Source organism: Pigmentiphaga sp. MLSB6-MA01 (assembly GCF_058793475.1).
Window position 1 is genome coordinate 219,750 of the sequence record NZ_JBXAFV010000001.1, and the last position, 110,437, is coordinate 330,186.

Annotated in this window: 106 protein-coding genes, 1 tRNA gene and 2 pseudogenes (1 of these 109 running past the window's edge); 51 read left to right on the plus strand and 58 right to left on the minus strand. The window is 66.7% G+C overall.

Features of this window, described 5'->3' with window-relative positions:
- The first annotated feature begins 65 nt into the window (after positions 1 to 65).
- Both AC1Q6E_RS01135 and AC1Q6E_RS01140 read left to right on the plus strand, forming a co-directional pair.
- Positions 66 to 488, plus strand: coding sequence for a VOC family protein (locus AC1Q6E_RS01135; RefSeq protein WP_152794039.1), 423 nt, complete (start codon positions 66 to 68; stop codon positions 486 to 488).
- A 113-nt stretch (positions 489 to 601) separates the two neighbouring features.
- Positions 602 to 1,735, plus strand: coding sequence for a DUF5924 family protein (locus tag AC1Q6E_RS01140; protein ID WP_492572056.1), 1,134 nt, complete (start codon positions 602 to 604; stop codon positions 1,733 to 1,735).
- Here the strand turns inward: AC1Q6E_RS01140 and AC1Q6E_RS01145 are convergent.
- Positions 1,637 to 2,665 (minus strand): porin, encoded by a 1,029-nt coding sequence (locus AC1Q6E_RS01145; RefSeq protein WP_296554632.1) that lies wholly within the window; start codon positions 2,663 to 2,665, stop codon positions 1,637 to 1,639. The two genes, AC1Q6E_RS01140 and AC1Q6E_RS01145, sit on opposite strands and share 99 nt — an antisense overlap.
- A gap of 217 nt (positions 2,666 to 2,882) precedes the next feature.
- Here AC1Q6E_RS01145 and AC1Q6E_RS01150 point away from each other — a divergent pair, with 217 nt between their 5' ends.
- The 3 genes from AC1Q6E_RS01150 to AC1Q6E_RS01160 all read left to right on the plus strand — a co-directional run bounded on the left by AC1Q6E_RS01150 (position 2,883) and on the right by AC1Q6E_RS01160 (position 5,590).
- Positions 2,883 to 3,398, plus strand: coding sequence for a hypothetical protein (locus AC1Q6E_RS01150; RefSeq protein ID WP_152794043.1), 516 nt, complete (start codon positions 2,883 to 2,885; stop codon positions 3,396 to 3,398).
- Positions 3,391 to 4,692, plus strand: coding sequence for a YfaP family protein (locus tag AC1Q6E_RS01155; RefSeq protein ID WP_492572057.1), 1,302 nt, complete (start codon positions 3,391 to 3,393; stop codon positions 4,690 to 4,692). The genes AC1Q6E_RS01150 and AC1Q6E_RS01155 overlap by 8 nt, the downstream gene beginning before the upstream one ends.
- Before the next feature lie 124 nt (positions 4,693 to 4,816).
- The gene (locus AC1Q6E_RS01160; protein ID WP_296554636.1) at positions 4,817 to 5,590 is read left to right on the plus strand and encodes a phosphatase PAP2 family protein; all 774 of its coding nucleotides are present in this window, start codon (positions 4,817 to 4,819) and stop codon (positions 5,588 to 5,590) included.
- On the opposite strand, the gene AC1Q6E_RS01165 is transcribed toward AC1Q6E_RS01160, so the two are convergent.
- The 3 genes from AC1Q6E_RS01165 to AC1Q6E_RS01175 form a co-directional block, all read right to left on the minus strand.
- The gene (locus AC1Q6E_RS01165; protein WP_492572058.1) at positions 5,562 to 6,242 is read right to left on the minus strand and encodes an isochorismatase family protein; all 681 of its coding nucleotides are present in this window, start codon (positions 6,240 to 6,242) and stop codon (positions 5,562 to 5,564) included. The genes AC1Q6E_RS01160 and AC1Q6E_RS01165 overlap by 29 nt on opposite strands.
- Before the next feature lies 1 nt (position 6,243).
- Complete coding sequence (locus AC1Q6E_RS01170) at positions 6,244 to 6,858, minus strand: DUF937 domain-containing protein (RefSeq protein WP_296554638.1); 615 nt, start codon at positions 6,856 to 6,858, stop codon at positions 6,244 to 6,246.
- A 136-nt stretch (positions 6,859 to 6,994) separates the two neighbouring features.
- Positions 6,995 to 7,783: an EcsC family protein gene (locus AC1Q6E_RS01175; protein WP_152794049.1), complete on the minus strand. Its 789-nt coding sequence runs from the start codon at positions 7,781 to 7,783 to the stop codon at positions 6,995 to 6,997.
- Between the two features lie 170 nt (positions 7,784 to 7,953).
- Here AC1Q6E_RS01175 and AC1Q6E_RS01180 point away from each other — a divergent pair, with 170 nt between their 5' ends.
- Both AC1Q6E_RS01180 and AC1Q6E_RS01185 read left to right on the plus strand, forming a co-directional pair.
- Positions 7,954 to 9,552: an MDR family MFS transporter gene (locus AC1Q6E_RS01180; protein ID WP_152794051.1), complete on the plus strand. Its 1,599-nt coding sequence runs from the start codon at positions 7,954 to 7,956 to the stop codon at positions 9,550 to 9,552.
- On the plus strand, positions 9,549 to 9,995 hold the full coding sequence (locus AC1Q6E_RS01185) for a MarR family winged helix-turn-helix transcriptional regulator (RefSeq protein WP_296554639.1): 447 nt from the start codon (positions 9,549 to 9,551) through the stop codon (positions 9,993 to 9,995). Before AC1Q6E_RS01180 ends, AC1Q6E_RS01185 begins: the two co-directional genes overlap by 4 nt.
- Here the strand turns inward: AC1Q6E_RS01185 and AC1Q6E_RS01190 are convergent.
- The 3 genes from AC1Q6E_RS01190 to cynR form a co-directional block, all read right to left on the minus strand.
- Complete coding sequence (locus AC1Q6E_RS01190) at positions 9,992 to 10,444, minus strand: Fur family transcriptional regulator (protein ID WP_152794053.1); 453 nt, start codon at positions 10,442 to 10,444, stop codon at positions 9,992 to 9,994. The two genes, AC1Q6E_RS01185 and AC1Q6E_RS01190, sit on opposite strands and share 4 nt — an antisense overlap.
- Before the next feature lies 1 nt (position 10,445).
- A complete protein-coding gene (locus tag AC1Q6E_RS01195; protein ID WP_492572059.1) occupies positions 10,446 to 11,042 on the minus strand; it encodes a PadR family transcriptional regulator in 597 nt (198 codons plus the stop codon).
- 104 nt (positions 11,043 to 11,146) lie between these two features.
- Positions 11,147 to 12,034: a transcriptional regulator CynR gene (gene cynR / locus AC1Q6E_RS01200; RefSeq protein WP_492572060.1), complete on the minus strand. Its 888-nt coding sequence runs from the start codon at positions 12,032 to 12,034 to the stop codon at positions 11,147 to 11,149.
- Between the two features lie 115 nt (positions 12,035 to 12,149).
- Here cynR and AC1Q6E_RS01205 point away from each other — a divergent pair, with 115 nt between their 5' ends.
- On the plus strand, positions 12,150 to 12,617 hold the full coding sequence (locus AC1Q6E_RS01205) for a nucleoside deaminase (protein WP_152794058.1): 468 nt from the start codon (positions 12,150 to 12,152) through the stop codon (positions 12,615 to 12,617).
- Between the two features lie 22 nt (positions 12,618 to 12,639).
- On the opposite strand, the gene AC1Q6E_RS01210 is transcribed toward AC1Q6E_RS01205, so the two are convergent.
- A complete protein-coding gene (locus AC1Q6E_RS01210; protein WP_296554644.1) occupies positions 12,640 to 13,233 on the minus strand; it encodes a TetR/AcrR family transcriptional regulator in 594 nt (197 codons plus the stop codon).
- 99 nt (positions 13,234 to 13,332) lie between these two features.
- Between AC1Q6E_RS01210 and AC1Q6E_RS01215 the strand changes: the two genes are divergently transcribed.
- The 4 genes and pseudogenes from AC1Q6E_RS01215 (at position 13,333) to AC1Q6E_RS01230 (ending at position 18,894) form a co-directional block, all read left to right on the plus strand.
- Positions 13,333 to 14,073 carry a 3-oxoacyl-ACP reductase family protein gene (locus tag AC1Q6E_RS01215; RefSeq protein ID WP_492572061.1) on the plus strand — a complete coding sequence of 247 codons (741 nt, stop codon included), beginning with the start codon at positions 13,333 to 13,335 and terminating at the stop codon, positions 14,071 to 14,073.
- Positions 14,074 to 14,080: 7 nt separating this feature from the next.
- Positions 14,081 to 15,658 (plus strand): MFS transporter, encoded by a 1,578-nt coding sequence (locus AC1Q6E_RS01220; protein ID WP_296554646.1) that lies wholly within the window; start codon positions 14,081 to 14,083, stop codon positions 15,656 to 15,658.
- A gap of 614 nt (positions 15,659 to 16,272) precedes the next feature.
- The gene (locus AC1Q6E_RS01225) at positions 16,273 to 17,430 is read left to right on the plus strand and encodes an STY4528 family pathogenicity island replication protein (protein ID WP_492572062.1); all 1,158 of its coding nucleotides are present in this window, start codon (positions 16,273 to 16,275) and stop codon (positions 17,428 to 17,430) included.
- A gap of 601 nt (positions 17,431 to 18,031) precedes the next feature.
- Positions 18,032 to 18,894, plus strand: a pseudogene (locus tag AC1Q6E_RS01230) (phage integrase N-terminal domain-containing protein).
- Between the two features lie 146 nt (positions 18,895 to 19,040).
- On the opposite strand, the gene AC1Q6E_RS01235 reads toward AC1Q6E_RS01230, so the two are convergent.
- The 20 genes and pseudogenes from AC1Q6E_RS01235 to AC1Q6E_RS01330 form a co-directional block, all read right to left on the minus strand.
- The gene (locus AC1Q6E_RS01235) at positions 19,041 to 19,550 is read right to left on the minus strand and encodes an ATP-binding protein (RefSeq protein ID WP_492572063.1); all 510 of its coding nucleotides are present in this window, start codon (positions 19,548 to 19,550) and stop codon (positions 19,041 to 19,043) included.
- Between the two features lie 22 nt (positions 19,551 to 19,572).
- On the minus strand, positions 19,573 to 22,722 hold the full coding sequence (locus AC1Q6E_RS01240) for a type I restriction endonuclease subunit R (RefSeq protein WP_492572064.1): 3,150 nt from the start codon (positions 22,720 to 22,722) through the stop codon (positions 19,573 to 19,575).
- A complete protein-coding gene (locus tag AC1Q6E_RS01245) occupies positions 22,719 to 23,993 on the minus strand; it encodes an FRG domain-containing protein (protein WP_492572065.1) in 1,275 nt (424 codons plus the stop codon). Before AC1Q6E_RS01245 ends, AC1Q6E_RS01240 begins: the two co-directional genes overlap by 4 nt.
- Entirely contained in the window at positions 23,990 to 25,354 is a 1,365-nt protein-coding gene (locus AC1Q6E_RS01250; RefSeq protein ID WP_492572066.1) for a restriction endonuclease subunit S, read from the minus strand. Before AC1Q6E_RS01250 ends, AC1Q6E_RS01245 begins: the two co-directional genes overlap by 4 nt.
- The gene (locus AC1Q6E_RS01255; RefSeq protein ID WP_492572189.1) at positions 25,338 to 27,059 is read right to left on the minus strand and encodes a class I SAM-dependent DNA methyltransferase; all 1,722 of its coding nucleotides are present in this window, start codon (positions 27,057 to 27,059) and stop codon (positions 25,338 to 25,340) included. The genes AC1Q6E_RS01250 and AC1Q6E_RS01255 overlap by 17 nt, the downstream gene beginning before the upstream one ends.
- Positions 27,060 to 27,378: 319 nt before the next feature.
- Entirely contained in the window at positions 27,379 to 28,332 is a 954-nt protein-coding gene (locus tag AC1Q6E_RS01260) for a restriction endonuclease (protein WP_492572067.1), read from the minus strand.
- Between the two features lie 65 nt (positions 28,333 to 28,397).
- Positions 28,398 to 28,631, minus strand: coding sequence for an HVO_A0114 family putative DNA-binding protein (locus AC1Q6E_RS01265; protein WP_223203249.1), 234 nt, complete (start codon positions 28,629 to 28,631; stop codon positions 28,398 to 28,400).
- A gap of 359 nt (positions 28,632 to 28,990) precedes the next feature.
- Positions 28,991 to 30,202: a tyrosine-type recombinase/integrase gene (locus AC1Q6E_RS01270; protein ID WP_492572068.1), complete on the minus strand. Its 1,212-nt coding sequence runs from the start codon at positions 30,200 to 30,202 to the stop codon at positions 28,991 to 28,993.
- A 195-nt stretch (positions 30,203 to 30,397) separates the two neighbouring features.
- Positions 30,398 to 31,489, minus strand: a complete 1,092-nt coding sequence (ychF, locus tag AC1Q6E_RS01275; RefSeq protein WP_152794068.1) for a redox-regulated ATPase YchF — start codon at positions 31,487 to 31,489, stop codon at positions 30,398 to 30,400.
- 88 nt (positions 31,490 to 31,577) lie between these two features.
- On the minus strand, positions 31,578 to 32,567 hold the full coding sequence (locus AC1Q6E_RS01280) for a tripartite tricarboxylate transporter substrate binding protein (protein WP_152792858.1): 990 nt from the start codon (positions 32,565 to 32,567) through the stop codon (positions 31,578 to 31,580).
- A complete protein-coding gene (locus tag AC1Q6E_RS01285) occupies positions 32,564 to 33,457 on the minus strand; it encodes an alpha/beta hydrolase (RefSeq protein WP_152792859.1) in 894 nt (297 codons plus the stop codon). The genes AC1Q6E_RS01280 and AC1Q6E_RS01285 overlap by 4 nt, the downstream gene beginning before the upstream one ends.
- 125 nt (positions 33,458 to 33,582) lie before the next feature.
- The gene (locus tag AC1Q6E_RS01290; protein WP_296554661.1) at positions 33,583 to 34,380 is read right to left on the minus strand and encodes an SDR family NAD(P)-dependent oxidoreductase; all 798 of its coding nucleotides are present in this window, start codon (positions 34,378 to 34,380) and stop codon (positions 33,583 to 33,585) included.
- 43 nt (positions 34,381 to 34,423) lie between these two features.
- Positions 34,424 to 35,230, minus strand: coding sequence for a CPBP family glutamic-type intramembrane protease (locus AC1Q6E_RS01295; RefSeq protein WP_492572069.1), 807 nt, complete (start codon positions 35,228 to 35,230; stop codon positions 34,424 to 34,426).
- On the minus strand, positions 35,223 to 35,816 hold the full coding sequence (gene pth, locus AC1Q6E_RS01300; protein WP_152792862.1) for an aminoacyl-tRNA hydrolase: 594 nt from the start codon (positions 35,814 to 35,816) through the stop codon (positions 35,223 to 35,225). The genes AC1Q6E_RS01295 and pth overlap by 8 nt, the downstream gene beginning before the upstream one ends.
- 116 nt (positions 35,817 to 35,932) lie before the next feature.
- Complete coding sequence (locus AC1Q6E_RS01305) at positions 35,933 to 36,226, minus strand: Ada metal-binding domain-containing protein (protein WP_492572070.1); 294 nt, start codon at positions 36,224 to 36,226, stop codon at positions 35,933 to 35,935.
- Positions 36,227 to 36,244: 18 nt separating this feature from the next.
- Positions 36,245 to 36,967, minus strand: coding sequence for a 2OG-Fe(II) oxygenase (locus tag AC1Q6E_RS01310; protein ID WP_492572071.1), 723 nt, complete (start codon positions 36,965 to 36,967; stop codon positions 36,245 to 36,247).
- Positions 36,964 to 37,467: pseudogene (locus AC1Q6E_RS01315) on the minus strand (methylated-DNA--[protein]-cysteine S-methyltransferase); the annotation flags it as partial. The gene AC1Q6E_RS01310 and the pseudogene AC1Q6E_RS01315, both read right to left, overlap by 4 nt.
- A gap of 125 nt (positions 37,468 to 37,592) precedes the next feature.
- Positions 37,593 to 38,237, minus strand: a complete 645-nt coding sequence (locus tag AC1Q6E_RS01320) for a DNA-3-methyladenine glycosylase family protein (RefSeq protein ID WP_492572072.1) — start codon at positions 38,235 to 38,237, stop codon at positions 37,593 to 37,595.
- A gap of 2 nt (positions 38,238 to 38,239) precedes the next feature.
- A complete protein-coding gene (locus tag AC1Q6E_RS01325; RefSeq protein WP_296554669.1) occupies positions 38,240 to 38,797 on the minus strand; it encodes a methylated-DNA--[protein]-cysteine S-methyltransferase in 558 nt (185 codons plus the stop codon).
- Positions 38,798 to 39,012: 215 nt separating this feature from the next.
- Positions 39,013 to 39,480: an ester cyclase gene (locus tag AC1Q6E_RS01330; RefSeq protein WP_152792866.1), complete on the minus strand. Its 468-nt coding sequence runs from the start codon at positions 39,478 to 39,480 to the stop codon at positions 39,013 to 39,015.
- 179 nt (positions 39,481 to 39,659) lie between these two features.
- Here AC1Q6E_RS01330 and AC1Q6E_RS01335 point away from each other — a divergent pair, with 179 nt between their 5' ends.
- Entirely contained in the window at positions 39,660 to 41,171 is a 1,512-nt protein-coding gene (locus AC1Q6E_RS01335; RefSeq protein ID WP_296554670.1) for an AlkA N-terminal domain-containing protein, read from the plus strand.
- Positions 41,168 to 41,815, plus strand: a complete 648-nt coding sequence (locus tag AC1Q6E_RS01340; RefSeq protein WP_492572073.1) for an alpha-ketoglutarate-dependent dioxygenase AlkB — start codon at positions 41,168 to 41,170, stop codon at positions 41,813 to 41,815. The genes AC1Q6E_RS01335 and AC1Q6E_RS01340 overlap by 4 nt, the downstream gene beginning before the upstream one ends.
- A 134-nt stretch (positions 41,816 to 41,949) precedes the next feature.
- Here the strand turns inward: AC1Q6E_RS01340 and AC1Q6E_RS01345 are convergent, their stop codons facing one another.
- The 6 genes from AC1Q6E_RS01345 to AC1Q6E_RS01370 form a co-directional block, all read right to left on the minus strand.
- The gene (locus tag AC1Q6E_RS01345; protein WP_152792869.1) at positions 41,950 to 42,537 is read right to left on the minus strand and encodes a 50S ribosomal protein L25/general stress protein Ctc; all 588 of its coding nucleotides are present in this window, start codon (positions 42,535 to 42,537) and stop codon (positions 41,950 to 41,952) included.
- Positions 42,538 to 42,678: 141 nt separating this feature from the next.
- Positions 42,679 to 43,629 carry a ribose-phosphate pyrophosphokinase gene (locus AC1Q6E_RS01350; RefSeq protein WP_165404471.1) on the minus strand — a complete coding sequence of 317 codons (951 nt, stop codon included), beginning with the start codon at positions 43,627 to 43,629 and terminating at the stop codon, positions 42,679 to 42,681.
- Positions 43,630 to 43,747: 118 nt separating this feature from the next.
- A tRNA-Gln gene (locus AC1Q6E_RS01355) sits at positions 43,748 to 43,824 on the minus strand.
- An 89-nt stretch (positions 43,825 to 43,913) separates the two neighbouring features.
- Positions 43,914 to 44,810, minus strand: coding sequence for a 4-(cytidine 5'-diphospho)-2-C-methyl-D-erythritol kinase (ispE, locus tag AC1Q6E_RS01360; protein WP_152792870.1), 897 nt, complete (start codon positions 44,808 to 44,810; stop codon positions 43,914 to 43,916).
- A 7-nt stretch (positions 44,811 to 44,817) separates the two neighbouring features.
- Positions 44,818 to 45,405 carry a lipoprotein insertase outer membrane protein LolB gene (gene lolB / locus AC1Q6E_RS01365; protein WP_492572074.1) on the minus strand — a complete coding sequence of 196 codons (588 nt, stop codon included), beginning with the start codon at positions 45,403 to 45,405 and terminating at the stop codon, positions 44,818 to 44,820.
- Complete coding sequence (locus AC1Q6E_RS01370) at positions 45,402 to 47,192, minus strand: tetratricopeptide repeat protein (protein WP_152792871.1); 1,791 nt, start codon at positions 47,190 to 47,192, stop codon at positions 45,402 to 45,404. The genes lolB and AC1Q6E_RS01370 overlap by 4 nt, the downstream gene beginning before the upstream one ends.
- Positions 47,193 to 47,360: 168 nt before the next feature.
- Between AC1Q6E_RS01370 and mutM the strand changes: the two genes are divergently transcribed.
- Both mutM and mutY read left to right on the plus strand, forming a co-directional pair.
- Positions 47,361 to 48,182, plus strand: a complete 822-nt coding sequence (gene mutM, locus AC1Q6E_RS01375) for a bifunctional DNA-formamidopyrimidine glycosylase/DNA-(apurinic or apyrimidinic site) lyase (RefSeq protein WP_152792872.1) — start codon at positions 47,361 to 47,363, stop codon at positions 48,180 to 48,182.
- Positions 48,183 to 48,207: 25 nt separating this feature from the next.
- The gene (gene mutY, locus AC1Q6E_RS01380; RefSeq protein WP_152792873.1) at positions 48,208 to 49,278 is read left to right on the plus strand and encodes an A/G-specific adenine glycosylase; all 1,071 of its coding nucleotides are present in this window, start codon (positions 48,208 to 48,210) and stop codon (positions 49,276 to 49,278) included.
- Between the two features lie 10 nt (positions 49,279 to 49,288).
- Here the strand turns inward: mutY and AC1Q6E_RS01385 are convergent, their stop codons facing one another.
- Positions 49,289 to 50,020 (minus strand): GntR family transcriptional regulator, encoded by a 732-nt coding sequence (locus AC1Q6E_RS01385; protein ID WP_296554676.1) that lies wholly within the window; start codon positions 50,018 to 50,020, stop codon positions 49,289 to 49,291.
- A gap of 142 nt (positions 50,021 to 50,162) precedes the next feature.
- On the opposite strand from AC1Q6E_RS01385, the gene leuC reads away from it, so the two are divergent.
- The 3 genes from leuC to AC1Q6E_RS01400 are packed head-to-tail and all read left to right on the plus strand — an operon-like array spanning position 50,163 to position 53,196.
- The gene (gene leuC / locus AC1Q6E_RS01390) at positions 50,163 to 51,569 is read left to right on the plus strand and encodes a 3-isopropylmalate dehydratase large subunit (protein WP_152792875.1); all 1,407 of its coding nucleotides are present in this window, start codon (positions 50,163 to 50,165) and stop codon (positions 51,567 to 51,569) included.
- Positions 51,566 to 52,207, plus strand: coding sequence for a 3-isopropylmalate dehydratase small subunit (leuD, locus tag AC1Q6E_RS01395; RefSeq protein WP_152792876.1), 642 nt, complete (start codon positions 51,566 to 51,568; stop codon positions 52,205 to 52,207). The genes leuC and leuD overlap by 4 nt, the downstream gene beginning before the upstream one ends.
- A complete protein-coding gene (locus AC1Q6E_RS01400; protein WP_296554677.1) occupies positions 52,204 to 53,196 on the plus strand; it encodes a tripartite tricarboxylate transporter substrate binding protein in 993 nt (330 codons plus the stop codon). Before leuD ends, AC1Q6E_RS01400 begins: the two co-directional genes overlap by 4 nt.
- Positions 53,197 to 53,281: 85 nt before the next feature.
- Here AC1Q6E_RS01400 and AC1Q6E_RS01405 read toward each other — a convergent pair whose 3' ends face one another.
- Positions 53,282 to 54,445, minus strand: coding sequence for an enolase C-terminal domain-like protein (locus tag AC1Q6E_RS01405; protein WP_152792878.1), 1,164 nt, complete (start codon positions 54,443 to 54,445; stop codon positions 53,282 to 53,284).
- Between the two features lie 41 nt (positions 54,446 to 54,486).
- Positions 54,487 to 55,278 (minus strand): IclR family transcriptional regulator, encoded by a 792-nt coding sequence (locus tag AC1Q6E_RS01410; protein WP_296554680.1) that lies wholly within the window; start codon positions 55,276 to 55,278, stop codon positions 54,487 to 54,489.
- 203 nt (positions 55,279 to 55,481) lie between these two features.
- Between AC1Q6E_RS01410 and AC1Q6E_RS01415 the strand changes: the two genes are divergently transcribed.
- The 8 genes from AC1Q6E_RS01415 to AC1Q6E_RS01450 are packed head-to-tail and all read left to right on the plus strand — an operon-like array spanning position 55,482 to position 64,553.
- The gene (locus tag AC1Q6E_RS01415; protein WP_152792880.1) at positions 55,482 to 56,603 is read left to right on the plus strand and encodes an ABC transporter ATP-binding protein; all 1,122 of its coding nucleotides are present in this window, start codon (positions 55,482 to 55,484) and stop codon (positions 56,601 to 56,603) included.
- Between the two features lie 46 nt (positions 56,604 to 56,649).
- Positions 56,650 to 58,386: an ABC transporter permease gene (locus AC1Q6E_RS01420; RefSeq protein ID WP_296554681.1), complete on the plus strand. Its 1,737-nt coding sequence runs from the start codon at positions 56,650 to 56,652 to the stop codon at positions 58,384 to 58,386.
- A 29-nt stretch (positions 58,387 to 58,415) separates the two neighbouring features.
- On the plus strand, positions 58,416 to 59,468 hold the full coding sequence (locus tag AC1Q6E_RS01425) for an extracellular solute-binding protein (protein WP_152792882.1): 1,053 nt from the start codon (positions 58,416 to 58,418) through the stop codon (positions 59,466 to 59,468).
- Positions 59,469 to 59,495: 27 nt separating this feature from the next.
- A complete protein-coding gene (locus AC1Q6E_RS01430) occupies positions 59,496 to 60,500 on the plus strand; it encodes a TauD/TfdA family dioxygenase (protein ID WP_152792883.1) in 1,005 nt (334 codons plus the stop codon).
- Positions 60,501 to 60,502: 2 nt separating this feature from the next.
- Complete coding sequence (locus AC1Q6E_RS01435) at positions 60,503 to 61,459, plus strand: D-2-hydroxyacid dehydrogenase (RefSeq protein WP_152792884.1); 957 nt, start codon at positions 60,503 to 60,505, stop codon at positions 61,457 to 61,459.
- Positions 61,456 to 62,640: a mandelate racemase/muconate lactonizing enzyme family protein gene (locus AC1Q6E_RS01440; protein ID WP_152792885.1), complete on the plus strand. Its 1,185-nt coding sequence runs from the start codon at positions 61,456 to 61,458 to the stop codon at positions 62,638 to 62,640. Before AC1Q6E_RS01435 ends, AC1Q6E_RS01440 begins: the two co-directional genes overlap by 4 nt.
- 37 nt (positions 62,641 to 62,677) lie before the next feature.
- Complete coding sequence (locus AC1Q6E_RS01445) at positions 62,678 to 63,712, plus strand: tripartite tricarboxylate transporter substrate-binding protein (RefSeq protein WP_152792886.1); 1,035 nt, start codon at positions 62,678 to 62,680, stop codon at positions 63,710 to 63,712.
- A gap of 37 nt (positions 63,713 to 63,749) precedes the next feature.
- Complete coding sequence (locus tag AC1Q6E_RS01450) at positions 63,750 to 64,553, plus strand: TauD/TfdA family dioxygenase (RefSeq protein WP_152792887.1); 804 nt, start codon at positions 63,750 to 63,752, stop codon at positions 64,551 to 64,553.
- Positions 64,554 to 64,574: 21 nt separating this feature from the next.
- On the opposite strand, the gene AC1Q6E_RS01455 is transcribed toward AC1Q6E_RS01450, so the two are convergent.
- Positions 64,575 to 65,375: an IclR family transcriptional regulator gene (locus AC1Q6E_RS01455; protein WP_296558043.1), complete on the minus strand. Its 801-nt coding sequence runs from the start codon at positions 65,373 to 65,375 to the stop codon at positions 64,575 to 64,577.
- Between the two features lie 170 nt (positions 65,376 to 65,545).
- On the opposite strand from AC1Q6E_RS01455, the gene AC1Q6E_RS01460 reads away from it, so the two are divergent.
- The 3 genes from AC1Q6E_RS01460 to AC1Q6E_RS01470 all read left to right on the plus strand — a co-directional run bounded on the left by AC1Q6E_RS01460 (position 65,546) and on the right by AC1Q6E_RS01470 (position 67,798).
- The gene (locus AC1Q6E_RS01460) at positions 65,546 to 66,424 is read left to right on the plus strand and encodes an SMP-30/gluconolactonase/LRE family protein (RefSeq protein WP_492572075.1); all 879 of its coding nucleotides are present in this window, start codon (positions 65,546 to 65,548) and stop codon (positions 66,422 to 66,424) included.
- 73 nt (positions 66,425 to 66,497) lie between these two features.
- A complete protein-coding gene (locus tag AC1Q6E_RS01465; RefSeq protein ID WP_296558040.1) occupies positions 66,498 to 67,445 on the plus strand; it encodes a Bug family tripartite tricarboxylate transporter substrate binding protein in 948 nt (315 codons plus the stop codon).
- A gap of 23 nt (positions 67,446 to 67,468) precedes the next feature.
- Complete coding sequence (locus AC1Q6E_RS01470; RefSeq protein WP_152792890.1) at positions 67,469 to 67,798, plus strand: NIPSNAP family protein; 330 nt, start codon at positions 67,469 to 67,471, stop codon at positions 67,796 to 67,798.
- A 47-nt stretch (positions 67,799 to 67,845) separates the two neighbouring features.
- Here the strand turns inward: AC1Q6E_RS01470 and rodA are convergent, their stop codons facing one another.
- The 5 genes from rodA to AC1Q6E_RS01495 all read right to left on the minus strand — a co-directional run bounded on the left by rodA (position 67,846) and on the right by AC1Q6E_RS01495 (position 73,701).
- Entirely contained in the window at positions 67,846 to 68,964 is a 1,119-nt protein-coding gene (gene rodA / locus AC1Q6E_RS01475; RefSeq protein ID WP_152794527.1) for a rod shape-determining protein RodA, read from the minus strand.
- Between the two features lie 40 nt (positions 68,965 to 69,004).
- A complete protein-coding gene (gene mrdA, locus AC1Q6E_RS01480) occupies positions 69,005 to 70,906 on the minus strand; it encodes a penicillin-binding protein 2 (RefSeq protein ID WP_152792891.1) in 1,902 nt (633 codons plus the stop codon).
- 64 nt (positions 70,907 to 70,970) lie between these two features.
- The gene (gene mreD / locus AC1Q6E_RS01485; protein ID WP_296558039.1) at positions 70,971 to 71,513 is read right to left on the minus strand and encodes a rod shape-determining protein MreD; all 543 of its coding nucleotides are present in this window, start codon (positions 71,511 to 71,513) and stop codon (positions 70,971 to 70,973) included.
- A gap of 100 nt (positions 71,514 to 71,613) precedes the next feature.
- Positions 71,614 to 72,546, minus strand: coding sequence for a rod shape-determining protein MreC (gene mreC / locus AC1Q6E_RS01490; protein ID WP_152792892.1), 933 nt, complete (start codon positions 72,544 to 72,546; stop codon positions 71,614 to 71,616).
- 111 nt (positions 72,547 to 72,657) lie between these two features.
- The gene (locus AC1Q6E_RS01495; RefSeq protein ID WP_087778192.1) at positions 72,658 to 73,701 is read right to left on the minus strand and encodes a rod shape-determining protein; all 1,044 of its coding nucleotides are present in this window, start codon (positions 73,699 to 73,701) and stop codon (positions 72,658 to 72,660) included.
- 213 nt (positions 73,702 to 73,914) lie between these two features.
- Here AC1Q6E_RS01495 and gatC point away from each other — a divergent pair, with 213 nt between their 5' ends.
- From gatC to AC1Q6E_RS01530, 7 genes are all read left to right on the plus strand, one after another.
- On the plus strand, positions 73,915 to 74,223 hold the full coding sequence (gene gatC, locus AC1Q6E_RS01500; RefSeq protein WP_152792893.1) for an Asp-tRNA(Asn)/Glu-tRNA(Gln) amidotransferase subunit GatC: 309 nt from the start codon (positions 73,915 to 73,917) through the stop codon (positions 74,221 to 74,223).
- A 4-nt stretch (positions 74,224 to 74,227) separates the two neighbouring features.
- Complete coding sequence (gene gatA, locus AC1Q6E_RS01505; RefSeq protein ID WP_492572076.1) at positions 74,228 to 75,757, plus strand: Asp-tRNA(Asn)/Glu-tRNA(Gln) amidotransferase subunit GatA; 1,530 nt, start codon at positions 74,228 to 74,230, stop codon at positions 75,755 to 75,757.
- A gap of 21 nt (positions 75,758 to 75,778) precedes the next feature.
- Entirely contained in the window at positions 75,779 to 77,233 is a 1,455-nt protein-coding gene (gene gatB, locus AC1Q6E_RS01510; RefSeq protein WP_152792895.1) for an Asp-tRNA(Asn)/Glu-tRNA(Gln) amidotransferase subunit GatB, read from the plus strand.
- 9 nt (positions 77,234 to 77,242) lie between these two features.
- Entirely contained in the window at positions 77,243 to 77,845 is a 603-nt protein-coding gene (locus AC1Q6E_RS01515) for a histidine phosphatase family protein (protein ID WP_152792896.1), read from the plus strand.
- Between the two features lie 109 nt (positions 77,846 to 77,954).
- A complete protein-coding gene (locus tag AC1Q6E_RS01520; protein ID WP_152792897.1) occupies positions 77,955 to 78,308 on the plus strand; it encodes a RidA family protein in 354 nt (117 codons plus the stop codon).
- Between the two features lie 32 nt (positions 78,309 to 78,340).
- Positions 78,341 to 79,303, plus strand: a complete 963-nt coding sequence (locus AC1Q6E_RS01525) for a tripartite tricarboxylate transporter substrate-binding protein (RefSeq protein WP_492572077.1) — start codon at positions 78,341 to 78,343, stop codon at positions 79,301 to 79,303.
- A 143-nt stretch (positions 79,304 to 79,446) separates the two neighbouring features.
- Positions 79,447 to 80,358 (plus strand): fumarylacetoacetate hydrolase family protein, encoded by a 912-nt coding sequence (locus AC1Q6E_RS01530; RefSeq protein ID WP_492572078.1) that lies wholly within the window; start codon positions 79,447 to 79,449, stop codon positions 80,356 to 80,358.
- Here the strand turns inward: AC1Q6E_RS01530 and AC1Q6E_RS01535 are convergent.
- Together AC1Q6E_RS01535 and AC1Q6E_RS01540 are read right to left on the minus strand one after the other, a co-directional pair.
- The gene (locus tag AC1Q6E_RS01535) at positions 80,297 to 81,376 is read right to left on the minus strand and encodes a LysR substrate-binding domain-containing protein (protein ID WP_296558028.1); all 1,080 of its coding nucleotides are present in this window, start codon (positions 81,374 to 81,376) and stop codon (positions 80,297 to 80,299) included. The two genes, AC1Q6E_RS01530 and AC1Q6E_RS01535, sit on opposite strands and share 62 nt — an antisense overlap.
- Positions 81,373 to 82,083 (minus strand): IclR family transcriptional regulator, encoded by a 711-nt coding sequence (locus AC1Q6E_RS01540; protein WP_296558026.1) that lies wholly within the window; start codon positions 82,081 to 82,083, stop codon positions 81,373 to 81,375. Before AC1Q6E_RS01540 ends, AC1Q6E_RS01535 begins: the two co-directional genes overlap by 4 nt.
- 112 nt (positions 82,084 to 82,195) lie before the next feature.
- On the opposite strand from AC1Q6E_RS01540, the gene AC1Q6E_RS01545 reads away from it, so the two are divergent.
- The 8 genes from AC1Q6E_RS01545 (at position 82,196) to AC1Q6E_RS01580 (ending at position 90,512) form a co-directional block, all read left to right on the plus strand.
- Complete coding sequence (locus AC1Q6E_RS01545) at positions 82,196 to 82,828, plus strand: RraA family protein (RefSeq protein ID WP_152792902.1); 633 nt, start codon at positions 82,196 to 82,198, stop codon at positions 82,826 to 82,828.
- A gap of 47 nt (positions 82,829 to 82,875) precedes the next feature.
- Positions 82,876 to 83,844, plus strand: a complete 969-nt coding sequence (locus AC1Q6E_RS01550; protein WP_492572079.1) for a Bug family tripartite tricarboxylate transporter substrate binding protein — start codon at positions 82,876 to 82,878, stop codon at positions 83,842 to 83,844.
- A gap of 180 nt (positions 83,845 to 84,024) precedes the next feature.
- Positions 84,025 to 86,076 carry a TonB-dependent receptor plug domain-containing protein gene (locus tag AC1Q6E_RS01555; RefSeq protein ID WP_492572080.1) on the plus strand — a complete coding sequence of 684 codons (2,052 nt, stop codon included), beginning with the start codon at positions 84,025 to 84,027 and terminating at the stop codon, positions 86,074 to 86,076.
- A 24-nt stretch (positions 86,077 to 86,100) separates the two neighbouring features.
- The gene (locus AC1Q6E_RS01560) at positions 86,101 to 87,414 is read left to right on the plus strand and encodes an HmuY family protein (RefSeq protein WP_152792904.1); all 1,314 of its coding nucleotides are present in this window, start codon (positions 86,101 to 86,103) and stop codon (positions 87,412 to 87,414) included.
- Positions 87,415 to 87,555: 141 nt separating this feature from the next.
- Positions 87,556 to 88,296 carry a transporter substrate-binding domain-containing protein gene (locus AC1Q6E_RS01565; RefSeq protein WP_087838816.1) on the plus strand — a complete coding sequence of 247 codons (741 nt, stop codon included), beginning with the start codon at positions 87,556 to 87,558 and terminating at the stop codon, positions 88,294 to 88,296.
- 156 nt (positions 88,297 to 88,452) lie between these two features.
- The gene (locus AC1Q6E_RS01570) at positions 88,453 to 89,106 is read left to right on the plus strand and encodes an amino acid ABC transporter permease (protein WP_492572081.1); all 654 of its coding nucleotides are present in this window, start codon (positions 88,453 to 88,455) and stop codon (positions 89,104 to 89,106) included.
- Positions 89,107 to 89,114: 8 nt separating this feature from the next.
- Entirely contained in the window at positions 89,115 to 89,834 is a 720-nt protein-coding gene (locus AC1Q6E_RS01575; RefSeq protein WP_152792906.1) for an amino acid ABC transporter ATP-binding protein, read from the plus strand.
- Positions 89,835 to 90,512, plus strand: a complete 678-nt coding sequence (locus AC1Q6E_RS01580) for an amino acid ABC transporter permease (RefSeq protein ID WP_152792907.1) — start codon at positions 89,835 to 89,837, stop codon at positions 90,510 to 90,512.
- Between the two features lie 2 nt (positions 90,513 to 90,514).
- Here AC1Q6E_RS01580 and pyrE read toward each other — a convergent pair whose 3' ends face one another.
- Positions 90,515 to 91,186, minus strand: a complete 672-nt coding sequence (gene pyrE / locus AC1Q6E_RS01585) for an orotate phosphoribosyltransferase (RefSeq protein WP_124692172.1) — start codon at positions 91,184 to 91,186, stop codon at positions 90,515 to 90,517.
- 190 nt (positions 91,187 to 91,376) lie between these two features.
- Positions 91,377 to 92,348, minus strand: coding sequence for a LysR family transcriptional regulator (locus AC1Q6E_RS01590; RefSeq protein WP_152792908.1), 972 nt, complete (start codon positions 92,346 to 92,348; stop codon positions 91,377 to 91,379).
- Between the two features lie 149 nt (positions 92,349 to 92,497).
- Between AC1Q6E_RS01590 and AC1Q6E_RS01595 the strand changes: the two genes are divergently transcribed.
- From AC1Q6E_RS01595 to AC1Q6E_RS01605, 3 genes are read left to right on the plus strand one after another with little or no spacing between them, the layout of a single operon-like run.
- Entirely contained in the window at positions 92,498 to 92,959 is a 462-nt protein-coding gene (locus AC1Q6E_RS01595) for an acyl-CoA thioesterase (protein WP_492572082.1), read from the plus strand.
- Positions 92,956 to 93,843, plus strand: a complete 888-nt coding sequence (locus tag AC1Q6E_RS01600) for a beta-keto acid cleavage family enzyme (protein WP_492572083.1) — start codon at positions 92,956 to 92,958, stop codon at positions 93,841 to 93,843. The genes AC1Q6E_RS01595 and AC1Q6E_RS01600 overlap by 4 nt, the downstream gene beginning before the upstream one ends.
- Before the next feature lie 22 nt (positions 93,844 to 93,865).
- Complete coding sequence (locus AC1Q6E_RS01605) at positions 93,866 to 94,843, plus strand: Bug family tripartite tricarboxylate transporter substrate binding protein (RefSeq protein ID WP_296558018.1); 978 nt, start codon at positions 93,866 to 93,868, stop codon at positions 94,841 to 94,843.
- 82 nt (positions 94,844 to 94,925) lie between these two features.
- On the opposite strand, the gene AC1Q6E_RS01610 is transcribed toward AC1Q6E_RS01605, so the two are convergent.
- From AC1Q6E_RS01610 to AC1Q6E_RS01630, 5 genes are read right to left on the minus strand one after another with little or no spacing between them, the layout of a single operon-like run.
- Positions 94,926 to 95,789, minus strand: a complete 864-nt coding sequence (locus tag AC1Q6E_RS01610) for an SRPBCC family protein (protein WP_492572084.1) — start codon at positions 95,787 to 95,789, stop codon at positions 94,926 to 94,928.
- Positions 95,779 to 96,255, minus strand: a complete 477-nt coding sequence (locus AC1Q6E_RS01615; protein ID WP_152792913.1) for a (2Fe-2S)-binding protein — start codon at positions 96,253 to 96,255, stop codon at positions 95,779 to 95,781. The genes AC1Q6E_RS01610 and AC1Q6E_RS01615 overlap by 11 nt, the downstream gene beginning before the upstream one ends.
- A 9-nt stretch (positions 96,256 to 96,264) precedes the next feature.
- Positions 96,265 to 97,131, minus strand: a complete 867-nt coding sequence (locus AC1Q6E_RS01620) for an FAD binding domain-containing protein (protein WP_152792914.1) — start codon at positions 97,129 to 97,131, stop codon at positions 96,265 to 96,267.
- Entirely contained in the window at positions 97,124 to 99,433 is a 2,310-nt protein-coding gene (locus AC1Q6E_RS01625; protein WP_296558013.1) for a xanthine dehydrogenase family protein molybdopterin-binding subunit, read from the minus strand. Before AC1Q6E_RS01625 ends, AC1Q6E_RS01620 begins: the two co-directional genes overlap by 8 nt.
- A gap of 35 nt (positions 99,434 to 99,468) precedes the next feature.
- Positions 99,469 to 100,455 carry a Bug family tripartite tricarboxylate transporter substrate binding protein gene (locus tag AC1Q6E_RS01630; RefSeq protein WP_296558011.1) on the minus strand — a complete coding sequence of 329 codons (987 nt, stop codon included), beginning with the start codon at positions 100,453 to 100,455 and terminating at the stop codon, positions 99,469 to 99,471.
- A 246-nt stretch (positions 100,456 to 100,701) separates the two neighbouring features.
- Between AC1Q6E_RS01630 and AC1Q6E_RS01635 the strand changes: the two genes are divergently transcribed.
- Both AC1Q6E_RS01635 and AC1Q6E_RS01640 read left to right on the plus strand, forming a co-directional pair.
- A complete protein-coding gene (locus AC1Q6E_RS01635; RefSeq protein ID WP_492572085.1) occupies positions 100,702 to 101,238 on the plus strand; it encodes a MarR family winged helix-turn-helix transcriptional regulator in 537 nt (178 codons plus the stop codon).
- Positions 101,239 to 101,310: 72 nt separating this feature from the next.
- Positions 101,311 to 102,108: an exodeoxyribonuclease III gene (locus AC1Q6E_RS01640; protein ID WP_152797836.1), complete on the plus strand. Its 798-nt coding sequence runs from the start codon at positions 101,311 to 101,313 to the stop codon at positions 102,106 to 102,108.
- Positions 102,109 to 102,128: 20 nt separating this feature from the next.
- Here AC1Q6E_RS01640 and AC1Q6E_RS01645 read toward each other — a convergent pair whose 3' ends face one another.
- Both AC1Q6E_RS01645 and AC1Q6E_RS01650 read right to left on the minus strand, forming a co-directional pair.
- Positions 102,129 to 103,097, minus strand: a complete 969-nt coding sequence (locus AC1Q6E_RS01645; RefSeq protein ID WP_492572086.1) for a Bug family tripartite tricarboxylate transporter substrate binding protein — start codon at positions 103,095 to 103,097, stop codon at positions 102,129 to 102,131.
- A gap of 44 nt (positions 103,098 to 103,141) precedes the next feature.
- The gene (locus AC1Q6E_RS01650; protein ID WP_492572087.1) at positions 103,142 to 105,163 is read right to left on the minus strand and encodes a metallophosphoesterase family protein; all 2,022 of its coding nucleotides are present in this window, start codon (positions 105,161 to 105,163) and stop codon (positions 103,142 to 103,144) included.
- Positions 105,164 to 105,256: 93 nt separating this feature from the next.
- On the opposite strand from AC1Q6E_RS01650, the gene AC1Q6E_RS01655 reads away from it, so the two are divergent.
- Positions 105,257 to 106,162, plus strand: coding sequence for a LysR family transcriptional regulator (locus AC1Q6E_RS01655; protein WP_152797839.1), 906 nt, complete (start codon positions 105,257 to 105,259; stop codon positions 106,160 to 106,162).
- A gap of 5 nt (positions 106,163 to 106,167) precedes the next feature.
- On the opposite strand, the gene AC1Q6E_RS01660 is transcribed toward AC1Q6E_RS01655, so the two are convergent.
- The 4 genes from AC1Q6E_RS01660 to AC1Q6E_RS01675 all read right to left on the minus strand — a co-directional run.
- A complete protein-coding gene (locus AC1Q6E_RS01660) occupies positions 106,168 to 107,448 on the minus strand; it encodes a hydantoinase/carbamoylase family amidase (RefSeq protein WP_492572088.1) in 1,281 nt (426 codons plus the stop codon).
- Positions 107,449 to 107,455: 7 nt separating this feature from the next.
- Positions 107,456 to 108,391 carry a dihydroorotate dehydrogenase gene (locus tag AC1Q6E_RS01665; protein WP_152797840.1) on the minus strand — a complete coding sequence of 312 codons (936 nt, stop codon included), beginning with the start codon at positions 108,389 to 108,391 and terminating at the stop codon, positions 107,456 to 107,458.
- Positions 108,391 to 109,227 carry a dihydroorotate dehydrogenase electron transfer subunit gene (locus tag AC1Q6E_RS01670; protein WP_152797841.1) on the minus strand — a complete coding sequence of 279 codons (837 nt, stop codon included), beginning with the start codon at positions 109,225 to 109,227 and terminating at the stop codon, positions 108,391 to 108,393. Before AC1Q6E_RS01670 ends, AC1Q6E_RS01665 begins: the two co-directional genes overlap by 1 nt.
- Positions 109,228 to 109,355: 128 nt before the next feature.
- Positions 109,356 to 110,437, minus strand: the 3' portion of a protein-coding gene (locus tag AC1Q6E_RS01675) for an MFS transporter (RefSeq protein ID WP_152797842.1). 169 nt of this gene lie beyond the right edge of the window; the window shows 1,082 of its 1,251 coding nt (coding positions 170-1,251); its start codon lies beyond the right edge, outside the window; the stop codon is at positions 109,356 to 109,358.

Consider the following 110,437-nt stretch of genomic DNA (forward strand, 5'->3'; position numbering starts at 1 on the left):
TTATGTGTACAGCGTCCACAAAACGCCTCAGTCCATTCATCCAGTCGTCAGACGAGGAGACCCTCATGCATATCCAGCCCTATCTGTTCTTCGAAGGCCGGGCCGAGGAAGCGGCCGAGTTCTACGCCAAGGCGCTCGGCGCCCAGGTCACGATGATGCTGCGCTTCAAGGACGCTCCGCCGGCCTCGGGCGACAACGAAAATTGCGCGCCGCCGCCGGGGTCGGAAAACAAGGTCATGCACATGTCGCTGGAGATCGGCGGCGCCGTCGTGATGGGATCGGACGGCATGTGCAAGGGCCCGGCCGAATTCAAGGGCGTCTCGCTGGCGCTGAGCGTGGCCGACGATGCCGACGCGGAACGCAAGTTCGCGGCCCTGGGCGAAGGTGGCACCGTGATCGCGCCGATGACGCCCACCTTTTTCTCGTCGCGCTTCGGCATGGTGACCGACCGCTTCGGCGTGACCTGGATGGTCCAGGTCGCCCCCTGACCGGGGTCCGGGAAGGGGCTGGCACGGCACTGGGGGGACCGCGCGAAGCGCCGTTTCTCTCGGTGCTAACATGAGTGGCACCCGGCATTTTTATATGCCCGGCTGGCTTGACCGTGCCTATCTGGAAGACCATCCCCCTTCGACTCATCGCGCTGGCCCAGCGCTACCCCGGCACCATCGCGGCCTTCGGCTTCGCGTCCGGGGTGGTCAGCTTCTTCACCGTCGAGCGTCACGAGGCCTTCGCCCGCGTGATCGCGGCGGTGATGCTGCTGAGCTGGATCTGGCTGGTGCTGGAACAGGCGCTGCGGCAGCGCATCGCGCAGCGCTTCGGCTGGACCATCCCGACGCCGTTGCTGCGCTACGGCACGCAGATGATCCACCAGGAAGGCCTGTTCTTCGTGCTGCCCTTCCTGTACACCGCGACCACCTGGAACAGCGGCCAGGCCCTGTTCACCGGCCTGCTGGGCGTGGCCGCGCTGATAGCCCTGGTCGACCCGCTGTACTTCCGGTGGCTGTCGGCCCGCCGCTGGGTGTTCCTGACCTATCACACCTTCACGCTGTTCGCGGTGCTGCTGACCGCGCTGCCGCTGGTCCTGCACATCTCCACGGGCAACAGCTACAAGCTCGCGCTGGGCGTGGCGGTGCTGCTGTCCTTTCCCTCCCTGTCCGAGCTGGCTTCGCTGGAAGCCCGCTGGCGCAAATGGATGGTCGTAGTCCTGATGCTGGCGCTCGGCTCGGTGGGATGGCTGCTGCGCATGTGGGTGCCCCCCGCCACGCTGTGGCTGACCGAGGTCGCCATCGCGACCAGCATGGACAGCCGCAGCATGGAGGCCGGCGAGAGCCTGCGCGCCGTGACGCCGGCGCAGATGCGCGACCGGGGCATCTATGCCTATACCGCGATCAACGCGCCGCTGGGCCTGGAGGAACACATCTACCACGTCTGGCTGCACGACGGGCAGGAAATGGATCGCATCGCGCTGGACATCCGCGGCGGCCGCAAGGAAGGCTACCGGGCCTGGACCCACAAGCAGAACTTCCCCGCCGACCCTCGCGGCCGCTGGCAGGTCAAGGTGATGACGGACACCGGCCAGATGATAGGCACGCTGCGCTTCCGCGTGGAAGGCGACGATGCGCCGGCGCCGCCTTCGTCAGAAACTGTGATTCACCCCCATGCCGACGTTGGTCCTGCTCCCGTCGTTGGCCGGCCTGGCGTGGCCCAATCCGGCATAGACCTGCGTGCGCCTTGACAGCGCATAGGACACGCCGGCGCTGGCATAGTTGGTCGCGCCGCCGCGGCCATAACCCTGGAAGTCGCGGCCCACGCCGAACTTGAGCGTGGCCGCGCCGAGGCGGTGGGTCGCGGCCAGCATGGCGCTGGTGCGGCGGCGGCGGGTCTCGCCCAGGAAAACCTGGCTGGCGGCCGTCAACTCGGTCAGGCTGGCGGAAGCCATGACCCGCGTCGGCCCCGCCCCGTAGGCCACGCCGAGGAAATAGGTCTTGTCGTTCACGCTGTTGCGCTCGGCGGACAACAGGACATTCACCGCGCCATCGTCGTAGTTGGCTCCCGCCGCCAAGCCCCGCCTGCGCTCGACGGTGCCATTGGCATCGGGCACCTTGCTGCGCTCCCCGTGTGCCGCCAGATGGGCAGACCAGCCGCGCGCGACCGGCGAATCGTAGAACACCCCGTTGTTCGCGCGGTTGTAGTCGCCCAGCGGGCCGTTGCGATAGGGATCGGTCCGATACGCGGGGTGGTAGATCTGCCAGGCGATGGATGCCACCCGGTCGAAGTTGTACCAGGGGTCGAACTGCCAATCGAGCGCCCACATGGGCGTCATGGCCCGTCCCAGCCGCAACTGGCCGAAGGGCCCCTTCACGCCCACGGTGGATTCGCCGTAGAACAGGGGCGCGCCGCCGCTGGCCTCCAGGCGGCCGGTGTCGATCTCGAAACGGGACTGGAGATGGAACAGGGCGGCATAGCCGTTGCCCAGGTCTTCCGACCCCTTGATGCCCCAGTAGCTGCGCTGGATGTTGCCGATGGACGTTGCCCCGCGCGCCAGGCGGTAGATACCGGCATCGACCACGCCGTACAAGGAAAGGGAGGATTGGGCGCACGCCGCGGTTGCCGGCGCCAGCCACGCGGACAGCACGGCCAGCCAGGTGCGAGGCGAATTTTTCATGTTCTGGCACGCATGGAAACGAAGACCCGACGCAAGTGTGGCGCGATCGGCGCCGCTTGGCAAAGCGCCCCCCCCCGCCGGGCCTGCGCGGAACCCCCGACGGACAACTTCTCGCACCCACGCCCCGCGCGCGGCCGGCACGCGGCCTAATGACGCCTCGCCCGCGCCGCCTCGGCCGGAGCGCCTTCGCCATGCGGGCGAAGGAACGCCACGCATAGTGATCGCCATGACGCCGCGCCACCTGGGCTGCCTTGCCCTCGTCCTGTTCCTGCCTGCCGCCTGCGGCGGCGACGAACCCGCGCCGCCGCAGGCCCGTTCCATCGAAGACCTGGAGCGGCAAGGCCTGCTTCCGGTCCTGGACCGCTCCGAAAGCCTGGGCGGCCCCGACACCGACGGCAACGGCGTACGCGACGACCTGGACGCCTGGATCGCCCGCCAGGACGGAACGCCGGCCCGGCGGGACGCGCTCAGGCAGCTCGCCCGCGCGTTCCGCGACGCCCTGCTGATCCATGGCGACACCATCGCGGCCCAGGAAGCGGCGTGGCGCACCACCCGGGCGGTGGCGTGCGTGATGGCGCACAGCGGCTCCGGCACCGAGGGCGCGCACGCCGTGGCCGAGCTGCGCAAGATGTCCGCCAACACCAGGCCCAGGGTCCTTGCCTATCTCGACTACGCCGCCTCGCTGGACGGCGCCGTCCTGTCGCTGCCCGCCGGGAACGGATGCGATGACTAGCGCCCCGCGCCAGTGGGCCGGGGCGATGCTGGCGGCCGCGGGCATGCTGGCACAGGGCGCCTGGGCATCAGGCCTGTGTCCCGCCCATTCCCACACCCTTGTCTTCTTCAACGGGATCTGGAACACCCCCGACGACGCCGCGGGCGGCGCGCGGGCCCTGCTCGCCACGCTGGACGATGCGCTGGGACCGGGCGCCGGACTCGCCATCGGGGCCGAGGTGTTCTACAACGCCAGCGGCCTGCAGCGGGGCGCGCGCGGCGGCATCGAAGACCTGGTCGAGGTCTTCGAACAGCGCGCCGCGGAACTGGACGAAGCCTTGCGCCACCGTTGGGAGCTCTTCTGGGAAATCGTCGATGGCCGCCAGGATGGCTGGCGCAGGATAGCGGCCGTCCTGCCCCGCGCCTACGAACTCGCCGTCGCGCTGACCGACGCCCGCAACGCGCGCCTCGTCGCCCAGGCCACGGCGCTCGCGGCCCTGCCGCCGACCGGTGTCGACTACGCCGCCCATCGGCTGCGCCTGCGCACCCTGCACACGCTGGGGCGAAGCGTTCTGCTGGTGGGGCATTCGCAGGGCAACTTCTTTCTCGACACGGTCTACCGCACCCTGCCCGATCCATCCGCCATCTCGGCGGTCCACATCGCCCCCGCCTCGTCCCGCGCCAGCGGCCCGCATCTGCTGTCGGGGAACGACCTGGTGATCGCGGCGCTGCGCGGCGCGCTACCGGGCGCCCCGCCTCCGCCCAACATCTGGATCCCGCCGTCGATCCGCGACACCTCCGGCCACCAGTTGATCCAGACCTATCTGGACGCCGACCGCGGCGGCCGGTCCGCGGCCGGCGCCCTGATGGCCGGGCGCCTGCGCGCGCTGGCGGCCCCCGAGCCTCGGGCAAGCCCCGGATTCTTCACCGCCACGCTGGCGTGGGACGGCGAAGGCGACATCGATCTCCATGTCATGGAACCAGGCGGCGCCCACGTCCACTATGGCGCGCGCGTGGGCGCCAGCGGCACGCTCGACCTCGACAACACGGCGGGCCACGGCCCGGAACACTATCACGCGACCTGCGACCCGCAGCGCCTGCAGACCGGCATCTTCAGCGTGGGGTTCAACAACTACTCCGCGCCCCCCGGCAGGAAGGCGGTGTTGCAGATCGCCATCCCGGACCGCGGCGTGGCGCGCACCGTCCAGATGGATGCCGGCCCGCCGCGCGGCGAGGCGGGGGATGCCTCGCCACTCATCGTCCTGCGCGTCGCGGTTGCCCGGTCCGGCGGAACATGGACGGCGACGGTCCACTGATGTCCCGGCCCCGGACACGCGACCGTGCCCGGCGTCGAACGGCGGCCCGGATTCCGCGCCATCTCCGGTATTGTCATGTATCGTGGTGCGCGCCCGAACGCTGCACGGATGGCAAGATCGCACGATGACGACCCTGGAACTGATCGCCGGCCGCTATGCCGGCTTTGCCTTTCTGGCCTGGCTGGCCGGCGCATGCGCGCTCGGCCTGTGGGTGGGCCGCCTGCTCGACGCGAGCCGGTCGATCCCGGCACGCCGGACGCGCGTCATGGCCGCGCTGATCGTCGGCGGCGTCGCCGTGTTCGGACTCATCGCCGCCAACGTCGTGACCGAATCGCGGCTCGTGGCCGTCGACAAGGTGCTGGCCGAAGCCCTGGCCGAGCACGCTTCGCCGGCGTGGCTGCGGTTCCTGGCCGTACTGACCGTGGCCGGCGACCGCGACTTCCTGCTGGGACTCGGCACCCTCGTGCTGGCCTTGCTGCTATGGCGCCGCCGCTGGTACGACGCGCTGCTCTGGCTGGCGGGCACCCTGGGCGCGGCGGGGCTGAACGTGTTGCTCAAGAGCACCTTCCAGCGGGTCCGCCCCGAACACCTGCACGGTTTCACGCAGGAGCTGGGGTGGAGCTTCCCCAGCGGACACGCCACCGGCGCCATGGCGGTCTACGGCATGCTGGCCTATCTGCTGGCCGGCCTTGCGCCGCCGGCGTGGCGCAAGGCCATGGCCATGTCCGCCGCGGGCCTGATCGCCGCCGTCGGCTACAGCCGCGTGATGCTGCAGGTGCACTTCCTGAGCGACGTCATCGCGGCCTTCGCGATCACGGCGGCCTGGCTGATGGCCTGCGTGGCGGTGCGCGAGCGGGCAGGCCGCCCGCTCACGCCATCAGGCCCTCGATCTCCCTGACCTCGCGCACATCGCCGAAGTTCTGCACGAAGGTCTCCAGCGCCGCCCGGTGCTCCTCGTCGGACAAGGCCGCCAGGCAGTCCGCCACCATGATGGGGAAGAAGTCCAGCATCATCGCATCGCGCCCGGTGGATTCGCAGCAGATGTTGGTCTTGGTCCCGGCGATCAACAGATGGGTGATCCCCGCGCTGCGCAGCACCCGCTCCAGCCCGGACGAACCGTGCGCCAGCGCGCTGTAGCGATTCTTGGCCAGGTGGACATCGCCCGGGGCCGCCTCCATCCCGTGCCACAGCGCCTCGGCAGCCGGCTTCGGCGCGTTCGCCTCGATGGTGCGGGCGCGCACGTCGGCGGCCACGAAATGGTCGTAGAACCCGGACCAGTCCGATCCCTGTCCGACCGGCAGGTTCGCGTGCGTGACCCATGCGACCAGCCCGCCCCGGCGCCGCAGGAGACGGGTCAGGATGTTGATGTTGCCGACGATGGAGCGGGACTCGGGCACCTCGGCGGGACCGCCGGGGGCGACGAAGGTGGGCTGCATGTCGATGACGACGAGAGCCGTCCTTGCCGGATCCAGCCGCTCATGCAGATGGACGCGGCCACGCCGTGCGATGACGCGATCGACGATGTGCGGGCGTATCGGGAGCGTATGCATGCTAGCGCCGGCCGCCCAGCAGGCTGCCACCGATCTTGATCAGGTCTTCCAGGCCCACCTGCCCGTCGCCATTCTGGTCGAGCAGCGATCCCAGCAAACCGCCGCCCAGTCCGCCCTGCTCGCGCGCGGCATCGCGCTCCTGCCCCAGCGTGCTGCCCAGGCTGTCCGCCGTCATCCCGCCCGACTGCACGCGCTGCGCCAGGAAAGCCATGACGATGGGAGCGAGCATCTTCAGCAGATTGGCGGCATTGCCGCCGCCCAGGCCGGTGGCTTCGCCCAGCCCGGTTTCGGCGCGCTGCTGGCCGGCGCCGAAGATGTGGCCGAGGATGGCGCCGCCGTCCGATTGCGCCCCCGGATTGCCGCCGCCCAGCAGCGACCCCAGTATGCTTTCCAGGCCGTTGCCCGAGCCATGGTCCTGCAATGCGCCGAACAGCGCCTGCGCGCCCTGCGGCTGGGCCGAGTTGTTGCCCATCGCCCCCAGCAGCAGGGGCAGCGCGGCGCCAACGGCCTGCTGGGTCTGGGCGGTATCCGTGCCCAGCTGCTGCGCGAGCTGCTGCAGGGGGGCGCCTTGCAGCTGGGACATCAGTTCGTCTGACAGGGAAGTAGAGGCGTTCATGGCGATTCTCGCTGAAGACGCCGGCGCAGTGCCGGCCCAGGGGCCATCGTAGCTCGCCCTATCCGCGCGCGCATGGCATTAACAGACTGATACGACTTGCGCGGACGATTGTTTCGATCGAACGGCAAGAGGACCGTCAGCGCCGCGGCAACGCGAGATACGCCTCGCGCACGGCCTCGGTCCCATGGACCCGCTCCAGCCGCCGCACGGTGAAGTGGCCCCGCCCCATGTCCTGGAAATGATCGATGAACAGGGCATTGATCGCCCCGCCCCCGATGGCTCCTATCATCGGCACCGCCTGGGCCAGCGCCTTCTCGGAAACCGCGATCGAGAAGCGCGAGGCGACCTCGGAGATCAGCCGGACCAGCGCCGGCGCGCTGCCCTTGGCCGCCCCGTGCTGCGCGAGATACTGGCTGGCCGAGGCGATGGCCTGCGCCAGCGCGGCGCGGGAGGCGAAGTAACCGGCGTCGGCCGCATCGTCGGCCTTCGAGGAGCCTCCCAGCGCCAGCACGTGCAGGCACTCCAGCCGCGCTTCCGGCGTCTTCAGGTCTTCGCCCTGGCTGCGGGCAATATCGGCGATGGAGCGCAGCATGATGGTGGTCGAGATCGGCAGTTCCACGGCCAGCCCCGCCATGCCGAAAGCACCGCCCGCGGCGCCCGACGCCCCGGCCGCCAGCTTGTGCCACCAGTCGGCGGCGGCGGCCGGACGGGTCGGGTCCATGGTCTTCACCGCCACGTCCAGCGCCTTGCCGATGGAGCGGCGGGCGATGTCGTCGATCATCGAAGACACCCGGTCCGGCAGCGCGGCCAGCGTGCGCTCGATCGGCTTGCCGGCCAGCCCCGCGATGCGCGCGGCGATGCCCGGGTGCTCGAGCAGATGCCTGGCGCGCGCCAGTTCCTGCAAATCGGATTCGGAAAGCGGCATGGAAAATCCTCGAAAGGCGTCCGGACCCATGGGACCGGACCAGATGCCGGCGGGTTCTGGCCCATGTTAAACAAAAAAGCCCCCACCGCTTGCCGCTGCGCGGCGGCGCTGCCCCCGGACATCGCGGAGGACTACAATCATTGATCAATCAATGATTCCGGCATCTTCCCATGTCCACGCTTCCCCAGCATTCCGAAGGCCAGGTGCTGCCCTTCCGGCAATCGCTGATGGCCGTCCTCGGCATGTGCTTCGTCATGATGATGGTCGCCATCGACCAGACCGTCGTGGGCACCGCGCTGCCTACCATCGTGGCCGAGCTGCGGGGATTCGACCTGTACGCGTGGGTCGCCACCGCCTACCTGCTGCCGTCCGTCATCACCGTGCCCATCTTCGGCAGGCTGGGCGACTACTACGGCCGCAAGCCGTTCGTGATCGCCGCCATCTTCGTCTTCACGCTGGCCTCGGTACTGTGCGGCGCCGCCACCAGCATGCTGTGGCTGGTCATGGCGCGAGCCTTGCAGGGCATAGGCGGGGGCATGCTGGTGGGCTGCGCGTTCGCGTGCATCCCCGACCTGTTCCCCGAACCGCGCGTGCGCCTGCGCTGGCAGATCATCGTCAGCTCCGCCTTCGGCATCGCCAATGCCATCGGCCCCTCGCTGGGCGGGGTGATGACGGAACAGTACGGCTGGCGCTCGGTGTTCTACGTCAACCTGCCGGTCGGCCTCCTGGGAATCCTGTTCGTCGCGCGTTTCCTTCCGCGCATCCGCCATCACACTGCCGGCAAGATACAGCTCGACTGGCCCGGCGCGCTGCTGATCGCGGTGGCGCTGGGCTGCCTGCAGATGGTCGTGGAACTGCTGCCCAAGGGCGCCGGCTCGGCCACGGTGCTGCTCCTGGCGGCCGGCAGCCTGGCCGCGTTCATCGGACTGTATGTCTGGGAACAGCGCTGCCCCCAGCCGCTGCTGCCCATCGACATGTTCCGCAATCCGGCCCTGGCGGTGCTGTTCGTGCTGGCGACGCTGGTGGGTTTCATCATCTTCGCGCTGATGTTCTACGCGCCGCTGCTGCTGCAGGGCGGCTTCGGCCTGTCGCCCCAGGAGGCGGGCCTGCTCATCACGCCCATGGCGGCCTGCATCACCGTGGGCAGCATCCTGAACGGCCGCATCATCAGCCACATCGACAAGCCCAACCGCATGCTGTACGCGGGCTTCTCCACGCTGGCCCTGGCCTGCCTGGGGGTCGTCACCACCCACCACGACACGCCGCACGCGCTCTTCGCGTTCTACATGTTCCTGGCCGGCATAGGCATAGGTTTCACCATGCCCAACCTGACGATCTTCGCCCAGCACACCGCCGACCGCACCCACCTGGGCATCGCCACCGCCACGCTGCAATCGACACGCATGGTCGGCGGCATGCTGGGCACGGCCATCGTGGGCACCATCGTCTCGCACAGCTACCTGTGGCGCGTCACCGAAGTGCTGCAATCGGAGAACGCCCTGCAATGGCTGCCACAGCTGCACAACCCGCAGGTCCTGGTCGACCCGCAGGCGCAACGCTCGCTGGCCGAGCAACTCGCCCAGCACGGCGGCCAGGCGGCCGAGCTGCTCGAACACGTGCGCGAAGCCCTGGTCTCGGGCATCCACAACGGCCAGATCCTCGCGGTGTTCATCGCCCTGGTCGGACTTTGGCTGGTGCGGCGCGTGCCGGCCATCCAGATCGTACGGCCCGAAAAGGGCAAGCGGCCGGCTTCCGAGGAAGCACCGTGAATCGCGAGCAACGGGGCCTGCAGGTCATCCAGCGCCTGGGCCAGACCTACCGCGCCATGCAGGCCGGCTTCAGCGGCCGCATCGGCCATGCCCTGCCGCGCTGGCGCATCCTGCTGACGCTGTCCGAACACGGCACCTGCCCGCAGAAACTCCTGGCCGAACGCTGCCGGCTCGACCCGGCATCGCTGACGCGGCTGCTCCATGCCCTGGAACAGCTCGGCTGGATCGCACGGCAGGTGGACGCGCAGGACAACCGCCAGACCAACGTCAGCCTGACGGCGGCGGGACAGGCGGTGGTGGACGAGGCCATGCCGCGGCGGGCGGCCTTCTTCGACGAGGTCCTGCAAGGGCTGCCGGAGAAGGAACTGGATGCGCTGTTGCGGGCGCTGGAGACGTTGGAGGAGAAGTTCAGGCAGGCGGCCACGCCGGACCAGCCCGCTTAGGCGGGGGCATGCGGCGGCCACGCCTGGCCGCGATCGATACGCTCGCCGTACAGTTCCAGCCTGACATCCCGCAGCCGATATCCCAGCGTCTCGGCCTCCGCCTGGTACCTACGCACCAGATCGGCCTCGGGCAGTTCCACGATTTCGCCCGTATGGACGTCTATCAGATGCGCGTGCAAGGCGCGCTGCGCCAGCTCCCAGACGGCCCGCCCCTGGGTGAACACATGGCGCCGGACCATGCCGCGATCATGGAACTCCTTCAGGATGCGATAGACGGAAGACAGGCTCAGCGCCGGGTCCGCCTTGCGGGCGCGCAGGAGCAGGTCTTCGGCGGTGGGGTGGTCGGATGCCTCGTCCAGCGCGGCGAGCACCGCCCGCCGGCCCCTGGTGGCCCGCATGCCGGCCAGGGAAGGCGACGGCCGGGCGGTCTGGCTGTCTTGCGCCGCCATCTCAACCTCCGCTGATGTCCCGGGCGGCCTTTTCCAGAACGTCCAGCACGCGCCGGGTCTCGGCCTCGTTCCAGCCGCGCGAATGGAAAGCCAGCGCCGCGCGCAGCGTGTGCATGGCCTGGTGCACCGAGCCCGGCATCGCACGGCCGGACATCGACTGGGCGGTGATGTTCATCCGGTTCAGCACCGCGTCGACCATGGGCTGGTTTTCCTGCAGGAAGGCACGGCCTTCGTCGGTGATCTCGAACGACCGCTTGGCGCCTTCCATGCCGGCGGTGCGGATGTGCCCCTGCTCCTCCAGCAGTGTCAACGTCGGATACACCGAACCGGGACTGGGCGCGTAGACGCCGCCGAAGCGCTGCTCCAGTTCCTTGATCAATTCATAGCCCGAGCTGGGACGTTCGGCGATCAGCGCCAACAGCACCAGCCGCAGGTCGCCCGGGCCGAAGACGCGCCCGCCCCGGCCGAAACCGCGGCCGCCGTCCCCGAAGCCGCCCCGGCCCCGGCCATCCATGTCGAACGGATCGCGGCCGCGATGGCCGCCCCGTCCCGCCATCCACGCGGGCCAGGCGGCCCATATCTTGTGAGGGTGAAACATGTTGAATACTCCTTCGATACAGTTAAACGATATATCGTTTGTATGTATCGTATAGAGATTCTTTTTCGTATGCAAGTCCTTCGCGAGGCCCTCCAGCCACGCTTTCACCCGTCCCCGCCCGCGCCATGTCCGAGCGCGAGCCGGACGAATTCACGCGCCGCCGCCGTCTGATAGGCGCCGCGCCGTTGCATCAGCACCGCGGTCCGCTCCAGCAGGGAGGGCGCAAGCGCGATCGACGCGAGTCCGTCCCGGCTGCTGGCGATGGTGGCCGGCAGCAGGGTCGACAGCGACGTTCGCCGCACGATTTCAATGACGGCGCCCAGTGAATTGGCTTCCATCAGGACGCGGGGCCGCAGGCCATGCCGGCGGCAATAGCGATCGATCTGCTCGCGGGTCGCGAATTCAGCGGTCAATAGCACCAGCGATTCGTTGTCCAGCGCTTTGAGCGCCATCCGCCGCCGCCCGGCCAGCGGGTGCCGGCTGCCGACTACCAGCGCCAGCGTCTCCACCAGCAGCCGCTGCGCTGCGATCTCGGGCGAGCGCACTTCCTCGAATCCGATGCCCACGTCGTATTCGTCGTCCGCCAGCAGCGCCTCGATACGCTCCTGCGGCATTTCGCGCAGGATCAACGAAACATTGGGGTGGCGGACATGAAAACGCTCGACCAGCGGCCCGACCAGATAAGAGGCGAAGGTGGGCGTGACCGCCAGGCGCAGCGCACCCCGGCTCAGGTCGCCCACGTCATGGATGGCGCGCCGGCCTTCCTCCAGATCCTGCAGGGCCTTGCGGGCGTACCTGAAGTAGACGTGGCCCGCATCCGTAAGCCGCGTCGCGCGCCCCGTCCGGTCGAACAACTGCGCGCCCAGCATCTCTTCCAATTGCCGGATCTGCTGCGACAGCGCCGGCTGCGAAACATGCAGCGCCGCGGCGGCGCGCGTGAAGCCGCGATGCTCGGCCACCGCCAGGAAATAGTGGATGGGTCGGAGCAGCATGACGGATCTCCATAAGCTGTAATTATCGAAAAGATAATAAATCCGTCTTTTATCTTATTGATCGTCCAGCGTAAGCTTGACGCCGGACGATCCGGCTCTATAGGGAGAAAGCAACATGAACATGCCCGAGCATTTCCTGCGCATGGCGGTCGATCTCGCCCGCAAGAACGCGGAATGCGGGGGCCGCCCTTTCGGCGCGGTCATCGTCAGGAGCGGTTCGGTCATCGGCACGGGCGTCAACCAGATCCTCTCGTGCGCCGACCCCACCGCCCATGCCGAGCTGTCCGCCATCCGCGCGGCCTGTCGCGCGCTGGGCTCGCCGCGCCTGAACGGCTGCGTGGTGTACGCCAGCGGACAGCCGTGCCCGATGTGCCTGGCCGCGATCCACATGACCGGCATACGCGAAGTCGTCTACGCCTACTCGAACGACGATGCCGAACCCTATGGACTGTCGTCCGCGCCCGTCTACCGCGAACTGGCCCTGCCGCTGTCCGAGCAATCCGTGCGCATCATCCACTATCCGATCACGCCCGCGCCGCAGCTGTACGATTCGTGGCGGGCCGCGATGGTCGAACGGGCCTGAAGAACCTGGCGATCGACGTGCGCTACCTGGGCCAGATCGCCATCGCGGCGCTGGCCACCCGCTCCAGTTCCGCGCGCCGGGCGCCATCCCGCGCCTGCAGCGACATGCCCTGGACAACGGTCGTGAAGTACCGGGCCAAGGTATCCAGATCGATATCCGGCGACAGTTCGCCGTCGGCCACCCCCTGCTCCAGCCGTTCGCGCACACGCAGGGTCGACGCCAGCCGATGGGTCCGCAGGAACGCTGCCATTGGCTGATTGGCCGGCGTGCAATTGGTGGCCCCCAGCACCACGAAACACCCCTTGGGCTTGCCCGGCAGCGTTAGCGCCGTGGCGGCGGCCATCAGCATGCCCTCCACCGCCGCCCGCGCGGTCTTGCCCTCGCGCAACGCCAGATCGGTCATCCCGCCGTCGGTGTGGCGGTAGCGTTCCACCGCCTCGCGGAACAACGCTTCCTTGCTTCCAAAGGCGCCGTACAGGCTGGGCGCGTTGATGCCCATCGCCGTCGTCAGGTCCGACAGCGACGTGCCTTCATAGCCGCGCTCCCAGAACACCTCCATTGCCCGCTGCAAGGCCGCGTCGCGGTCGAAGCCGCGCGGACGTCCCCGGTCAGCCATATCGCACCTTTTTTGTAACGATCAATAAAAAATTCCTTGACGCTCCGTAAAGAGGTCGAGGATCATTTTATAACGATCATTACGTAAATGGAGCACAGCATGTCCCGATTGTCAGGAAAAGTGGCCTTGGTAACCGGCGCGAGCCGTGGCATCGGCGCGGCCATCGCGCTGCGCCTGGCGCGCGAGGGCGCGGATGTGGCGATCACCTATGCGAGTTCGCCGGACAAGGCCGAGGCGGTGGCCGGCACCCTGCGCGAGACGGGCCGCCGCGCCGTGGCCTTGCGCAGCGACAGCGCCGAGCCCGACGCCCCCGCGCAGGCCGTGGCGCGTGTCGTGGAGGAATTCGGCCAGCTCGACATCCTGGTCAGCAACGCCGGCATCGGCTACTGGAAGGCGCTGGAGGATTTCACCATCGAGGAATTCGACCGCGTGATGGCGGTGAACGTGCGCGCGGCCTTCACCGGCGCCCAGGCCGCGGCGGCACACATGCGGCAAGGCGGCCGCATCATCACGATAGGCAGTTGCAACGCCGATCGCGTGCCGGCCGCCGGTTCGACGCTTTATGCCATGAGCAAGTCCGCGCTGGTCGGCCTGACCAAGGGCATGGCGCGCGACCTGGGCCCGCGCGGCATCACCGCCAACCTGGTGCAGCCCGGTCCGATCGACACCGACATGAACCCGGCCGACGGCGAACGCGCGGACGGCCTGCGCGCGCTGATGGCGCTGAGGCACTATGGCGAAGGCGAGGATGTGGCAGGACTGGTCGCCTATCTGGCCAGCGCGGAGAGCCGCTTCATCACCGGCACCGCGCTGACCATCGATGGCGGCTACAACATCTGAGCCGGACATGGAAACGACTGCCAAGACCACCCGCCATCCCGAGACCGCCGGCAAGACCGTCGTCCTGGCGGCCGTATGCCTGGCGGGACTCATGATGCCGCTCAGCTTCACCGGTCCCGCCGTGGCCACTCCCGCCATCGCGCGGGAGCTGGGCGGCAGCCCCGTCGCGCTGGCCTGGGTCGTGAACGCCTTCGTGCTCGCATTCGGCAGCTTCGTGCTGGCCGCCGGGACGCTGGCCGACCGGTATGGGCGCAAGCGCATCTTCCGCCTGGGCGTACAGGGCTTCACCTTGCTGTCGGCCGTGACCGCCTTCGCGCCCGACCTGATCCTGCTGGACCTGCTGCGCGGCGCGCAAGGCGTCGCGGCGGCGATGGCCATGGCGGGCGGCGCGGCCTCGCTGGCCCAGGAGTTCGATGGCCCGGCGCGCACGCGCGCCTTCAGCCTGCTCGGGACCACCTTCGGCGTCGGCCTGGCCTTCGGCCCCATCTGGTCGGGCCTGTTGATCGAACACTTCGGCTGGCGGGCCATCTTCTTGTCCGGCACGGGCATCGGCCTTCTCGTGCTGCTCGCCGGCGTGCCGCGGATGCGCGAGACGCGGGACCCGAACGCGCGCCGCATCGACGGCTGGGGAACATCGACCTTCACCGCCGCGCTGTGCTGCTTGATCTTCGGCATCGTCACCGGCCCCCAGTACGGCTGGACGAGCCCGGCGGTGCTCGCCTTGCTGGGCGGATCGCTCGCGCTGCTGGCCGCGTTCGTCGCCATCGAGCGGCGGCAGGCCCGTCCCATGCTCGATCTCTCGCTGTTCCGCTATCCCCGTTTCCTCGGCGTGCAACTGCTGCCGCTCGCGACGGCGGTCTGTTTCGTCGTGCTGCTGATCCTGCTGCCCATAGGTTTCATCGGCGTCGAAGGCTATTCCGAAGTCCAGGCCGGGCTGATGATGATCCCGTTGTCGCTGCCGATGGCTGTCGTGCCGTTCCTGGCCGGGCTGCTGGCGCGCAGATATTCGCCGGGCATCCTGTCCGCGGCGGGCCTCGTGGTGGCCGCCGCGGGCCTGCTGTGGCTGGCCGCGATACCACTGGGGCACCAGTCCACGGCCATCGTCTGGCCCATGCTGCTGATAGGCATGGGCACCGGCCTGCCATGGGGATTGATGGACGACCTGTCGGTCAGCGTCGTGCCGAAGGAGCGCGCCGGCATGGCCACCGGTATTTTCTCGACCATGCGGCTCGCGGGCGAAGCCGTCGCGCTCGCGGCCGCGGCGGCGCTGCTGCTGGCGCTGACGCAGTCGGGACTGGCGCATGCATTGCACGAACCACGCGCCGTGGCCGCCATTCCGGCCATCGCCAACGATATGGCGGCGGGCGCATTGGAACATGCGGCCGCGCAACTGGGCGGCGACGGCCGGGCGCTGCTGGTGGCGGTGTACGCCGACGCCTTCCGTGCCTTGCTGCTCGTCCTGGCGGCACTGACCCTGGCCGGGGCGCTGGCGGCCTGGCTGCTGCTCAGGCCCGGCGCCTACCGCGCCGGCGCCCTGACACAGCGAGACCCCGCACCGGCGTCAACAGGCGGTCCGACGACATGACCGGGACGGTGTCCGAGTCCACGGCGGATGATGAAGCGCCCCTGTCGCCGGCTGCGATCATCTGGCCGGATTGAAAACGGCCTCGATATGATGCCCGTCCGGATCAACGACGAAAGCAGCGTAATAATCCGCGCCATAGTGCGGCCGCAAGCCAGGCGCGCCGTTGTCGAGGCCGCCGTGGTCGAGCGCGGCCGCAGGTCTTCCCAGACCCGCACGTATCCAAGCGGGGCAAGCACCGCGTCATAAAACGCGGCCGCCCGCGCGAGATCGGAAACGCCCAGCGATGCGTGGTGGAGCATGTGCGTTTCCTGGGCGGAAAAACCGGTCAGACGTTGATCACACGTTTAAACGTTGATCGGTCGGCAAAGGGCCGTAAATGCTAGGTTTCGCGGGGAAATCTGGCCACAGCCTTTGCGGGAATCGCTGGAAGTACCCCCAGTTGTACCCCCATAGGGGTATCGGGATGATAGATCAGTCTGGATGCCGGTGCCAGCGCTGCGGGTAGCCGGATAAAACGGTTACGGCGCAGACCGCATTGTTGGCTGACGCATGGAACGGTACGCGATGAGATGCAGAGGAACGGGCCGCTGTGGCCCAGACCTTGGAGAACCCTCATGGCAGACCATCACACCCGCCACAACCCGCTGGGGCAAGATGCCCTGTTCACCACGCCCGCCTCGCTCATGCTCGATGCTCGCCTCACGCCGCTGGAGCGCAATGGCTGGCAGGTGCTGCGCATGCTGCGCTCTGCCGAGGGCATCAGCCCACTGGCGAACCTGGGGCAGTTGCGCCGCTATCTCACCTCTACCCCGCTGGGCCAGCGAGCCGGGTACGAGACGGCCCGGCGCGTCCTCGTTGTGCTTCGGCTGACGGGGTGGATCAGTCAAGTGAGCCAGCAACGCGATCCTCTCACCGGCCATGTGCTCAGTGAGCTGTATCAGGTTCACGAAAGCGCCCTGCACTTCCAACAAGCCTGCGCGCTCGATGCCAGCCTGTCCGCGCTTCTGCAAGCCTCCATCGGCCACGAAAACAACCAAGTGGATCGGGTGGCCGTCCACATTCAGGCAACGCTGGCGCAGGCACCTGAAGCCGCTTCCATTGCGGCCCACAATCAATTCCGCGATGACGATGATTTGCCCCCGACGCCGCCGTCGCAGGCGAGCGAAGCAGCCGACCCACTGCCATTGCCTAGCGATTCCGCTGGCAGCACGCTTGTTCCGCAACAGACCGAACACGCCTGCCACATGACGGCTGAGCAGGGCAGTACGTATAAGACGTATATGTATAAAAAAGAACGTAGGTACCGCGCGCACGAAGGCAACGGTGATTCGGCATCGCAGTCGGTGAGCTTGCCGCCTTGCCTGAGCAATGCCCAGGCAGATCAGCAAAAGGACGTGCAGGCCGCCTTGCGGCGGCTGCCGCCGCAGCATCGCCAGGAAGTACTCGATGAGTTGCAGGCACGCAGCCAGAGCGGCACCGTGCGCAATGTCGTGGCCTACTTCTTCGCCTTGGTGAGGCGCGTTTTTGCGGGCGAGTTCCGTCTGTGGGCAGGACGTAAGGAGATGTCTGCCACCCCACGGACTGCCGAGAATCGGCCTGCAGCTCCACCGCGTACCGAAGACCGCCCAGAACCGACTGCGCAACCGGCATCGCGTGAAGCCGCCCTGGCGCACATCGCCAACATCCGCAAGATGCTGAATGCCCCGACGAACGCTGGGGATATCGCAGAACAGGCAATGCAGGCCAGGGGATGGCTACCGCATCCTGCGTAGCAAATGCTGCGGCGAAATGGGCCGTCACTGCCAGCCGCAGTGACGGCCCCGCACACGCTAGCAACAATGCGGGTGAATGCCGAATCCTATTGCGTGCGGCAGACATGATGATGGCCGCCCTACACTGCCCGGGCAGTTGCCAAGACCGATGGGCCTCATACATCGGCAACCCTAACAGCGCAGATTCCTGCAAGCGCTGGCCCCTGAGGGCGGAACCACCCCAGGTATGCCCAGGCTCCGACCGCATACCGGCCCTACCCAAGGGCAGAGCCCTCTTCGTCTGTTTGAACTCATCCCTACCGCGCCACCTGGCGCGCTGTCCTTTGCGGCAATTCCTTGTGTGCAACGCACAGAGCTTCCGCTGCATTTCTCATCTCATTCACTTCATAGGAGAACTCGTCCACGTTCGCATCACTTTCGTCTTGTAGTACCTCCGTCCGGGCTTCCAACAGGGAGCAAGACGGACGCCTCATTCGAGGCTCTGGTGTCTCCTGAACACCATGCCCTTGCCCTCACGGGATCTCGCCTTGGCGAGTTGGCACCAACACTAACCATTGATTTTCAGGACAACGCAGCACGACGCTTTGCTTGGAGGCCAGAGATGGACGACTTGACCTACACCCTGCGGCAGCTATGCCAGCGCAACCGTGACGGTAGCCACGCCACCCAGGCTGACAGGCAGCGCTCGATGAGCCTGGCCGCTCGCCAACTGCGCGAAGCGGGCTTCCGCCAAATGCGCGCCAACTCGCTCAAGGGCAAGCATGTCGAAGCCCTGCTGCAACGCTGGCAAGCCGAAGGCCTGTCCACCGGTACATTAAAAACCGTATGGCGCATCTGCGCTGGTGGGCCGAGAAGGTTGGCAAGGCAGGCATCTTACCGGCAGACAACACCAAGCTGGGCATTCCCGAACGACGCCATGTGACCAATGAAAGCAAGGCCAAGGAACTGGATGACAGGCTGGACCGCATCACCGATCCTCAAGTTCGTATGAGCCTGCGTTTGCAAGCAGCTTTCGGTTTGCGGCGGGAAGAGTCCATCAAGTTCCAACCCCGCTATGCCGACCGTGGCGACCATATCGCCATCAAGGGATCGTGGGCAAAAGGTGGTCGTGATCGGACGGTGCCAATCACGACGCCGGAACAGCGTGCGGTATTGGATGAGGTCCATCGCCTGTCAGGCCTGGGATCATTGATTCCGTCGCACAAGACTTACATCCAGCAGCGGCATGTCTACGACGGGCAGTGCAAGGCGGCGGGCCTGAGCAACATGCACGGACTGCGGCACCGTTATGCGCAGATGCGGTATGAGGTGCTGACGGGATGGAAGGCGCCAGCAGCGGGTGGCCCTGGTAAAGCTCAGCTCAGTAGCAGTCAGAGAATGAGTGACCAACACGCTCGACAGCAGATCAGCCATGAGCTCGGGCATGAAAGGCTGAAAGTGACGTCGATCTATCTGGGTACCTGAGATTGGGTACCAACATCCCCAAGGCTCTCATGCCTCTCTCAAAGACTCGGCTCCCGGACTTTTAAATAGAAATAACTCATTGATTTGTATGAAATTAAATAAAAATCTCTCTGCAACCCTCTAATTTCTCTCTGCAATTTTCTCTGTCAGCCGCGAGCAAGGGCAGTATCGGAACCGGTGTTCACGATCACCCCATGGCGGCGCAGCCTGGTCAGCAGGCTGCTATCCAGCCCCAGCGAAACCAGGCTTTCGCCCGCGCGGGCATAGTAGTGTCCCTTCCAGGCAATCGGGATACCCTGCGGCGCAGCAGGGATCTCAAACATCAACACGCGGCCATCGGTGTGTTCCAGTTCATGGATTTCACGGAAGGTGATGCGAGGTTCCGCATTTTCCGCAACCTGCATCTTCAGCGAATGCAAGCGTTCGGATTGCAGGCGGTAGTCCGTGCCGACCACGCGACGGGTTTTGCTGTTCACGCCGAACACCAGCCAGTCGCCATCGCTTCCGCGCAGGTTGGCTTCGTTTGCTAGCGCAGAGAAGTACTTGCCGATATCGTCGGTGCTGTAGTTATCGCCAGCCTGCTTGAATTCCACCACCTCGTTTTCCCAAGTAGCGACCAGGCTGTCCAGCCGTTGGCTCAAGTCTGGTTGGGTCATCGTTTCTCCTCTGTCCGCCTTATCACTTCGACCAAGCGTTCGACAGTGATTCCGCCTGCTTCAGCACCAGTTCGATGGCGGCATCCTCACCCGCCGGCGGGTACTTCCACTTCTTCAGCGTGCGTCGCACCAGAATCCGCAGTTTGGCGCGTACGCTCTCGCGTACCTGCCAATCCACCGTGGTGCTGTTGCGCAGTTTCTCGGTGATCTCGACGGCGATCTTCTTCAAGGTATCGTCGCCCAACTCCCGCACGGCGTTTTCGTTGTTGGCCAGCGCATCGTAGAAGGCGATCTCGTCCGGATTCAGCCCCAGCGCTGCTTCACGCTCCAGCGCTGCCTGGAAGTCCTTGGCCATCTGGATCAACTCCTCGATGACCTGTGCCGTCTCCACCGCTCGGTTGTGGTACTTGCGCAAGGTTTCCAGCAGGCGGTCGCCGTACTTCTTCTCCTGCACTACGTTGTTACGCGCCCGCGTCTTGATCTCGTCACGCAACAGCTTTTCGAGCAGTTCCACCGCCAGGTTGCGGCTCTTCATCTGTCGCACGTCTTCCAGGAATTCTTCCGACAACAGGCCGATGTTGGGCTTGTCCAGGCCCGCCAGGGCGAAGATGTCCGCCACCCCGTCCGCCACGATAGCGTTGTCCAGGATCTGCTTGAGCGCACTGTTCTTGTCCGCGTCGGAACGCTTGCGATCCACCGTGGTGAACTTGACGATGGCAGCCTTGACAGCGGCGAAGAAGGCGATCTCCGTGCGCAGGGCGGCAGCTTCGTCCAGCGTGCTGCACAGGGAAAACGCCTTGCTCACGGCCAGCATGGCATCGAGGAAACGCTGTTTACCGTCCTTCAGCCCCAGGATATGGTTGGCTACCGGCACCAGCAGCTTCATCGCATCGGTTTCAAACCCACTGTAGTCGAAGCCGTGCATTAGCCCGCGCACGATGTCCAACTTCTCCAGCAGCACGGCCAGGGCCTCGGCCGCGTTGTGCGCCGGGTCGCCCTTGCCCTTGGATTCGGTGTAGGTCTTGAGCGCCGCTTTCAGTTCGTTGGCGATGCCGATGTAATCCACCACCAATCCACCGGGCTTGTTGCGGAACACCCGGTTGACGCGGGCAATGGCCTGCATCAGGTTGTGGCCCTTCATGGGCTTGTCCACATACATGGTGTGGCAGCAGGGCGCGTCGAAGCCAGTGAGCCACATATCGCGCACGATCACCAGTTTCAACGGGTCTGCCGGGTCCTTGAAGCGCTTTTCAAGACGTTTCTTCACCTGCTGGCTGTACAGGTGCGGTTGCAGCAAGGGCTTGTCCGCTGCCGAGCCCGTCATGACCACCTTGATCGTACCCTTTTCCGGGTCGGCATCGTGCCAATCCGGGCGCAGGGCAACGATGGCGTTATACAGCTCGGCGCAGATGTCGCGGCTCATGCAGACGATCATCGCCTTGCCTTCCAGCGTGGCAGTGCGCGTCTCGAAATGCTGCACCAGATCGGCAGCCACCTGCTCCAGACGCGGCTGCGCGCCCACCAGCTTGGTCAGCGCAGCCCAATCGCTCTTGGTCTTTTCGCGGGCAGTGATGTCCTCCTCGTCCTCGATGACCTCATCTACCTGGGCATTGAGGGCGTCGATCTCAGTCTGGTTCACGTCCAGCCTGGCCAGGCGGCTTTCATAGTAGATCGGCACCGTGGCGCCATCGTCCACCGCATCCTGGATGTCGTAGATGCTGACGTAGTCGCCGAACACCGCCCGTGTGTCCTTGTCTTCCAGCGCGATGGGCGTTCCGGTGAAGCCGATGAAGGTAGCGTTGGCCAGTGCATCACGCATGTGCTTGGCATAGCCGAACACGTACTTGCCGGTCTTGGTATCCAGTCGTCCCTTCATGCCGTACTGGCTGCGGTGCGCCTCGTCGGAAATCACCACGATATTGCTGCGACCCGACAGCAGGGGATGCTGTTCTTCATCTTCCAGCAGGGCGAACTTTTGCACCGTGGTGAAGATGATGCCGCCCGCCTCGCGCGAGGCCAGCATCTCGCGCAGTTCCTCGCGGCTGCCCGCCTGCACCGGCGTCTGCCGGAGCAGGTCTTCGGCCGCGCAGAAGGTGCCGTACAACTGCCCGTCCAGATCGTTGCGATCGGTCACCACCACCAGCGTGGGGTTCTTCATCTCCGGCTGCTGCAACAGCTTGCCCGCGTAGCAGGCCATGGTGATGCTCTTGCCCGAGCCTTGCGTATGCCAAACCACGCCGGCCTTGCGGCTGCCGGGCTGCACTTCCTTACCATAGGTGGCGCGCGGCTCCTGCACTTCCAGAAGACCCTTGTTCGGGTTGCTGGCGGCGATCATCGTGGCTTTCACCGCCTCGCGCACGGCATGGAACTGGTGGTAGCCCGCAATCTTCTTGATGATCTGATCGGCATCCTGCTCGAACAGCACGAAGTGGCGGACATAGTCCAGAAACAGCGCAGGCTCAAAGAAGCCACGCACCAGGGTTTCCAGTTCGAACTCCAGCAGCGGCCGGTCGTCCTCATTGGCAATCGCCCGCCAGGGCTGCATGCGCTCCTGGTTGGCCGTCAGCGAACCCAGGCGCGCCGTGAAGCCGTCACTGACCACCACCGCCACGTTGGTGTTAAAGAGGTCGCCGATCTCTTCCTTGTAGGTCTGGATCTGGTTGAAGGCATCCCAGATGTCGGTCTGCTCGTTGGCCGGATTCTTCAGCTCGATCACCGCCAGCGGCAGGCCGTTGACGAAGGCCACCAGATCGGGACGGCGCGGCTGCTTGGTGCCGGCCACGGTGAATTGGCTAACCAGCAGGAAGTCATTGTTGCGTGGGTTGGCGAAGTCGATGAGATTGACCAGATCGCTACGTTTCTCGTCGCCGACGGAAAAGCCGACCGGAATGCCAGCCAGCATCAGTTGATGCACACGACGGTTGCGAGCAATCAGCAGCGGTTCGCTGACCGTCAGAAGCTCGTGCGCCGCCTGCTCAAGCGCCGCAGTGGGGATGTGCGGATTGATACGGGCTAGCGCTGCCAGCAGGCGTTCGCGCAACACCACGTGTCGGTAGTCGGAGCGGGCAGGCTGATCGCCATCAGGCGCAATATCCGGCCCCTTTGTGTACATCCAACCGAGCCCCCCGAACCATTCAATGCAGAGGTCTTCGAGTTGCTGTTCAGTAATCATTTCCCCTCCGCCGCCTGCTGCTTCACCGCATCCATGATTTGTTCGACCACTTCATTACGCAATTGTGATGGGTAACCGTTCTTCCGTAGCGTGATACGAATAACGTTACGCATCCGCGCTTGAGCATCTTCGCGCTTGTCCCAATCCACAACTTGGTGTTTTGAAATATCGCGGGACAGTTCGCTGGCAATCAAAGCAATACGCCCAGGTTCCACTTGCTGCGCATCAGGATGTGCACGCAAGATAGTATCAATGCTGAAAGAGGTTTTCTCCGAATCAATAACGGGAGCCTCTACAACGCCGACGGATGGAACAGAAGGCTCTTGAACAATTTGAGTAGCCGTCGAACGCTCACGCTCTGCTGCTTGCGCAAGACGGGCTTCCTCCTCCGCTTCGGCGGTGGTGATATTGCAATAATCAGAAGCACCGATCAGATCAGGAAAGAGACTGGCATGATGCACATTCATCCGCCTGAGATGACGCAAGCAAGCATCACGCTCTTCATTACGAATGTAAACCTTGCATATGTATCGAGCCAATAAATCGGGTTGATCTTCTTCCGATGCGGAGCGCAACGCTTCATCTTCAAAAGCCTCGTCGTCGGCTAAGACATTCGCTAGCTTGTTCTCTATAGTGGCGTCATACGGGGAGAAGGTGAACAGTCCAGCTTGATTCACCAATCTCCCGTAGCTGTCCTTACGAGGCTCCCAAAGCCGGATACCCGTCTCGTCCTGATGCTCCAAAATAAAACTCTTATTGAGCACATAAACGACACGATAAGAGTTTTCTTCTTCATCCTTGCTGTCGGGCTTGGCGAAGGCGAAAAACAGGGCGACATATGGGGAATAGGTCCAGTCAAGCAAGGGCGTCATCAGGCCGTGATGCTGGCCAATGGACCAAAGCTCGTCATCTTCATCCACTAGACTATTGTCACTAAGCCGGCCTCGAATCGCGCGCTTGAATCGTTCAAGCTGAGTCGCTGCCAAACTTTCGGTGACGATCCCATTAACGGATAAGCGACCCAAGGTCGGCATCAAGCTCCAATCGGAGCGTCGTTGGCCACGAAAAATAAGTTGTACACCAGGACGATTGAAGAACGGACTCTCTAGAAGTTCAGTGTAATCTCGCCAAGACTTCAATCGAGTTACCGGAATACGGCCGCTAAGCCCATCCGCCATGACCTCAAAGCATTTCTGACCGCTCTTCCAAACCGGAATCTGCTCAAAATAATCTGTACTTTGTTCTTCAAGGGTGGTTTCGTTCTGACTCATTGCGCGATCTCACCTGCGAGAGCCTCTACAGAAAGCTCTCCAGAAAGAAGCTTAGGAAGAAGAGTATCTCGGAGGTCGGCGAGAAGTATTCCGCCCTTTCTTTTCTTCTGAATTATGGCAAACAACGGCTGCACGATTCGACTAAATTCTCGTGCAACTGATTGAATCGGAAGCACCACATCTTCTTGAACCACAATCTCAGGACGCACGGCAGGATACGCGCCGCCATCCGCCAAATGAGCCAAACGTTCGATATTTACTTCGGACGTGGCTACAAGATAAACAAACTCTAGCCAATGGAGTTCCTTTGGCCGAAGCGCCGCAAAACCCGTGCTTCCTGTCAGCCCATCTTCGCCAACCAAAGCAAAGGACCGGTTGCCTGGACGCACTGTGCCCACAACTGTATCTCCATATCGCAAAACTCTTCTAGCGCGGCTTGGAATCTCCTTGCCGCCAATGTTCTGCACTCCTGTAATCTCGCCTCTCTTGGTGTTGGCTAAATCAACATACCGGATTGCACCAGGCAGGGTTTTGGCGCTCCAGTTTTCAGGATTTAACTGGCATAGTTCAGCCAATGCTCCGGCTTTCCACCCTTTCGGAATTCCCCCCAACTTCGAATCCTCCATTGCATTAGGGAATAGCGCAGCGGTGGCAGAGAGTTGGTCGTACTGCTTACGAGGCATCTGGTCGAGTTCAGCGTCGGTCTTGCCACTGATGGCGCGCATGGCGGCGCGCAGCGGGTCTTGGCCTTGTTCGATGGCGTCAATCTTGGCCTTGACCGGGTCGAAGTCAACAAACCAAGACTTGAAGATGGCTTGCGCCATGGCTTCGAGGGCTTGGTTGATGCGGCGGTTGAGGTCAATCTTCGAATCAAGCGCGCCAAGTGCTTTCGCAATACTCGTTTCCGCTTGGTCGTGGCGTGGGATCTTAATTTTCTCCAGGACAGGTATGCGAATGTTGCTGACTGTCGAACCTGTTCCCTCATTCCATCGGATCTGGTTCTGAACGAAAGTGGACTGAAGCGCATAAAGCAAGTAGTCCCCATCGACATCAGCTTTGGGGCGTAGCAGTACTTGCCGCTGCCCAAGGCAGCAGGTCAAACCCTCTGGAATTTTGCAGACTTCTCCCATAGGCGCTTCGCGAGTGATCACAATGTCGCCGGGCCGAGGAGCCATACGTCGAATGCGTTGTTTGAAGTGCTCCTCGTCGGTAAAACTCGGCTCGGAAAGATCTAGCCTGCCATCCTTAATGTTCTGGTTTCGCAGTACGACATAGCCGGATTTCGTCCAAACAGGTGTTGAATGTGGGCAATCAATGACAGCCTCGCACATTGATGCAAGCGATTCAGTTTTCAACGACATAACCCAGCCCCGCTAAATTCTTCTTGATCGCCACCTCCAGCTTCGCACTCTCCGCAAACTGTTCAACCAGTTGCGCCGTCAGCCGCTGCATCTTCTCGGAAAAAGGCTCGCCATCTTCCTCCTGCTCTGCCGCACCCACATAGCGCCCGGGCGTCAGCACATGCTCATGCTTGCGCACCTCTTCCAACTTGGCGGAATAGCAGAAGCCAGCCACATCCTCGTACCCTTCGCCCTGCTGCCAGGCATGGAAGGTATCGGCGATTTTCTGAATATCATCCGGGGTAAAGTCGCGCAGCACACGGTCCTTCATGTAGCCCATCTGGCGGGCGTCGATGAACAGGAACTCACCGCGCCGGTCACGCTTTTTCTTGTCCAGCGCAAAGCCGTTCTGCTTGTCGCGGGTCAGGAACCAAATGCAGGCCGGGATCTGGGTATTGGTGAACAACTGGCCGGGCAGCGCGACCATGCACTCGACGTAATCGTCCTCGATCAGCCGCTTGCGGATTTCACCTTCGTTGTTGGTGTTGGAGCTCATGGAACCATTGGCCAGCAGCAGCGCCATGCTGCCGGTAGGGGCCAGGTGCCGGAGCATATGCTGCAACCAGGCGAAGTTGGCGTTGCCCTGCGGCGGTGTGCCTGCGATCCAACGCGGGTCAGTGGCCAGCTTTTCGTTCCACCACTCCTTCATGTTGAAGGGTGGGTTGGCCATGACGAAGTCGGCGCGCAGGTCCGGGTGCAAGTCGTTGAGCAGGGTGTCAGCCGGGCCGCTGCCGAAGTTGAAGTCGATGCCGCGAATGGCCATGTTCATCGCAGCCAGCCGCCAGGTGGTGGGGTTGCTCTCCTGCCCGTAGACGCTGATCTGCCCGCTCTTGCCGTTGGCGGCCTTGCCACCGTGCTGCTCGATGAACTCCTCGCTTTGCACGAAGAAACCACCGGAGCCCATGGCCGGGTCGTAGACGCGGCCTTTGAACGGCTGGAGCATTTCCACGATCAGGGTGACGATGCTCTTGGGCGTGTAGTACTGGCCGCCCTTCTTGCCTTCGGCCAGGGCGAACTGACCGAGGAAGTATTCGTAGACGTGGCCGAGGATGTCCTTGGATTTCAGGTCCAGCGGCTGTCCCCTGTACTCCTTGGCGCTGAAGTCGGTATCCGAGAAGTGGCTGATCAGCCCGGCCAGCTTGCTGGAGTCGAGCTGCACGCGGGTGAAGTCCTTGTTGAGCACGTTCTTCAGGCGGGCGTTCTCGCGCTCGACGGCTTCCATGGCGTTGTCGATCAGCCAGCCGACCGAGCGCATTTCCTCTGGCTCGTCCTTCCCGGGCTTGCTCCAGGGCAAAGCCGCCTTGGGTGGCAGTTGCGCGCAATCACGCAGGGTTTGCCAGCGTGCTTCCAGAGGCACCCAGAACACGTTCTTCTCGGTGTAGTAGTCGCGCACTTCCAGCTCGGCGGCGATGTTGTCTTCGTACTCCTGGGTACCTGCCCCGCCGTACTCGTCCGGGTCCATGTAGTAGTCATGATCCGGATTGATGAACTGTTCGCGCAGTTCGCGCTGCCGTTCTTCGAAGGCATCGGAGACGTACTTGAGGAAGATCAGCCCGAGCACGACGTGCTTGTACACAGCGGCGTCGAGGTTAGAGCGCAGCCTGTCGGCAGCAGTCCAGAGCTTCTTTTCCAGGTCGTTGAAGAACTGTTGTTCTATGGGTCTCATGTCTTCGTTCCGTGTTGCGTCATGCCTGTCTTCCTTGCGGGCCTCGTTGGCTTGCCGCTTGATCGCCGCTGATGGTTCGGTGACGGGGTTGGGCAAGGATGAAATTTTCTCTGCCAAGGCAACTGAGCCGCCGCGCCCGCGCCCTGGCCGGATGAGGGCGTCGTCGATCAATTGCTGCTTGACGCGTTGGTAGATGCTGTCCTGCCAGCCCAGCGCTTCGAGCAGGCGTTGATTGCCCGCGCTGCCGCCAAGGAAGCCAATGTGCCGATGAATTGTTCGATCTGTTGTTCTGTGGAAGTCACTTGCTATTCCTCTGGCGTCAGGCAGGCCAGTACAGCCGCTTCAACGGCACGATTCGTTTAGTTTCGGCGTCGGTAGCGTCGTAGTGCTCGATCAGGGCGCGCACCACATGGTCCAGCGTCCACATCGCCAGGGGGATGGAGGCGCGGTCTGCTTCGTACTGGGCATCCTTGGTGAAGCCACCGGTGCTGACATACAGCCCACGATCATCCTTATGGCGGCCGCCGAGGAAGCTACGGATTTCCTGACTGCCCATTTGGCCCTTGCGGTGCTTGACCTCCACGACGATGCGCGGGTGTTCGAAGCCAAATCCGTCCGGCGAAGCCACGATGTCTTTGCCCCGATCCGAGCCGGGTGGCGAGACTTGGGTCTTGTAGCCCATGGCGCGCAGAATGCCGGCGACCAACTGCTGCATGTCGTCCCAGTCGAGTTCGTTGACCCGATCCTTGATGCGTTCGAGCGCCTGGGACTCGATGTCGGCCAGTGGGTCAGCGATGACGTCCTCTGTTTCATCTTCCACGGCCGGCGCCGGTTTACCCTTCAGCGCCGCCAGCACTTCAGTTGCCGCGCTGGACGGCACCTCGAACAGGGTCAGGGTCGAACCCAGGCTGTTCTTTGTGCTGGTGCCCAAGCTATCGCGCAGTAGTTCCTGCGTTTGCCACTGCACCTTGCGCGTCAGTGGCATGCCTTGCTCGGCCCACTCTGGGTGATGCTCGGCTGGTCCGGTGATCTTGCCGATCGAATACAGGCGATTGGCTGGCGAATAGGTGATGACCCAGTCGCCATCCTGGATGTCGTTAACGAAACGCCAGACCTGCGATGCACCCGATACCACTGTGCCTTGCTTTGCCTGTGGCTCGACAGACTGGTACAGGGCGATTAGCTGCTTGCGTCCGACACCGGGTTTGGCATGGGCTGCCAATTGATTCCAGCCCACAGCAGCTACGCCGCGTTCTCGGAAGGCGTCATACAAGCTTCCGCCTTCGCCTCGCACCATCCACATCCGTGCCATTGCATTCCCTCTCTTATTCGTAGCCATCAATCCAGCACCACCAGAAACTCAGTCGCCAGCGCTGTCGGCTGAACATCCCGAACATTGCGTCGCAGCGATACCAGGCCGTAATTGGCCATCATTCTCAGAGTGCGTGACAGGTTCGGCACCTTGCGGCCGCTGAGTTCGGCAAGTTCGGTCAGGGACTTGGGTTGTTTGTCATGGATCAGGCGCAGCAGGTGGCGGTTGTCGTCCGACAGCACCGCTGCCAGTGATGCCAAGGATGGAAACCAGATGCTGGGAACCTCACCTCCTTGCGGAGGAGGCGAACTATCCGGTTGTCGAACACCGACAATGCAGCGTTTCATGCTCACAAGCCCAAAGACACGTTAACTTACAATAATATCAATCCCTGATAAGCACTGTTTGGCGAACCAGGAAAACTTGCCGCGCCCCGCGAGGAAATGGGGTAATTCAACAAAAATTACCCCAATACTCTCAAGCGATTACCCCATTTCCAACGCTCCGCACGCGGCAAGGGCAAATGGCAAGGGAACGGCACTCAAGGGACAACGGCCCTATCCAGAAAAGGAAAAGGCCGCCCTATCCATTCGTTCTGCAACACCTAGCCAACTCTTCCCTACGCCGTGCCGCTGCCCTCCGCAGCACTCAGATAGTCCGCCCAGTCCTGCAACAGCGTCCTTCTCTGATCCAGCAGCAGCGCCTTGTTGTACGTCGCCCGCACCTTGTTGCTTTCAACGTGAGCAAGCTGCCGCTCGATTGCATCAGGCCGGTATCCGTTCTCATTGGCCCAGGTTGAAAAGGTCGTCCGCCAGCAATGCGGCGTCGTGCCCCGGCCCAGGTTCATGTCGCGCATCGCGTAGGTGAGCCGGTTGGGCGTAGTAAAGCCCTTTCCGCTTCGGTGCGGAAACAGATAGCGCCCACCACCCGTGATGTGCTGCAAGTCTTTCAGCACCGCTATGGCCTGCGTTGACAACGGGCTGACATGGTCACGCCGCGCCTTCATCTTCGCCGCAGGCCGACGCCACAGTGCATCCTCAAAGTCGAACTCGTCCCACTCGGCATCCGCCGCTTCCCCTGGACGGCAGGCGGTCAGCGCAATCAGCCGCAGGCACAACGAGGTTTCTGGATAGCCCCGGTAGCCGCGCAACTCCTGATAGAACTTCTGGATTTGCTCTCGCGTCATCGCCGCCTTGCTCTCGCTGAACGGCACGCGCAGCAACCCGCGCAGGCTGGGAATTGGATTTGCCTCGACCAGCCCACGAACCACCGCGAATTCGAAGATAGCCGAAAGATCACCTTTGACATGGATGGCCGCCCACGCGCCATGGGCCTTGCACTCCTCCAGCAGCGGGCGAATCTGTTTGACGCCAATGTCGCTCATCGGCATCCCGTCGAACTTGGGCGACAGGTACTTCCTGATGCGGGATTCTTTCGTGCGATAGGAACTGAGCGCAAAGATTGGCTTGATCTCAGCCAGGTACGCCTGAGCCACCTTGGCGAACGAGCTTTCACGAGCGCGCTTGCGCTCCTCCAGCGCTTCCAGGTTGCGCTGCTTCACCTGCTGCCGCTCATGGGCAGGATGGATACCTTGCTTTACCAAGGCACGCGCCTTCTCTCGGGCCGCACGCGCCTCCGCAAGACTTACTTGGGGAAAGCCGCCAATGGCAAAGAGATTCTCCTTGCCTTGCAGGCGGTACTTCCACCGCCAGAGCTTGCCGCCGGTGGGCTTGACCAGCAGGAACAAGCCCCCGCCGTCTGAAAGTTTCCAGTCTCGATCAGTCGATTTGGCCGACCTGACCTTGAGGTCGGTGAGTAGATTCTCGGGCATCGTTGGACTCCGCTGCGGGAGATGTACCCCCACGGTTGAACACGAGTACCCCCAACGCTACCCCCGAATTTTCTGGACCTCGATGAACAATAGGAACGCTCAGCAGACCGTATTGTTTATGCAACCCATTGATTTCAAATGGGCCAACCTGTCCATCAAGCGCTACTGAGCGCCACCGAGATCCAGCAAAAATCGTCAGACGTTGAACAGGAAGTTCATCACATCGCCATCCTTGACGATGTAGTCCTTCCCTTCCGCCCGCATCTTCCCGGCTTCCTTCGCGCCGGCTTCGCCCTTGCAGGCGATGAAGTCGTCGAACGCGATGGTCTGCGCACGAATGAACCCACGCTCGAAATCCGTGTGGATCACCCCCGCGGCCTGCGGCGCGGTAGCGCCGACGGGCACGGTCCAGGCGCGCACTTCCTTGACGCCCGCGGTGAAGTAGGTCTGCAGGCCCAGCAGCTTGAAGCCGGCGCGGATCAGGCGGTTCAGGCCGGGCTCTTCCATGCCCATGTCGGCCAGGAAGACGGCGCGATCTTCGTCTTCCATCTCGCCCAGTTCGGCCTCGATGGCGGCGCAGATGGCCACGGTGGGCGCGTTCTGCTTGTTGGCGTATTCGGTCAGCTTGTCGAGCAGCGGGTTGTTCGTGAAGCCGTCTTCCTTGACGTTGCCCACGTACATGGCCGGCTTGGCGGTGATGAAGCACAGGGGCTTGATCAGGGCCTTTTCGTCGTCGGACAGGTCGAGCGCGCGGATCGGCCTGGCCTCGTTGAGCTGGGCCATGCACTTCTCCAGCACGGTCACCAGCTTGGCGGCATCCTTGTCGCCGGACCGGGCGGTCTTGTTGTTGCGATGCACGGCCTTTTCGGCGGTCTGCAGGTCGGCCAGCGCCAGTTCGGTCTCGATCACCTCGATATCGGCGATCGGGTCGATCTTGCCGGCCACGTGGATGACGTTGGGATCCTCGAAGCAGCGCACGACGTTGACGATGGCGTCGGTTTCGCGGATGTGGGCCAGGAACTGGTTGCCCAGGCCTTCGCCGGTGCTGGCGCCGGCCACCAGGCCGGCGATGTCGACGAATTCGACGGTGGCGGGCACGACGCGCTCGGGCTTGACGATGGCGGACAGGGCATCGAGGCGCGGATCGGGAACCTCGACCACGCCGACGTTGGGTTCGATCGTGCAGAAGGGGTAGTTTTCCGCGGCGATGCCGGCTTTGGTCAAGGCGTTGAAGAGTGTGGACTTGCCGACGTTGGGCAGGCCCACGATGCCGCACTGGAGGGCCATGGGGGAAACCTATGTTGTCATGAAAGGAGCTGGGGGCATTGTACCGCCCCCACCCGCCTCCGGCCGAGCTCGCCCCCCGTCCCGACCCTCACTCAGCCTTGATGTCGGCCTTCTCGATGATGCCCTTCCAGATGGCGGCCTCGCGCCGGATCTGGCCGGCGAACTCGGCAGGGCTGTTGCCGACCGCGGTCAGGCCCAGTTTCTCGAACTGCCGGGCGATTTCCGGCTTGGCGACGGCGGTTTTCACGGCGTCGGCCAGTTTCCGGACGATGGCCGGGTCGGTGCCCACCGGGGCGGCCAGCCCCCACCAGTTGCCGGCCACGAGGTCCGGCAGCCCCTGTTCCGCGGTGGTCGGCACCTGGGACAGCGCGGGCAGGCGCTGCGGCGCCGCCACGGCCAGCGGCTTGAGCTTGCCGCTGGCGATGTGCCCCGCCACGGTACTGATGCCAGCCGAGGCGAAGAAGATCTGGACGTCGCCGGCCAGCAGCGCCTGCACCGCGGGCGGCGAGCCGCGATAGGGCACGTGCACGAGTTCGATGCCGGCCGACTGCGCGTACAAGGCGCCGATCAGGTGCGGCGGCGTGCCGCTGCCCGGCGTGCCGTAGTTGAGCTTGCCCGGGTTCTTCTTGGCGTAGGCGGTCAGTTCGGCCAGGTTGTTCGCCGGCAGGCTGGCGTTGACCACGACCACGGCCGGCGCGTTGTTGATGACGGTGATCGGCAGCAGGTCCTTGGCCGGGTCGTAGCGCAGCTTGGCCAGGTACTGGTTGGTGGCGAAGTTGTTGGTCGCGCCCAGCAGCAGGGTGTAGCCGTCGGGCGCGGACCGCACCACGTCCTCCGCGCCGATGTTGCCGGAGGCGCCGCTCTTGTTGTCGATGTAGAAGTTGGCGCCCAGCAGGGCTTCCAGTTCCTGCTGGACGATGCGGAAGGTCACGTCGCCGGCGTTGCCGGGCGCGTAGGGCACGACCACGCGTATCGGCCGCGAGGGCCAGTTGTCGGCGGCCTGCGCGGCGGTGCCGAAGGCGCACAGCGCCAGGGCTGCCGCCAGGGTGCGGCGGGGCGTATCGGAAAGGCGGCTCATGTCGGAGTCCTCCGTAGGTCGGGGCGGGCGCCGCTCCCCTCGATCAGCTGCATGACGGCGCGATACAGGGTGCTCGACCGGTCGCACAGGTCGAGGATCACATCGAAGTGATGGCGGCCTTCGAACACATGCTCGGAAGCCAGCAGGCCGCGTTCGCGCCAGTAGCGGGCCACGTCCCCGCTCTGCCTGCGGAACTCGTCGGTGTCGCCGCGGGCCACCGCCACCACGACCGGCGTACGGCCGCTGGGCTCGTTGGTCAGCAGGGAGAACTCCTTGACCTGCTCCGGCGTCAGGTGCAAGCGCTGGTTGCGGTAGGACAGGCGCACGGGTTCGAGATGGCCCAGCCCGCTGACCAGCAGGGCGCCCGCGAAGCCGTTGCCCGGCAGGCCGGCCGCCGTCCAGTCGTGGGTCAGGCACTGGGTGACCAGATGGCTGCCGGAGGAATGGCCGATCAGCACGATGCGCGAGGGATCGCCGCCATGGCGGGCGATGTTGCGCACGACCCAGCCGACGCCTTCGCGCACGGCCGCGACCATCTCGGCGAAAGGAACCTGCGAGGCGCGGGGAAAGCCCAGCGCCACGTACATGCAGCCGTCCCGCACGAAGGCGGGCGCGGCGAAGGCGCTTTCTTCCTTGTTCTGCCCCAGCCAGGCGCCGCCGTGCACGTAGACGACGACGGGATGAGGGCCGGGGCCGGCCGGCGCGTAGATGTCCAGCCGGGCATCCTGGTGCGCGCCCCAGCGCACGTCGTGTCCGGTGCGCAAGGAAACGGCCTCCTGGCTCAGGCGCGCGCCCTCGTCCAGGGTCCGGCGAAAGGTGGGGCAGTAGCGCTGGTTGTCGTACTGATGGTCCAGCGCTTCCTGGTCGTAGTCTCCAAAGACTGCTTTCATTCATGCATTCCGATACGGGATCCGCCCAAGGTAGCAAAGGGGATTCTTTTTCGGAATTGAATTGTTCCTATAGATTGATATCAGGAATTCATGAATGCGCCATGCCTGTCAGGCGGCGGACCAGATCAGATGAAAGGCGACGCGCCGCCGTCCATCGGGATGACGGCACCGGTAACGTAGCTGGCCAGGCCGGAAGCCAGGAACAGCGCGACGTTGGCGATTTCCTCGGGCTGCGCGAGCCGGCCCATGGGTATCCCGGCCACCTGCTCGGCCAGCAGCGCTTCGCGCGGCCGGCCGCTGGACTGCGCCGCCACCGTCAGTCCTTCCTCGACGCGGCTGGTCTGGGTCATGCCGGGGTTGATCGCGTTCACGCGCACGCCGCGGCCGGCATAGGCCTGGGCATAGCCCACCGTGGCCAGCATGAGCGCCGCGTTGGCGGCTCCGCCGCCGATATGGAAGACACCGGGCGACTTGCCGCCCTGGCCGACGATGTTGACGATGCTGCCCCGCCCCCGTCCCGCCATCAGTTTGGCGACGGGATCCTGGACATGCATGTAGCTGAAGTACTTGGCGTCCATGGCCTGCCGGAACGCCTCCGGCCCCAGTTGCTCGGGCGCATACCGGCGGGCCGCGCCCGCCGAATTCACCAGCACCGCGATGGGCCCGCACTCGCGCTCCGCCCAGTCCACCGCCGCCTGCGCCGCCGCCGGATCCGACAGGTCGGCGGCCTGGACCCGCATGTCCAGGCCCTCTGCCTGCAAGGTGCGCCGCGCGGCGTCCAGGTTTTCCTGGCTGCGCGATACGCCCGCGACCACCGCCCCCGCCCGCGCGAACGCGCGCGCGCAGGCCAGGCCTATGCCCTTGCTGGCACCGGTAATCAAGACGACGGAGCCGTCGAACGACAACGTGGGAGCTTGCTTCATTTCGTGTCCTGTAGCGGGAGCGTGCGCGTTGCGGGAAGAGCCATTATCCATCCAGCAGGCCGGGCGCATGGTTCTGCAAGGTCCACAACAGGGCCATGGGTCCGGCGTTGAAACAGGCATGCAGCGCGATCGAGGCGCCTATGCCGAAACGCACGCGCATCCAGCCCAGCACGAGGCCACTGGCCCACTGCGGCAGGACCAGCAGCGGCAGCAGCAGCCAGTCCCCCTGGCCCAGCCGGAAATTGGCCAGGTGCAGGAAGGCGAAAGCCAGCGTCGCCAGATGGAAGACGACGGGAAAGGCCCGGGCATAGCGGCGCAGCCACGTCCGTGGCCAGCGGTGGCCGCGCCAGGCCAGTACGGCCGCGATCGCGCCGCAGGCCAGCGCCACGCTGGCGCCCGCGGCCAGGCTTGGCCGCATCAGCATGGCGGAGACCAGCACGGGCAACAGCCATAGCGCCGGAGCAGGCCGCCGCAGGCCATAGCGAAAGACCATTTCCTCGATCACCGGCGCCCACAGGACGACATGGAACCACGACAGGTGCAGCGCATCCAGCCTGCGCTCGGCGCCCGAGGCCGTCGCGACCGAGGCGGCCACGGGACCCAGCACCAGCAGATTGACGCCCCACAGCACCAGCACCCAGCCCAACAGATGCGGACCGCCCAGGCCACCCAGCCATTCCTGCGATCCATGGCGCGCCACGCCTGCCTCGGCATCGCGCCACCGGCGCGGCAAGCGGGGCCCCAGGCGCGGCCGCCTGACGAAGGCGAGAAAATCCGCGAACTCCTCGCGAAAACCCGGCCGGCCCCGTGCCGGCACCGCTACCGCGCGAGGCAGGCGGATCTCAGGCATTGCCGCTGTGCAACTGCTTCATGGCCTGTTCGAACTCGCCCTTGAGCACGGCCGGAATGATGGCGCGACCCCGGTCCAGGGTTTCGTCGATAAGCGCCTGTTCTTCCTTGCGCGGCGGATGCAGCACGAAGTCCACCACCTGCTGCGCCAGCCCCAGCGACCGCGGATGCCCGATCCCCAACCGCAGCCGCCAGAACGCCTGCGACCCCAGCGCCGCCTGGATGTCCTTCAGGCCGTTGTGCCCGGCGTGGCTGCCGCCCTGCTTGAGCTTGGCCTGCCCGGGCAACAGGTCGAGTTCATCGTGCGCCACCAGGATCTGCTCGGGAGCGAGCTTGTAGAAACGCGCCAGCGCTCCCACGGACTGGCCCGAGCGGTTCATGTAGGTCATGGGCTTGACCAGCAGGATCGCCTCCCCTTCGAAGCGGGCCTTGGCCACGTGGCCGAAGAAGGACTTCTCGTTCGTGAACGATACGCGCAGGTCGTCGGCGATCTGGTCCAGCAGCCAGAATCCCGCGTTGTGGCGGGTGCGTTCGTAGTCGGGGCCGGGATTGCCGAGCCCGGCGATGAGGCGTATGGGTTCAGACATGGCGATGCAAAGCGGGATTCGGGAAGGCCCGTTATCTTAGCCTGCAAATGACGAATGTCCGCTGCCAGCTGTTGGCATGCGGATAGTGGCCGCACCGGGGAGCGCCCCACCGGAATTCATTGGGCATCATGGAAGACCATGCCCGGCGCCTGCGACTTCCAGGCCGCGTACTGCCGGGGCATGCAAACGGCGCAGGGCCGGTACCCGGCGGCGATGGCCGTGGCTTCGTCGGCAAAGAAAACGCGGTGCTTCACATAACCCCCGCGGGCAATCGCCTGTAGCGCGGCGCGGCAATCCAGGCGGCCGTACAGCTTGCCGCCGCGATGCCCCCCGAAAGTACCCGGCAACGGGCTGGAGTACGGCCTGCCCTCCGGCCCAAGCAGCGTGAATGTCTTGTCCGGGTCAGGCATGTTCCACGATCCCCGGCGTCACCGCGCATCGTGGAACGACAGTTCCAGGCCGATGCGCTCACCCTCGCGCACGCGGCTGATGGCGTGCTTGAGATTGACCCGGTAGCAGCCCTGGGCGCCCTTGAAGGGACGTTCCGCCGTGGCGATGACGGCCATATCGCCGAGTTTGAGCGGCACCACCATCGGACGGGACTGCATGCGCGGGCGCTGCTCCGTCATCACGAACTCGCCTCCCAGGAAGTCGGCGCCCGGTTCGGACAGCACGGCAACGATCTGCATGGGAAACACCTGCCCGCCGTCATTGCGCTGGTGCAGCGACACCTGGTCATCGACGCCAAGCCGGCTCAGATGCGATTGCGCCCGTGCCTGGCCCGCCTCCCTGTTGTGCCCCAGGAAATCCTCCAGCTCCCCCGGATAGCGATGAGCCGCGCCTAGGGTTTCGTTCCAACGATTGGCGATGGCCACCAGGCGCCGGTAGAGCGCCGTGCGCCACGGCTCCAGCGGAGCCGGCATGCCGGCTCCGAAGTAGAACAGCTCGCCGCGTCCAAGCGCGCCGGATTCCAAGGTCACCCGGCGGGCGTCAGACGCGGCGACGCGTTGCGCCAGGCCGCGCGCCACGCCGGCGTCCAACAGGCCAGGCAGCACGGCATGGCCCTCGGCATCGAGCCGCGAGCCGATGTCGGTCCAGTCCAGGCGATCAAGTGCCGTGTCGAGCGACTCCATGAGTAGCCTCTGCGTCATTGCCTGGCTTCGCGGCGCAGCAGTTCGCGCTTGCGATCCACGCCCCAGCGATAGCCGGCAATGCCACCATCGCGCCGCACGACACGATGGCAGGGAATGGCCACGGCAATGGGATTGGTGGCGCAAGCGTGCGCCACGGCGCGCACCGCCTTGGGCGAGCCGATGCGCTCGGCGATCTCGGCGTAGCTCGCGGTCGAGCCCGCCGGGATCTCGCGCAGCGCGCGCCAGACGCGTTCCTGGAAGGCCGTGCCCTGCAGGTCCAGCGGGAGATGCGCCGCGATTGCAGGCGCTTCGATGAAGCCCGCGACCCGCGCCATCCACGGTTCGGCTTCGTCATCGCCCCCGATGATTTCGGCCTTGGGAAATTGCTCCATCAGGCCACGGACCAACAGATCCGGGTCATCGCCCAGCAAGATGGCGCAGATGCCGCGCTGGCTCCGGGCCAGCAGGATGGCCCCCAGCGAGCATCGCCCCAGCGCGAAGCGGATGATCGCGCCGGCACGGCGGGCATTTTCGGTTTCGTAGGCTGTCGTCGTATTCATGGAAGAAATCTCGTCATCATCAATCACACGGCCAGGATATGCGGGACTTTCATCGCAAGCGCTCCGATTCTTGCGATGGATATTCAACGGGCCGGCAGGCGCCACAGGTACCAGGCCGCCACCGTCCGAAACGGGCTCCACGCCTCGCCGATCCCACGCATCTGGCGCGGCGTGGGCGCCTTCTCCAGCCCCTTCAGACGCCGATAGCCCTCCCGCACGCCGAAATCATCCACCGGCAGGACATCGGAACGCTCCAGCGAGTAGATAAGAAACATCTCGACCGTCCATCGCCCGACGCCGCGCAAAGAGGCCAGGCGCTCGATCACGGCTTCGTCGGACAGGCTCCGCGCTTCTTCCCGATCGGGCACGATGCCATCGACGGTCGCCTGGGCGATGCCGCGGATGGCCGCCAGTTTGGCGGCCGAAAAGCCACAGGCCCTCTGGGCCTCAGGATCGGTGGCCAGCAATTGCCCGGGCGCGGGAAAGGAGGTACCCGGGTACAACGCCAGCAGGCGTCCCAGGATCGCATCGCCTGCCTTGGCATGCAGTTGCTGGTAGGCAACCGCGCGTACCAGCGCCTCGTAGGGCTCGCGCGCGGGCTTGGCCTCATGCCGGCATGGACCGATCGCGGCAATGTGGCGCGCCCAGTCCTCGCCCAGTCCGGACAGGAATTGGGCGGCCCGCAGGTAGGCACGCGGAGAAAGGTCGGCGGCAATCGTCCCGCTCAAGATCAGAACCCCGGCAGCATGGCGGTCTGCGGCTCGGGCTCTTGCTCCTTCACCGTCATCGCCTTCTCATGCTCCAGCAGCCAACGCTTGCGGTGCAGTCCCCAGGCGTAGCCTTTGAGATCGCCATTGCTGGCGATGACCCGGTGGCACGGTACGATGATGGCGATCGGGTTGGCACCGTTGGCCGCTCCTATGGCGATGGCCGCGCGCGGGTCGTCGAATCCCAGTTCCCTGGCCAGTCTGCCGTAGGTCGTGGTCGTCCCTGCCGGTATGCGGCGCAGCGCTGCCCAGACCCGGCGTTGCAACGTCGAGCCGGCGGTCGCCGTGCGCAGCGCATCCAGCGCCTCCCACTCACCATCGAAGTAGCGGGCCAGGGCGTCGGCGATCCCGGCCGGGGCCGGTGCCTCGGCCAGCGTCACGTCGCCATAGTGTTCACGCAGGCCGCGATGCAACCGCGCCCCGTGGTCGGCGAAATCGAGCGCGCGGACGACCTGATCCGCGTCGGTGACGAGCAGCATGGCACCCAGCGGCGAGTCCAGATGATTCAGAAACAGTTTCATGGCACATTCCTTGTTGAATGGATACCTGACATCCGCGTGCCTGTTTCAGGCGCGTTGCGCCCAGATCGCCGGGCGGATACGCCTCGCCGCGGCCCACGCGCGGCGGCGGAACTACCGTCGCCGTTGATCCGCCACCAGGCCGCACCGACATCCACCAGCGATCGGGGAGGACCACGCCAACGGGTTGTGGCGTGGTCCTCCTTGCCCCGCGGACATCAGGCGTCGCCGTTCCCCGCGACAGCCTTGATCAGGCCGAGCTGGGTCAGCGCGGTGACGCCATCGTCCAGGCCACGCTCCTCCACGATCTTGCCGCCGATCACCTTCAGCACCGTGGTGCCGGTGAAGTGCATCCTGCGGCCGGTTGCCGCGGGCAGGCCGCCGTTCAGGAAATCATCGTGTGCCGGGCCGGTATGGGTGCCGCCCCCCTCCCACTGCCCCACCACATAATCGCCTTCCGCGATCAGATCGGCCGTGCCCCAGAAATTGAGATCGGGGAACGCCTTGCGGAAGCCGGTCATGAATGCGCGGATGTCTTCGCGGCCACGACGGGGCTCATGCAGCGAATAGTGCAGCAGCATGTCGGGCGCGGCGATTTCGTCGATGACCGCCAGGTTGGGATTCTTGCCCCAGAACTCGGTGAACCAGCGGCCGACGACGGCCTTGTTGTCGTCTTCTTTGCTCATTTGGAAGATCCTCGAAGTCGTTTGGACCGATCACCGAAGCCATTCGATGACCTGGACAAGAGGATAGACATCCGGACGTCGCACAAAACTCCGATTCTTGCTTTGCCAAGCCCGGATCGTACGGGTCACATGTCCGAAAATGGCGAACCCCGCGGACGATCGGCATGTACGATGCGTTCATGCCTGCCATCATTGATGCCCTCGAAAGCGATGCCTGCTACCTTGCGCTGAAAGCGCGCGATGCGCGCTTTGACGGCTCTTTTTTCGTGGCCGTCACCAGCACGGGGATTTATTGCCGCCCGGTATGCCGCGTGAAGACACCGCGCCGCGAAAACATCCGCTTCTACCAGCACGCGGCAGAGGCCGAAGCGGCGGGTTTCAGGCCCTGCCTGCGTTGCCGCCCCGAGTTGGCGCCGCGCGCGGCATCGTGGAGCACGGAAGATGCTTCGCGTATTCTGGCCCTGCAGGCCGCGCGGCTGATGGACGAGCCTGATGCCTGGAGGCACGTGGCCTCCACGGATACGGCCGAGGCGCCTTCCGGCGGCGGCCTGATGACCAGGATTGCGCGCAAGCTAGGCGTCAGCGATCGCCATCTGCGCCGCATTTTCGAGACACACTTCGGTGTCTCGCCCCTCCAGTACCAGCAAACGCGGCGGCTGCTGGCGGCCAAGCAATTGATCGCCGATACGCAGTTGCCGATGGCCCAGGTGGCGTGGTCCAGTGGATTTGCCAGCGTGCGGCGTTTCAACGATGCCTTCGCTCGTCACTACGGCTTGAACCCCAGCTCCCTGCGCCGCGCCAAGTCCGCGCCGGATGGCCAGAGCATCAGCGTGCGATTGGGCTGGCGGCCCCCCTACGACGTAGACGCGATGCTGGGGTTCTTGCGCTTTCGCGCGATACCCGGCATGGAACAGGTGGTGGACGGTGAGTTCATGCGTACGCTGCGCCTCGAGCAAGGCGAACGGACCCGCGTCGGCTGGCTGCGGGTACGCTTCGACAAGGATCGAGCCCAGGCCGTCCTGACGGCCAGCGACTCGCTGGCCGCCGCGTTGCCCACGCTGATCAACCGCGTGCGCGCCACCCTCGATCTTGACGCCGATCCCATCGCCATCCACGCTGCCCTGCACACCGCTTTTCCATCGAGCGACGGCGTGCGCGTGCCGGGCACATTGGATGGATTCGAACTGGCCGTGCGTGCCGTGCTGGGCCAACAGATTACCGTCGCCGCCGCGCGCACGCTGGGCAAACGCCTGGTCGCGGCGTTTGGCGATCCCATCGAGACCCCCGTCGCGGGCGTGGATCATCTTTTCCCCACCCCTGCCGCTCTGGCCGCCGCGACCGGCGACGAATTGGGCAGGCTGGGCATCACGCGCCAACGCCAGGCCGCGCTGCATGCCCTGGCACGAGCCGTCCTGGCCGGCCGCATCGCCTTGCATCCCGGCGTAGACGTCGCGGCGACCTGTGCGGATCTGCGGACGCTGCCCGGCATCGGCGACTGGACGGCGCAGTACATCGCGCTGCGTGCCCTGCGCTGGCCCGATGCTTTTCCCGCCGGCGACGTAGCGCTGCAAAAAGCCCTGGGCGTGAACAGCGCCCACGCCGCCGTGCTGGCCGCCGAAAGATGGCGGCCCTGGCGTGGCTATTCGGTGCTGCGCCTCTGGCACGCCATGGAGCGCAGCACCTCGACATGAATACCCCTGCCCAGGACCCGATACATGCCCAGGGCGACCTGTTCGAAAGTGGCGCCCGGTTCTCGATAGATACATCCTTTGAAACGGCAAGACGTTTCGCGCTCGACGATCACTCCTGGATCGAAATCGTGCCCGGCTGGATGTCGGGAGCTTCGCTGCTCTATGAGCAGATGCGCAGCGGGGTTCCATGGCTAGAACATGACCGGCGCCTGTTCAACAGGGTCTTTCGCGAGCCGCGCATGACGGCGACCTACCCGGATCTTGCCGATGTGCCGGAGCAAGGCCTGCTGCAAGCCGTCCGTGCGCTCTCAAGCCACTACGGCGTGACTTACGACGGCTTGTGGATGAACCTCTATCGCAACGGGCAGGACAGCACCGGCTGGCATCGCGATCACCGCTCCTGCCGGAAGTCGGAATGCATCGTCCCGGTCTTGACGCTCGGAACGACCCGGCGCTTCCTGATCAGGCCGATCAAGGGCGGCAGCTCCATGACTTTCAAGCCCTCCTCCGGCGACCTGGTGGTAATGGGAGGGCGATCCCAGCAGGACTGGGTGCATTGCGTGCCCAAGGAACCGGGCATCGCGGGCGCGCGCATCAGCGTCAACTTCATGAGTACGGCGCAGGGCGTGCGGGACCGCCCATGAATCCGATGTGATGCGCAGCGCGTGAAATAAAAAACCCCGACCGTAACCGATCGGGGTTTCTTCAGACAGGCACGGCGGATCCGGCTTCGCCGGTCCGCAGCTGCCGCCCCCAGGGGGGCAGGCAGCGGGAAACCCTATGCAGCGGGGGTTTCCTCGGCGGCGGCGCCACCGGGCTTGGCGATGGCGGTCGCGATGACCGTGTCGCCAGCGGCCGGGAACGTCACGCCCTTGGGCGCCTTGACGTCGGACAGGTGGACGGACGAGCCGGCGATCATGTTGCCCAGGTCCACTTCGATGAACTGGGGCAGGTCGTTCGGCAGGCAGGTCACTTCGATTTCGGTCAACACGTGGTTGATGATCGCGCCGCTGAGCTTGACGGCAGGCGACGCCTCGGCGTTGATGAAGTGCAGCGGCACCTTGGTGTGCAGGGCCTGGCCGGCGGCGACACGCTGGAAGTCCACATGCAGCACTTGCTGCTTGTAGGGGTGCCATTGGACGGCGCGCAGCAGGACTTGCGAGGCCTTGCCTTCGAGTTGCATGCTCAGGATGGACGAGTGGAACTCTTCCTTGCGCAGGGCATGGTAGACCTCGTTGTGATCGAGTTCGATCGACAGGGGCGCTGCGTCGCCGCCATAGACAATGGCGGGAACACGGCCGGCGCGGCGCAGGCGGCGGCTCGCACTCGAACCCTGGACGCTACGCGAAGTGGCGTTGAATTGCATGGTTTTCTCCAAAATGCGGCAGGCGATATGCCCGCTCGCGGTGCACGGAACGCGACCATCGCATTCCGTCCGGCAGCGCCGCGACCAGCGCTTCCGGCTCGCCCCGCCGCCCCGCGCGATGCGGGGCGGCGGGAGCAGAACTTATTCGACGAACAGCGAGCTGACCGAGTCGGCCCGCGAAATGCGCAGCATGGTTTCACCGATCAGGGCCGCGCACGACAACTGGCGGATGCGGCTGCAATCCCGGACCTCGTCGCTGGCGGGGATGGTGTCGGTGACGACCAGCTCGTCCAGGTCGGATTCGGCGATGCGGCCCACCGCGCCGCCCGACAGCACGGCGTGCGTGCAATAGGCGTAGACGGCCAGCGCGCCGCGCTGCTTCAGGACCTGGGCCGCCTTGCACAACGTGCCGGCGGTATCCACCATGTCGTCCATGATGATGCAGGTGCGGCCTTCGACGTCGCCGATGATGTTCATCACCTCGGACACGTTGGCGCGCGGACGGCGCTTGTCGATGATGGCCAGGTCGACCTCGAGGCGCTTGGCCAGCGCCCGGGCGCGCACCACGCCGCCCACGTCGGGCGACACCACCATCAGGTTGGACAGGTTGCGCTTCCAGATGTCGCTGAGCAGGATGGGCGCGGCGTAGATGTTGTCCACCGGGATGTCGAAGAACCCCTGGATCTGGTCCGCGTGCAGGTCCATCGTCAGGATGCGGTCCACGCCCACGACCTGCAGCATGTTGGCCACGACCTTGGCCGAGATCGCGACGCGCGCCGAACGGGGGCGTCGATCCTGGCGGGCGTAGCCGAAATACGGCATCGCCGCGGTGATGCGGCCGGCGGATGCCCGGCGCAGCGCATCGACCATGACCATGATTTCCATCAGGTTGTCGTTGGTCGGTGCACAGGTGGGCTGGAGGACGAATACGTCTTTACCGCGGACGTTCTCGTTGATTTCCACCATGACTTCGCCATCGGAAAACCGACCGACGCTCATCTTGCCCAGTGGTATGCCGAGGTGGCTCGCGACGTCCGCCGCCAGCTTGGGGTTGGCTGTCCCCGTGAAAATCATGAAGCTTTCTTGCGCCATGACGCATTGCCCGTGGCTGTGGCCCGGTGACCTGTAACCGAGGCCGATCGACAAAACAACAAAGCTGTTGATCCTGCGAAACACTGACAGGCATCAACAGCTTCTAGGTCAAAGACTGTGGCTGGGGAGGAAGGACTCGAACCCTCGCATGCCGGAATCAAAATCCGGTGCCTTGACCAACTTGGCGACTCCCCAACTCGTTACCCCCGCAGGAACTGCGTGGGCATCGAAACTTGCTGCGCTGGCGCCCGGCTGCGGCGGATCGCCTTCGATTCGGTGGCCGCTTACGCGGCCCAGTCCAGCAGCGGATGCGCATCGAGTCCGGCACAGGCCAGGTTCACTCTCAACGCCGGCAGCCCGCCGGGCTGGCCCTGCATTGTAGCGGCGATTTTATCCACCGCGCCATTGGCCCGCGCCTGCGTGTCGTACTCGACAAATAGGCACGCGCCCGATCCGGACATCCTGACCCGGGCGCCATCGAGCACCTGGGCAAGCACCGCCGAAACCCGCCCGACTTCCGAAAACCGGGCAAAAACGACGTTTTCCAGATCATTCCTGAAGGCATCGTTAAATGCACCCCGAGGAAAGTCCGCTATTTTGACGCGTGGCGTATCTCTTGTCAATTCGGGGGCGCGGAAAACGTCTGCGGTCGGCACACTGGCATCCGGCTGGACCAGGACATACCAGCACGGCGGCAGGTCGATCGCGGTCAGCTCCTCGCCCACGCCCTCGGCGAAGGCGTTGCGGCCGAACACGAACACGGGCACATCCGCGCCCAGGGGCAGCGCGAGCCGCATCAGATCGCGCCGCGGCAGGCCGGTGCCCCACAGGCGGTTCAGCGCCAGCAGCACCGTGGCCGCGTCGCTCGACCCGCCGCCCAGGCCGCCGCCCGCGGGAATCCGCTTCTCCAGGCCGATCTCGGCGCCCTGCGTACAGCCCGTGGCCTGTTGCAGGGCCCGCGCCGCACGCACGATCAGATCGGCGTCCTCGGACACGCCGGGCAGGTCATAGGCGCGGACGATGCGGCCATCGGGCCGGGCGCGGAAATGCAGCGTGTCCTGGAGATCGATGAAACGGAACACCGTCTGCAACAGGTGATAGCCGTCCGGCCGCCGGCCGACCACGTGCAGGAACAGATTGATCTTCGCGGGCGCGGGGACGTCGCGCAATTCGGCGGCCATGGCGGACCTACGGGTTGATGACGAGGCGCAGGTCCACGTCCTGCCCGCCTTCGCTGCGCGCCATCTGCAGCCGCGTGGGCCCCAGCGCATCGTATTGCCGGGCGGTCACGCGCCAGCCCGCCTGGTCGAACACCAGCGGGCGGCCCTGCTCGTCGCGCTCGGCCACGGTGGCGGGCGGCTGGGCCGCCAGGCGGCCACGCAGCCAGTCGCGCAGGCCGGATACCGGGATGTCGCTGCCGAGCACGACCGCCACCAGCTCGTCGGGATCGGCGGCGCGGGTTTCCTTGCCGTTGGACTCACGCAGCAGCGCCTCGCCCGGCGCCGCCTCGACCCGCGCCACGGTCGAACCCAGCGGCGACACGAGGTCGAGCGCGAGACGGCTGCCATCGTCGCGCCATGCGAAGCTGCCCTGCACCGCGTTCTGCTTGCCACCCGCTTCCTCGATCCGCAGCGCGAACCGGCCCACCCGCGACAGCGAGCGGCTCTCGTCCGCGCCCTGGGGCGCGGGAATGGGGACAGGCACGGCACAGGCCGCCAGGATGGCGGCCAGCGCTCCCGCGGCGGCCGCTCGGATCAGGCGCCGCGTACGGGTCACAGCGTCACGTCGAGGCGCGCCAGCGTGCCCCGCAGCGCGGCGTTGGACGGATCCTTGGACTGGACCTCGCGCCACAGCTGGCGCGCGCGGGCCTGCTGGCCCGAGGCCCACAGCACCTCGCCCAGGTGCACGGCGATCTCGGCGTCGGGCCGGATCTCGTAGGCGCGCTCCAGGTAGGACAGCGCCTTCGCGTTGTCGCCCATGCGGTAATAGACCCAGCCCATGCTGTCGACGATGAAGGGATCGTCGGGGGCGAGGTTCAAGGCCCGCTCGATCAGCCTCCTGGCCTCGGGCAGCCTGACGTTGCGGTCGGCCAGCGAATAGCCCAGGGCGTTGTACGCATGGGCGTGGTCGGGCTTGATCGCGATGATGCGGCGCAGCCGGCTTTCCATGTCGTCGATCCGGTTCTGCTGCTCGTACAGCATGGCCAGGTCGTACATCAGGTCGGGCGCATCGGGATAGCGCTGGTTGGCCGCCTCGAGAACCTTGACCGCCTCGTCGCGATCGCCGGCGTTGCGCAGGATCTGCGCCTCGGTCAGCGCGACCTGGCTGCCCTCGCGCACGTCGCGCGGATCGATCAGGGACAGGATGCGGCGGGCATCGTCCACGCGGCCCTGCTTTCCGCGCAGGACGGCCTGGCGCAGGCGCGCCGGCAGCGCGGCATCGGGGTCGTCGACCTTGGCCAGCAGGTCGAAGGCGTCGTCATAGCGCTGCTGGTCCTCGGCGATCTGCACGCGCAGGAACAGCGCGTTGTCCGCTTCGGGCAGCGGCGCGGCGCCCGTGGCCGTGCGCTGCTCGTGCACCTCCAGGTACTGCTTGAGGTAACCGTCGGCATCCGCGGGGCGCTGCGACTGGTAGGCCAGCACGCCCTGCATGTAGAGGATCTCGAAATCCTCGGGATAGGCCCGCGCCAGGGCCTGGAGTTCGTCGCGCGCGCCGTCGTAGTCCTTCAGCGACGCCAGTGCGCGCGCCAGCAGCACGCGCAGGTTGCGGGATTCCGCATGCGTGGCGATGAAGGCGCGCGCACGCGCCACCGACTGGTCGGGCTCGGTTTCCACGCCCATCTGCAGGGCCAGCATGGCGGCCGCCTCGGAATCGGGCTGGGCGTCGAGCGCCGCGCGCGCCTCTTGCAGCGCGCGCGCCTTGTCGCCGGCGGCCGCGGCGACGCGCGACAGCGCCAGATGGGCTTCCGGCAGGTCGCGCACGTCGGCCAGCGCATCTTCCAGGATGGACAGCGCCTTGCGCTTGTCGTCCAGGCGGGCGACCACCCGGCGGGCGTCGACGATGGCCACGGACTTGTCCGGGGCCGCCGCGATGCGGGCCCGCAGCGCCGAACCCATGCCTTCGACCCGCCCGGCCGCCGCGGCCAGCGACAAGGCCGTCTGCCGGGCCTCGACATCGGCCGGGTCCAGCTCGGCCCAGACCTGCGCGGCGTCGAGCGCCCGCATCAGGTCGCCGCCGGCCAGCGCGAACTCGACCGCGCGGCGCGCCAGGCGTGGATCGCGCGTTTTCTCGGCCAGGTCCAGCGTGGTGCTGGTGGCGGGTCCGAAGGCGCCCCGCTGCGCGGCCACCTCCGAGGCAAGCACCTGGAACAGGATCTCGGCGGACAGGTCGACGTTGGGTAGCGCCCTGGGCCCGATCGAACGCCCCATGGGGGACAGGCTCAGGCCAGGAACCAGCAGCTCGTCCGACGCCGGAGGCGCGTCCTGGGCCGACACGGCCGATACGGCCGTCGCCAGCCCGACCCATGCGGCCGCCAGCTTCAAACGATGAACGTTAAACAACATGGCACAATTCCTTGGCGTATCGCCGACGCCGTCCATATTCGTTGATGTTAGCACTGCGCTTACCACCCAACGGCCGGCGGCGGCGGGCGCGGACACGCTGGACTCCAGGCTTTACTCATCGGACTGTCGGCCGCGCCAACAGTTCATCGCGCGCAAGCAGCAAACGCCATGCCCGAACTTCCCGAAGTCGAAACCACCCGCCGGGGCATCGCGCCCACGGTGGAAGGGCGCGAACTGCGCCGCCTGATCGTGCGCGAACACCGGCTGCGGTGGCCCGTTCCCGCCGATCTCCCCGCCCTGGTCGAGGGGCGCCGCGTCCTGGCCACGGGCCGGCGCGGCAAATACCTTTTGATGCAATTCGAGCATGGCTGGCTCATCGTCCACCTGGGCATGTCCGGCTCGCTGCGCCACGTGCATCCCGACGAGGCACCGCGCAAGCACGACCACGTCGACTGGGTGTTCGACCAGGCGGCGCTGCGCCTGCACGACCCCCGGCGCTTCGGCGCGGTGCTGTGGCACGCCGCGGCGTCGGGGCCGGTGGAAAACCACCCCCTGCTGGCCAGCCTGGGCATCGAGCCCTTCGATGACCGCTTCGACGGCGGCTGGCTGTTCCGCCACACCCGCCGCCGCAGCGCCCCCATCAAGCAGGCGCTGCTGATGGGCGACATCGTCGTCGGGGTCGGCAACATCTACGCATCGGAAAGCCTGTTCCGCGCCGGCATCCACCCGCGCACCGCGGCCGGGCGCATCTCGGCGGCCCGCTACGACAAGCTGGCCGCCGCGGTGCGCGCCACGCTGGACGACGCCATCCGCGCCGGCGGCAGCTCGCTGCGCGACTATGTGGGCGCGGGCGGCGAATCGGGCTATTTCCAGATCGACGCGCGGGTCTACGACCGGGCGGGCCTGCCCTGCCGGGTTTGCGAGACGCCGATCCGCAGGCTGGTGCAAGGCCAACGAGCGACCTATTACTGCCCAAAATGCCAGAGATAGCGGGCTCCCCTATGGAACACATGACATGATTGCTTTTTCCCGGCGCGTGGCGCAGTGGCAGCGCGCGAACGGGCGGCATACGCTGCCCTGGCAGAACACGCAGGATCCCTATCGCATCTGGCTGTCGGAGATCATGCTGCAGCAGACCCAGGTGGCGACGGTGATCCCGTACTACGAGCGCTTCCTGGCGAAGTTTCCCGCGGTGGCCGACCTGGCCGCCGCCGACGAAGGCGAGGTCATGGCCTTGTGGGCCGGGCTGGGCTACTACACAAGGGCGCGGAACCTGCATGCCTGTGCGCAGCGGGTGGTGTCGGACTGGGGCGGACGGTTTCCCCCCACGGCGGCGGATATCGAGACGCTGCCCGGCATCGGCCGCTCGACGGCCGCGGCGATCGCTGCGTTCGCCTATGGCGAGCGCAGCCCCATCCTGGACGGCAACGTGAAACGCGTCTTCGCGCGCCATTTCGGCATCGAGGGCGATCCCACCAAGCGCGCGGTGGAACAACGCATGTGGGCCATCGCCCATGCCGAGGTGCCGGCCGACGGGCCCGAGGCGGCCGACGAGATGCGGCGCTACACGCAGGGCCTGATGGACCTGGGCGCCACGCTGTGCACCCGTGGCGACCCCGGCTGCGGGCGCTGCCCCGTGCGCGAATCCTGTGTCGCGCTGCGCGAGGCCAGGCAGCACGAGCTGCCCACGCCGCGCGAGCGCAAGGCCGTGCCCGAACGGCACACCGGCATGCTGGTGATCGAGAAAGCGGGCGAGATCCTGTTGCAGCGCCGGCCCTCGCCGGGCATCTGGGGCGGCCTGTGGAGCCTGCCCGAATTCGTCGACGGCGATCCCGCGCAGGCCTGCCGCATCCTGGGCGTGGCGCCGGCCGAGACCATACGGCTGCCGGTGTTCTCGCACACCTTCACTCACTTCAAGCTGCACGTGGAGCCCTGGCACGTGCAGGCGGGCTCGCTGGCCCTGCGCGAAGGGGACCATCCTCAGGTCTGGCTGCCGTCCGGCGAACTGGCCGACGCGGCGCTGCCCGCGCCGGTGAAGAAACTGCTGAGCGGGCTGTTCGGCCGCAACGACCTGTTCCAGGCGTGAGGACCAGGAACTAGCCGCGCATCGTCACGCGCATCTGGTAGCGGTCCGACGGTCCGAGGACGTGCTGGTACTCGGTCGCCCGGCCATGCTGGTCGAACGCCACGCGCCTGACGTCCACCAGCGCCGATCCGATAGGCACCTGCAGGTCGCGGGCCAGGACCGGATCGGCCAGCGCCGCGCCCGCGGCCGCCTCTATCGTGAAATAGGGAAAACCGGCCCGCGCCATCAATTCGCTCAACGCGTGCCGGGAGAAGTCCTCGGGCTGGAAACCCGCGGCGATGTCCACCGGCAGCCAGGCCGTGCTGTGCAGGATGGGCAGATTGCCGCGCGTGCGCAGGCGCACGAGCTTCATCACGCGCTCGCCCGGTTGCAGCAACAATCCGGTCTGCACCTGGAGCGGCGCCTCCACCTCCTCGAAAGACAGCAGCCGGGGCGTGCTGAGCGCGCGGCTTTCCGCGACCTGCGCCATGAAGCCCGACAGCGGCGTCTGCAAGGACACCACCGCCGCCGATTCGGCCACGAAGGTGCCGTCCCCCTGGCGCCGCTCGATCAGCCCCTGCTCCTCCAGGCCCTGCATCGCCCGCCGCACCGTGATGCGCGAGACGGAAAAGAGCCGGCACAGGGCATCCTCGGTCGGCAGCCGCTCGCCGGGCCGGTAGCGGCCGTTGGCGATGCCGTCCTTGATGACGGCGGAAATCTGGTGATGGAGCGGGGTTCCTAGGCTTCGGCTGAGTTTCTGCATGGGTGCGCGGGGCCACGGGTCATGCCGTGGCGCGCCATTGTGGCACGTCCGTCGCATGGGTCCCGCTTTGCATAAAAATTGTTATGTTGTCATAATGATTATACGATTTCACCCCTGATGGGGATGGGGAAACGAAGTGCCGATGCCGCGTACGCTCTTCGACAAAATCTGGGACGATCACGTGGTCGCCGATCTGGGTGACGGCTTCGCGCTGCTGCACGTGGATCGCCACCTGATCACGGACGCGGGCAGCAAGGCCCTGGTCGACATGCGCCGGCGCGGCCTGGAAATGCGGAATCCCGAACTGACTTTCGCCTCTCCCGACCATTCCGTCTCCACCCTGCCGGGGCGCGCCGATCCGACGCCCCAGGGCGTACGGCTGCTGGGCGATCTGCGCCGCGAAGCGCAGGCGCGCGGGATCCGGGTCTTCGACGTGGGCAGCGGCTCCCAGGGCATCGTCCATGTGGTGGGACCCGAACAGGGCCTGACGCTGCCTGGCGCCCTGGTGGTGTGCGCCGACAGCCATACCTGTACCCATGGCGGGCTGGGCGCGCTGGGCTTTGGCATCGGCGCCAGCGAGTTCGTGCACATCGCCGTCACCCAGACCCTGGTCCAGGCCAAGCCGAAGAACATGCGGATACGCTTCGCCGGCCAGGCCGCCCCGGGCGTCTCGGCCAAGGACATGATCCTGCACGCCGCCGGGGTCGTCGGCACGGCCGGCGGCACCGGCCACGCCATCGAATACGCGGGCGAAGCCGTATCCGCGCTGGACGTGGAAGCCCGGTTGACGCTGTGCAATCTCTCGGTCGAACTGGGCGCCAAAATAGGCATGGTCGCCCCCGACGAAAAAACCTACGCCTATCTGCGCGGCCGGCCCTTCGCTCCCGCCGGACGGGACTGGGACACAGCGGCCGCCTACTGGCGCAAGCTGCACTCCGATGCCGACGCGCGCTTCGACCGCGAGGTGCTGATCGACATGGCCGGCATCGCGCCCCAGGTCACCTGGGGCACCAGCCCCGAGCAGGTGGTAGCCATCGACGGCATCGTGCCCGATCCGGCCGGCTTCGACGACGCGCAGCGCCGGAACGCAGCGCAGGCCGCGCTCGACTACATGGGGCTGAACCCGGGCCAGCGCATCGCCGGCACGCCCATCGACCGGGTCTTCATCGGCTCCTGCACCAACGCCCGCCTGTCGGACCTGCGCAGCGCCGCCGCCGTCGTCCGGGGCCGCAAGGTGGCCGCGCACGTCGAGGCCTGGGTCGTGCCCGGATCCGAGCGCGTCAAGCAGGCCGCCGAGGCCGAGGGGCTGCATGGGATCTTCCTCGCGGCCGGTTTCCAGTGGCGCGATCCCGGCTGTTCCATGTGCCTGGCCGCCAACGGCGACCTGGCCGCGCGCGGCCAGCGGGTCGTCTCGACATCGAACCGCAACTTCGTGGGCCGCCAGGGCCCCGGTGCGCGGACCCACCTGACCAGCCCGGCCATGGCCGCGGCGGCGGCCGTCGCCGGAGCGATCTGCGACGTCCGCGATTTCGAGGCAAGCCTGGCATGACGCCCTTCGACCGCCTGGAATCCGTGGCCGCGCCGCTACTGCGCGACAACATCGACACCGACCTGATCATCCGGGTCGAGCCCCTGTTCAACGGCGTCGCGCGCGACGCGCTGGGGCCCTATTGCTTCGAGTCCCTGCGCTATCGTCCCGACGGCACGGAAGATCCCGCTTTCGTCTTCAACCAGCCAGCCACCCGGCATGCGCGCATCCTGCTGGCCGGCGCCAACTTCGGCTGCGGCAGCTCGCGCGAGGGCGCGGTCTGGGCCCTGCTGGCGCTGGGCGTGCGCTGCGTCATCGCGCCCAGTTTCGGCGACATCTTCTACGGCAACTGCTTCCAGAACGGCCTGCTTCCCGTGCGTCTGCCGCGCGCCGGCGTGGAGTCGCTGGCGGCGCAGGCGCGCAACCACCCCGACACTCCCATGACGGTGGATTTGCGCCAGTGCTTCGTGGCCGGCGCCGACGGCGCGCGCATCGGCTTCGACATCCAGGCCCTGCGCCGCGAGGCCCTGCTCGAAGGACTCGATCCTATCGCGCAGACCTTGAAGCGCAAGGAGCTCATCGACGGCTTCCAGCGGCGGGACGCGTTGCGCCGGCCATGGATACACCACCTTCCATTCACGCCCAAGGAATCGACATGACGACTTCGTCCTGTTCGCCGGACATCCGACGCCGCCAGTGGCTGGCCGCGACGGCCGCCCTGGCGCTTTCGCCCGCGCTGCGCGCGCAGGCCACCTATCCTCAGAGGCCCGTCAGGATGATCGTACCCATGCCGCCGGGCGGCGCCACCGACGGCATGGCGCGACTGATCGCGCTGAAGCTGGGCGAACGCTGGGGCCAGAGCGTCGTGGTGGAAAACCGCGCCGGGGCCGGCGCCATCATCGGCACCCAGGCCGTCGCGCGGGCCGCCCCCGACGGCTATACGTTCGGACTGGTCATCAGCTCGCACACCATCAATCCCGCGCTGCGCAGCACGCTGCCCTACGACACGCTGAAGGACTTCACGCCGCTCACGCAGGTCGGCTCGGCGGTGATCGCGCTCGTGGCCCACCCTTCCCTGCCCGCCGACGACGTGGCGGGACTGATCAAGCTCGTGCGCGCCGAACCCGGACGCCTGCAATACGCATCGCTGGGCATAGGCACGGCCACCCACGTCGCAGGGGAACTGCTGAAGGTCAAGGCCGGCCTCGACATGCCGCACGTACCCTACAACGGCAGCGCGCCGGCCTACAACGACCTGCTGCCGGGCCGGCTCAAGCTGGGCTTCGTCATCCTGGAATCAGCGCTGCCCCACATCCAGTCGGGCAGGCTGAAACTGCTGGCCATCGCCAACGGCCAGCGCAGTCCCACACACCCGGATTTCCCCACCGTAGGGGAAAGCGTGCCGGGCTACGCGTACGAAAGCATCTTCGGTTTCGTGGCGCCGGCCGGCCTGCCCGCGGACGTCGCGCAGAAACTGTCCGCCGACCTGATCGCGACCATCAAGCGGCCGGACATCGTTCGGCAGTTGAACGCCTGGGGCAACGACGTGGTGGCGTCCACGCCAGCGCAGTTCGACGCCTTCATCCGCGAGGAAATCGACAGCACCCGCAGCGTGGCCAAGAGCGCCGGGATCACGCTGATGGACTAGGCTGGATCCATGCGTGCCCGGCGGTGCAGGTCTTGTCCAGGGTGCCGATGCCGGGCCGGGTCAAGAAAATGAATGTCGATTCAGCCTAGGGCCAGGGCCGCAGCCACTCCTTCTTCAGGTCGATGCCGAAGCCGGGCGCGTCCGATGGCCTGACCTTGCCGTCCACCGGCACCTGCACGCCCGGCAGGCGCATCGCTTCGGCCAGCGGGACGCCCACGTCGGATCCCAGCCAGTATTCGGCGAGCTGGGTTTCCGGCATCGCGAAATGGAAATGCTGGCCGAAGGGCAGGCTGGCGCCCGAATGCGGAAAGGTCGACAGGCCCGCGGCCTCGGCCAGGGTGTAGACCTTGAGCGCCTCGGTCAGGCCGCCGAACCAGCGCAGGTCCGGTTGCAGCACATCCACGCAGCGGCGGTCTATCAGTTCGCGGAAGGCATGCCGGCCCTTGTGGTCTTCCCCGGTGGCGATGGGCAGCGTGGGAACGGCTCGCTTCAACTGCGCGAGGCCGTCGGTATCGTGCGGCATCAGGGGCTCTTCGATCCAGCGCAGGTGATACGGCAATAGCCGCTCCATGAGCCTCGCCGCGAAATCGACGTTGAAGGACATGACAGGATTGAGCATCAGGTCGGCATTCGGCCCGACCGTCTCGCGCGCCTTGGCCACCTTCTCTTCCAGGCGGTTGAGGCCTTCCGTGCCTTCTTCGTAGTGGACCGGGTTGCTGACCTTGAAGGCCTTGAACCCCAACTCCATCGTCCAGTCGAGGTCGTCGCTGGTGCAATAGCAGTCGATCCATTCGCGGCAGGGACCGCCGATCAGGCTGTACACGGGCAACCCCAGCAGCTTGCCCTTCAGGTCCCACAGCGCGAGGTCGATGCCGCTGCGCGCCACCGAGGCCAGCCCGGTCGCGCCGAAGCGCTGGCACGACCGCCACATGAGATCGTTCAGGAACTCGGTGGCCAGGCAATCCCGGCCTTCCAGCAGCGGCGCGAAATGCCCCCGGACCAGCGGCGCGATCAGCGTCCCCCAGTGGCACAGGCCCACGCCCCACGTGCCGTCCTCGGCCGTCACCCGGATCCAGGCCTCGTCGGCGACCTCGCCCGGGATCTTGCGCAACTGGCGCGGGAACTCCGGGTACTTGTTGATGGGAAAGGCGCGGCGGGCCGTCTGGTTATAGCTGGGCCGGCGCGGCGGGGTCGACAAGGTCCGGGGTGGCAGTTCGAGTTTGCATATCTCCACCGATTGGATCTTCATGCAGGCACTCCTTGGTGATCGCCCCGGCCTGAACGCAAGGCCTAGAGCAGGTGCGAAATCAGCTCCGCCGTGGCCAGCGCCTCGCCGGCGTCCTTCTTCAGGGCTTCCATGGAGCGCCCGCTCACGCTGAGCGCCCCCACCGGAAAGTCGTTGCGGTCCAGCAGCGGCACGCCTATGCAACTGGACGTGGGCGAGTTCTCGCCGTGTTCGGTCGAGTAGCCGCGCTCCCGGATGGCCGCCAGTTCCTGCTCCATGGCGGCAATGGTCGTGATCGTGTTGGGCGCGCGCGCGACCATGGGACGCGCTTCGAGCAGCGCCCGCGCCTGGTCCGGCGGCATGAACGCGAGCATGGCCTTGCCCAGCGCGCAGCAATGGAGCGGCACCGAACGGCCGAAGCGGGAATAGATGGTGGGCAGGTTGGGCTTCTCGGTGCCGCCGATGATCAGCACCTGGCCGCGATGCAGGATGCCGAGATTGACCCGTTCGTTCATTTTCTGGGCCAGGGCCTGCAGATGCGGCAGGGCCTCCAGCCTGAGCCGGTTGTTGTCCAGCAGCGAAGACGCCAGGGGCAGCACGGCAAACCCGATGCTGACCCGGGCATCGTTGGCGTTCTGCTGGAGAAAGCCCGTGCCGACCAGGGTCTGGACCAGACGGTGCACCGTCGGCCGCGCCAGCCCCACCACCGCCGCCAGCTCGCCGACCGTGGGCGGATGCTCGCACTGCGCCACCGCTTCGAGCACGGTCAGGGCCTTGCCCAGTGTCTTGACGGCGCTGGGCGAGGCGTCTTCGCCCTGGCTCCGGTCGCCTTGGATCTTGCCTGTGACTGCTGACACACTCCCTTCCTTTGTCCACATTTTGGACATATAGTCTAAATTTACACCATTAATGACGTTTTTTATTTTTTCTGTTCATTATTTTTTTGTTTTCATGCTAGATTGAACAAACAACCAAAAAGACTGGTGGCGACTGTAGCGCGTCACCCGATCTGGAGGAAGACACCTTGGCCGCAGCGACAGGGCTCCCTTCCGGGAGCGATGTGATCGTACGGGTCGGCGGGCTGACCAAGACCTATCCGGGCGACCGGAAGGGACATGGCGGCGTGCTGGCAGTGGACGCCGTGGACCTTGCCGTGCGGCGGGGCGAACTGGTGGTCCTGCTGGGCCCGAGCGGCTGCGGCAAGACGACCTTGCTGCGCTGTATCGCCGGGCTCGAACAGCCGGCGGGCGGCGAAATCCACATCAACGGCCGCACCGTTTATTCCTCGCGCGACAAGGTCTTCGTCGCGCCCGAGCATCGCCACATCGGCATGATGTTCCAGTCGTACGCCCTGTGGCCGCACATGACGGTCTTCCAGAACGTGGCGTATCCGCTGGCCTCGCTGGACGGCCTCGGCAAGGACGCGGTGCGCGCCCGCGTGGCCGACGTGCTGGAACGCCTGGGCGTGGCGGGGCTGGACCACCGCTACCCGGGCGAACTGAGCGGCGGACAGCAGCAGCGCGTCGCGCTGGCGCGCGCGCTGGTCGGCTCGCCGTCGGTGATGCTGTTCGACGAACCGCTGTCGAACATCGATGCCAAGGTCAGGCGGCGGCTGCGCCGCGAACTCAGGGAACTGAAGGCGCAGGCGGATTTCTCCGGCATCTACGTCACCCATGACCAGGAAGAGGCCATGGAACTGGCCGATACGCTGGCGGTGATGGAGAACGGCCGCATCACCCAGCTGGCCAGCGGACGCGAAGTCTACGAGCACCCCGCCTCGCTGTACGTGGCCGAGTTCGTCGGCGAGATCAACCGCGTGCAGGGCCGGGTGGAAACGCTCGCCGGCGATGGCGCGACCGTTTCCACGCCGCTGGGCAGCCTGCCCGTGGCGGGCATGCGCCCGGGCGCCCGGGCGGGCGATGCGGGATGGCTGACGATACGGCCGGAACGCATCGCCATCGCGCCCGCCGGATCGGCCCCCGCGGATACCGGCCCGCGCTTCTCCGGGATCGTGCGGGACGCCATCTATTTCGGCGCCCGCCAGGAGCTGCGCTTCGAGATCGCCGGCATCGTCATGACGGCCTGGACGACGGGACGCGGGCCGATGGCCGCGCCGGTGCGGCAAGGCGATGCGATCGACGTCACCCTGCCCACCGACGGGCTGCGATGGTTCCCGGCATGAGCGCGCCCGCGCGGACGCCCGGAGGGCGCGGCAGGAGGACACACCCATGAGCGCCTACATGGCCCAGGAGCTTGCGCGGCCGGCCGCCCGCGCGCGCGCCCGCGTGCCGGCCGCCTGGCTGATGGCGCCGCTGCTGCTGGCGCTGGGCGTGATCGTCTTCTATCCCGTCATCCTGATCGTCGTGCGCGCCGTCGCGCCCGGCGGCCATCCGGACTGGGCCTTGTGGGGCGACACGCTGTCCGCCCCCGGCCTGCTCGCGGCCGTGCGCAACACCGTCATCCTGGCCGCCACGACGACCGTCATCGCCGTGCCCGTGGGGGTGTTCTTCGCCTGGCTGATCGAACGCACGGACGCCCGCTGGGGCAGCCTGTCCAGGCTGCTGCCTGTCATTCCGCTCCTGCTGCCTCCGGTCGCCATGGCCATAGGCTGGCTGTTCCTGGCCGACCCGCGCGCCGGCTTCCTGGCCCGACCGCTGATCGAAATGATGCAGGCGGCGGGCATCGCGGTCGAGGCCGACCAGGTCGCCATCCAGAGCTGGGCCGGCCTGGTCTTCCTGTATGCGTTGTGGGCGGTGCCGCACGTGTACGTCATCGCCGCCGCCGCCTTCAGCGGCCTGGACCCGAGCCTGGAGGAAGCGGCGCGCATGTGCGGCAAGGGCCGCCTGCGCTGCTTCGCGCAGGTCTCGCTGCCCGCCATCCGCCATGCCGTGGGGTCGTCGGTGCTGGTCTGCGTCATATCGAGCATCGGCCTGTATTCGATCGCCGCGCTGATCGGCAGCGCCGCGCGCATCGAGGTGCTGTCGGTCTACATCTACCGGCTGCTGAATTTCTCCTATCCGCCCAAGACCTCGCAGGCCGTCATCATCGGACTGCTGCTGATGGTGGTGATCGCCTCGATCTGGCTGCTCCAGCGGCGCATCGCCGCGCGCACCGGACATGCGCAGATAGGCGGGATGGGCGTGCGCCCCAATCTCCTGGCACTGGGCGGCTGGCGCTGGCCGGCCCGGCTGGCCGTGCTGCTGTACGTGCTGCTGACCTCGGTGCTGCCGCTGCTGGCGCTGATCGTGGTCGCGCTGCAACCGTTCTGGCGTTCGCGCATCGTCCTGGCCGATCTCGCGCTCGACAATTTCGCGGAATTCGGCGCCTCGTCCGCGGCACGCGACGCGATCTGGAACAGCACCATGCTGGCCATCTGCGCCGCCACCGCCGCGGTCCTGGCCGCGGGGCTGATCGCCGTCGTGGCGCGCCACGCCGGCGGCCGGCGCGAGCAGGGCCTGGGCATCGTCACCAAGGTGCCCGCCGCCATTCCGCACATCGTCTTCGCGGTGGGCGTGCTCGTGGCCTTCGGCTTCGCCCCCTTCCGCCTGGGCGGCACCTGGCTGATCCTGCTGCTGGCCTATGTGGCCATCTACCTGCCCACGGCCTCGATCGCCGCCGAATCGTCGGTGCAGCAGGTCGGCAACCAGTTGACCGAGGCCTCGCGCATCTTCGGCGCATCGCCGACGCGCACGTTCCGCGCCGTCCAGCTGCCGCTGATCCTGCCCGGCCTCGCCGCGGGCTGGGCCTCGATCTTCGCGCTGGTGCTGGGGGAACTGAACGCGGCGGCGATCCTGTCGGGCCCCCGCAACCCCGTCATCGGCTACCTGATCCTCACCCTGTTCGACAACGGCACTTACTCGCAGCTCGCCGCCATCGGCAGCATCATCGGCGTCGTCTCGGCCATCGCCGTCTCCGCCGTGCTGCTGCTGGGGCGTCCCCGTTTCGCCCGCTCCGCGACCGCCTAGCGGCCTTCCTTTCCGCAGGAGACCCGACCATGCCGGACCCCGCTTCTTTCCCTGCCCGCCTGCTTCCCCTCGCCGCCGGCGGACTCGCCCTCGGCGCCGCCCTGGCCGTCTCCCCGCCCGCGTCCGCGCAGCAAGGCAAGGACGTGGAACAACCCGCCGCCCTCGTCAAGGCCGCCCAGGCCGAAGGGCAGCTCATGATCTATTCCTCGTCCGACGAGAACCAGAGCAAGACGCTGCTGGCCGCCTTCGAGAAACGCTATGGCATCAAGGGCAGTTTCATCCGCTTTCCCACCGGCCCGCTGATGCAGCGTTTCTCCACCGAGTACGACGCCAAGGACGTGCGGGCGGACATCGTCAGCGTCAGTTCCCCCGTGCCGTTCGAGCAGCGTCCGGACCGCTTCGCCAACGTCGACAAATCGGTACTGCCCAACCTGGGCAAGTGGCCGGAATTCCGCACGGCCGGCAAGCACTTCGTCTGGACCACCGACCTCGTCGCGCTGGCCTACAACACCGAACAGCTGAAACCGCAGGACGTCCCCAAGACCTGGTCCGACCTGGCCGATCCGAAATGGAAGGGCAAGTTCCTGCTGACCGATCCGCAGGTGGCCGACAACTACATGGGCTGGCTCGATGCCGTCGAACGGGCCCAGGGCATGGACCTGCTGCGCAAGCTGGCCGGGCAGAACTACAAGATCACGCAAAGCGGCGCCTCGGGCGCGCAAATGGTGGCCGCGGGCGCCTACGTCTTCAACGCCCCCACCTTCGCTTCTTTCTCCGCCCGGCTGCTGGAGAAGAAAGCGCCCATCGCCGTCCAGTACCTGGAAGGACCGGCCATCATGTCGCCGCGCAGCATCGCCCTCGTCGCCGACGCGCCGCACCCCAACGCGGCCCGGCTCTACCTGAACTGGCTGCTGTCGGAAGAGGCACTCAAGCTGACCTGCTCGATCAGTCCGACCTCGCTGGCGATGGCGCCGGACAGCAGCCGCGGCTGCATCGCCGTGCGTGGAGGCGTGGAGATGCGCTTCGACGTGCCCGAGGAACGCAAGCGCGCCCTGGCCAAGGCCCTGGGCGTCGCCCACTGAGCTGCTCACGACGCGGAAGGAGGCGCCATGACACCGATCTGCCAGACTTTCATCGACCACCCCGCTGCCTGGACCGCGCGCGAACTGGAAAGCCGCCGGGCCCTGGAACGCCCGTTGAAACAGGCCGAACTGGACGACCTCGCCCGGCTGCTGGACGAGACCGCCGGCAAGGCGCCGCAGGCCGTCACCCGCGACGACGTCCGCCAGCCCGCGCTGGTCGCGCTGCTGGACGAGTTGCGCGAGACCCTCATGCGCGGGCGCGGCGCCGTGCTGCTGACCGGCCTGGATCCGGCCCGCCACGATCCCGAACAGCTCGAGCGCATCTACTGGGCGCTGGGCACGCACCTGGGCGAGGCCGCCGTGCAAAGCCATGCCGGCGACAGGCTGGGCCGGGTCGAACGCGACGACAAGGACCCGGTCGCGCGCGGCTATCGCAGCGCGGGCGAGCTGGTCATGCACACCGATTCGTACGAGGTCGTCGGCCTGCAATGCATACGGTCGGCGGCGCACGGCGGGCAGAGCGCGCTGGTCAGTTCGCTGGCCATCCACAACGCGCTGCTGCGCGAACACCCCGACCTGCTGCCGGCGCTGTACGAGGGCTATTACCTCGCCATTCCCGAGGCGCGGCTGGGCAGCAAGCCCGTCACCGACGAGAAGATCCCGGTCTTCTGCTGCGTGGACGGACAGGTCAGCTGCATGTACGCGGGCAGCTTCATGCGCGAGGCCGCGAGACAAAAGGGCACGCCCCTGCCCGGCCGGCTGGCCGAGGCGCTGGAAGCCTTCTCCCGGGCCGCCGAGCGCGAGGACCTGGCGCTGCGCTTCATGCTGGCCCCGGGCGAGATCCTGCTCTGGCACAACTTCACCAACCTGCATTCCCGCACCGAATTCGAAGACGACGAACAGCACAGGCGCCTGCTGCTGCGCCTGTGGCTGACCGTCCCGCAGGGGCGCCCCGTCGCCCCCGAGTTCGGCGTGCGCGGCGCGGCCTATGCCCGCGTCTATCGCGAACGACTATCCTCCGGAGCCGCCTGACCATGCGAGTCATATTCAGCACCACGATCGCGCGCGAGCCGGTGCAGCGCGCGTTGAAGACCTTCGACGACCTGGACCTGGTGATCTGCGAGGACCTGGCCGACGTCGCGCCGCTGGTCCCCCAGGCCGACGCCCTGGTCCTGTCCGATCCGCGCGGCGCGCCGGGCCGGGCCATTGCCGAAGCGATGAAGCAGCCCGGCAGCAAGGTGCGCTGGGTGCAATTGCTGTCGGCCGGCGCCGCCGGCCTGCTGGCGCACGGCGTGCCGTCCGGCATCGTCCTCACCAACCAGGGCGGCGCCGTGGCGCCGGCCGTGGCCGAACACGGGATGGCCATGATCCTGTCCATGGCCCGCCGCATCCCCGTCATCTGCGACCGCTCGCTGCGCCACGAGTGGAGCAAGGCCTTCGACCCCCCGCTGGTGTCGCTGGAAGGCAAGACGCTGGCCATCGTGGGCTTCGGCAACATCGGCGCGCAGTTGGCGCGCCGCGCGGCCGGTTTCGACATGAAGATCGTCGGCCTGTCCCGGTCGCTGACCTCCAGCCCGCTGGCCGAGATGCGGCCCATGGAGGCGCTGGACGAGGTGCTGGCCGAAGCCGACGTCGTGGCACTGTGCATCGCCGCGCTGCCCGCCACCCGGCACATCATGGACGCGGCGCGCTTCGCCGCGGCCAAGCCCGGCGCGCTCTTCATCAATCTGTCGCGCGGCGAGACCGTCGACCAGGCCGCGCTGCGGACGGCGCTGGAGACGGGCCACCTGCGCGGCGCCTTCATCGACGTCACCGATCCCGAGCCCCTGCCGGCGGACGATCCACTGTGGCGGGCCCCCAACCTGTTCATCTCCCCGCACACGGCCGGCGCGGGCAGCCCCCACACCGGCCGGCGCATCGCCGAGGTGGTCGGCGAGAACCTGCGGCGGTTCATGCGCGGCGACCCCCTGCTGCATCAACTCAAATCATGAAGATCGCCCGGATCGAACAATTCCACGTGGACGGCGGCTGGGACGACTGGTCGTTCCTGAAGCTGACCACGGACGACGGCCTGGTCGGCTGGTCCGAATTCAACCAGTCGCGCGGCCGGCGGGGACTGGCTTCGGTGGTGCGCGGCATGGCCGACCTGGTCATGGGCGAGGACCCCCGCGGCGTGGGACGGCTGTCGGCCAGGCTCTACGCCCTGACCCAGATGACCGCCGGCGGCTTGCAGGCGCTCGCCATCGGCGCCTACGAAAACGCCTGCCTGGACCTGAAGGCGAAGGCGCTGGGCATACCGGTATGCGAGCTGTTCGGCGGCGCCCTGCGCAGCGAGCTGCCCGTCTACTGGTCGCATTTCGGCATGTACCGGGCGCGCAACCTGGATCTGTTCGAGCGCGTCATCGGGGAAGCTCCGGTGCGCGGGCTGGATGACCTCAAGCGCCTGGCCGGGGAAGCCGCGCGGCGCGGCTTCCGGGCGCTCAAGACCAATCTCCTGGTGTTCCAGGACGGCAAGCCGGCGACCATCGGCCGGGGAACGGGCGCGTTCGAACTGAACATCGACCATGCCATCGAACGGCGCGTCGTCGACCAGCTTGCCGCGCTGCGCGAGGGCGGCGGCCCCGGCATGGGCCTGATGATGGACCTGAACTTCAATTACAAGACCGAAGGCCTGCGCCGCCTCGCCCGGGCGGTCGAGCCGCTGGCCCTGACCTGGCTGGAGATGGACAGCCACTATCCGGACGCGCTGGGCCTGATCCGCCGGACCACCTCCACCCCGATCGCGTCGCTGGAGACCGTGCTGGGCCGGCGCGCCTTGAAGCCTTACCTGGACGCGCAAGCCGTGGACGTGGGCATCGTCGACGTGGTGTTCAACGGCATGGCCGAGTCGGTAAAGATGGCCGCGCTGCTGGACGCCTGCGAGATCAACGTGGCCGCGCACAACTCCCATGGTCCGCTGGGGTCGCTGATGAGCGCGCATTTCTGCGCGGTCATCCCCAACCTGCGCTTCCTGGAATACGACGAGGACGAAGTGCCCTGGCGCCGGGAGCTGCTGACCCGGCCGTGGACGATGCGGGACGGCTGCTTCGTCCTGCCCGAGGGCCCCGGATGGGGCGCCGATATCGACGAGGAAGTGGCCCGGGCGCACGCCGCCGGCGACATGCCGGCCTAGCGTGCCCACCAAGGGCCCGACAAGAGGAGACGAAATCATGGCGATGAACGCAGTGGACAAGGGCCGGGACGAGGCGCGCCGCCGGTTCCTGCTGGTTTCGGCGGCGGGCCTGTGCTGCGCCGCGTCGGCGCGCAAGGCATGGGCCGCCACGGCGCTGCCGCAGGCCACCATGCTGGTCGGCTCGCCGCCCGGCGGCGCCACCGACAAGCTGGCCCGGATGTTCTCCGAAGGCCTGACCGGACGCTACGCGGACCGCCTGATCGTCGAGAACAAGGCGGGCGCGGGCGGGGCCATCGCCTACGCCCACGTCAAGAACAGCGGCGTGCGCGACGGCAGCCTGATGTTCCTGTCGCCGGCCTACCCCATCGTGATTTCGCCGCACGTCGTCTCCACCCTGCCCTACGACCCGCTGCGCGACTTCGCGCCCGTGGGCATCGCGGGGCGATCGATGATGACCTTCGCGGTCGGCCCCGCCGTCCCCGCCGGCGTGAAGACGCTGGCCGACTACCTTCAGTGGTGCCGCGACCATCCCGACCGGGCGCTGTACGCCGCGCAGACCGGATCGAGCCAGCACCTGGTTGGCACGAGTTTCTCCCAAGCCGCCGGCGTCAAGCTCGACAACGTCTCGTACAAGGGCGATGCCCCTGCCCTGCAGGACCTGCTGGGCGGCCACGTACCGGCCATCATCCTCCCCGTCGCCAGCGCCATTGCGCAGCAGCAGGCGGGCGCCATCCGGGTGCTGGCGGTGACCGGCAGCAAGCGGTCGCGCTTCCTGCCCGACATCCCGACCACCGGCGAGCTGGGCTACCCGGACATCGTGTTCCAGGATTGGCTGGGCGTCTTCATGCTGACCGGCACGCCGGCGCCGGTGCTTGAGCGGATGAACACGGCGATGAACACGATCACCCGTTCCGCCCAGGGCCAGCAGGCGCTCGCCAATCTCGGTTTCGAGCCCGAGCAGGTCACGCCCGAGGTATTCGCCGGCATGGTCAAGGCCGACTACGAACGCTACCGCGGCATCATCGAGCGGACGCGCTTTCGCGAAGTATTCGACAAGTCGTTCGGCCGCTGATCGGCCGAACGACGCCAGTTCCACGGAAACCCCAGACATGCGCATCGCACCGCTCAATCCCTATGTCGGCGCCGAGATCGAGGACATCGACCTGGCCGCCGAGCAGGCACCCGAGGTCTACCGCCGCATCCGCCAGGCCTTGGTCGACCACGGCGTCATCTTCTTCCGCGACCAGACCCTCACGTCCGAGCAATACGTCGCGTTGGCCCGCCGCTTCGGCCGCCCCACGGTACCGACCAGCGGCATCATCCCGCCCATCCCCGGTTCGGAGGAAATTGCCGAAGTCACGAAAGAGCCTGGCCAGGACCGCAACATCGGCGGCAGCTGGCATACGGACCAGGCCTACCGCGAGGCGCCCAGCTGGGGCACGATGCTGCTGTGCCGGCAGGCGCCGGCCTCGGGCGGCGACACGCTGTTCATCAGCATGGCCTCGGCCTACGAGCACCTGTCCGAAGGGCTGAAGCGCACGCTTGAACCGCTGCGCGCGGTCCACTCCAACGCCCGCGTGCAATCGCGCATGAAGACGGGACGGGCGCCGGATCCGGACATCACGCACCCCGTGGTCGTGCGGCATCCCGAAGGCGGCAAGCCCATCCTGTACGTGAACCCGGCCTACACGGTCCGCTTCGAGGGCTGGACCGAGGCCGAGAGCCGGCCGCTGCTCGAGTTCCTGTACCAGCACGCGCAGCAGCCCGCGCTGGCCTGCCGCTTCCGCTGGCGCGTCGGCTCGCTGGCGTTCTGGGACAACCACCAGACCTGGCACTTCGCGGTCAACGACTATGCGGCCGGCGAGCGGCTCATGCACCGCATCGTGGTCGACGGACCGGTGTTCGAGAGATAGCTTCCCGCCGGGCCGCGCCCCCTAGGCGCCGTGCCCGGCCCGGACGAATTCCGCGGCGATCAGCCCCGCCGCCTCGGACAAGCGGCCCAGGCACGCCCGTTCCATCTCCGGCGTCAGCAGTTCGGCGGGGAACGCCCGCGCCAGGCTGCCGATCACCTTCTTTTCTCCCGGCAGGAAGATGGGCACCGCCACGCCCGCCAGATTGGGCGTGATCTGGCTGCGGCTGGTGGCATAACCGCGGCGCCGGATCGCGGCCAAGGCGCCGCGGAATTCTTCCCAGCCGCGCCCCAGGCCCGCCTGCGCGATCTCGTCGGCGCTGCGCAGATAAGCCTGCCGGATGCGATGAGGGGTGAAGAAAGCCAGCATCGCCAGCGAGGCCGCGCCGCGGAACAGCGGGAACGGCATGCCGCGCGAGCGCCGCACCGCGATGGACTCGCCTCGGTATTCCAGCGAATCGGGACCTTCCTTGTAGATGCACAGCACCTTGTCGCGATACAGGTTGTGCAACAGCAGCACGCTGCCGGGCTCGCGCACCGCCGGCAGCACCTTGCGGCCAGCCAGGTACAGCGGATCGGTCAGCACCAGCATGCGTTCGAGTTCGATGATGCGCGGCCCCAGCGCATACATGCCGCCCGACGACGGCGCCAGCACACCCGCATCGCACAGTTCCTTCACGTACCGGTAGGCCGTGGAGCGGGTATGGCCCAGCCGCGACATGACGTCCTCGACGCGCAGCAACGGGTGCTCGACGGACAGCAGTTCCAGCACCTCGAAGGCGCGGGCGAGCGTGGAAGCCGGACGGGCGTTGTCGGATGCGTTCACGGGGCGCTCGGGGCGGACATGGACCAGGATGGTGGGGCGGATTATACCGGCCACACTCCTGCAACACCATTAATCCTAAATAATAGGATGTTTGACGAATCCCGAATTACGGAATAACCTGAAAAAAACGCCTTGGCATCACGGGGCACACAAGACCAAAGGAGACAACGGTGGCCGGTAATATCGAATGCGTCGTCCAAGGGGCCGACATCCTGGGCGAAGTCCCGCTCTGGTGCGGCCGCAGCCAACGCCTGTGGTGGGTGGACGTGCGGCGGCCAGCCCTGCAATCGTACGAACCCGCCACCGGCCGACACCGCGCGCAAAGACTGCCGCCCGAACTCCTGGTGGGCAGCATCGCGCTGCGCGAGACGGGCGGCTTCCTGCTGGCGACCAACCACGGCCTGTTCCTGTACGACCCCGATACCGGCGAAGCTCCCCGGCCCCTGCTGAACCCCGAACCCGACCAGCCCGACAACCGCCTGAACGACGGCAAATGCGACCGCCGCGGCCGCTTCTGGGTGGGGAGCATGCCCGATACCCGCCGCACGCCCGAAGGCCGGCTCTACCGCCTCGACCCGGACCACCGCTGCCACGTCATGCTGGACGATGTCGTGCTGCCCAACTCCATCGCCTGGAGCCCCGACGACCGCACGATGTACTTCGCCGATACGCACCGGCAGGTCATCTGGGCCTTCGACTACGACCTGGACGACGGTGCCATCTCCAATCGCCGCGTCTTCAAGGACTGGACGCACCAGGCCGGCCGGCCCGACGGCTCGACCGTGGACGTGGACGGCTGCCTGTGGAACGCGATGGTCGCCACCGGCCAACTGGTCCGTCTCACGCCCGAAGGGCGCGTGGACCGGGTCATCCAGATGCCGGTCACCAACCCGACCTGCCCCGCATTCGGCGGCGCGGGGCTCGACACGCTGTACGTCACCAGCCACTCGCAGCGCATCCCCGAGCTGGCCCGGGAACCGCTCGCCGGCGGACTGTTCGCGCTCGACGTGGGCGTGGGCGGCCTGCCCGAACCACGCTTCCGGGGCTGAACGCGGCACCCCGGCTTCGGCATCCGCACCGCGTCGACCACGACCATGGCCCAGCGCCATGGAGGAGACCTTCATGCAACGAGTTCGAACCTTGCTGTTCCTGCTGTCGTGCGCCGTCTCGGCGCCCTCGCCCGCGGCCGACGTCGTCAAGCTGGTCGTGCCCTTCGCGGCCGGCGGCCCGGTGGACCAGGTCGCGCGCATCATCGCGCCAGGACTGACGGCGGCGCTGGGCAAGACCGTGGTGGTCGAGAACCGCGGCGGCGCGGGTGGCGTCGTCGGCGCGAACTATGTCGCCAAATCGCCCGCCGACGGCGCGACGCTGCTGGTGGCGACCTCGGGCTACGTGATGTCCGCGGGCACGATGACGCAGTTGCCCTACGACCCGCGCAAGGACCTGGAACCCGTGGCGCTGATCGGCCAGGTCCAGACCCTGATGATCGCCCGCCCCGACCTGGGCGTGCGCACGCTGCGCGAACTCGTGGACAAGTCCAAGTCCGGAGCGCGCATCAGCTACGGCTCGTCCGGCGTCGGCTCCACCATGCACATCGGCGGCGAAATGGTGAACGTCTACACCGGCTCGCAGATGCTGCACGTCCCGTATCGCGGCGCGGCCCCGGCCATCGCCGACCTGCTGGCCGGACAGATCGACGCGCTGAACGCCGACGTGACCATCCTCGCGCCCTACGTGCGCGAAGGCAAGGTACGGGGCCTGGTGCTGTTCGACACGCAGCGCTCCAAGCAGCTTCCCGACGTGCCGACCTCGGTCGAGGCGGGCTACCCGGACCTGCAGATGAGCAACGCCTACGGCATCCTCGCGCCGGCCGGCACTCCCGAGGCCACCCGCCGGCAGCTGGAACAGGCCATCCTGAAGGTCGCCCGCTCGCCGGAAGTATCGGAACGGCTGGGCGGCATGGGGTTGATCGGCCCCATGGACACGGAACAATTCAAGGCCAAGCTGGCCAGCGACTTCGACCGCTGGATCCCCTTCCTGAAGAAGACCGGCATCCAGGTCCAGCCCTAGAGGAAACACGAGGAATCCCCCGCATGATCGTCGAGCACCGCACCTACACGCTCAAGCACGGCACCATGGACGATTACCTGCAACGCTACCGCGCGCACGGCCTGCCCGTGCAGATGCGGCACCTGGGCGGGCTGGTCGGCTTCTACGTGAGCGAAATCGGCCCCTTGAACCAGGTCGTCCACATCTGGGCCTACGCCAGCCTGGCCGAACGCGAACGGCGTCGGGGGCATCTGGAGGCGGATCCCGAATGGGCCGCGTTCAGGCAGATGAACCGGGGGTCGTTCGTCGCCCAGGAAGTGAAGATCATGAACGTGGCGCCGTTCTCGCCGCAACCCGCGCTGCCGGAAGACTAGTGCCCGGAGATACGGCCCCCGCGGGGGCCTATCTCCGGGACGGCGCACTAGCTCTGCACCAGCGCCCGGTGGCGCTGTATCCCCATCAGGATGCCCGCCGCGCATCCCAGCGTCAGCAACGCCGTGCCCCCATAGCTCATGAAGGGCAGCGGCACCCCCACTACCGGCAGGATGCCGCTGACCATGCCCATGTTCACGAAGGCATAGACGAAGAACACCATGGTCAGCGCCCCCGCCAGCAGGCGCGAGAAGACCGTGGGGGCGTTCGCCGCGATGGTCAGCCCCCGGGCCAGCAACAGCAGGTACAGGAACAGCAGCAGCAGGTTGCCGACAAACCCGAACTCCTCGGCGAAGACCGCGAAGATGAAGTCGGTGGTGCGTTCGGGAATGAAATCGAGATGGGTCTGCGTGCCCTGCATGTAGCCCTTGCCCAGCATCCCGCCCGAACCGACCGCGATGGCCGACTGGATCGTGTGGAAACCCTTGCCCAGAGGATCGGAGGCGGGGTTCAGGAGGGTGCAGACGCGGTGCTTCTGGTAGTCGTGCAGCACGACCCAGTCCAGCCCGTCCGTGCACAGGGTGTCTTCCAGCGAAACCAGGGTGCCCAGGGCGATCACGCTTACCAGCGTGATGGGGACCAGCAGACGGAACGACAGGCCGGCGAAGAACAGCACGAAGAACCCCGCGCCGAACACCAGCAGCGCGGTTCCCAGGTCGGGCTGCAGCACGATCAGCGAGAACGGCGTCAGCATCAGCACCGCGGCCACGATGAAGTCGCGGATCCGCAGGGTGCCCTGGTGCTTGTGGAAGTACCAGGCCAGCATCATCGGCACCGCGATCTTCATCACCTCGGACGGCTGGATGCGGGTGAAGCCCAGGTTCAGCCAGCGCGTGGCGCCCTTGCTGGTTTCGCCGGCGAACTCCACGCCGAACAACAGGACCAGTCCGACCAGATAGACCGGCAGGGCCAGCCGCATCAGCGTCTGCGGCGACAGTTGCGCCAGCAGCCACATCGCCAGCAGCGCGATGCCGTAGTTGCGCAACTGGTCGGCGAAGCGGCCGTCGAAGCCGCCTCCGGCCGAGTACATGGACATCAGCCCGATGCCGGCCAGGGCCATCAGGATCAGCAGCATGGGAGCGTCGAACACCGCGACGGTGCGCAGCATGACGGCGCGCCAGGTCAGCCGGTTGAACAGGCCCGGTCCATCAATCACCGGAAGCCTCCACAGGTTGGGGTGGCGTGTCGGGCACGGGCCCGCCCGGGCGCTTGCCCAGCAGCCAGAAATCGAATACCTGCCGCGCGACGGGAGCCGCCACCGTGGCGCCCCAGCCGGCGTTCTCGACGATCAGGGCCACCGCGATACGCGGATGGTCCAGCGGCGCGAAGGCCATGAACAGGGCGTGGTCGCGCAGCCGCTCGTCGATGCGGCTGGCGTTGTAGCGTTCTCCCGAGCGCAGGCTGTAGACCTGCGCCGTGCCGGTCTTGCCCGCCGCGACGTAGGGCGCGCCGGCGAAGGCCCGCGCCGCCGTGCCGCTGCGCGTGACCGAGGCCATGGCCTGCTTGATCATCTTGATGTTCTCGGGCTTGAGCGGAATGCGGTAGCTCTCGTGCGGGACGGTCAGGGTCTGCTCGCCGGTGGCGCTGTCCTGCAATGACTTGACCAGGTGGGGCTTCATGTAGACGCCGTCGTTGGCCAGCACCGAGGTGGCCTGCGCCAGTTGCAGCAGCGTGAACGCGTTGTAGCCCTGGCCCACGCCGATGGAAATGGTCTCGCCCGCGTACCAGCGCTGCTGCTCCGGCTTGGAATAGGCCCGCCGCTTCCAGGCGGTGGACGGCAGGATGCCGGTCTTCTCCCCGCCCAGGTCGATACCGGTGATCTGGCCGAAACCGAAGGGTTTCATGAAGTCGTGGATGGCGTCCACGCCCAGGTCGGCGGCCAGCGAATAGAAGTAGGTATCGGACGAGACTTCCAGCGCGCGGCGCATGTCTATCGTGCCGTAGGCCCGCTCCCCGGAGTTGCGGTAGCGCCGGTCGCCGAACTCGAAATAGCCGGGGTCGTACATGGTGCCGGTGAAGGTCCGCTTGCCGAGTTCGAGCCCGGCCAGCGCCATGAAGGGCTTGTAGGTGGAGCCGATGGGATAGGTGCCGTACAGCGGCCGGTTGATCAGCGGACGATCGGGCGATTCGTTCAGCGCCTTCCAGTTGTCCACGTCGATGCCATCGACGAACAGGTTGGGATCGAACGACGGGCGGGAGACAAAGGCCAGGATGTCGCCCGTGGCGGGCTCGATCGCCACCAGCGCGCCGCGCCGGTTGCCGAATGCCGTCTCGGCGATCTTCTGCAGCTCGACGTCGATGGACAGGACCAGGTTCTTGCCCGAGACCGGGGGCGTGCGCGACAGGGTGCGCACCGCGCGGCCCGAGGCGGTCACCTCGACCTCCTCCACGCCGGTCTTCCCGTGCAAGACCGCCTCGTAGGACTTCTCCAGGCCTTCCTTGCCAATGTAGTCGGTACCCCGGTAGTTGGAAATAGTGCCATCTTCCTCCAACCTGTTGATATCGCGCTGCGAAATCCGCCCTATATAACCGATCACATGCGCCGCGGTCTCGCTCTGCGGATAGTTGCGCAGCAGCCGCGCGCGGATCTCCACGCCCGGAAACCGATAGGCCTGGGCAGCGAAGCGGGCGACTTCCTCATCGGTCAGCCGGCTGCGTATGGGCAGGCTCTCGAAGCGCCGCGACTCACCCAGCAACTGGCGGAAGCGCCGGCGGTCGCGGGCGTCGATGTTCACCACCCCGCCCAGCTGATCGATGGTCTCGTCCAGCTTGCCCGCCTTGGACGGCGTGATTTCCAGGGTATAGGCCGAATAGTTGCGGGCCAGCAGCGCGCCATTGCGGTCCACGACGATGCCCCGATGGGGCGTGATCGGCACGACCGAGATGCGGTTCTGCTCGGCCCGGGCGGCATAGGCGTCGTGGTTGGCGACCTGCAGGTACCAGAACCGGGACCCGAGCAGACCGAAACAGGCGAGAACGAGCCCCACCGCCACCAGCAGGCGCAGGCGGAAATGCTGGAGTTCGCGCTCGGTATTCTTGAGTTCGGTCATGTGCTGCGGAAACCCGGCCCTCGTGGGGCCGGACGGTGTTACAGGGTGCCGGGGCTTGCCAAGCCTAGATGGGCCGGGTGTCGTCGGGATCCACCGGCCTGCGCTGGGGTGCCTGCAGGATCCAGCCCGCCAGCGGCCACAGCAGGGCCGAGATCACGCTGTTCAGCGCCCACCACCAACCAGGCCAGGTGCCGTCGAGCCAACCGCGGATAGAGAATACCGTGAGTTCGGAGACGAAAAAAACCGGCAGCACGTGCAAGGCCTGCAGCCAGGGCGAGAACCACGACAGCCGCCGGTGCATCAGCAGGGCCAGATAGACCATCAGGGTGTAGGACAGCGCGTGCTCGCCCAGCCGGGCCGATCCGTGCACGTCCATCAGGATGCCGAAGACGAAGGCGGTCAGCATGCCTACTCGCCTGGGCTCGTGGACGCTCCAGAATACCAGGCAGATCGCCAGCACGTCGGGGATACCGCCCACCTGGCCCCAGGGCAGCAGGTTGAGCAGCCAGGCCAGGAACAGCGTGAGCCAGATGAACCGGGGCTCGACGGGCAGGAGCAGGTGTTCGGCCGGCACCCGGGAACGTGGCAGCGTGGAGGGCGCTTTCAACGCAAGCCCCCCCCTGCGCGCTGACGCGCGCCCCCCAGGGGGCGGCACCGGTGGACCGGCCAGGCCGGATCCACGGTGCCCTGGATGAGGAGATCTGCTTTCATCGGCTGGTGGCGCGTGGCTTTATGGATGACGGGGGCGACTTCTTGGACGGCTCGCTTTTGGAGGGTTCGTCCCCGGTCGCGCCGAGAAGTTCCTGCGGCGTCGGGGTCTGCAGCACCAGGAAGTGCCGATAGCGGTCGACGCCGGCCACCGGCTTGCACAGGATGCGCGCGAAGCCGGAACTCGCATCGCGCTCGACGGATTCGACCGTGGCCACGGGCAGGCCTTCGGGATAGATGCCGTCCAGCCCGCTGGTGACCAGGGTGTCTCCCACCTGGATATCGGCGTCGGACGCCATGAACCTGAGGCCCAGCCGGCCCGGGATCTCGCCCCCGGAGGTGATGCCGCGCAAACCGTTGCGCAACACCTGGATGGGAATGGACTGCACACGATCGGTCAGCAGCGCGACCTCGGAGGTCATGGGAGAAGTGCGCACGACCTGCCCCACCACGCCGCCATCGTCGATGACCGGCATGCCGGCGCTGATCCCGTAGTGGCTCCCTTTGTCGATGATGAGGCGGCGCGAGAAAGCATCGCGCGACTCGTACAGCACCTGCACCAGGACCGCGGGGGCCGGGACGCGCTCGCCGGCGCCCAGCAGCCGGCGCAGCTGGGCGTTCTCGGAAGCCAATTGCGCGGCCTGGGCGGTGGACTGGGCCATCTCGATGCGCTGGCGGCGCATCAGCTCGATTTCCTGCTGGACGCTGCTGTTGACCTCGAAGAAATCGGCCACGTAGCGCACACCGTCGCGCGGCAGCAGCATGACGCGCTGGAACGGATACAGCACGACGCTGACCGCTTCGCGCAAGGCGTCGAGCGCGCGCATGCGGGTGTCGACCACCAGCATGACCAGCGACAGGAAAACGAAGAACGCCAGCCGGACCAAGGCCGGCGGCCCCTGCTTGAAAAACGACGGTGGACTGTATTGCATGGAAGTGTGTCCAGCGTCCGGCGATGCCGGGACAGGTCCCGAGGAAAAAACACCGGGGCGAACCGCTTGTCAGCCGCTTCGCCCCGTCGCGATGACAACCACGAGGAAAGATTACTCGTTCGTGAAGATGGCGCCCAGTTTGTCCATGCGCTCGAGCGCCTGGCCGCAGCCGCGCACCACGCAGGTCAGCGGGTCTTCGGCCACGATGACGGGCAGGCCGGTTTCTTCCTGCAACAGGCGGTCGAGGTCGCGCAGCAGCGCGCCGCCGCCGGTCAGCATGATGCCCTTCTCGGTGATGTCGGCGCCGAGTTCGGGCGGGGTCTGCTCCAGCGCGATCTTCACGGCCGAAACGATCTGGTTCAGCGGATCGGTCAGCGCCTCCAGGATTTCATTGGAAGAAACGGTGAAGCTGCGGGGAATGCCTTCGGACAGGTTGCGGCCCTTGACTTCCATTTCCTTGACCTCGGAGCCGGGGAACGCCGATCCGATGGCCTTCTTGATGAGTTCGGCCGTGGGTTCGCCGATCAGCATGCCGTAGTTGCGGCGGATGTAGTTGACGATGGCCTCGTCGAACTTGTCGCCGCCGACACGCACCGAACCCTTGTAGACCATGCCGCCCAGCGAGATCACCGCGACCTCGGTGGTGCCGCCGCCGATGTCCACCACCATCGAGCCGCTGGCGTCGGAAACCGACAGGCCGGCGCCGATGGCCGCGGCCATGGGTTCCTCGATCAGGAACACCTGGCTGGCGCCCGCGCCCAGCGCGGACTCCCGGATCGCCCGGCGCTCGACCTGCGTGGAACCGCAGGGAACGCAGATGATGATGCGGGGGCTGGGGGCGAACAGGCCCTTGGGGTGGACCATGCGGATGAACTGCTTGAGCATCTGCTCGGTCACGGTGAAGTCGGCGATCACGCCGTCCTTCATGGGACGGATGGCTTCGATGTTGCCGGGCACGCGGCCCAGCATCTGCTTGGCTTCCTTGCCCACCGCCTGGATCGTTTTCTTGCCGCTGGGCCCGCCTTCCTGGCGGATGGCCACCACCGAGGGTTCGTTCAGCACGATGCCCTTGCTGCGGACGTAGATCAGCGTGTTGGCGGTGCCAAGGTCGATCGCCAGATCATTGGAAAAATAACTGCGCAGGAAACTGAACATCGGGAATCTTTTATGAAGAACGGATGCGGGGTGGGCGGGTCCGGTAAACGTGAAATGATAACTTATAATCCTGCTTCAATACCCTGAAACTGCATCAAAGTTCTGCATTATTCCCGATTCTGCGGCCTTCGAAGCAGTGCTACGACCCACCCGGCCCCGAAGCGCGCCAGAGCCCCGTCCGACGCCGTTTCGCCGCCTTTCCATCACACTGCCATGGCGCTTACCGAAACCGACGTCTCGCGCATCGCGCGGCTGGCCCGTCTCGAACTTGCGGGAGATACCCAGGCCCGCGTCCTGAAGGACCTGAACGGCATCTTCGGCCTGATCGAGCAACTGCAGGCGGTCGATACCCAGGGCGTGGAACCGCTCACCCATCCCATCTCGGCCATCGAGGACGTCGCCCTGCGCCTGCGCGAGGACGCCGCCACCGAGCCGGCCACGCCCGCGGCGCGCGACGCCCTGCTGGCCAATGCCCCGGCCCTCCAGGACGGCCTGTTCCTGGTGCCCAAGGTCATCGAGTAAGTCCATGACACAACCCCTGCACACCGAATTCGCCGGCATCGCCGAACTGCGCAAGGCCCTGGAAGAGCGCCGGGTCTCGGCCGCCGAGCTGGCGCAAAGCGCGCTCGACGCCATCGCCGCCCGCCACGAGCTCAATGCCTTCCTGCACGTGGACCCCGACCTGACGCTGGCCCAGGCCCGCGCCGCCGACGCCGCGCTGGCGAGCGGCCAGGCCGGCCCGCTGGCCGGCATCCCCATCGCCCACAAGGACGTCTTCGTCACCCGCGGCTGGCGCACCACCGCGGCCAGCGCCATGCTGAAGGACTACGTCAGCCCCTTCGACGCCACCGTGGTCGAACGGCTGGCGGCGGCGGGCGCGGTCACCCTGGGCAAGCTCAACTGCGACGAGTTCGCGATGGGCTCGTCCAACGAGAACTCGGCCTACGGCCCCGTCCTGAACCCCTGGGACACCGCGGCCGTGCCCGGCGGCTCGTCCGGCGGCTCGGCCGCCGCGGTCGCCGCGGGCCTGGCCGTGGGCGCCACCGCCACCGACACCGGCGGCTCGATCCGGCAGCCGGCATCGCTATGCGGCGTCAGCGGCATCAAGCCCACCTACGGCACCGTATCCCGCTACGGCATGATCGCCTACGGCTCCAGCCTGGACCAGGGCGGCCCCATCGCCCGCCATGCGCGCGACCTGCTCGAACTCCTGGATCCCATCACCGGCTTCGACCAGCGCGACTCCACCAGCCTGGAGCGCTGCGGCGCCGAGGCCAACGCCCCCGGCCGCGTGCGCGCGGCGTTCGACGCATTCGCCGCCAAGGCCCGGGGCGACAAGCCGCTGGCCGGCCTGCGCATCGGCATTCCGCGCGAATTCTTCGGCGCCGGCCTGGCCGACGACGTGCGCATGGCCATCGAGACCGCCTTGCAGCAGTTCGAGGCACTGGGCGCGCAGCGGGTGGACATCTCCCTGCCGCGCACGGAACTGTCCATCCCGGCCTACTACGTCATCGCTCCGGCCGAGGCGTCGAGCAATCTCTCCCGCTACGACGGCGTACGCTACGGCCACCGCGCGGCCGAATACCGCGACCTGGCCGACATGACCAGCCGCTCGCGCGCCGAAGGCTTCGGCCTGGAAGTGCAGCGCCGCATCCTGACCGGCACCTACGTGCTGTCGCACGGCTACTACGACGCCTACTACCTCCAGGCGCAGAAGGTCCGCCGGCTGGTGGCGGACGATTTCCAGAAGGCACTGCGGGACCAGTGCGACGTGATCGTCGGCCCCGTGTCTCCCTCCGTGGCCTGGAACCTGGGCGAAAAGGCCGACGACCCGGTGGCCATGTACCTGGCCGACATCTACACGCTCAGCCTGAACCTGGCGGGCCTGCCCGGGGTCTCCATCCCCTGCGGCTTCGGCCTGGGCCCGGTGCATGGCCAGCGCCCGGTCGGCCTGCAGATCATCGGCAATTATTTCGACGAAGGCCGGTTGCTGGCCATCGCCGATGTTTTCCAACGAACCACGGATTGGCACACTCGCCGCCCCGGCAGCCTGTGACCTCCGCAGCGGAATGAACGTATGAACTGGGAAGTCGTCATCGGTCTGGAAACGCACGTGCAACTGTCCACGGCGTCCAAGATCTTCTCGGGCAGCAGCACCCGCTTCGGGGCCCCGGCCAACATGCAGGCCAACGCCGTGGACCTCGCGCTGCCGGGCACGCTGCCGGTCATGAACCGGGGCGCGGTCGAGCGCGCCATCAAGCTGGGCCTGGCGCTGGGCTCGCACATCGCCCCGCGCTCCGTCTTCGCCCGCAAGAACTACTTCTATCCCGACCTGCCCAAGAACTACCAGATCAGCCAGTACGAGATCCCGGTGGTGCAGGGCGGCTCGCTCACCTTCTTCGTGGGCGAGCGGGAAATGACCATCAACCTGACCCGGGCCCACCTGGAAGAGGACGCGGGCAAGTCGCTGCACGACGACTTCGCCGGCCCCCATGGCGAAAAGTCCACCGGCATCGACCTGAACCGCGCCGGCACCCCGCTGCTGGAAGTCGTATCCGAGCCCGAGATGCGCTCGGCCGAGGAAGCCGTGGCCTACGCCAAGGCGCTGCACGCGCTGGTGGTCTGGCTGGGCATCTGCGACGGCAACATGCAGGAAGGCTCGTTCCGCATCGACGCCAACGTGTCCGTGCGGCCGGTCGGCCAGAAGGAGTTCGGCACCCGCACCGAGACCAAGAACGTCAACTCGTTCCGCTTCCTCGAGCGCGCCATCCAGTACGAAGTGCGGCGCCAGATCGAACTGATCGAGGACGGCGGCAAGGTGGTGCAGGAAACCCGGCTGTACGACCCCGACCGCGACGAGACCCGCAGCATGCGGTCCAAGGAAGACGCGCACGACTACCGCTACTTCCCGGATCCCGACCTGCCGCCGCTGGTCATCGCGCCGGACTGGATAGACCGCGTGCGCGCCGACATGCCCGAGCTGCCCGGCGCCAAGCGCGCCCGCTTCGAGGCCGACTACGGCCTGCCCGCCTACGACGCCGCCCAGCTCACCGGCAGCCGCGACACCGCCGACTTCTTCGAGGCCACCGCCAAGGCCCTGCCCGCCGGCCAGGCCAAGCTGGCCGCCAACTGGATCATGGGCGAGCTGGCCGCCGCGCTGAACCGCGACGAGAAGGACATCGCGCAAAGCCCCGTCTCCAGCGCCCAGTTGGGCAAGCTGCTGGCGCGCATCGCCGACGGCACGGTTTCGAACAAGATCGCCCGCGACGTATTCGCCGCCATCTGGCAGGGCGAACAAGGAGGCGACGCCGATGCCATCATCGAGTCCCGCGGACTGAAGCAGATCAGCGACACCGGCGCCATCGGCCAGATGATCGACGACGTGCTGGCCGCCAATCCCGCCATCGTGGCCGAATACCGCGCCGGCAAGGACAAGGCCTTCAACTCGCTGGTCGGCCAGGTGATGAAGGCCGCCAAGGGCAAGGCCAATCCGCAGCAGGTCAACGAGCTGCTGAAACAGAAGCTCGCCTAGCGGCCGGCCATGGCACAGGGCGAACGCTGGCTGATCCGCCACGGGCAAAGCACGGCCAATGCCGGGGCGCCCACCTCCGAGGTGGGCGCCAGCCCGCTGACGGCGCTGGGCCGCGAACAGGCGCAGCGCGCCGCCCGCCAGGTCGACCGCGGCCCCGACCTGCTGATCGTCTCCCCCTTCCTGCGCGCGCAGGAAACCGCCGCGCCCATCCTCGAACGATGGCCCGGCACGCCGATGCAGGTCTGGCCCATCCAGGAGTTCACCTACCTGTCGGCCATCAAGTGCGCGGGCCTGACCGTGCACGAACGCCGGCCGCTGGCCGATGCCTATTGGCAGCGGGCCGATCCCGGCTATCGCGACGGCGACGACGCCGAATCGTTCGCCGGGTTCGCGGACCGGCTGCGCGCCTTCGACGAGCGCTTGCGCGCCCTGCGCGGCTTCATCGTCGCCGTGGGGCACGGCCAGTTCTTCCACGCCTACCAGCTCGCGCTCGCGCGGGGACTGGAGACCACGCCGCAATGGATGCGGCGCTTCCGCGAGACCGACCTGGCATCGCCCATCGGGAACGGGCAGATCGTGCGCATCGAGGCGACGGCCCACGCGCTGCGTTGACGCGGCGCCACGGGCGATTCTTCCCGGTTCTCGGGAGATAAGTTTCTTTCATTACGGCGGCGGCGCGCATCGCGCCCACAATGTGCCGGCACACATCAAGGAGCCGCGCATGACCATCGAACGCCTGAACGAAAACGCCCACATGAGCAAGATCGTGATCCACGACAACCTCGTCTACATGTCGGGGCAGGTCGCGGACGATCCGTCGCAGGACTTCGACGGCCAGTTGCGCCAGATCCTGGCCAAGCTCGACGCCCAGCTAGAGGGCATAGGCCTGGACCGCAAGCACATCCTGAGCGCCATGGTCTGGATCGACGACTACAAGAAGTGGCCCAAGCTCAACGAGATCTGGGACCAGTGGGTGATCGCGGGCCACAAGCCGGTGCGTTCCTGCGTGGAGGCCAGGCTGGCCTTTCCCGAATACGAGGTCGAGATCGCCGTGACCGCGGCGCGCAAGCTGTAGTCCAACGCCCCTCCGGGCACACGAGGCGCATCATGATCCCGACCCTTATCCGGCGAGCCTCGCTCGCCTTGCTGTTCGTGGCGGTGGCTCCGACCGTTCTGGCCCAGGAGCCCCTGAAGCTGGTGGTGGGCCTGCCCGCGGGCGGCAACTTCGACATCATCGCGCGCCTGCTGGCGGACAAGCTGCGCATCTCGCTGAACCAGCCGGCCATCGTCGAGAACCGGCCGGGCGCGCAGGCCCGGCTGGCCATCCAGCACGTGAAGGCGGCCGCGCCGGACGGCAACACGCTGGTGGTGGCGCCGGGCGCGACCATCTACCTGTATCCGCACGTGTTCAAGCAACTGGGCTACGACCCGTTCACCGATCTCGCGCCGGTGGCCAAGCTGCCGACCTGGGAACTGGGGCTGGCGGTGCCGGCCTCGTCCCCGGCCCGCAGCCTCCAGGATTTCCTGGCCTGGGCCAAGGCCCATCCGGCGGCGGCCTTCTACGGCACGCCGTCGGCGGGCAGCATCCAGCATTTCCTGGGCGTCTCGCTGTCGCAGACGACCGGCATCCGGATGGAGCACGTCGGCTACAAGGGCGCCGCCGAGGTCATCACCGCGCTGGTCGGCGCGCAGATCCCGGCAGCGATCCTGAACATAGGCGAGATGCTGAACCTGCAGCAGGCCGGCAAGGTCCGCATCCTGGCCACCTTCGGTTCGCAGCGGGCGGCGGAGCTGCCGGACGTGCCCACGGCGGCGGAACTGGGCCTGCGCATGGGTCCGGCCCAGGGCTGGGGCGGCATCTATGCGCCGGCGCGCACGCCGGATGCCCGCATCGCCCAGCTCAACGCGGCCATCGTCCGCGCCTTGAAGGAGCCCGACGTGCGCGCGAAGCTGGCCCAGATGGGCATGACGCCGGTGGACAGCACGCCCCGGCAATTGGACGAGCAAGGCCGCCGTGAACTCGAACAATGGCGCCAAGCCGTGCAAGCCTCGGGCTTCAGTGCAGATTAGAGGTCCCCCCCCTACGCGCTTCGCGCGCCCCCCGGGGGGCGATGCGGGTGGACCGGCGGAGCCGGATCCACCGCATCCTGGGTCGAGTGGCGTCTGTTACATGCGACGGATCGCTCATGGATAGATGGAACGAGGAAACAACGATGTTCTCTTTGACTACCCGTTCGGTGCGTGGCGTGCCGACCGGTTGTTTGCAGACCGCCCGGGGCTGCTATCCGATCGCGGCATCGGCCCGGGCGCTGGGGCTGGACGCGATGCCGGACGCCCTGATCGACCTGTTCCGCGACTGGGCCGCCCACCAGTCCGGGCTGGCGCGCATCGCCGCCGCCGAAGGCGAGCTGCGCGCGCTGGCCGTGCCGGCCGACGCCCCCGAGCTGGCGCCGCTGCAATATCCCGGCAAGGTCCTGTGCGCCGGCGCCAACTACTACGACCACCTGGCCGAGATGAAGGTACCCGACGGGCACGACAAATCCGCGCAGCGGCTGTTCTTTTTTTTCAAGCCCGCGCGGCAGGCGGTGGTGGGACCTGGCGCCACCGTGCGCATTCCGCGCGGCTGCCAGTCCTTCGACTGGGAGATCGAACTGGCGCTGGTGATCGGCCGCGAGGCGCGCGCGATCGCGGCCACGGACTGGCGCGAGCACGTCGCGGCCTATTGCGTGGCGATCGACTTTTCCGCCCGCGACCTGAACCGCGCGCCCGAGACCTTCTACAAGTTCGACTGGGTCGCGGGCAAGGCGCACGACACCAGTTGTCCGCTCGGCCCGCTGGTGCCGGCAGCCTTCGTTCCCGACCCGCACGACCTGGCCATGCGCCTGGACGTCAACGGCGACGTCCGGCAGGACGCGCGCACCTCGGGCATGATCTTCGACATCGGCGAACAACTGGCGACGCTGTCCCGCATCATGACGCTGGAGCCCGGCGACGTGGTGCTGACCGGCACCCCCGCCGGCGTAGGCGCCGCGCGCCGCAGCTTTCTTGCCGCGGGCGACGTGGTCAGCGCGCGGATCGAGTCCCTCGGCGGCCTGCGGGTGGAGATCCAGCCGCCGCTGGACTGACGGGGCGCGGGCGGGCGCCCGCTTCCCGGGCCCGCGCCTCCAGCCCCGCGATCTCGTGCACCACGTCCAGGAAATGGCCGACCGCCGGCGAGACCGGACGATGGGCATGGGTGATGACGCCCACGGGCGGGATGGTCAGCGGCAGGTCAAAGGGCAGGATGGCGAACAGCCCCTGGTCGCGGTAGTACGCGGCCACGCGTCCCGGCACCACGGCCAGCATGTCGGACTTCTGGATCACCGCCTGGCTGAGCAGCAGCGACGCGGTCTCCACGCGCGGCCGGGGCACCGCCACGCCGGCTTTCACGAACATCTGCTCGAACTGGGGCCGCATCGGCGCGAATTCGGTGGGCAGTATCCATTGCGACGCGGCCAGCTCGGACAGGTCCAGCCGACGCCGGCGCGCCCAGGGATGGCCGCTGCGCACGACCACGCAGACGGGCTCGTCATACAGCAGCTCGCTTTGGAAGGCCGGATCCTGGGTGGCCGCCGTCAGGCGGCCCAGCACCACGTCCAGTTCCTGCCGCGCCAGCGCCGGCAGCAGCACCTCGTTGCTGCCTTCGGTGGCCAACACCACCACGTCCGGCCAGCGGGCATGCAGCCGGTCCAGCGCCGTGCCCAGCAGCACCGACACCGCCGCCGGGAACACGCCTACCCGCACGCGCCCGTGCGCGCCCTCGCGTATCAACTGGACCTCGGTCAGGGAATCGCCCACGCTGCGCAGGATGCTGCGGGCCCATCGTATGGCCGCTTCGCCGCCCGGCGTAGGCCGCAGCCCGCTGGAAGAGCGCATGAACAACTGCGTACCGTAGATGTCCTCGGCATCGCGCAGCAGCTTGCTGGCGGCGGGCTGGGTCATGCTGAGCCGCGCCGCGGCCTTGTGGATGCTGCCGGTATTGTCCAGCACGTCGAGCAGTTCCAGGTGCCGCAGCCGTAGCCGGCCCCGCACGCGGTTGTCCAGCCGGATGTCCATGTCCTTGCTCCCCTGGTCTCCCGTCCGCGGCGCGGCAGGCCCGTTCATGCCTTGTCCCCATACACGGTGTCGCACCAGGACGCCGACGCGCCCAGCGCCGCCGACAACGCGCGGCCATGCGCCATCAGGCGGCCGCGGTGGCCGGCACCGCCCGGCTCTACCCGCTGCGCCAGGCCGGACAGCGTCAGCGCTCCCGAGAATGCATCCTGGTCGCCGAACACCGGCACCGACCAGGACGTGACGAACTGATGGTAAAGACCGCTCGAATGCGTGGGCAGGTCCTCGGGCAGCGCGATCCGCCGGTCTCCCACGACCCAGACCTGGAAGATCTGGCCGGTGGCGCTGTCGTCGAAGGGCAGCAGGCTGCCCGCCGTGAGCTGGTCGTGCAGGCCCTCGTGCGGCTGGATGCGGAACAGGCACAAGCGCTGGCCTTCGCTGGGCACATAGTAGGACGCGGTTTCCCCGCTCAGCCGCGACAGCTCGCGCAACTGCGGCACGACAACATCGGCCAGCCGGAAACTGCGCTCGCACACCCGGCCCAGGTACAAGACCCGCGGGCCCAGCGAATAGCGGCCGTCGGCGTGGCGCACCACATAGCGCGTGCGCACCAGCGAGTTCAGCAGGCGATAGATGGTGGTCTTGTGCAGCGGCAGGCGCGCGGCGAAATCAGCCAGGCTGAGACGATCGGCGTCCAGCCGGAAACAGTCCAGGACGGCCATGGCCCGCTCCACGGCGATCACGCCTTCGTTGCTCATGCGGCTTTCCTCGCGCGCCCATGGTTGTTGTATAGAGTACAACGAAATTGTATGGATTAAAGTCCCCTTCGAACGGCCGCGCCCGTGCCGCCGTCCCCTTCCAGGAGCTCGCATGACATCCGCCCTCGAACATCCCGACTGGCTGGCTTCCTCGCTGCTGGCCGACGTCGGCGCCTACGCGCTGGCCGCGCGCATCAAGCCGCTGGACCCCGCCTGGCGGCTCTGGGGGCCGGCCCTGCCGATATCCGTTCCCCCGGGCGACAACCTCGCCATCCATCACGCGCTGACCCTCGGCCGGGCCGGCGAAGTACTGGTGATCGATGCCCAGGCCTATCGGGAGCGCGCCGTCATGGGCGGCATCATGACCACCCAGGCCAAGGCCGCCGGCCTGGCCGGCGCGGTCATCGACGGCGCGATCCGCGACAGCCTGGAGCTGGTCGGACTCGGCCTGCCCGTGTTCGCGGCGGGCGCGCATCCGGCCGGCCCATCGAAAAAGGGCGACGGCAGCGTGCTGCATCCCATCGTCTGCGCCGGCGCCCCGGTGCGCGCGGGCGACTGGATCCATGGCGACTGCGACGGCGTCGTGGTCGTGCCGCGGGAACGCAAGGACGAACTGCTGGGCGCCGCCCATGCGAAATACCTGCGCGAGCAGGAGCGCATGGCCGCCATCGCCCGTGGCGATCTCAAGCCGGCCTGGCTGGATGCGGAACTGGCCCGCGCCGCCCTTGCCGTGGGCACCCGCTAGCGCGCGTGCCGCGCCTTCGCCGATAACCAACGAACCGGAGACGACTCATGTATCGACGCCCCCTCCTGGCCGACGCCCTCGCGGGCGTGGCCCTGTGCGCCGCGCCCAGCGCCGGCGCGCAATCCTATCCCGCCAAATCCCTGCGCTTCGTCGTGCCGTTCGCCGCGGGCGGCCCGGCCGACGTGGTGGCGCGCGAAGTCGCCACCAAACTCGGCCAGCAACTGGGCCAGACCATCGTGGTGGAAAACATGGGCGGCGGCCACGGCGTCCCGGCCATGAACGCCGTCGGCCGCGCGGCCCCCGACGGCTACACCCTGCTGATGGCGGCTTCGGGCAACGTCACCATCCAGCCCCTGACCATGCGCACCAGCGCCGAGGCGATGAAACGCCTCATGCCGGTCGGCATGGTGTCCAGCAGTCCCCACGTGCTGGTCTCGACGACGAAAATTCCCGTCAGCAACGTGCAGGAACTGATCGACTACGCCCGCCAGCATCCCGGCAAGGTGAACTTCGGCTCGGCCGGCACCGGGGGCGTGGCGCACCTGGGCATGGAACTCTTCAAGGCGCTGAGCCGTACCGAGATCGAGCACATTCCCTACAAGGGCACCTCGCAGGTGATGGTGGACCTGGCCTCGGGCGAGGTCCAGGCCCTGTTCAGCAGCATGCCCTCGCTGAAGGCGCTGATCGACAAGGGCTCGATCCGGGCGCTGGGCTTGACGGCTCCCAGCAAGGCGTCGGACACCGCCAGCCTGCCGCTGATCTCGGCCACGCTGCCCGGCATGGAATACACCACCTGGTATGGCCTGTACGCGCCGGCGGGCACGCCGCAGCCGGTGATCGACAAGCTCAACGCCGAACTGCGCAAGACGCTGACCGACCCCGCGCTGGTGGCCCGCATGCGGGAACAGAGCGTGGACCTGATCGCCAGCACCCCCGCCGAACTGGACGCCCGCACGAAGCAGGACACCGGGAAATGGGGCCGGCTGATCAAGGAAGAAAACCTGAAGATCGACTGACCGCCGCGCCTGGCGGCAGCATCTCGCCCCGGGACCGGCCAGCCGGTTCCGGGGTTTTTTCATATCTTCTCAATAATTGAAATACGAACGATATTGAGAATTAATCTTGATTAAAATCCGTATTTGCTCAAGAATCCTGGGTTCGTTCGTTTCTGCGCCCTCGCCGGCCCGGTTGGTCCCATGCCCAGTCCGTCCTCCTTTCGCCCCACGCCGTCCCGCCTGCGCCTGGCGGTCTATGCCGCGCTGAGCGCCCCTCTTGCCACGGCCGCCGTCGCCATGGCGCAGGAGGCCCATACCCTGGCCCCCGTCGTCGTCACCGGCACCCGCACCGAAAAAACGGTGGACGACACCCCCATCCGCACCGAAGTCGTCACCCGCGAGGAAATCGAACGCACCCACGCCCGCACCCTGACCCAGGCCCTGGAGAACATCCCCGGCCTGCAATTGCGGGAAATCCACGGCAAATCGGGCTATGAGCTGTCCCTGCAGGGCCTGAGCAGCGACCAGGTGCTGGTGCTGATCGACGGCCTGCCGATCTCGGCCAGTACCGGCTCCACGGTGGACCTGAGCCAGTACCTGCTGACCGACGTCGACCGCATCGAGGTGGTCAAGGGCGCCACCTCGGCGCAATACGGCAGCTCCGCCATGGGCGGCGTCATCAACGTCATTACCCGGCCCGCGCAGCCCGGCCTGTCGGGCACGGCCACCCTCGACGCCGGCAGCTATGGCGGCCAGAACAGCAAGGGCGGCTCATGGCGGCCGGCCAACCGCCACGGCCAGTTCTCCATCCAGGGCGGCAACGAACAACTGCGCGGCCGCATCGCGGCCGACGTGCTGGACGACGACGGCTTCGGCATCAACCCCGACGCGTGGAGCCGCCAGGGCGACAAGATCCGCCGCCAGCAGTATTCGGCGCGCGTGGATTGGCTGCCCGGTGCCCGCCAGCGCTACTTCGTGGACGGCAGCATCTACCGCGAAGACGACACCCAGCGCTACACCACCTTCGTGCCGCCCAACCTGCTGCCCCAACGCAAGACCGAGACCATCGAGCGCAAACGCATCACCGGCGGCGGCCAGTGGGAGCTCGACAACGGCACCAGGCTGCAATTGAAGGGCGTGGGAGAACGCTACGACAGCACCTCCCAGGCCTACTCCAACGAATTCCCGACCACGCGCCGCAACGCCAGGCAGGAAATGGGGCACCTGACCGCGCAGGTGGACCTGCCCGCCTGGCGCAACCAGTTGTGGCAGTTCGGCGCCGACTACCACTACGAAGACCTGAAACAGGACAACAACGGCGTCTCCGAGTTCGTGCGCGGCGGCGCGGTCGACCGCTCCAGCAAGGAAGTCTTCGCCCAGAACGACATCATTTTCAATGACACCTGGGAACTGCTGCTGGGCGCCCGCTACCAGGACGACTCCGACTTCGGCGGCCACTTCGCGCCCAAGGCCAGCCTGCGCGGCAAGCTGCTCAACACCCGGGACTGGAGCGGCGTGCTGCGGGCAAGCTTCGGCCAGGGCTACCGCGTACCCAACCTGAAGGAGCGCTACTACCTGTTCGACCACAGCGCCCTGGGCTACATGGTGCTGGGCAATCCCGACCTGAAGCCCGAGGCGTCCAACAGCTTCCAGCTGGGCGGCACCTTCACCTTCCGCCAGGACGTCACCTTCGAGGTCAATGCCTTCATGAACCGGGTGAAGGACCTGATCCAGACGGACATGAGCAACACCGCCATCATCAATGGTGTCACGGCCTACACCTACCGCAACATCGCACGTGCCCGCACCCAGGGCATCGAGACCGGCCTGCGCTGGCAGGCCACGCCCGCCCTGGCGCTGAACGTCGGCTACACCTTCACCGACGCCAAGAACCTCGACACCGGCGGCGAGCTGACCCGGCGGCCGCGCCACATCGGCCGCGTCGGCGCCGACTGGCGCGCCCTGCCCGACACCACGGTATCCGTGCGCACCCGCATCCAGAGCAGCGAACTGATCTCGTCCGACGACGTCGCGCAGTCCAACGGCGGCTCCGGCGGCGGCGGCCGCTCGCCGGGCTGGACCACGCTGGACCTGATGGTGAACCAGAAGATCGGCCGCCAGCTCACGGTGTTCGCCGGCATCAACAACCTGTTCGATCGCCAGCGCGACTTCTCCAACCCAACCGATTTCGGCCCGCTGCGCGGCCGCTTCGTGTACGTCGGGGCGCGCTACGCCTTCGGCTCGGCTCAATAGTCTTTTCCTAGGGGGGAACCCAACATGAAATCCAGATCCTTGTTCACGCTCGGCGCCTTGTGCGCTGCCCTTGTCCTTGCCGGTTGCGGCGGCGGTGGCGATGGCGGCGGCGGCAGCGGGGGAGGCGACGGCGGAGGAGGCGGCACGACCCCTACCCCCACCAATCGGTTCACGCAAAGCGGTGAATGGAAATTCACGCTGCCCGCGGCCGGCGCTTCGATCTGCTACGACTTCGATACCAAGGCGGTCGTCGCCAGTTGCTCCGGCAACACCTGGGACCTGAAGCTGACCAGCAGCGGCCTGACCGGCACGTTGTGGACCAATAGCGGAACCAGCGGAACCGGATCGGGCGGCGCCTTCGGCGGACCGTTCGAACATACCTGGACCGAACTGAAGACCTACCTGAATGCCACGACGGATCCCACCAGCGGCGCGGCGCTCCCCGCCACCGTCTACGCCGCCGACGCCGCGGCCAGCGTGTTCACCGGCACCAACGACATCCGCGCCGCCGCGTTCGAATATGGGGTAACGGGCAGCTCCACCGACCACAGCCTCTACCCCAACTTCCGCGTATTCCTGATCACGGCCAACAGCGCCGCGGTCGTCGGCGCGACCACCACGCCGGTCACCACCGGCGACGGCGTGTTCGCCCTGCAGGTCACCGGCTACTACGGCGGACCGGGCGGCACGACCTCCGGCCATATCTCGTTCCGCTGGGTCACCCGGACGACCGCTCCCGTCATCCAGACCGCCACGGTCGATGCCACCAGCGGCTGGGTCTACTACGACCTGGTCAACAAGCGCACCGTGGACCAGAGCGGAACGTGGCACATCGCCTTCAACCGCTACAACGTCAAGCTGAACGGCGGATCCTCGGGCACCGGCACCGTCGCCGGTTTCCTCGGCAAGACCCCGGCCGGCTTCTACGACGCCACCGGCAAGCCGATTGCCGCCAAGTTCACCAGCACGACCAGCTCGTCGGACACCGAAGCCGAACTGACCGCCGCGGACCTGGCCGCGCCGGCCCGGACCTCCGCATGGGTCAAGGACAGCAACTCCTCGGCGCTGAACCCCGCCGTGCAGGGTTCCTACCCCAACCCGCTGAGCTACGGCTGGTACACCTACTACCCCACCGCGGCCGCCGCCAAGAACGCCGGGCTGCCCGAAGTCGCCCACATCATCAACGCCAACCCGGCCAACGGCACCCTGATCCGCAACGGCGAAGGCAGCAGCTACACACGCCTGCACCTGAGCGGCATCACCTACGCCGATCCCCAGGACGCCAACAGCGCCCAGACGTGGACCTTCGCCTACGATCTCCAGCCAACCGCCGACTAACACGTTTTGGAGCGGTTGTACCTTCACCGCTGCCCTTCGGGGCAGCGGTTTTTTTTCGTCGCGGAAGCAGACAACCCTCTGCTAATATTTCGCGCAGCATTCCGCCGTCTCCGCCACCCCCCACCCACTGGAGAGTTCCCCATGCGCAAGCTCATCGGTCTGTTGAGCCTCGTCCTGCTATTGGCTGCGTGTTCCGAAAAAAGCGGCGACAAGGAAATCAAGGTGGCGGTATCGCCTGCCTCCCCGCCCAACCTGTTCGAGGAGAACGGCACCACCAAGGGCCTGGATCTCGATATCTTCGAAAGCTACTGCAAGGCCCGGGGCTGCAAGCTCAAGATCACGGCCTACGACTGGCAGGGCATGCTGGGCGCGGTGGTCAGCAAGCAGGCCGACGTGGCGTTCTCCGGCATCTCCATCACCAAGCAGCGCGAAGAGGTCATGGATTTCTCCAAGCCCTACATGGAGAACACCTGGAACCTGGTCAGCCTGAAGAGCCGCAACATCAAGTTCGACGACCTGGCCGAGATGAAGAAGTACAGCGTCGGCTATCCGCGCGGCATGGCCTACAGCGATTTCATCAAGAACGACCTGACGCCCAAGGGGGTCTACACGCTCGACAAGGTCAAGATGTACCCGTCCTATAACGAGGTGCTGTCCGACCTGCAGAACGGCAACCTCGACCTCGCCTTCCTGGACGGCACCGTGGCTTCGGTCTACCGCAAGAAGCTGCCCATCCAGGACAGCTATGTGTTCACCGGCTTCGACCGCTTCGGCTTCGCCTTCCCCAAGGGCTCCAAGCTGCGCGAGGACTTCGACAACTACATGGCGAACGAACTCAAGCCCGAAGGCGTGCAGGCCATCATCAACAAATGGATGCAATAGTCCCCGGGGGAAGCCCACCCCCTACGCGCTTCGCGCGCCCCCTCAAGGGGGCGATGCGGGTGGACCGGCGGAGCCGGATCCACCGCATCCTGGGTCTGGTTCCGCTATCTGGGGTTGTGGCAGTGGTGCTTCCTGCCATAGGCATGGTCTAGCGCAATGGATCTGGCGCGGATATTCGGGCTGCTGGGGACGGGGATTGGATATACGGTCCTGGTCACGCTGGCTTGCAGCGCCACGGGGGTGATCGTCGGGCTGGCGATCGCGATCCTGGGGCGGCTGGGGTGGCGGCCGGTGGATGGGGTGCTTGGGGTATTCACCTACGTCTTCCGCGGCATTCCGGTGCTGGTGCTGCTCTTCATCGTGTTCTTCGGGCTGCCCACCATCGGCGTCGGCGTGCCGCCGCTGGTCTCGATGATGCTGAGCCTGGGACTGATCACCGGCGCCTATCTGGGCGAGGTGTTCCGCGGCGCGCTGGATTCGGTCGAGGCGAGCGAGGTGCTGGCGGCCGAGGCGATGGGCATGAGCCGGGTGCAGATCTTCGCCTACATCGAGCTGCCGCAGATGCTGCGGTTCTCGGTGCCGGGCATGGTCAACGAATTCACCACCGTACTGAAGTACTCGCCCTTCGGCTATACGGTAGGCATCCCTGAAGTCATGAAACAGGCCATGGCGCTGTCCGCCGCCACGCTGCGCGGCGTGGAAATCTATTTCGCGGTGGGCCTGGTGTACTTCGCGATCTACAAGATACTGGTGACGGCTATCTGGGCGCTGGAGAAGCGCTGCCGCGTGCCGGGCCTGACGGAGCATTGAGAACGGCCATGGCACTACTGACAGTCCGCGATCTGAAGATGGCCTATGACGGCAGGACGGTGCTCAACGGCATCGACCTCGACCTGGAGGAAGGCGAACTCAAAGTGGTGATGGGCCCCTCGGGCTGCGGCAAGTCGACCTTGCTGCGCTGCCTGAACCGGCTGGTCACCCCCACCTCCGGGCAGATCATCTTCCGGGGCGAGGACGTCATGCGGCCGGATACCGACGTGCGGGCCCTGCGCCAGCGCATCGGCTTCGTGTTCCAGAACTTCGCCCTGTACCGCCACCTGAGCGCGCTGGAAAACGTGACGCTGGGCCTGCGCAAGCTGCGCGGCATGGCGACCGCCGCGGCCAACGAACGGGCCATGCACGAGCTGGGCCGCATGAACCTGGCCGAACACGCGCAGAAGTATCCGGCACAGCTCTCGGGAGGACAGAAGCAGCGGGTGGCCATCGCGCGGGCGCTGGCGATGGACCCGGCGGTGCTGTTCTTCGACGAACCCACCTCGGCGCTGGATCCGGTCATGTCGCGCGAGATCATCAACGTCATCAACCAGTTGCGCCGGGACAAGGTGTCGATGCTGTGCGTCACCCATGACCTGACGCTGGCGCGCGCGGTCCAGGGGCGCGTGCTGTTCCTCGACCAGGGCGAGATCCTGGCCGAGGGCGAGGCATCCGAACTCTTCGGCGACCACGTCGATCCGCGCATCCGCGCGTTCTTCAGCTGAATGGACGGCCTGCTTACCTTCCTCGGGCAAGTGGCGGAGTTCGGACCGCAGATCCTGCTCGGCCTGGAACACACGCTGCTGCTGGCCGGCGTCATCACGGTGACCGGCCTGCTGGGCGGCATCCTGGTGTTCTACCTGACGCTGAGTCCCAGCCGCCTGTGCCGCCGCCTGACCGAAGGCTATATCTCGTTCTTCATCGGCACGCCGCTGATCGCCCTGCTCTTCCTGATGTACTACGGCCTGCCGCAATGGGGGCTGCGCCCGTCGCCGCTGACGGTCGCGATCATCGGCTTCACGATGAACGTGGCGGCCTACAACGCGCGCTATCTCGCCACCGCGTATCGCGGGCTGGACCGGGACGAGCTGGAAGCGGCGCGAGCTCAGGGGTTCTCGGGGCCGCAGATCTTCCGGTTGATCACCTTGCCGCAGGTGCTGCGGCTGTCGATTCCCGCGCTGTCGAACCAGGTGATCCTGAACCTGAAGGACAGCTCGGTGGCCTTCCTGATCCAGTACACCGAGTTCTTCGCCCAGATCCAGGACATGGCGATCCGCAACTTCCAGTTCTTCAAGGCCTATGTGCTGGCCGGACTGGTCTACCTGGCGCTGGTGTCGGTGATCGTGCTGGCCGCGCGCCAGTTGGAGCGGCGGCTGATCCTGCCCGGGACGCGGCGCTCCTAGGCTCAGATCACCCCGTAGCGCGCCCGATATGCCAGCACCGCTTCGCGGTGCTGTTCGAACTCACCGCCCCCGCCACCCTGCTGGATCATGTCGAGGATGTCGTCCAGCGAGGCGATGCTGACCACCGGGCAGCCGTTGGTGTGCACCACGTCCTGCACCGCCGAGTGCTCGGACAGGGCATCGTCGGGACCGACCCGCTCCATGCGGTCCAGCGCGATCAGCACCGCGGCCGGCTTGGCCTTGGCGGCCTGGATGAGCCGGACCGACTCGCGCACCGAAGTGCCGGCCGAGATCACGTCGTCGATGATGACCACGCGGCCCTCCAGCGGCGCGCCGACGAGCGAGCCGCCTTCGCCGTGGTCCTTGGCTTCCTTCCGGTTGAACGCGAAGGGCACGTCGCGGCCGCGGGCGGCCAGCGCGACCGCGGTGGCGGTGACCAAGGGGATGCCCTTGTAGGCCGGGCCGTAGAGCATGTCGAATTCGACGTCCGAGGCCAGCAGCGCCTGGGCGTAGAACTCGGCCAGCCGTCCCACGGCCGCGCCGCTGTTGAACAATCCGGCGTTGAAGAAGTAGGGACTCAACCGGCCCGCCTTGGTCGTGAACGCGCCGAATCGCAGCACGCCCAGCTCGGTGGCGAAGCGGACGAAATCGGTACGGAAACGGCTCTCGTCGATCGAGGGCTCGGTGTCGGCGGGGCGGGGGGCGGTAGCGGTCTGGGGCACGGCGGTCACGGTACGAAGTCACAACGGCACGAGGGAAGGCCTTCCCCCGGCGGCGCGATGGGCCAGCGTGATTGTAAAACGGCTCGGCCCCCCCGGGCCAACCGCGGGAAAAATCTCTTCGATCCGGCCCGATGCACCTGCCTCAGGCACCCCTGCGGGAAGGCCGTCGGACGGCGCCATTGGCGGTGGCGCCATCCTCCCGGTCGGCCGCCTGGAAATGCCAACGCTCGTCCCGCGCCAGGCTCGAGACCATTCTCGTCAGGTTCGACGAAATGCGTTTCACCGAAACGTTATGCCGCCGGCCAATCTGGGTGCAGACGAACCAATCGATGAACAAACCGTCGATGGGCGCGGCTTCGAACCGATCCATGTTATCGAGTTCGTACAGGGCCGACCAAGGCACGATCGTGTAACCGAAGCCGCCCGCTACCAGCGACAGACTCAGCGACATGCTCTCGGCATCGGCTGCCCGCCGCAATCGTTGTCCATTGATCTTCAAATAGGTATCCACGGCCAAACGCATATGGTTGGGCCGGCCGGGCAGGATAAGCGGGCAGGCCCCTACCTTTTCCGCCGTGGCGGGCGTCCCTGCCGGCAAGCCCGCGCCGGCGGGACCCACCAGGGCCAATTGTTCCCTGGCGAAGAATTGGTGTTCGACCTGCAGCGTCTGGGCGCTGAGCGCGTCCAGGATCGCGACGTCGATCAGGCCTTGCTCCATCCATTCGTGCAACTGATGCACGAATCCTTCGTAGGCGCGCAGGGTCACCTTGGGTTGATCCCGCAATTGCTGCGCGACGAATGGCGCCGTGACCCGCTTGTGCATCGAAAAGGGAAAACCGACCGAAACCTGCGTTCGCTGCTGTTTGCCGACTTCATCGCGCAGCAAGCTTGATTGCCTGAGCAGCGGCCGGGCACCGTTGAAAAGCGTCCTGCCCGCATCGGTCAGCCGCACCCCTCTTACCCCACGGATGAGCAATGGCGTTCCCAGGTCATGTTCCAGCCTGGCCATTTTGCGGGCCAGCGCGGGCTGCGTGGTTTCCATTTCCGTCGCGGCCCGGTTGATGCTTCCGAGTTCGGCGACCTTCAGGAAACTTTCTACCAGGTCGAGATCCATTGCTTTCCGGATATAGATCGGTACGGAATTTCAGCTTAACACTTTCCGTTGAACAGCAGAACGTTCTTGCATGTAGCAGCTAACAGAATACCGATCCACAATGGGTCCGCGAAAACAGCCACGGCACTCAACGGCTCATCGGCCTCCAAATGAAAACCCACAGCTACACAAGAATCCTGCAATGGGGCGAATGCGATCCCGCGGGAATAATTTTCTTTCCCAACTATCTGCGCTGGATGGCGGATGGCGTCGATCAGATGTTTCTCGCCGAAGGCATCGACCCGAACGCAGCGGTGGCGCCCGGGACAAGAAGCGGAATTCCCATCGTCCAGCTCTCGATGCGGTTTCTGGGCGCGCCCAGACTTCACGAGACGGTGATCCACCAGATTTCCGTGGGGCGCCTGGGGGGCAAATCCCTGACCCTCCATCATCGATTCCTGTGTGGCGAGAATCTATTGGCGGAAGCCGACGAAACCCGGGTCTGGGCAACGTTCAAATCCCCTGAAGACTCCGGACTGAACCCGGCGCGTATTCCGGACCGGATACGCGCCATGCTCGCGCCGGAAACCGGCAACCCTCCTGACACCACGGGAGACAAGGAAGAAGAATGAAAACCAGGAAAATCATCGTCACCATCGCCCCTACCGGGGGGATGGCCAAGAAAAACCAGAATCCCAATCTTCCCACCCAGCCGGAAGAGATTGCCGACTGCGTCAAGCGCTGCTACGACGCCGGGGCTTCGGTCGTGGCGGTACATGCCCGGCGGCCAGACGACGAAGCCACGTGCAACGCCGACATCTACCGGCATATCAACGCCCTGATCCGCGCCCGATGCGACATCATCCTGAACAACTCCACCGGCGGAGGCAGCGATGGCGACATGCTGATTCCGCGTCCCGATGGCATGTTCGAGCAGAACTTCGAGGAACGGCTCAAGGGGCTGGACGCCGGCGCCGAGATGGCCACCTTCGATGGCTTCACCATGGCGGCGCTGCACGGAGGCAGGGAGACCGTGGTCACCACGACGCCCAGCCAATGCGACCGGATGGCGGCCAGATTCAGGGAACGAGGAATCAAGCCCGAGTGGGAAGTATTCAATCCGGCCCACATCCTGCAAGACGTGAGCCGGTTGATTGCGGCAGGCTACGACTGCGCGCCGTACTACGTGAACATGGTACTGGGAGCGGATCGCGGGTTCCAGGGCGCCCTGCCGTACACGCCGAAAATACTGCAATCGATGGTCGATCTGCTGCCAGAGAACTCCATTTTCTGCGTGTCGGCGATCGGCCCTTCACAAGTCGCGGCAACCACGCATGCGATCCTGCTGGGCGGCCATGTCCGGGTAGGGTTGGAAGACAACCTCTACTATCGGCGCGGTGAACTCGCCACCAATGAAGCCTTGGTCGAACGCCAGATACGCATCATCCGCGACCTTGGTTTCGAGCCCGCCACGGCCGCGGAAGCCCGTGAAATCATTGGCCTGGAACAACGATAAGAACAGCGCTGGAGGAGCAATCATGAACATCATGAAAAAATGGTGCATGGCCACCGCCGTATTGGGTTGCATGACAAGCCCGCCGGCTCCGGCACAGGAAACGTTTCCTGCGAAGCCGATTACCTTGATAGTGTCCTATCCTCCCGGCGGCACTGTCGACCTGATCGCCCGGACCGTCTCCCACCAATTGCGCGCCTCGCTTGGCCAAACCATCGTGGTCGAGAATCGTCCGGGCGCCAATCAGATCATCGCCACCAGCGCGGCATTGCGTGCGCCAGCGGACGGATATACGCTTTTGCTGGCGGACGCCGGCATCGTCACACTCAATCCCCATCTGTTCAAGAAGCTGCCATACAAGGCGAGCGACCTGCAGCCGATTGCGGATCTCGCCGAAGCGCGTATCGTGCTGTCGGCATCGAAAGCGCTGGCATCGAATAATCTCGCGGATCTTTTCAAATACGCGAAAGCCAATCCGGGAAAACTCAACTACGGAACGCTGGGGGTTGGCAACACGCACCACCTGCTGCTCGAATCGATCAAGCAACAAGGTGGCGTCGACATCGTCAACGTGCCATACCAGGGGTATGCGGCCGCGATCAACGATCTCCTTGGAAACCAGATTCAGCTGGTTTCCGGGGCATTGAGCCCGCCCGCCCTGGGGCATCTGAAAACCGGTGCGCTGCATGCATTGGCGGTCACGGGCGCCACGCGCAGCCCCTTGCTTCCCGGCACGCCCACGTTTGCCGAAGCGGGTTTTCCAGAGCTTCAGCCGCGAAGCAGCTTCATCGTGTATGGCTCGGCCAGGATGTCCAAGGAACAGGTCGGTTTTCTGAACGATGCGTTTGCCAAGGTTCTGTCCACGCCGCAAACCATCTCCATTTTCCTGGAGAACGGCCTCGACCCGCAGGGACACGAACCGGCCGAAATCAAGGCCGATCTCTCGCGGATGTCCGAGAAGAATTCAGCCCTGATAAAAAGCGTGGGTTTGACGCTTGATTAGCAGACGCCCACGTCGTCCCCCACCGCTTCGGGTGCTTCGGCACCGTCGCGGCGACCAGACGACGGCGGGCAAGGCAGGCGAATCATCGAGCCGGCGGCGGACTCAACACATCTCGCAGCCACGCCGCGCAGCCGGCCGAGTCTTCCACTGGCCAGTCCACCACCATCGAGATGTCTCCGCGGCGCAGCTCGACGTGGATGTTGCGGGCCGGTCCGGCGCGCCTCACCAGGCGCGACCACCAGCCACCGTCGGATACCGAGGCAGGGGTGGCGTCGACGCCATTGACGCTGGCCCGCCGAGGTGACGCCGTGCCGGCGGCCGGGGCGCAAGCCGGTTGCGGCGCGGCGGCGGCAGGGGAAGCCGGCACCGCAGCGGAACTGGCCGGCCCGGCCGGGCTGACTGCCACGGCCGGCCGGGCGACCGCGGCGGGCCCCGGCTGACCTCCCGCCGACGCCTCGCCGGCCCGCGTAATGATGACAGCCGCCGCGCCCGGCACTTCGCCGCCGTTCAGACGGGTCGCGAGGTTCTGGCTGAACTCTTCCCACATGCGGTCAGCCTTGGTTTTCATGATGCCCAGGCCGAACGTGCCCAGGCGTCCCAGTACGTCTACCGTGACTTTGGTGCGCAACTCGGTCTGGCCGCCAGGCAGTTCGGCCAGGAATATCTCGCTCTGCTGTTTGAGCGAGCTGGCCACCGAGGCATCCTCGCCAGAGCCCTCGACACGCAGGTATTCGGGCGCGCGCTGCTCGACGATCCGCGTCTTGAGCCGGAACTTGGCGCTGATGAAGCTGATCTTGACGTGGATGACGGCGTTGTACTCGACGTCGCTGACCACTTCGATAGACTTCATGCCCGGCACGCAGCTTCCCATCACAGTGGGATCCAGCAGCATGTCCCATACCTTGGCGACCGGGGCCGCCACCGTCAGAACTTTTTCAATTTCCACGCATTTTCTCCGAAGCATCGAGAATGGACTCGACGATCTGGGCATAGCCCGTGCAGCGGCACAGGTTGCCGTTCAGTCCTTCCCGGACCTGGTCGGCCGTGGGCCGGGGGTTGCGTTCGAGCAGGTGGCAGGCCGTCATCAGCATGCCCGGCGTGCAGTAGCCGCATTGCAGGCCACCGCACTCCATGAAGCTTTGCTGCAACGGATGCAATTCGTCGCCCTTGGCCAGGCCCTCCACCGTCGTGATGCTGTGGCCGTTGGCCTGCACCGCCAGCGACAGGCAGGACTTGACCACCTCGCCATCCACCAGCACCGAGCAGGCGCCGCAGATGCCGGTCTCGCAGCCGCGCTTGGTGCCGGTCAGGTTCAGGTCGTCCCGCAGGAAATCCGACAACATGCGGCGCGCGGGGACTTCGGCGCCGTGCTTTTCACCGTTGACGGTGACTTCGATCAGGTGCTTGCTCATGGTCTTTCCTCAGTCCGTGGCCAGCCCGTACAGGCCGGCGATGGTGCGCCGGGTGACCACCCGCACCATCTCGCGGCGGAATTCGTCCGACCCCCGCGCGTCGGAAACCGGCTGGATGTCGGCCGCGACGATCGAAGCGGCCTCGGCCGCCACCTCGGGGGTGATGGTCTTGCCCGCCAGGAAGTGCTCCGCCCGCGGCACACGGCAGGGAATGGGCGTGGACGCGCCCACCGCCAGGACCGCCTCGCGGCAGGTGCCGCCGCTGCGGCGCGTGGCCAGCGACAGGCCGATCAGCGGCCGGTGCTCGGCGGCGGTGCGCAGGAAGCGGGTGTACAGGCCGGAGAAATCCGCCGGCGGCGCCGGCACGCGGATCTCGACGACGATCTCGTCGGATTCGATGGCGGTGACGTAGTAGTCCACCAGGAACTCCTCGATGGACAGCACCCGCTCGCCGCGCGCGCTGCCCAGCACCACTCGCGCGCCCAGCGACATCAGGCAGGTGGGCGGATCGGTGGACGGATCGGCATAGCAGAGGTTGCCGCCCAGCGTGCCCTGGTTGCGCACCTGGGGATTGGCGACCTGGGCCGCCATGGCCGCCAGCATGGGATAGTGCTGCTTGACGACCGCGGAATCGGCCACGTCCGTGTGGCGCGCCAGCGCGCCTATGCGCAGGCCTTCCACGGGATCGAAGCGGATCCCGCGCAAGGCCTCGATGCGCGCGACCGAGATGATGTGCGAAGGCACCAGCATGCGCTGGCGCATGGCCAGCATCAGCGCCGTGCCGCCGGCCATGACCCGGCAGTCCTCGCCCAGGTCCGCCAGCATGCGGCTGGCCTCGGCCACCGATGCCGGCTCGAGGAAATCGAAATCACGCATGGCGGGAGCCTCCTTGTTCCTGTTCGCCGGCCTGGCGCAGGGCGCGCAGGCCCGCCAGCACTTTCTCGGGCGTGATCGGCAGGTCCGTGATGCGCACGCCGACGGCGTCGTAGACCGCGTTGGCGATGGCCGGCGCGCCCGGCAGGATGGCCGTCTCGCTCGCGCCCTTGGCGCCATAGGGTCCGTTGGGATCGTTGGACTCCACGATGCCCGAGCGCAGCAGCGGAATCGAATCGGCGGTGGGCATGTTGTAGTCGGCGAAATTGCCGTTGGCCAGCCGGCCGTTCTCCAGCTGCAATTGCTCGTACAGCGCCCAGCCCATGGCCTGGGCCGCCGCGCCGTTGCTCTGGCCGTGCACGGCCAGCGGATTGAAGGCCTTGCCGCAGTCGTCCGACACATAGGAATCCAGCACCGTGACCCGGCCGGTCTCGGTGTCGACCTCGACCTCGACGGCCTGCGCCGCGTACGAGTGCGCCGGCGCGATGTTGCCGTGGACGTCGCCGTGCATGACGGTCTTGGCGTCCCAGGTGGCGCTGACCTGCAGGCCCTCGCCGTCGTGGCGCCAGATGTGCAGCCTGGCGATCTCGGCGATGGTGGCGCGCCTGTCAGGCGCGCGCCGGGAAAAGATGAAGCCGTCCGCGATTTCCAGGTCGTCGGCGGGAACCTCCAGCTTCGTGGCGGCCACGTCGAACAACGCCTGCCGGGCCTTGCGGCCGGCCAGGATGGCGGCATTGCCGGCGGCGATGGTCACGCGCGAGGCCAGCGTGCCGATGGCATACGGCGACACGTCCGTGTCGGGCGGCGCCACGTGCACATGGTCCAGCGGGATGTTCAGTTCATGGGCGACGACCTGGGCCAGCATGGTCATGGCGCCCTGCCCCATGTCGCATTCGCCGCTGTGGATCACCACGCGGCCGTCTTCGTTGACCTTGACGACGACGGTCGAGCCATCCCAGTTGCCGATGGTGCGGTTGCCGCTGACATGCATGGCGGCCGCCATGCCGACACCGCGGCGCTTCGCGCCCGTGCCCCGGTCCCGGCTGGCGCGCCTGGCCTGCCATTGGATGGCCTCGGCGCACTGGTCCATGCATGCGCGCAGGCCCGTGCTGCCTATCTTCCAGCCGTGGATGGAGGTGTCGCCCGCCTCGTGCGCATTGCGCCTGTGGACCTCGATCGGATCCAGTCCCAGCTTCTCGGCCATCATGTGGAGGTGGCTGTTGAGCGCGAACAGCATCTGCGATCCGCCAAAGCCACGAAAGGCACCGTGCGGCGGATTGTTGGTGTAGACCAGCGTCGCGTGCGAGCGCACGTTCTTCAGGCGGTGCATGTTGTCGCTGCGCATCGCGGTCACGTGCATGACTTCGGCCGACAGTCCGCTGTAGGCACCGCATTCCGCAACGATGCGGACGTCCTTGGCGACGATGATGCCGTCCTTGGTCATGCCCAGCTTCAGCGTGACCCGTTCGGGCACGCTGGAACAGCAGGCCAGGAAATCCTCCAGCCGGTTGTTGACCAGCCGCACGGGCTTGCCGGTCCTGACCGCCAGCAAACCGGCGATCAGGCTGTTCGCGTCTTCCACGATCTTGCCGCCGAAGCCGCCGCCGGTGGTCGCCTGCATCACGCGTATGCGCGACACCGGCATCTCCAGCGCGGCCGCCAGGCGCATCCGCGCCTGGTACACGGACTGGGTGGATGTCCAGACCTGCAGGCGGCCCTCGGCGTCGAGGGTCGCCACGGTGGCCATGGGCTCGAGATAGCCCGGATACTGCGAATGGCAATCGTAGGTGGCCTCATGGACGAGGTCCGCCCCGGCGAAGCCGGCCTCCACGTCGCCCAGATGGAACCGGATCTCGTGCGAGACATTGTTCCGCCCCGGGTGCACCCCGGGAGCTTCCTCGTCCAGCGCTTCCTCGGTCGTCAGGATGGCGGGCAGCTCTTCGTACTCGACCTCGATCAGGTCGAGCGCGTCGCGCGCGATCTCCTCGGAAATCGCCGCCACCGCGGCGACCTCCTCGCCGGCGAAGCGCACCACGCCTTCGGCCAGGATGCGGCGCTCCTTGTGATGCACGCCCCACATCGCGCGCGGGGCGTCGGCGCCGGTAAGCACCGCCTTGACCCCCGGCAGCGCGAGCGCCGCCGAGACGTCGATGCGGACGATGCGCGCATGCGGGTAGGGACTGCGCAGCACCTTGCCGTGCAGCATGCCCGCGACCTTGACGTCGCCCGCGTACTGCGCGCGGCCCAGCACCTTGGCGCGCGCGTTGACCTGGGGCGTATCCTTGCCCAGCGTGGATGCGTTCATCCCGACCTCCTGTTTCCGCCCCTGCATATCCCGGCTTACTGCGCCTTGATGCCCAGGGATTTGATGATGCCGCCGACCACCTCGTATTCGCGCGCGTTGGTGCGGCTGAGTTCAGCCGGCTCGCCGCCGTGCGGGAACGCGCCATAGGTGGCCAGCTTCTGGACCACGTCCGGCTGCTTGAGGATCTCGTTCAGGTGGCCGTTCAGCAGCTTGACGATGTCGGCCGGCGTGCCCTTGGGCGCGAAGAAGCCGTTCCAGGCGCCCACCACGATGTCCTTGTAGCCGGACTCGACCAGCGTCGGGATGTTGGGCGCGAGCGGCGACCGCCTGGCATCGCCGATGGCCAGCGGAACCAGGCGGCCGGTGGCGAAATACTGCGTGACCGGTCCCAGCGTGACCCAGGCGGTATCGACGTGGCCGGCGACGACGTCGGTCACTGAAGGGCCCACGCCGCGATAGGGCACGTGCTGGATGGATACCTTGGCCTCGCGGTTGAGCCATTCGGCGATCACGTGCATGGGCGAGCCCGCGCCCGGGGTGGCGTAGGACACTGTCTTGCCGGCCTTGGCGGCGTCGATCATGTCCTTCACCGTCTTGAAGCCGGTCTTGGGATTGGCCACCAGCACCAGCGGCTGCACGGCGGTCTGGTTGATCGACTCGAAACCGTTCAGCACGTCGTAGCTCTGGGCAGGCGGCAGGCCCAGCACCATCGGCGCGGTGGTAAACGGATTGGGTGTGAACAGCAGCGTGTAGCCGTCGGGCGCGGCGCGTCCGACGTAACCGTTGCCCACCGTGCCGCCGGCGCCGCCCTTGTTCTCGACGACGACCGACTGCTTCAGGCGCTCGCCCAGCTTTTCGGCGAACAGGCGCGCGATGGCGTCGGTGTCGCCGCCCGGGGGGTAGGACACGATGACGGTGATCGGCTTGGCGGGATAACCGGCCGCCTGGGCGACGCCCAGGCCGGCACAGCAGGTGGTGATCGCCATGGCGGCGGCAAACATCTGGCGGCGATAGAGATTCATCACTGGCTCCGAAGGGACGATCGGGTAGGGATACGCACACACATCAATTCACTAGTGAAACAATTGTTCACTCAGGAAACGCGATCATCCACTTTTATTGTTGATGCATCAACACTAAGATTGTACCGATTGACAAGCCCGGACAAAATTTCATTGGATTTCAAAATATTCACATGGATATAACGCTCCAGGCACTGTGGAATAATCGCCCGTCCCAAGCCGGAACCCTCTAGCCGACAGCCATCCATGCCCCCGAAAAAGAAGGCCCCCCTACGCCCCCCGTCCACCGGCGGCGACCCCTGGACGGATATCGACGCACAGGGGACCGGCCTGTCCGTGGACGATTTCATCACCACGCTGGTCGTGCGCGCCGGCAACTCGCTGCGCCGGGTCGTGACCCTGCCCTATTCCGATCAATTCGGATTGACCATGGCTGAATGGCGCATGCTGTCGGTCGTGGCCGAGGCCCGGTGCCTGCCCTTCTCGGAACTGGTCACGCGTTCGGAAACCGACAAGTCGCTGGTCAGCCGCGCCATGCGCCTGCTCGAAACGCGCGGTCTCGTCGTCCTCGAACCGGTGGCCGGCTCGCCGCGCCGGGGACTGACCTGCCGGCTCTCGACCGATGGCCAGGCGCTGTACGATCGCGCCATGCCCGTCGCCCAACGCGCCCAGGCCGCCATGATCCGCGTCCTCAGCAACGAGGAACGGCAGGTGCTGTACCGGACGCTGCACAAATTGCGGCGAGCCTGCCACGACGAAGAAGGGCCACCCGACGAAGGCTGACCGAGGCGCCGCGACGCGTCCCGGACACACCGCGTAGAATTCGGCCAGTCATCCGTTTTCCAGGAGCCGGTCTTGCTGCGCATCGTTTCCATCAACCTCAACGGTATCCGTTCGGCCTCCCGCAAGGGCTTCCTCCCCTGGCTCGGCGCGACCGGCGCCGACGTCGTCTGCCTGCAGGAACTGAAGGCCCAGGACGCCGACCTGACCGACGACATGCGCCACCCGCCGGGCTACGAAGGCCATTTCTTCCCCGCCCAGAAAAAGGGTTACAGCGGCGTCGGCGCCTACGTGAAGCGCGCCTGCGAATCCGTCATCGTCGGCTTTGACAAGGAAGAGTTCGACGCCGAGGGCCGCATCCTGCGCATCGACTGGCCCGGCCTGTCCGTAGTCAGCGCCTACCTGCCCTCGGGCAGCAGCGGCGACGAACGCCAGCAGGCCAAATACCGCTTCCTGGACCGCTTCGCGCCCTGGCTCACGGGCCTGATGGACGAACACCGCGACACCGGACGCGAGTTCGTCATCTGCGGCGACTGGAACATCGCGCACCAGGAAATCGACCTGAAGAACTGGAAGAGCAACCAGAAGAACAGCGGCTTCCTGCCCGAGGAACGCGCCTGGTTGACCAAGGTGCTCGACGAGATCGGCTGGGTGGATGTCTACCGCCGGCTGCATCCCGAAACCACCGGCGAGGCCTATACCTGGTGGAGCAACCGGGGCCAGGCCTGGGCCAAGAACGTCGGGTGGCGCATCGACTACCAGATCGCCACCCCCGGCATCGCCGGCACGGCGAAGGCGGCGGCCATCTACAAGGAAGAGCGGTTCTCCGACCACGCGCCGCTGACGGTCGACTACGACTGGAAGCTGGACTGAGCCTGCCGCGGGAAGCTCCCTCAGTCTATCGTCGCCCCCGACAACTTGACCGCCTCGGCCCACATGGCCCGCTCCCTCTTTGCCCGGTCGCCGAAATCCCGGGGTCCGAGGTATTCAGGCTCGACCCCCAGTTGCCGCAGCTTGTCGGCAACGTCGGGGCGCGCCAGGGCACGGCCGACTTCAGCGGCAAGCCGTTCGACGATACCGGCTTCGACACCGGCGGGCAGGTAGAAGCCCAGATAGGACGAAGGAAGCGCGACCTTCACGCCCGACTCCGCGAACGTGGGCACATCCGGCAGGACCGCCAATCGCTTCGATGCCGTCACCGCCACCGGCACGATTTTCAGTCCCTGCACGAAGGCTAGCGCGGGGCCGGCCGCGTCGATGCCCAGTTTCAATTGATCGCCCGCCACCGCGGTGATCGCCGCAGGACTGCCTTTGAAAGGCACGTGCTGCACGGACAGATTCTCTCGCGCCCCCAGCAGTGCCATCGTCAGGTGGACGGTCGTGCCGCTGCCCGGCGACGCATAGGCGTATTTGCCGGGATGGCGCTTGAGCTCCTCCAGCACGCCGGCCAGTGTCCTGGCGGGAAAGGACGGATGGACGTAGATCAGGTTGGCGGCATTGCCGAACTGGGCCAGCGGCGCCAGGTCCTTGTCGACGCTGTAGTCGAGCTTCGTGTACATGACGGGACTGACGGCGGTGTTCACCGCGGCGCCCAGCAGCAGGGTATAGCCGTCGGCCGGCGCGCGCGCGACCTGCTGCGTGCCGATGTTGCCCGAGGCGCCGGGCTTGTTCTCGACCACGATGGGCTGGCCGAGCGAGGCGGCCATGCCATCCAGGACGAGCCGCGCCGCCACGTCGATGGCGCCGCCCGCGGGAAAGGGAACGACGGCCTTCAAGGGCCGCGCGGGATAGGACTGGGCCGCCGCCGGCTGGAGAACCGACAACAGGACGATAGCGGTCAGACAGGACAATCGGGACATCATGGCATTCTCCATCGTGAATCGAAACATCCTGGTCGGCGGTGCGTTCACGACACCGGGCGCAGGATCCACAAGACCGGCCCGCCGGCATCGCCACGGACAAGACGGCCCGCATCCCCTTCCACGACTGCCTGCGCGCCGCTGCCAAGGTCCACTCGGCATCCCTCGCAGCGGTCCGGCAGGCCCGGCACCGGACCATGCCAGACCCGGCCGGGCGTATCCGGCAGGGGCAGCAGCAGCACCATCTCGCCCGCCCGGGCCTCGCCCAGCAGGCCATCGGTGGTCTCGTGCCAGTCCAGCGTCCGCACCGGCGGCAGCTCCGACAAGGCGCCGTTCAGGTTGCGCAGCGCCCGGCCGGCCAGGCGCGGATTGCCCCGGCGGTCGATCAGGCCGGTCCGCGGAAAATAGCCGCGGTCCACGTCGCCCAACGTATCGAGGAAAACGCGATGTCCACGGTGGAAGTGGCTGCACAGCGCCGTCTCCAGCACGCGGCAGGTATTGCGCCACTCGTCGTGCTGCGCCCGGGCGGGGCTGTCGTCGGCCAGGCGCACATGCACCTGGGCGCACAGCCCCCTGCCCTCGGCAGCCTCGGCAGCCCGCGCGATTCCCTCGTGCGCGGACGTGTCGCGGGCGATGCGAAAGACCAGGCCGTCCGCCGCCGGGGCGGCGGGCAACTCGTCGTCGACCGTGAAGCCATGATCCACCAGCAGTTTGATCTGCTTGCCGTCGCGCGACTCGCCCGAAGCGTTCCAGAAGCGCGACAGGACGAGCGGCACGCCCGCGCGCTCCCGTGCCGCCGCCAGCCGCGCATCCAGGTCGGGCGCGGGCGGCCATCTCAGGACCAGCTCCAGCCCATCCAGCAGGTGGCGATGCCGGCGCACGGCATCGAGCGCGGCCTCGCCGGGCCAGCCGAAGTGGAACACCGCGAAGCGGCAGCCCTGTACGGCCACGGCTTCCATGCGCGCGCGCGATGCCACGTCGAGCAAGTCGTCCAGGGGCACGCGCAGCCGGCGCACGCCCATCTCCCATAGCGCCAGGATGGGGTAGTCGTTGCGCGCCCGCTTGCGCCGGAATTCGTCCAGCATGCTGCTGTAGGGGATGTCGTACAGCACGGTCCAGCCATGGCGCAGCTCCACGCCCGGCGCGGGCAATTCACCGGCCGAGGGCGGCAGGCGCGGCCAGTCGCGCTGCGCGGCCGCCCGCTCCGGGCCGTCGCCGAAGCTGCGGAGGAACTGCGTCACGATCCGCTCTTCATGGACGTCGACCACCATGACCCCCAGCTTGGCGACGTCGTTGCGGCCGTTCTCGTGCTCCGGCGGCTGGCCCACGTGCAGCGTTTCCGCATAGTCGGCGCGCACGAAGGCGGTGGACGGCATCAGGTAGAAATTCGTGTCCGCGTGGCGGTTCAGGAAGAAGTTGTGGACGTGGCCGGTGAACGCCGCCGCCACCTTGTGCCGGGCGACGGCGGCCAGCAGCCAGCTTCGTCCCGGTTCGTCGATGTTGTCGTAGTGCCCATGTTCGTCCGGGGTGGCGACGAAGGGCGGATAGTGCATGAACAGGAAGATGCGCTGCCCCGCGTGCGCCGCCAGGTCCGCCTCCAGCCACTCTGCCTGCTCTTGCTCCTGCGGCAGCCCCGAGTTGATGAGCGAAGTGTTGATGACGGCGAAGTGGCAGCCCTGCCGGTCGAAGCCGTAGAAATGTTCCCCGAAGTGACGGCTGTACAGCTCCACGTACTCGGGGCGGATGGCGCCCGCCGGAACGTAGTCGGCCTGCTTGTCGCCCACGTCGTGGTTGCCCGGCACCAGATGGACCGGACAGGCCAGTTCCGCCATGGTGTCGCGGAATTGCCGGACGGCCCGCGGATAGGAGACGGCCTCGGGCACGGGATGGATCATGTCCCCCACGTGCACGACGAAGGCCGGTCCCAGCGCGTTCAGCATCGCCACGGTATGCCGCAGCCGCTCATTGGTCAGCCGGTGCGACGCGAACGGCGAGATGTTGTCCTGCTCCGAAGGATTGACGTGGCTGTCGGCGATGACGGCGAAGCGAAAGAGAGGGGGAGAAGCCATGTTGCGGGTCGGCCATGAAAGCGAGGGGCCAGTATCCAGCAAGCCTTGGAATTAATAAAATTCATTTTTCTAATCCATGGATTCATAAAAATCATGGTGACGCTCCGTCAGCTCCACGCGCTCGCGACCCTGGCCAACACCGGCAGCTTCACCGCGACGGCCGATGCGCTGGCGCTGACGCAGTCCGCCGTCAGCGTGATGATCAAGGAACTGGAACAACAGGTGGGCGTGGTGCTGGTGGAGCGGGGCCGGACCGTGCGCCTGACGGCCGCGGGCAAGACCTTGTGCGAGACGGCCAACCGCGTGCTGGCCGACATCCATCGCACGGTGGCTGGCCTGCGCAGCGTCGGGGAACTGCAAGGCGGCCGCATCCGCGTGGCCGTGGGACCGCTGACCGCGGCCACCTTCTTCCCGCGCGCGCTGGCGCTGTTCCGCGCACGGCATCCCCTGGTGGCGGTCGACGTGCTGGACGTGCCGGTGGAACAGGCCTCGCAGCGACTGGCAGCCGACGAAGTGGACGTCGCCATCGGCTCTCCCGGCGCCAGTCCGGCCCTGGCCACCGTGCTGCGCACCGAACCGCTGGTGCGCGACCGGATGCACGCGGTGTATGCGCGCGGCAAGGCACCGCCGGCCCCGGCGGGCGGGCGCAGGATGAAATGGCAGGCCTTGCAGCACGCCGAGGTGATCCTGACGGACCGGGTCAGCGGACAATGGCGCGAGGTCTTTCTACAGTTGTCGCGGGCCGGCGTGGCGCTGAACGCGGTGCAGGAAGTCAGGCTGTATTCGACGGCGCTGGAAATGGTCCGGTGCGGCCTGGGGATGACGCTGCTGCCCGCGTTCGCCGCCCGCCACCTGGATGCGGCGCACTACGACGTGCGCGGCATCGAGCATGGCGACACGCGCTGGGAAGTGCACTGGATGATGCGCGCCGCGGCGGCGCCGACGGCGGCCTCGGAGGCCCTGCGGGAGGCCGTCATCGAGGCGCTGGGTTCCCGCTAGGGGACTCAGGCCACCTTGGGCAACGACCGGTACAGCACGTCCACGCCCGCCATGAAGTCGTCGATCTCCATGGCCTCGGCCGGGTTGTGCGAGCCGTTCTCGTTGCGGATAAAGATCATGCCAGAGGGAATGCCGGCGTTGGCGAACAGGGCCGCGTCGTGCCCCGCCCCGCTGGGAATTTTCTCGGCCGGCAATGACAGTTCCGCCGAGGTGTCCAGCAGCAGTTGCACCAGTTGCGCATCCATGGTCGCCGGAGCCGATTCGATGCGCCGGTCGAACTCGAAGCGCACGCCGCGCTGGCGCGCCACCTCGTCGCATTCGGCGCGCATCACGCGGTAGAACTCCTCCAGCGTCTCGGTGCTTTCGCTGCGCACTTCGAAGCTGAAATCGACCCTGCCCGGGATGCGCGAGACGGCGTGCTCGGCGGGGTCGGTACCCATCACGCCCGAGGTCACGACCAGGTCGTTGCCGCGTTCGAGCAGCACGCGCCAGTGCTCGTCCAGCCGCATCAGCAGGTCGGACACCGCGAACACCGCATCGTTGCGCAGCCAGCGCGGCACGGCGCCGGAGTGGCCGGGCTCGCCTATGCATCGCACCAGGTTGTGGCGGATGTTGCCGCGTATGCCCGAGACGATGGCCGTGGGCCATTTGCGGGCCACCATCAGCGGCCCCTGCTCGATGTGCAGTTCCAGGTAGGCCCGCACGCCCGACACCCACGGCACGGGCTTGCCGGCGGCGATGCTGTCCACGTCGGCGCCCACGCTGGCCATGGCCTCGGCCAGGGTGCGGCCGCTGCGCTTGTTGCGCAGCGCCAGGTCGTCCGCCTTGAGCTTGCCCAGGATGGCGCCGGAGCCCATGTAGGCCTTGCCGAACCACGCGCTTTCCTCGCCCCGCATGCCGGCGACCCACAGGGGGTGCGCGAGCCGCACGCCCTCCTCCTTGAGCCGTTTCAGGCACAGCAGGCCGGCGATGACGCCGGCCAGGCCGTCGTAGTTGCCGCCCTGGGGCACCGAATCCACGTGCGATCCGCACACGATGGGCGCCTGGTCGCCCGCCTGCGCCAGCGAGAACACCACGTTGGCCGCGGGATCGGTCCGCGCGGCGATGCCATGCCTGCCCGCCCAGTCGACCAGCGCGCCCAGCGCGGCCGTCTCGGTGGGACCATAGCTCTCGCGCGAGACGCCGACGCCATCGAAACTGAGCTGGCGGATCCGCTCGAACAGATCGATCGCTTCCTGCCGTCCGGGAACGGCCTTGGCGCCGGCCATCGTGGTTGCTGCTGTCATGTCGACCTCAAGCCATCGCCTCGAAAGGCACGAAGCCGGTGTCCTCCACCGCCCCCACCAGCCCTTGCAGGCCGGGCAGGCCCTTGCGACGGCAATACTGCACCAGGCCGTCGATCACGTCGATCATGGCCGTGGGATGGATGAAGGTGGCGGTCCCGACCTGCACGGCCTTCGCGCCGGCCAGCATGTATTCGATCGCGTCCTCGGCGGTGGAGATGCCGCCGCAGCCGATGATGGGAATCGAGACCGCGCGATGGCACTGGTACACCATGCGCACGACGATGGGCTTGATCGCCGGCCCCGACATGCCGCCCATGACGTTGCCCAGCTTGGGCCGGCGCGTGTCGATGTCGATCGCCATGCCCAGGATGGTATTGGCGGCCACGATGGCGTCGGCGCCCTCTTCCTGCGCCGCGCGGGCCACGTTGGCGATCTCGCCGGTGTTGGGCGTGAGCTTGACCCACAGCGGCAGCGAGGTCGAGGCGCGCAGCGCCTTCACCACGGCGGCCGTGGAGCGGGCATGCATCGCGAACGCCTTGCCGTCTTCTTCGATGTTGGGGCACGAGATGTTGGCCTCGATGGCGGCCACGCCCTCGACCCGCGACAGCTCGGCCGCCAGCCGCGCGAAGCCGTCGTTCGACGGCGCCGAGATACTGACCACCAGCGGCGGCGAGAACTTCCGGTAGAAGGGAATGCTCTCGCGGATGAAATAGTCGGAACCCTTGCTGGGGATGCCGATGGCATTGAGCATGCCGCTGTGCACCTCCGCCACCCGCGGGACCGGGTTGCCGGTGCGCTTCTCGTGCGTGATGGTCTTGGTGACGAACGCGCCCAGGCGGTTGAAGTCGATGGTGTTGGCCAGCCCGTCGGCGAACGTGCCCGAGGCCGGCATCACGGGATTGGAGAGGCGCAGTCCGCCTACCTCCACGGACAGGTCTATCATCACGCCACCTCCGCCAGGGGAAACACGGGGCCGTCCCAGCAGACACGCTTGCTGACCAGCCTGTCGCCTTCGCGGAAGGCGCGCACGCAGCAATAGCACATGCCGATGCCGCAGGCCATCTGCTGCTCCATCGCCACTTCGCCCGGCACGGACAACTCGGCGCCCAGGCGCTGCATCAACAGCGTCAGGCGCGACGACCCACAGGTATAGAAGGCATCGGCGCGGCCCGCGGCATGCAGCTCGCGCAGCAGGCGCTCGACATTCTCGACGGCGCTGGTGCCGGCCTCGTCGGTGACTTCGACGATGGTCGCGCCAATGGCCGCGAACCGGTCCTGCGACATCAGGTTGGCGGCATCGCGCGCGCTCAGGATGGCCGTCACGCCCACCCCTGCCTGCGCCGCCAGCTCGGCCAGCGGCGCCAGCGTCGCCAGCCCCACGCCGCGCCCCAGCACGACGATGTGGCGCGCGCCCGCGGGCAGCGTGAATCCCACGCCCAGCGGCCCCAGCATCGGCAGCTTGTCGCCCGCCTCGAGCGTCGCCAGCCCGCGCGTGCCGGCGCCCGTCACCTTGTACAGGAACTCCACCCGCCCCGTGGCCGGATCGGCCCGGTAGGTGCTCATGGGCCGGCGAAAGAACGGCGAATCCCGCTCAGTGGAAGGACACAAGAGATGAAAGAACTGCCCCGCCTTCGCCCCCGCGGCCGGCAGCCCGGCATCCAGCACCAGGTGCTTGTAGTCCCGGTTCACCCACGCATTGCTGATCACCGCGCCCTGCGTATCCGGCGCGGCCGGTCCGGCGCAACACCCGACCTGCGATTCGGACGACACAACTTCCATTCTGATTCCTCTGCGCTGGAGAACTCCCAGCGCTCGATTACTGCCTACCTTGGGCACCGCGGATCCGGCTCCGCCGGTCCGCCAGTGCCGCCCCCTGGGGGGCGCGCGTAAGCGCGTAGGGGGGGGCCTTACTCCAACTTTGCACCCTTGCGTTCCGGGATCAGGAACAACGTGGCGATGATGTCCAGCACATAGATCGACGCCAGCAGCGCGATCGCGTGGCTGAACGAATACTTCGCGGCCACCGCGCCCACGGCCAGCGGCCCGAATCCGCCCACGGCGCGGCCGATGTTGAACAGCACGTTCTGTGCCGTGGCCCGCGCCCGGGTGGGGTACAGCTCGGAAATCAGCGCGCCGTAGCCACCCAGCATGCCGTTCACGAACATGCCCATGATGGCGCCGCCGATCAGCAGGGCGTATTGCGCTTCGAGCTGCGAATAGGCCAGCACCGACAGCACCGCGCCCACCTGGTAGAGCAGGAAGATGGGACGCCGGCCGACGCGGTCCGCCAACTGGCCGAACAACCAGATGCCGAAGGCCATGCCGAGGATGGTGACGGCAGTCCAGCCCGCCGACTTGGTCAGCGAATAGCCGAACTGCTTGCTCAGGTACGACGGCATCCAGATCATCACGCCGTAGTAGCCGAAGTTCTGCACCGAAGTCAGGATGACCACGCCCAGGCTGGTCCGCGTGGTCTTGGCATCCGCCACGAGCAGCTTGAACGCGTTTTCCCTGGGCGCCGTGGACTTCTGGCTCTCGACGAAGATCTTGGGTTCGCCGATGAAATGGCGGATGACGAAGGCCACGACCGCCGGCAGCACGCCGATGGCGAACATGCCGCGCCAGCCCACGATGGGCAGCAGGATGGGGGTGACCAGCGCCGCGGCCAGCACGCCGGCTTGCCAGCCGAGGCCGACGTAGGAGCTCATGCGGGCGCGCTGCTCGGGACGGCAGGCTTCGGCGGCCAGCGCCATGCCGATGCCGAATTCACCGCCCAGGCCCAGGCCGGCGATGGTGCGGTACGCGAGCAGGTCCCAGTAGCCCTGCGCCAAGGCGCACAGGCCGGTGAAGACCGCGAACAGCAGGATGGTCCAGTTCAGCACGCGCACGCGGCCATACTTGTCGCTGAGCCAGCCGAACACGATGCCGCCGACCACGGCGCCGACCAGCGTCCAGGTCACCAGCGACCCGGCCTGGGTACTGGACAGCC

What these genes read in the sequence shown, in the direction of transcription:
- AC1Q6E_RS01225 (WP_492572062.1), top strand. Translation starts at nt 16,273, where the DNA reads ATGGCAGACCATCACACCCGCCACAACCCGCTGGGGCAAGATGCCCTG.
- AC1Q6E_RS01195 (WP_492572059.1), bottom strand. Translation starts at nt 11,042, where the DNA reads ATGTTTCACCCTCACAAGATATGGGCCGCCTGGCCCGCGTGGATGGCG.
- AC1Q6E_RS01425 (WP_152792882.1), top strand. Translation starts at nt 58,416, where the DNA reads ATGCCGGACCCCGCTTCTTTCCCTGCCCGCCTGCTTCCCCTCGCCGCC.
- AC1Q6E_RS01435 (WP_152792884.1), top strand. Translation starts at nt 60,503, where the DNA reads ATGCGAGTCATATTCAGCACCACGATCGCGCGCGAGCCGGTGCAGCGC.
- AC1Q6E_RS01660 (WP_492572088.1), bottom strand. Translation starts at nt 107,448, where the DNA reads ATGACAGCAGCAACCACGATGGCCGGCGCCAAGGCCGTTCCCGGACGG.
- AC1Q6E_RS01470 (WP_152792890.1), top strand. Translation starts at nt 67,469, where the DNA reads ATGATCGTCGAGCACCGCACCTACACGCTCAAGCACGGCACCATGGAC.
- mutM (WP_152792872.1), top strand. Translation starts at nt 47,361, where the DNA reads ATGCCCGAACTTCCCGAAGTCGAAACCACCCGCCGGGGCATCGCGCCC.
- AC1Q6E_RS01625 (WP_296558013.1), bottom strand. Translation starts at nt 99,433, where the DNA reads ATGAACGCATCCACGCTGGGCAAGGATACGCCCCAGGTCAACGCGCGC.
- AC1Q6E_RS01330 (WP_152792866.1), bottom strand. Translation starts at nt 39,480, where the DNA reads ATGAGCAAAGAAGACGACAACAAGGCCGTCGTCGGCCGCTGGTTCACC.
- AC1Q6E_RS01290 (WP_296554661.1), bottom strand. Translation starts at nt 34,380, where the DNA reads ATGAAGCAAGCTCCCACGTTGTCGTTCGACGGCTCCGTCGTCTTGATT.
- AC1Q6E_RS01280 (WP_152792858.1), bottom strand. Translation starts at nt 32,567, where the DNA reads ATGAGCCGCCTTTCCGATACGCCCCGCCGCACCCTGGCGGCAGCCCTG.
- AC1Q6E_RS01240 (WP_492572064.1), bottom strand. Translation starts at nt 22,722, where the DNA reads ATGATTACTGAACAGCAACTCGAAGACCTCTGCATTGAATGGTTCGGG.
- AC1Q6E_RS01350 (WP_165404471.1), bottom strand. Translation starts at nt 43,629, where the DNA reads ATGGCGCAAGAAAGCTTCATGATTTTCACGGGGACAGCCAACCCCAAG.
- AC1Q6E_RS01600 (WP_492572083.1), top strand. Translation starts at nt 92,956, where the DNA reads ATGAAAACCAGGAAAATCATCGTCACCATCGCCCCTACCGGGGGGATG.
- AC1Q6E_RS01645 (WP_492572086.1), bottom strand. Translation starts at nt 103,097, where the DNA reads ATGATGTCCCGATTGTCCTGTCTGACCGCTATCGTCCTGTTGTCGGTT.
- AC1Q6E_RS01655 (WP_152797839.1), top strand. Translation starts at nt 105,257, where the DNA reads ATGGTGACGCTCCGTCAGCTCCACGCGCTCGCGACCCTGGCCAACACC.
- gatB (WP_152792895.1), top strand. Translation starts at nt 75,779, where the DNA reads ATGAACTGGGAAGTCGTCATCGGTCTGGAAACGCACGTGCAACTGTCC.
- AC1Q6E_RS01670 (WP_152797841.1), bottom strand. Translation starts at nt 109,227, where the DNA reads ATGGAAGTTGTGTCGTCCGAATCGCAGGTCGGGTGTTGCGCCGGACCG.
- AC1Q6E_RS01255 (WP_492572189.1), bottom strand. Translation starts at nt 27,059, where the DNA reads ATGAGACCCATAGAACAACAGTTCTTCAACGACCTGGAAAAGAAGCTC.
- AC1Q6E_RS01170 (WP_296554638.1), bottom strand. Translation starts at nt 6,858, where the DNA reads ATGAACGCCTCTACTTCCCTGTCAGACGAACTGATGTCCCAGCTGCAA.
- AC1Q6E_RS01665 (WP_152797840.1), bottom strand. Translation starts at nt 108,391, where the DNA reads ATGATAGACCTGTCCGTGGAGGTAGGCGGACTGCGCCTCTCCAATCCC.
- AC1Q6E_RS01340 (WP_492572073.1), top strand. Translation starts at nt 41,168, where the DNA reads ATGAATACCCCTGCCCAGGACCCGATACATGCCCAGGGCGACCTGTTC.
- AC1Q6E_RS01560 (WP_152792904.1), top strand. Translation starts at nt 86,101, where the DNA reads ATGAAATCCAGATCCTTGTTCACGCTCGGCGCCTTGTGCGCTGCCCTT.
- AC1Q6E_RS01550 (WP_492572079.1), top strand. Translation starts at nt 82,876, where the DNA reads ATGTATCGACGCCCCCTCCTGGCCGACGCCCTCGCGGGCGTGGCCCTG.
- AC1Q6E_RS01305 (WP_492572070.1), bottom strand. Translation starts at nt 36,226, where the DNA reads ATGCCTGACCCGGACAAGACATTCACGCTGCTTGGGCCGGAGGGCAGG.
- AC1Q6E_RS01565 (WP_087838816.1), top strand. Translation starts at nt 87,556, where the DNA reads ATGCGCAAGCTCATCGGTCTGTTGAGCCTCGTCCTGCTATTGGCTGCG.
- AC1Q6E_RS01570 (WP_492572081.1), top strand. Translation starts at nt 88,453, where the DNA reads ATGGATCTGGCGCGGATATTCGGGCTGCTGGGGACGGGGATTGGATAT.
- AC1Q6E_RS01520 (WP_152792897.1), top strand. Translation starts at nt 77,955, where the DNA reads ATGACCATCGAACGCCTGAACGAAAACGCCCACATGAGCAAGATCGTG.
- AC1Q6E_RS01180 (WP_152794051.1), top strand. Translation starts at nt 7,954, where the DNA reads ATGTCCACGCTTCCCCAGCATTCCGAAGGCCAGGTGCTGCCCTTCCGG.
- AC1Q6E_RS01165 (WP_492572058.1), bottom strand. Translation starts at nt 6,242, where the DNA reads ATGCATACGCTCCCGATACGCCCGCACATCGTCGATCGCGTCATCGCA.
- AC1Q6E_RS01235 (WP_492572063.1), bottom strand. Translation starts at nt 19,550, where the DNA reads ATGACCCAACCAGACTTGAGCCAACGGCTGGACAGCCTGGTCGCTACT.
- rodA (WP_152794527.1), bottom strand. Translation starts at nt 68,964, where the DNA reads ATGCTGCGCACCGTCGCGGTGTTCGACGCTCCCATGCTGCTGATCCTG.
- AC1Q6E_RS01620 (WP_152792914.1), bottom strand. Translation starts at nt 97,131, where the DNA reads ATGCGTGATTTCGATTTCCTCGAGCCGGCATCGGTGGCCGAGGCCAGC.
- AC1Q6E_RS01555 (WP_492572080.1), top strand. Translation starts at nt 84,025, where the DNA reads ATGCCCAGTCCGTCCTCCTTTCGCCCCACGCCGTCCCGCCTGCGCCTG.
- AC1Q6E_RS01385 (WP_296554676.1), bottom strand. Translation starts at nt 50,020, where the DNA reads ATGCAGAAACTCAGCCGAAGCCTAGGAACCCCGCTCCATCACCAGATT.
- AC1Q6E_RS01545 (WP_152792902.1), top strand. Translation starts at nt 82,196, where the DNA reads ATGACATCCGCCCTCGAACATCCCGACTGGCTGGCTTCCTCGCTGCTG.
- AC1Q6E_RS01420 (WP_296554681.1), top strand. Translation starts at nt 56,650, where the DNA reads ATGAGCGCCTACATGGCCCAGGAGCTTGCGCGGCCGGCCGCCCGCGCG.
- AC1Q6E_RS01245 (WP_492572065.1), bottom strand. Translation starts at nt 23,993, where the DNA reads ATGAGTCAGAACGAAACCACCCTTGAAGAACAAAGTACAGATTATTTT.
- mreC (WP_152792892.1), bottom strand. Translation starts at nt 72,546, where the DNA reads ATGCAATACAGTCCACCGTCGTTTTTCAAGCAGGGGCCGCCGGCCTTG.
- cynR (WP_492572060.1), bottom strand. Translation starts at nt 12,034, where the DNA reads ATGCTGCTCCGACCCATCCACTATTTCCTGGCGGTGGCCGAGCATCGC.
- AC1Q6E_RS01210 (WP_296554644.1), bottom strand. Translation starts at nt 13,233, where the DNA reads ATGGCTGACCGGGGACGTCCGCGCGGCTTCGACCGCGACGCGGCCTTG.
- AC1Q6E_RS01595 (WP_492572082.1), top strand. Translation starts at nt 92,498, where the DNA reads ATGAAAACCCACAGCTACACAAGAATCCTGCAATGGGGCGAATGCGAT.
- AC1Q6E_RS01220 (WP_296554646.1), top strand. Translation starts at nt 14,081, where the DNA reads ATGGAAACGACTGCCAAGACCACCCGCCATCCCGAGACCGCCGGCAAG.
- AC1Q6E_RS01310 (WP_492572071.1), bottom strand. Translation starts at nt 36,967, where the DNA reads ATGACGCAGAGGCTACTCATGGAGTCGCTCGACACGGCACTTGATCGC.
- AC1Q6E_RS01175 (WP_152794049.1), bottom strand. Translation starts at nt 7,783, where the DNA reads ATGCCGCTTTCCGAATCCGATTTGCAGGAACTGGCGCGCGCCAGGCAT.
- AC1Q6E_RS01540 (WP_296558026.1), bottom strand. Translation starts at nt 82,083, where the DNA reads ATGAGCAACGAAGGCGTGATCGCCGTGGAGCGGGCCATGGCCGTCCTG.
- AC1Q6E_RS01400 (WP_296554677.1), top strand. Translation starts at nt 52,204, where the DNA reads ATGACGACTTCGTCCTGTTCGCCGGACATCCGACGCCGCCAGTGGCTG.
- AC1Q6E_RS01615 (WP_152792913.1), bottom strand. Translation starts at nt 96,255, where the DNA reads ATGAGCAAGCACCTGATCGAAGTCACCGTCAACGGTGAAAAGCACGGC.
- ychF (WP_152794068.1), bottom strand. Translation starts at nt 31,489, where the DNA reads ATGGCCCTCCAGTGCGGCATCGTGGGCCTGCCCAACGTCGGCAAGTCC.
- AC1Q6E_RS01635 (WP_492572085.1), top strand. Translation starts at nt 100,702, where the DNA reads ATGCCCCCGAAAAAGAAGGCCCCCCTACGCCCCCCGTCCACCGGCGGC.
- AC1Q6E_RS01250 (WP_492572066.1), bottom strand. Translation starts at nt 25,354, where the DNA reads ATGTCGTTGAAAACTGAATCGCTTGCATCAATGTGCGAGGCTGTCATT.
- AC1Q6E_RS01450 (WP_152792887.1), top strand. Translation starts at nt 63,750, where the DNA reads ATGCGCATCGCACCGCTCAATCCCTATGTCGGCGCCGAGATCGAGGAC.
- mutY (WP_152792873.1), top strand. Translation starts at nt 48,208, where the DNA reads ATGATTGCTTTTTCCCGGCGCGTGGCGCAGTGGCAGCGCGCGAACGGG.
- AC1Q6E_RS01430 (WP_152792883.1), top strand. Translation starts at nt 59,496, where the DNA reads ATGACACCGATCTGCCAGACTTTCATCGACCACCCCGCTGCCTGGACC.
- AC1Q6E_RS01345 (WP_152792869.1), bottom strand. Translation starts at nt 42,537, where the DNA reads ATGCAATTCAACGCCACTTCGCGTAGCGTCCAGGGTTCGAGTGCGAGC.
- AC1Q6E_RS01370 (WP_152792871.1), bottom strand. Translation starts at nt 47,192, where the DNA reads ATGTTGTTTAACGTTCATCGTTTGAAGCTGGCGGCCGCATGGGTCGGG.
- AC1Q6E_RS01440 (WP_152792885.1), top strand. Translation starts at nt 61,456, where the DNA reads ATGAAGATCGCCCGGATCGAACAATTCCACGTGGACGGCGGCTGGGAC.
- AC1Q6E_RS01215 (WP_492572061.1), top strand. Translation starts at nt 13,333, where the DNA reads ATGTCCCGATTGTCAGGAAAAGTGGCCTTGGTAACCGGCGCGAGCCGT.
- AC1Q6E_RS01325 (WP_296554669.1), bottom strand. Translation starts at nt 38,797, where the DNA reads ATGAAACTGTTTCTGAATCATCTGGACTCGCCGCTGGGTGCCATGCTG.
- mrdA (WP_152792891.1), bottom strand. Translation starts at nt 70,906, where the DNA reads ATGACCGAACTCAAGAATACCGAGCGCGAACTCCAGCATTTCCGCCTG.
- leuC (WP_152792875.1), top strand. Translation starts at nt 50,163, where the DNA reads ATGCCGCGTACGCTCTTCGACAAAATCTGGGACGATCACGTGGTCGCC.
- AC1Q6E_RS01530 (WP_492572078.1), top strand. Translation starts at nt 79,447, where the DNA reads ATGTTCTCTTTGACTACCCGTTCGGTGCGTGGCGTGCCGACCGGTTGT.
- ispE (WP_152792870.1), bottom strand. Translation starts at nt 44,810, where the DNA reads ATGGCCGCCGAATTGCGCGACGTCCCCGCGCCCGCGAAGATCAATCTG.
- AC1Q6E_RS01205 (WP_152794058.1), top strand. Translation starts at nt 12,150, where the DNA reads ATGAACATGCCCGAGCATTTCCTGCGCATGGCGGTCGATCTCGCCCGC.
- AC1Q6E_RS01580 (WP_152792907.1), top strand. Translation starts at nt 89,835, where the DNA reads ATGGACGGCCTGCTTACCTTCCTCGGGCAAGTGGCGGAGTTCGGACCG.
- AC1Q6E_RS01295 (WP_492572069.1), bottom strand. Translation starts at nt 35,230, where the DNA reads ATGCCTGAGATCCGCCTGCCTCGCGCGGTAGCGGTGCCGGCACGGGGC.
- AC1Q6E_RS01155 (WP_492572057.1), top strand. Translation starts at nt 3,391, where the DNA reads ATGACTAGCGCCCCGCGCCAGTGGGCCGGGGCGATGCTGGCGGCCGCG.
- AC1Q6E_RS01630 (WP_296558011.1), bottom strand. Translation starts at nt 100,455, where the DNA reads ATGAATCTCTATCGCCGCCAGATGTTTGCCGCCGCCATGGCGATCACC.
- AC1Q6E_RS01145 (WP_296554632.1), bottom strand. Translation starts at nt 2,665, where the DNA reads ATGAAAAATTCGCCTCGCACCTGGCTGGCCGTGCTGTCCGCGTGGCTG.
- AC1Q6E_RS01190 (WP_152794053.1), bottom strand. Translation starts at nt 10,444, where the DNA reads ATGGCGGCGCAAGACAGCCAGACCGCCCGGCCGTCGCCTTCCCTGGCC.
- AC1Q6E_RS01270 (WP_492572068.1), bottom strand. Translation starts at nt 30,202, where the DNA reads ATGCCCGAGAATCTACTCACCGACCTCAAGGTCAGGTCGGCCAAATCG.
- AC1Q6E_RS01285 (WP_152792859.1), bottom strand. Translation starts at nt 33,457, where the DNA reads ATGAAAGCAGTCTTTGGAGACTACGACCAGGAAGCGCTGGACCATCAG.
- gatC (WP_152792893.1), top strand. Translation starts at nt 73,915, where the DNA reads ATGGCGCTTACCGAAACCGACGTCTCGCGCATCGCGCGGCTGGCCCGT.
- AC1Q6E_RS01335 (WP_296554670.1), top strand. Translation starts at nt 39,660, where the DNA reads ATGCCTGCCATCATTGATGCCCTCGAAAGCGATGCCTGCTACCTTGCG.
- AC1Q6E_RS01135 (WP_152794039.1), top strand. Translation starts at nt 66, where the DNA reads ATGCATATCCAGCCCTATCTGTTCTTCGAAGGCCGGGCCGAGGAAGCG.
- pth (WP_152792862.1), bottom strand. Translation starts at nt 35,816, where the DNA reads ATGTCTGAACCCATACGCCTCATCGCCGGGCTCGGCAATCCCGGCCCC.
- leuD (WP_152792876.1), top strand. Translation starts at nt 51,566, where the DNA reads ATGACGCCCTTCGACCGCCTGGAATCCGTGGCCGCGCCGCTACTGCGC.
- AC1Q6E_RS01465 (WP_296558040.1), top strand. Translation starts at nt 66,498, where the DNA reads ATGCAACGAGTTCGAACCTTGCTGTTCCTGCTGTCGTGCGCCGTCTCG.
- AC1Q6E_RS01525 (WP_492572077.1), top strand. Translation starts at nt 78,341, where the DNA reads ATGATCCCGACCCTTATCCGGCGAGCCTCGCTCGCCTTGCTGTTCGTG.
- AC1Q6E_RS01650 (WP_492572087.1), bottom strand. Translation starts at nt 105,163, where the DNA reads ATGGCTTCTCCCCCTCTCTTTCGCTTCGCCGTCATCGCCGACAGCCAC.
- AC1Q6E_RS01495 (WP_087778192.1), bottom strand. Translation starts at nt 73,701, where the DNA reads ATGTTCAGTTTCCTGCGCAGTTATTTTTCCAATGATCTGGCGATCGAC.
- AC1Q6E_RS01445 (WP_152792886.1), top strand. Translation starts at nt 62,678, where the DNA reads ATGGCGATGAACGCAGTGGACAAGGGCCGGGACGAGGCGCGCCGCCGG.
- AC1Q6E_RS01405 (WP_152792878.1), bottom strand. Translation starts at nt 54,445, where the DNA reads ATGAAGATCCAATCGGTGGAGATATGCAAACTCGAACTGCCACCCCGG.
- AC1Q6E_RS01590 (WP_152792908.1), bottom strand. Translation starts at nt 92,348, where the DNA reads ATGGATCTCGACCTGGTAGAAAGTTTCCTGAAGGTCGCCGAACTCGGA.
- AC1Q6E_RS01605 (WP_296558018.1), top strand. Translation starts at nt 93,866, where the DNA reads ATGAACATCATGAAAAAATGGTGCATGGCCACCGCCGTATTGGGTTGC.
- AC1Q6E_RS01575 (WP_152792906.1), top strand. Translation starts at nt 89,115, where the DNA reads ATGGCACTACTGACAGTCCGCGATCTGAAGATGGCCTATGACGGCAGG.
- AC1Q6E_RS01515 (WP_152792896.1), top strand. Translation starts at nt 77,243, where the DNA reads ATGGCACAGGGCGAACGCTGGCTGATCCGCCACGGGCAAAGCACGGCC.
- AC1Q6E_RS01535 (WP_296558028.1), bottom strand. Translation starts at nt 81,376, where the DNA reads ATGAACGGGCCTGCCGCGCCGCGGACGGGAGACCAGGGGAGCAAGGAC.
- gatA (WP_492572076.1), top strand. Translation starts at nt 74,228, where the DNA reads ATGACACAACCCCTGCACACCGAATTCGCCGGCATCGCCGAACTGCGC.
- AC1Q6E_RS01160 (WP_296554636.1), top strand. Translation starts at nt 4,817, where the DNA reads ATGACGACCCTGGAACTGATCGCCGGCCGCTATGCCGGCTTTGCCTTT.